Here is a 92,631-nt window from a genome sequence, read left to right on the forward strand (position 1 = left end):
GGTCGTCGACAAGGCGTTCGCGACATCCCGCCCGATTCGATCAGGCGGCCGCGTCGTCGTTCACCGCGACGGCAGTGCGCAGGCCGTCGACGAGCGAGGTCGTCGGGCGGCCGAGCAGGCGGGAGAGCGTGCCATCCGTCTGGCTCAGCACGCCGCGTGCGATGCCGTCGTCGATCGCGGCGACGAACCCGGCGGTGCCGGCGTCGAGGCCGGCCCCCTCGAGTGCGGCGACGTGCTCGGCGGTCGTCAGCGGCGTGTACGTCACGTCGCGGTCGACGACCTCGGATGCCGCGGCCGCGAGCTCCTCGAAGCTCCAGGCGACGTCGCCGCCGAACTCGTAGGTCTGGCCGAGGTGGCCGTCTTCGAGCAGCACGATGGCGGTGCCCTCGGCGAGGTCGGCGCGGGTGGCGCTCGCGACCCGTCCGTCAGCCGCGGAGGCGGCGATCACGCCGGTCGACGCGGCGCGCGAGACATCCGCTGCGTAGTTCTCGGTGTACCAGTTGTTGCGCACGATCACTGCGGGAAGACCCAGGATGGCGATGGCCTCTTCGGTGGCCTTGTGATCGGGGGCGAGTGCGAAGTCAGCGGTCGTCGCCTGGGGTGCACTCGTGTAGACGAGCTTCGTGACCCCTGCGGCCTTCGCTGCGTCGATCACGTTCCGGTGCTGCGCTGCGCGCCCGCCGGGGTCGGATCCGGAGATGAGCAGCACGGTGTCGACGCCCTCGAGCGCCGCGCTGATCGTCTCGGGCCGCGAGTAGTCGAGTTCGGCGGTGCGGATGCCGCGGGCCGCGAACGACTCGAGCTTCGACGTGTCGCGGGCGGTCGCGATGACGTCGGCGGGGGCGGCGCCGCGAGCGAGCAGCGCGTCGACGACGAGGCGGCCGAGCTGGCCCGAGGCGGCGGTGACGAGGATGGTCATGGGGTGGTCCTTCCGGTTGCGGTCACCTGTGCCAACGGGATGCCGCGGCCAAACCTTCCCGCGCAGCGGTACCCACTTTCGCGTAAGGTACCCACATGACGGTAAGTCTTGCGGAGATCCGGGAAACATCCGGCGAGGTCTTCACCGACGGCTGCCCCACACGCGTCGTGCTCGACCACATCATGAGCAAATGGGGTGTGCTCGTGCTGCTCGCGCTCACCGACGGCACCCGTCGTTGGGGCGAGCTGCGCCGCGAGGTCGACGGCATCAGCGAGAAGATGCTCGCCTCGACGCTGCGCACCCTCGAAGCCGACGGCATTGTGTCGCGCACCTCGTTTCCCGAAGTGCCGCCGCGTGTCGAATACGCGCTGACCGAGCTCGGTCGCGAGCTCATGGAGCACATGCTGCCGCTCGTGCAGTGGGTGGCGCTGCGCGCCGACGGCATCGTGCGCGAGCGCTGACGCGGCCGGTACTGCGTCACTGTGCGGTGTGTTTCGGTGCCGTCACCGATGGTTCCCTTTGCACGTGCCGCGCCCTGCGACGTGCATTCGTGTGGTGGTCAGGCCGCGGCAGCTGCGAGTTCGCGCTTCACGGCGGCGAACGACTGATCGAGTGCCGGACGCGGGTCGAAGGCGTAGGTGCCGTCGCCGAAGAGCTCGAAGGTGAGGGAGTCCGCGTAACCGTTGCGCCCGAGCGCCTGGAGGTATTCGCCGAGCGGCAGCACGCCGTCGCCCCACGCGAGGTGGCCGTTCGGCTTTCCATCGATGAGGTGCACATGACGGATGCGTCCGCCGAGGGCGGCGAAGTAGCCGTCGACCGTGTCACCAGCGGTGGCCATGGCGACGGTGTCGAGGGCCGCGCCGAGGTTCGGGGCGGCGATCTCGTCGAGCATCTGGGCGAGGGTCGTAGCGTCGTTCACCAAGTTCGACTCGATGCGCTGCAGTGGCTCGAGTACGCAGTTCACTCCGAGGGCATCGGCATATGCCGCGATCTCGCCGATCGCATCGACGGAGCGCCGCCACGCGGCATCCGTCGCCTCGTCTTCGAAACCCCGCCCCGGCGTCAAGAACAGCAGCGGCGCCTCGAGCTCGACGCAGAGCTCTGCTGCGTGCCGGAACATCGCGATGCTCTGCTCACGCAGCCACGGCGACGGCGACGCCACGTTGACGGGGTAGATGACCTGTTCGGGAGTGAGGCAGTGAACCGTGAGGCCGCGCTCCGTGACGCGGCGTCGGATCGAGCGCGCCTGTTCGGGGCTCGTCTGCGGGATGTGCAGCTGTGGGGCGATGCCCCAGAGCTCCACCCGTTCGCGCCCGAGCTCGACCATGTCGTCGAGGAATCGCTCGAACGGAAGATGCTGGTAGGAGAAGTTCGAACCAGTGATCTGGTCGAGGGTGATGCTCATTTGCCCATCCCATCCGCAAGGCCTTTGACGAAGTAGCGCTGACACGCGAAGAACAGGATCACCACAGGCAGCGCGGCGATGACCATGCCGGCGAAGACGACCGGGTAGTCGGTGCCGTGCTTGCTCATGAGGCTCGTGAGCCCCACCGGCAGGGTCTGCACGTCGGTGCCGCTCGTGAACACCATCGCGAAGAGGTACTCGTTCCAGGCGAAGAGGATGTGCAGGATGATCACCGAGATGATGATGGGTCTGCACATCGGCAGGATGATGCGCCAGAACGCCGTCCAGCGGCTCGCCCCGTCGACCTCTGCCGCTTCGTCGACCTCTCGGGGCAGGTCGATCATGTAGGCCCTGATGAGAAAGGTGGTGAACGGGATGCGGAATGCGGTGTAGAGGATGAGCAGCGCCCAGAAGGTGTTGTAGAGACCCATCGACTGGAACATCTTCACGAGCGGCACGAGGGCGACCGTCGGCGCCAGCATGAGGCCGCCGAGCACGATCGTCGACCATGTTCGGCCGAGAGGGATGTCGACACGGGTGAGACCGTAAGCCGCCCAGGCGCTGATGAAGACCGTTGCGATCGTCGATGTGACGGTGACGAGGATGCTCGTCGTGAGGTAGTTGCTGACCCCACGGTTCCACGCGGCCGTGTAGTTCTCCCAGCTCCACTGCGTGGGGAGGGCGAACGGATTGCCGAACAGCTCGGTGTTCGTCTTGAAGCCGTTCATCACCATCCACGTGAGCGGGTAGACGACCACCACGACGAGACACAGCAGGAACGTCCAGATGAAAACGCGGGCGATGACCCCGGCAAATGAGAGTCGAGTCACCATTCCACCCTTCTGCGGCGGTTGAGCCAGAGCTGTACGAGCGCGATGCCGAGCGTGATGACGAAGATGACGGTTCCGATCGCCGCGGCGTAACCGAAGTCGTTGCGCACGAAGCCGTTGCGGTAGAGCCAGGTGCCGAGCACTTGCGTCGAGTTGTTCGGGCCGCCCGAGGTCATCACCATGACCTCGTTGAACACCTGGAACGCGCCCGAGATGGTGACGATGATCATGAGCCCGGTCATCTCCCGCACGAGCGGCATGGTCAGCGTGAAGAACCGTCGAATCGGCCCGATGCCGTCGATCGCCGCCGCTTCGTAGAGCTCCGACGGGATGCGCTGGATCGCCACTGCGAACAGCAGCGTCGAGTAGCCGAAGCCCTGCCACTGGCTCATCACGATCACCGCCATCATGGCGGTCGACTCCTGACCGAGCCATGGCTGTGCCAAGGCGCTGAGACCGATCGCATCGAGGGCCGAGTTCAGGAGCCCGAGGTTCGGTTCGTAGATGAAGTAGAAGAGGAGGCCTGCGACCGTGAGGGAGATCGCCGACGGGATGAAGTAGATCGCCCGGAGGCTGCGTCGCCAGCGGTCGCTGCGGATGCCCTCGATGATCGCCGCGAGCACGATCGCGCCGAACACCTGGAAGGCGAGCGAGACGATCGCGTAGAGCACGTTGTTGCCGAGTGACGACCAGAAGATCGGGTCGCCGACGAGTTTGGCGTAGTTGTCGAGCCCGATGAACTCTTGGCTGCCGCTGTAGATGTCCCACTTGAGTGTCGAGAACCCGAGGTTCTGCACGAGCGGCAGGTAGACGAAGACGGCGAGCACGACGACCGCCGGAAGAACCCAGGCGAGCCCGAGCAGGCGTCGAGTCCCGCGTCGCCGCGGAGTCCGTGGGGGCGGGGTGACGGCGGTGATCGCCGCCGTCGCCCCGTCCACGGGATTACTGTGCTGCGTCAGAAGCATTTCGTACGCTCTCCAGCACATCCTCAGGCGTGCTTCCACCGCTGATCAGAGCTTCGCCGCCGGCGAGCCAGGCGTCGGCGACCTCTGGCACGGTCACGGTGTCGAGCCAGATCACCAGCTCGGATGCCTCGTTGACCTTCGTGATGCCGTCGTACACTGCGACGCTCGAGGTCTCGGGCGTCACTGCGCCGATGACGGTGCTCGGCTGGCCGTAGGGCGGCGACGAGAGTGTCGTCGCGTTCTCCTTCGACGTCGCGAACTTCATGAAGTCGACCGCGAGGGCTGCTTGCGGCGACTTGGCGTTGATGAGGTAGCCCTCCGGCGACCCCTGGATGGCGCCGTGCTCGCCGTTCGCGCCGGCAGGTACCGGCAATGCGAAGATGCCGAAGTTCTCGGGTGTGAGGGTGCTGCCCTCTGCGGTGACGGTGTCGAATTCGAGGATCTCCTGGTAGTACATGGCCGCCCGGCCACCGGAGAGCGCCTCTTGTGCGGTCGAGTAGAGCACGCCGTTCGTGCCCGTACCGGAGTCGGTGCACTCGTCGACGAGTGTCTTGAACTGTTCGAGTGACGCGATGTAGCCGGGGTCGTCAAGCGTCGCCGTGGCCGGGAAGAAGTCGTCATGCAGCACGTTGGTCGGAACGTTGTAGGCGAACAGCTGCTGCAGGTAGTGCAGCGCCGGCCAGCCGTCTTTGTTGCCGAAGGCGATCGGCTCGTAGCCTGCGTCGCGGATGGGCCCGCAGCTGTCGATGAGTTCTTCGAAGGTGGTCGGCACCTCGATGCCGACCTCATCGAAGATCGCGGTGTTGTAGCCCATGAACTTGCCGTTGTTGTAGAGCGGAATGCCGAAGTAGCTGCCGTCTACCTCGAAGGCGCTGAGCGAGGCCGCACCGAATGTGTCGCCCCACTCGGTGCCGGGTGCGATCACCTCGGAGAGGTCGGCGGCAAGCCCGCCATCGATGAAGTTCTGTGCCCAGTTGCCGGCCCACGTGAAGTAGATGTCAGGCAGCGCGCCGGAGGCTGTGAGGGTCTTCGTCTTGTCTTTCACGCTCTGGTCGGTCTCTTGGATGAGCTCGACCGTGACGTCGGGGTGAAGCTCCTCGTACTCGGCGGCAAGCGCTTCGAAGTACGGCCCGAGCGGTTCTCCGCCGAACTTCGTGAGGATGCTGAGCTTGCCCGAGTACTCGGGTTCGGCCGTGATGTCCGCCGCTGGGGCGGCGTTGCCCCCGGCGCATCCGGCCAAGACGAGGGCTGAAGCCGCGGCGAGCGCGGCGAAGGCGGGAATTCTCTGTGCGTGCATGGTCTTCCTTCGACTCGGGTGAGCGTCGGACCTGACCGGAAGGGGTGGGCTCCGGCGATCCGCCATTGGATCTCTGTGAACACCTAGTGTGTGGTGGATTGACTCTACACAAGATCTGATACCGGTACCAGATCTTCACGCAAAGAACGTCTGTTTGTTATCGAACTGGGATGCTCAACATCAATTACGAGTCGAAGAAAACCCTGATCAATCGAACTTATTGAGATGAACATCGCAGCGGCATTTGCACGCGATGTTGACGGCCGCTGGCGTGTGTGTCAGCATGATTCACACCTGATACCGGTACCAGATCGACCAGACAGGCCGGGCCATCGCTTCGAAAGGACCCCCATGCTCGCGACCACCCTGCTCGGCTTCGACGAGACGACATTCCGCAACCAGACGGCGAGCGCGATCGCGCTGCGTCCGCAGATCGAGCAGCTCGTCGATCGGCTCCAGTCCGAAGGTTTCGCGAACCTCTTCCTCATCGGGGCGGGCGGCACATACGCCGCGATGTGGCCGTACGAGCACCTCGCGCGTCGCAGCTCGACGTTGCCGGTGCGCAGCGTCATCGCCGCCGAACTCATCGAATCGGGCGATGCCACCCTCGGTTCCGACTCCATCGCCATCTTCACCTCGGTCTCCGGCACGACCGATGACAGCCTGCGGGCGGTCGAATACTGCAAGGCGCTCGGCGTGACGACCATCGCCTTCACCGGCTATCCGGAGTCTCCGATCGCGCAGGCGGTCGACATCGCGCTCGTCTCCGAGCCGAAGACATGGCCGTTCGACATGCAGATGCTGCTCTTCATGACGCGTCTGCTCTCGGTGCGCGGCGAGTTCGAGGGTTACGAGAAGTTCGCAGACGAGTTCGCCGGAATCCCCGACATCCTCGTGAGCGTCGCCCAGCAGGCTGAGCAGGGGGCATCCGACTTCGCTGAGGCGCATGCCCAGACCGACTACCACTTCCTCGTCGGGGGCGGCAACCTGTGGGGCTTCACCTACCTCTACTCGATGTGCATTCTCGAGGAGATGCAGTGGCTTCGCACCACCCGGGTGCACAGCGCGGAGTTCTTCCACGGCTCACTCGAACTGCTGGAGAACGACACGAGCGTCATCGTCTTCCAGGGCGAAGACGAGACGCGCGCACTCACCGACCGCGTCGAGCGCTTCGCGAAGCAGGTATCGAAGGATGTCACTGTCTTCGACACCAAGGACTACCCGCTCGAGGGAATCAGCCCCGAGTTCCGTGGGCTGCTCTCGCCACTCGTGCTCGACACCGTCATGGGCCGGGTGTCGAAGCACCTCGAGCGCGTCCGCAATCACTCGCTCGATCTCCGTCGCTACTACCGCGTCGTCGAATACTGAGCATCAGATCGGATGCCCCGTGCCGGCCGGTCGGCCGTGTTGCGGGGCATCGGTCATCCTCGGCACATCCCACCACCACCTCCTGGAGCAACATGCGTGTACTCGGCTTCGGCGACAACATCGTGGACCGGTTCCTCGATCGCGGGCTCGACTATCCCGGCGGCAATTGCGTGAACGTCGCCGTGTTCGCACTTCGGCGCGGTGCCGATGCCGCCTACCTCGGCGTCTTCGGCGATGACGAGGTGGGGGCGTCGGTTCGGGCCGCGATCGTCGAGGAGGGCGTGGACGTGTCACGATGCGTCGTGCGCGATGGTGAGAGCGGCGTCTCGACCCTTCGGGTCGAGCACGGTGAGCGCATCTTCCTCGGCTGGAACGGCGGCGGTGTCACCGTGCGCTCGCCCCTGCGGCTGGATGCCTCGCTGCTCGAGTATCTCGAAGGCTTCGACCTCGTCCACTCGAGCGTGTACTCCCGCAGCGAGTCCGAGCTGCCGAAGCTCGCGGGTGGCCGGGCCCTCGTGTCGTTCGACCTGTCGAGTGAAGACGAGTTCCGCTCGCCCGACTATCTCGACCGCATCTGCCCGTCGGCGGATCTCGTGCTGCTCTCGTGCTCGCACCTCGGGGCTGCGGAGACCCGGTCCCTGCTCGCAGATGCCGTCTCCCGCGGCGCATCCCTGGCACTTGCAACCCGTGGAACGGATGGTGCCATCGTCACCGACGGCGTGGTGACCGTCGAAGCGACGGCGCATCTCGTCGACGACCCGGCGACGATCGTCGACACGATGGGCTGCGGCGATGCGTTCCTCGCGGGGTTCGTCGTCGCGCTGCTCGCGGCCGGCTGGAGCCGTGAGACCCGGCCCACGAGGGAGCAACTCGCCGCTGCCCTGGCCGCAGGCGCTGATGCCGCATACGAGCAGTGCTTCATCGAGGGCGCGTTCGGCCGTTCCTGGCCGACTGGCGCAGACCGCGTCGCTAGAATATCGTGAGTCGGGGCGCAGGGTGAGAGGTCGACACAGCGGTATGGCGTCTGAACGCGAACGGGTCTCGAGCCCTCCTACCATCTCAGAGGTCGCTGCCTCCGCGGGCGTCGGCCGGGCGACTGCGGCCCGGACGCTCGGTGGCTATGGCTATGTCAGTCCCGAGCTGCGCGAACGAGTGCTCGCCGCAGCAGAGGAGCTCGGCTACCGCGCCAACGCGCTCGCCCGCAGCATGTCGACGGGCGTCAGTCATACGCTCGGCGTCATCGTTGCCGATATCGGCAACCCGTTCTTCGCGGGCGTTGTTCGTGGCATCTCGGATACGTCGCGCGAGCGCGGGTTCGACACCATCGTGCTGAGTACGCACGAATCGCTGGACGAGGAGATCGCCGCGATGAACGTCCTCATCGACAAACGGGTCGATGGCGTGATCGTCGCATCGGCGGCGATCGAGCGAGCCGACGTCGCGCACATCAACGCCGCGATCGAGCACGGGATCCCGGTGGTGCTGGTCGACCGCCAAGTACAACATCTGGACCTCGACGCCGTCGTGATCGACAACCGTGCAGCGACCCGCGAGGGAGTCGATCGACTGATCCAAGCGGGTCACACGCGCATCGGATTCGTGTGGGGTCCGGCCGCTGATGTGCGACCGGGCACGCGGCGCGAGCTGCTGACCGCGGCGTCGAAGAACCTCTGGACCGATGCCGAGCGGCTGCGTGGCTACCTCGACGCGCTCGACGACGCGAGCATTCCGTTCGATCCTGAACTCGTGATGGTGGGGGAGAAGACCGAGCAACGTGCGGTGGAGGAGGTGGCCCGCATGCTCGAGATGCCGGATCGGGCGACGGCCCTGTTCTGCTCCGAGACGGATGCCATGACCGGGGCGTTGCGCGCCGTGCGCAGCGCAGGCCTGAGATATCCGACGGATGTCTCCTTGATCGGCTTCGACGACAACTCCTGGGCTGCCGTGATGGAGCCGCCGCTCACCATGATCGAGCAGCCCATGTTCGAACTGGGTGATCAAGCCGCCCAGACGTTGCTCTCGCTCATCGAGGGCGGATCGACGTCGCGTTCGTTGCACACGCTCGACAGCCGGCTGGTTTCCCGGGCGTCGGTCGCCGCACCTCCGGCGCCTCGAGGGCCGGAGGGTGGAGACCGGTAGCGAGGCTCGAATTCGGGGTGCCCGGGGAATCATCCGAAGAGTCGGGCCGCTTCGAGGTAGCGGGCTTCGGAGACTCGCTTCGGGTCACCCAATGCCTGGTCGAGGTCGACATCGTCCACGTCGGTTCCGTGCAGCGCGACCATCCGCCCCCAGGACTGCGTCGAGGCCAGGTCAGCGGCGCGCATCCCGAATCGGGTGGCGAGCACCCGATCGAATGCGGTCGGCACGCCTCCGCGCTGGATGTGCCCGAGCAGCGTGGCCCTCGTCTCGATTCCCGTGCGTCGTTCGATGAGGGCGGCGACGCGTTCCCCCACCCCGCCGAGGCGCGGGCGCCCGAAGGTGTCGTTTCCCTTCGTGGAGTGGGCGGTCCGGTCTCCTTCCAGAATCGCCCCTTCCGCGACCACCACGAGTGGAGCGCGGCCACGTGAATGCGCGGACTCGACCCATCGGACGAGGTCTTCTGTGCTCGTGCGGCGTTCGGGGATGAGGATCGCGTGCGCACCTGCCGCCATGCCCGAGTGCAGTGCGATCCACCCGGCATGGCGCCCCATCACCTCGGCGACCATGCACCTGCCGTGGGAGTCGCCCGTGGTGCGAAGCCGGTCCATCGCCTCGGTCGCGATCGACACGGCCGTATCGAAGCCGAACGTCAGATCCGTGGCGTTCAGGTCGTTGTCCACGGTTTTCGGTACCCCGACCACTCGGATGCCGGCGTCGTGGAGCCGTCGTGCGACCGCGAGCGTTCCATCGCCTCCGATGCTGATGATCGCATCGATCCCATGGTCCTGCATCACCGCGCGGACAGCGTCCTCGCCCCCGAACTCCCAGGGATTCGTACGGCTGGTGCCGATGATGGTGCCTCCGAGCTTGCTGATGCCCCGCACATCCACGCGAGTGAGTGGAACGACGTCGCCGACGGCGGCTCCTCGCCAGCCGCCACGAAAGCCGACGAAGGAGTGACCATAGGTCTGCTCGCCGTGCAGGACGGCGCCACGGATGACTGCGTTGAGACCGGGGCAGTCGCCCCCGCCCGTGATGATGCCGATTCTCACGTCAGCTCCGTCCATCACCGCTGGTGGGGACCGAGATCACGGCGACCGAACCGGCGGCGGGTGCCGCGGCGGCGACGGTGTTGTGCGGGAGGAACACCGCGTGGCCCGGCTCCAGAGCGATGGCCCGGTCGGCCGCGTGGATCGTGCAGGCACCGCTCAGGGCCACGGCGATGCGCGGTCCGGCGCCGGCGATGTCGTACCGGCCCGAGCGCAGGTCGACGACATCGAGACGGAACTCGTCTGGGCCATCGCCCCGGGCAGCACCGTGGGGGCGGCTCACGAGAGCCGGCGAAGTGATGAGGTTGGCGACCGATTCCTCGAGGTCTACCCGTTTGGCGGTGAGGCCGAGTCGGAAGACGTTGTCGGAGTTCGCCATCACCTCGAGGGCGAGCCCCGACATGTACGCGTGCGGGACCCCTGAGTCGACCATCACCGAGTCGCCGGGCTCGAGGCGTATCCGACGCAGCATCAGGCTCACGGCGACACCGGGGTCACCCGGATACTGGTCGGCCAGTTCGAGGAGCGTCTCGGCTGCGGCATGGGCTCCCGCATGGACGAGTGCACGGGCAAGATCGACCAGGGCGGCGACCTCCGCTGCCGTCGCCTCCCCGAGGAGGGTGATCGCGGTGTGGATGGCGCGCTCGCCTCCGGGGGCGAGTGCGGACGCGGCCTTCCGGGTCAGCGGGTGGTCGAAGGAAGCGAGGATGTCGACGGCTTCCGCGATCGGGCGGAGCCCGACGAGCCCCTCGAATCTCGTGAGCGCCAGGATCTGCTCCGGCTTGTGGTTCGCGTCGACGAACTTCTGCTCTCGAGCCGGATCGGCCAGTTGCTGTGCATACGCTTCACGAGCCCGTCGAGCACTGGGATGCACTTGCAGCGACACCGCGTGACCGGGAGCGAGCAGCTTCACGAGGAAGGGAAGCGCACTGCCGAACCGCTCGGCGACGTCTTCCCCGAGTACGCTCGCCCCCTCAGCCGAGATCAGCTCGTTCAGGGTTCGGCCGTCTCCGAGGGTCGCAGGGCCGGACGGGTGCGCTCCGTACCAGATCTCGGCCAAAGGCTGGCCAGGGGATCCGAATCCGGCCAGGTTCTGGATCGCGGAGTGCGAGCCCCACTCGTAGTGCTTCTCCGCTGGTTTGAGAAGGTGCATTCCGCTCTCCTATCCGAAACGCCGCACATCGGCACGAAGCTGTGGCCATCCGCCCATGTACCGGCAGGTGAAGGATCCTCGTCGGGTGCCACTGCGCAGGCACTGCTCCACATCGTCGCCTCGCAGCGCGGACTCGATGAATCCGGCCATGAAGGAGTCGCCGGCGCCGGTGGTGTCGACGACCGGCACCACCGGCTCCGCTGGCACTCGCCATCGCTCGTCCGACCGGCCGGCCAGTGCGCCGTCCGCACCGAGGGTCGCGACCGCCAGGTCACTGGATCCGGCGAGCGCCGCCGAGACGATGCCTTCGGCTTCGCTCTCGCCTCCCGCCGAGGCGAAATGCACGGCGAGTCGGTGCGAGTCGGGTGAGACGCTGCAGTCCTGACTCACCGGGATATCCGACAGATGGTCCACTGTTTCACCGAAGCTCCGAGCACCGGCGAGCATGCCGACGTGGATCCACCGCGCACCGAGGATTCGTCGCAGTGCGTCGTCGTCGGGGTGGTAGTCGGCTGTCACGCCGAAGTCCTCCGACGCGAAGTGGCGATCACCGCCCGAGTCCCTCCGAATGGTCGTGAGCGCGGTGGCGCCGCTGGTGGTGATCAAGCCGGAGACGTCGACGTTGCGCGTCTGTGCCGCCAGTCGAACGATGTCCGCATTCGCGTCTGTGCCGACGGCCCCGAAATACCCCACTCGCAGTCCGAGCATTGCCAGTTGCACGGCGACGTTGAGCGCGTTCCCCCCGATCAAATCTCCCAGGTCGGGTTCGTCGAGGTATCGATCGATGGTGTTGTCGCCGACGACGGCGACGTCGAGTGCAGGGGATGCCACGTCTTTGCTCCTGAGGTTGGGGTCCGATGCTCGCTCATGAGGAACCTCGGCTGTGCGCGCACGGTCGAGGCCCCGTGACAGGCGTATCAGAAGTCGCCCTTCTTGTAGTAGCGACGCGTGGTCAGCGGGTGATCGCGCACGACTTCGAGGTGCGAACTCAACCGTTCGAACGCCGCCGCGAGCACGATCGGTGAGATGAGCGCCCGCACGCGGTCCGAGATTCCCGACAGTTCGAAGTCCTTGGTGTCGAAGACGCGCAGCTTCTTCGTGACGGTGGGGCTGAAGCGCTCCACTCGTTCGGCGAGCGGACGTTGCTCATCCTCACCCTTCACCAGGATGACGCTCGTGTTCTCCTCCAGCAGCTCCAGTGTGCCGTGGAAGAAGTCGGAGGCGTGGACCGGCCTCGTCCAGATCCACTGCATCTCTTCGAGGATGCACATCGCGTAGTACCAGGCCTCGTACCAGACGCCACCGGCACCGGTGATGATGTGGTGCTGCTCCTCCTTGATCTCGGCGGCGAACGACTCCGCCCGCGGCTCGAAGGTGCGCTTGACCTCGACGAGCAGTTCTGGAAGCGTCTGGATCTCGGCGACGGTTTCGTCGTACCCGTGGTACTCGCCCCGAAGACTCATGATCGCCAGAGCGATGAGCAGCGACTGCAGGTAGAAGTTCTCGCTCGACGTGTCATCCGCGCAGAAGTTCGTGAAGTTGATGTCCGCCAGCTCCGCCAGAGGCGTGTCGGCCTTGGCGGTCAGCGTCATGACTCGCGCACCCTTGCTCCGCACATAGTCGAGCGCCACGATGGCCTCCTTCGTCGTTCCGGAGACCGAGGGAAAGACGACGATCGACTTCGGACCGAGGTTGGCGTGTCCGGAGTTCACGAGTTCGGCGGCCATCTCCACGAACGTCGGGAAGGTCGACTTCGTCTGCAGGATGCGCGCGGCGGGTTGCATGAGGAAGTTCACCCCGCCCGCACCGGCGAAGAAGATGTTCTCCGCCCCGTTGTCGAGCTCTGCCTTGAGCGTCTCGCGGATCTCACCGGCCAGTCCTGCGGCGCCGTTCTGGATGCCCACGTAGCGTTCCTCATCGAAGTTCAGCATGCACTCCACACCTTTCACTGAAATATGTCTGATCTAATCCGTAGATGTCAGACAACCGTATCACCATGTCTGTTCAGATCGTGATGTCGTTGGACACAGTACTGCGGAACGCCCGCGCCGCAGGCATTGTTGCTATCGTCATGGCTATCGACAGGCAACGATGTCTGACAGCGTGAGTTCAAGGAGGCCTCCTGTCTGAGAAAGTGACCCGAACCGGTGCTCCAGGACGAGAGAGCATGGTCGAGCGGGTGCACGAGCAGGTGCAGGAGCTGATCTCTCGACTCGGCCTCAAGCCGGGTGATCGTCTGAACACGGAAGCGGAGCTCGCAGAACTCTTCGGCGTCTCGCGTTCGACCGTGCGGGAGTCGCTGCGTCTGCTCGAGCAGGAGGGCGTCGTTCACGCCGTGCAGGGCCAGGGGCGGTTCATCTCGGCTTCCGGTTCGCTCCGCGTCGAACGGCCGATGACGAAGTACGAGAGCATCACCGAGGTGCTCGACGCGCGCGGGTATCGCGTCAGCAGTGCGGTTCTCGAAGTGGCGACCGGCGAGGCGAATGCCGACGAGGCCGAAGCGCTGAAGATCGAACCGGGCGCCGAAGTGATCCGCCTGCTGAGAATCCGCTACGGCGATGAGGAGCCGCTCGTCGTCAGCGCGAACACCTTGCCGCGTGCGACACTGCCCGGACCGCTGGAGTATCGCGACTGGAGCGGGTCACTCACGGCGGCGCTCGCAGCGCACGGCCACCACGTGAACGCCGCTGTCGCGACCATCTCGGCGGTGGAACTGCCCGAGGACTGGCAGCGCCGATACAGCCTCGGTGGCCTCGGGCCATGGCTCCTGGTGACGGAGGTGGGCATGACCCGCCAAGGGGAACGCGTGCTCTACGCCGCCGACTACCACCGCGGCAGCGAGATCTCCTTCAGCGTGCTTCGTCAGAGATGACCGCATTCATCATCCGGTAGCTCACCGCTGCCGGCTCGTTTCGTTTGACATACCTTCCGAGATGTCTGACACTCTCAATGAGTTGACTGAACATCGGTAGGCGTCGCAGGCGAAGGAGCGTATATGCGCATCTCATGGAATGCCGTTCAAACGACCGAGGAGGATCATCGGTGACGCATTTCGACGCCGTGATCTTCGACTGCGACGGCGTCCTCGTCGACAGCGAGATCCTCTCGGCAGGGGTATCGCAACGGATCCTGGCAGATCTGGGGTGGCACGTCGATCTCGCGACGATGATGGAGATGTTCGTCGGATGCTCGCACGAGTTCTTCGTCGAACAGACCGAGAGGCACATCGGGCGAAGGCTCGAACCGGGGTGGAGCGTGCCCTACAGAGGCTGGCTCGAGACGGCCTTCCGGGCGGAGCTGAAAGCGGTTCCCGGAATCACCCGCGCGTTGGATCGGATCACGCTGCCCACTGCGGTCGCATCGAACAGTCGGCACGAACGAATCCGCATGAGCCTGAACATCGTCGGTCTGCTGCAGAGGTTCGATGGGCGGATCAGCAGTGCGGAGGACGTCGCCGCCGGAAAACCGGAACCGGACGTCTACCTCCATGCCGCCGATATCCTCGGTGTGCCGCCGGAGCGCTGCATTGCGATCGATGACAGCCGGTTCGGTGTCGAAGCTGCTCAGCGGGCGGGGATGTACGTGCTCGCCTATGCCGGTCATGGCTACGCGGATCAACTGCCGGGCGGCGACCGCGTCTTCCCGCTTCACGACCTCGACGCCCTACCCGATGTGGTGGATCGACTGACATCCACCGGCGATCCGGGGTGACCCGCCGAGGCGCGTTGTTCGCCGGCGAGAACTTCCGTACGCGAACCGAAGCGCACGCGGAAGTGCTGACGCGGCGTCGAAATGCATGCGTCGCGCGCCGAACCGCCTTACCATCGGAGGAGCGCACCGGCACCCCCACCCGACGTCGCCCCGAGTCGAACCCCCGCCCTGTCGGTGCGCCAGCCCAGGAGCCCCGAGTGACGACCCACCCCGACGACCAGCCCGTGTTCGGGTTCGGTACGCCTGCCGGTGATCTCGCCCCGCGCCCCGGTCGACGCAGCGCCGACACCGGCGGCACCTTGCGCCCGCGCCGTCTGCCGACGCCCGAGTGGGGCAGACACCCCGTGCAGCGCGACGTGCAGCGCTACTACCTCTGCAGCGAAGAGCCGAGCGGCGAGTTCGTCGAGGTCATCATTCCGGTGACCGATGCCGGCCGCATCCGCTACTTCACGACGAGCGACGGCGACAAGCTGACCGAGGTCGACGAAGACTACTTCGTGCGTCGCCGCGAGGGCAACGCCCGATCGCTGCTCGAACTCGACGCCCGCGAGATGGCCGAGCTGCAGGCCGAACTCGACTTCGTGCGCCCCGTGCTCGGGCGCGATCCGCTCGCCGAGGCGGCGGCCGAGGCGGCGGTCGCAGCACCCGCCACGCCGAAGGTCGCGGTACCCGCCGCGCCGGAGACGATGATTCAGGATGTCGCGGAGCCGACGGATGCCGAGCGGGTGACGGATGCCGCGGCGGCGGCGGATGCCATGCCGGCGACGGACGCCGCGGCGGTCGCGGAAGCAGTGCCGACCGACGCCGACGCGCTCGCCGACGGCGAGCCGACGGAGGTCATCGAGCTCCCGTACCCGGTGCCGGTGCAGGACCCCGATTTGTTCGACACCGGGTTTCGACACGGCGCCGGCTCGCCGCCTCAACCCGCGGTGGTGCCCGAGCCTCCCGCGGAAGTGCCCGAGCCAGCGGACGACCAGCTTGACGAAGACAAAGACGAAGACGACGACGACGACGAAGAGACGATCGAGGAGTTCCACCCAGTGATTGGTTCCAATAGGTTCGAGCAGCCTGCGCCCGGGGCATCCACCATGCCTGCAAATGTCACGCAGATGCCCGTCGCCGTGACCGGGCCCGTCGCACCGGTCGTGGATGCACCTCGATCCGGGCAGGCCGTCGACGCCGCGAGGCAGGTGGCACTCGCGAAGGGCATCGCGTTCGCCGCGCACCGCGGCCAGCTCGACCAGATCGGCGCCGAGTACATCGATCACCCCGGCCGCGTGGCCGAGCGGTTCGACGCGCTCGCCGAGCCGGTCGTCGTCGCAGCCGCGTGGCTGCACGACGTACTCGAAGACACGTCGGTCACCGCGCAGAACCTGCTCGAGGCCGGCGTGCAGCCCGAGGTCGTCGAGATCGTGCAGTTGCTGACCCGCACTCCGGATGTCGCGGACGACGCGTACTACGCGCGCATCAATCGTCACCCCGTGGCCCGCCGTGTGAAGCTCGCCGACCTCGACGACAACACCGCCCCGTGGCGCGTGCGTCGTCTCGAGTACGACGTGCAGGTGCGCCTCACCGAGAAGTACCGGTACGCGCGCGAGGTGCTCGGTGCGGTCTGACCCGCACCTCAGCTGCGCGCTTCGGAACCTTCGAAACGGCGCGGGCCACGCGGCATCCGCTCAGCTCGACGGCGTGTCGCTCGTCGACCGCCAGCCGACCTCGGCGCCGATGCCGAAGTAGTGGCGGAAGCTGTAGATCGTCGGCTGCCAGGCGCGGGGGTCGACGTGGTCGGTGCCCGGCACGACGATCTCGCGGGCGGCGTGCACGCGCACGACTTCGGCTTCGACCATGAGGTAGTCGCCGAGTCCGGGGGTCGCGCGGCGCATCGCCGCCTCGAATTGCAGCTTGCACTCGCGCACGCGCGGAGGGGCGACGAGCTCGGAGGGCTCGAAGCTCAGCCCCGAGACCTCGAGTTTGTCTGAGGCGTGCCGGTAGCTCGCGGCTTTGGCAGAGGGCACCGGATGCCGGCCGGTCACCGAGGCGAGGCGTTCGACGGCGGGCCAGAGTTCGGGATCGGGGAAGCTCACCGTGAGCTCGGGCCGCTCGAGCAGGTTCTGCGCACTCTGGCCGTCGGTCTCGAGGCCGAGCACGAGCATCTGCCCGAGTGCCCAGTACGACGACGCCGGCGCGAGGTTGAAGCTGCCGTCGGGGTTGACGGTGGCGACGAGGAAGACCGGCGTGCCGACGTAGAGCATCTTCGGGCGGATCGTGAGGTGGGCGTCGGTCGGGTCGGCTGCTTCGGTCATGCGTTCATCATCGCGCCGGTCGGGCGGGCGCACCGCCCGTGTTACGCGCACGCAGTCGCGGCCGCATCGAGCTGCGCGACCGCTTCGGCAGGAGTCAGGTCGTATTGCTCGGCGACCAACTCGGCCAGTGCCTGCGCCTCTTCGTGGCACGCCGCGCACCCGCGCAAGTGGGTGCCGAACTCTTCGGTCAACGGAACATCCGAACCGAGCAGGCGCTCGAGAGCGGAGTCGACCTGATCGAAGCACTCGTCGCACGAGAGCCACGGCTCGGTGTTCACGGTCAGCCGGGCGACCGCCTCGCGGCTGGGCACGCCGTCAGTCATGAGTTCCCTCCTTCGGCCCTCGTGCCGAGATGAATCCCCGCTCCGACAGGAACGCCCGCAGACGTTGCCGGGCGTCGTGCAGCGTCTTGTAGAGCGCGCCGCGGCTCGTGCCGAGGCGTTCGGCCAGCACGTCGATCGGCACCTCATCGACCAGCACCGCGATCGCCACGCGCCGTTGATGCGGCGTCAGCGCCCTGCCGAGGCCGTCGCGCACAGCCTCGGCGAGTTCGCGTGCCTCGGCGTACGCCTCGGGTGAAGACATGGTCGCGTCGGGCGGCTCGGGCACGTCGTGCAGGGCGACCTCGCGGTCGCGCCACGCGGCACGACGCACCTCGACGCCCGCGTGCAGGATGGCGAACTTGTACGCCCACGTCGAGAACCTGCTGCGGCCCTCGAAGGAGTCGAGGCGCGACATCACCGACACCGTCGCCGCATCGGCAGCCGAGTGAGCGATCTCGTCGCGTCGTGCCGCGCCGAGACGAACCGCCTCGGGCATGCGGCCGACCTGGTGTCGAGCGGCCCGCACCATCAGCGCATGAAGCTCGCCGATCGCGTCCGCGTGCTCACGGCCGGTTGCCGAGAGGCGAGCGACCCACTCCGAGTCCGGCACCACGGCGCCGTCGGGCGCGGTGTACGGATGCCGGTGCTCAACCATGAGGCCGTCCATTTCGCTACGCGTCACTCGCCGTCAGAACTGGTCATACGAGGTTAGTGTCCGCGGACTCGTGCGGTCTTACCGAAAACGGTGAAGTCGGCTCCATCGGGTATGACCGCTCGGCCCACCCGCCACCAACAGTCGAGAACAGTCTCAAGGGCTCGGGAACCGACCGGCACGGACTGCGACCGGAAGGAACATCATGTACGTCCACCACACGACGAAGTTCCGCGCTTCCAGCGCATCACTGCTCGCCGCGCTGCTGTTGACCGGTGGCCTCCTGACCGCGTGCAGCTCGAGTGCGATCGCCGAATCTGCATCGGCCGAGATGCAGATGCAGATGCAGACGCAAGCGCACTCGCACTCGGACGCCGTGCCGGTGTCGGTGTCTGCGGCGGCCAAGAAGCCCAAGCCGGCTTCGGCCGAGACGCAGCTGTACGCTGCGATGCGCACGCTGTGGGACCAGCACATGGCCTGGACCTGGTCGACCGTCGTCGCGTTCGCCGACGACTCGCCCGGGTTCGACGCGACCGTCTCCCGGCTGCTCCGCAACCAGGCCGACATCGGCGACGCGATCGCGCCCTTCTACGGCGACGAGGCCGCAGCCCAGCTCACGGAGCTGCTGCAGACCCACATCACCTTGGCGGTTCCCGTGCTCACCGCGGCCAAGGCCGGAGACACGGCGGCGCTGCAGACGGCGCTCGACAACTGGTACGCGAACGCACAGGACGTCGCCGACTTCCTCGCTGCTGCCAACCCCAACTGGTCGCAAGCGGACCTGCGCGAGATGATGGCCACTCACATCACGCAGACCACCGCCTACGCGGCCGCCGTCATCGGCGGCGACCACGAGAGTGCCATCACCACGTTCGACGAGGCTCAAGCCCACATGGCACACATGGCCGACGAGCTCAGCGCGGGCCTGATCGCCCAGTTCCCGAAGAGGTTCTGACGACCTCGGCCGTCGGCGCGCAGGTTCCCCCTCATCGGATGAGGGGGAACCTGTTCGGTGCTGCAGATCGGCGCAATCGGGCAGGTCGGCAATGCCGTTGCACCGGGTTACCATTGGCCCCAGGGGGACCACCGATGTCAACACCCGACACTCGAGAGTCGGATCCGACGCTGATCGGCTCGGTGCAGCGCGCCCTGCGGCTGGTCGACATCGTCGCGAACGAGCCGCGGCCGATGCCCGTCAAGGCGCTCGTCGCGGCGAGCGGCCTCACGCCCGGCACGACCTACAACCTCGTGCGCACGCTCGTGCACGAGGGGTATCTCGCCCGCGAGCCCGACGGGCTGCTGCTCGGCAACCGGTTTCCGGCGTTCCTGACGGGGGACGGCGCGCACGGCGTGTTCCTCTCCCGCGTGCGCACGGCGCTTCGGGGTGTGACCGATGAGCTCGGGGCCACCGCGTACCTCTCCCGCTTCGAAGACGGCGAGGTGCACCTCGTCGACATCGTCGATGCCGTGCACACCCCGCGCGTCGAACTCTGGGTGGGGTTGCACAGCAGCGCGCACGCGACGGCGCTCGGCAAGCAGATCCTCGCCGTGCTGCCCGAAGAGGAGCGGCTCGACTACGTGTCGCGGCATCCGCTCGCCGAACTCACGCAGCACACCATCAGCGACCGGCGCGTGCTGCTCGACCAACTGTCGCGCTCGCGTTCGCGCGAAAGCGTCGTCGACCGCGAGGAGTACGCGATCGGCTTTACGTGCATCGCCGTGCCGGTGCGGGCCGCCGGCGTCACCGCCTCGCTTGCGGTGTCGTTGCCGAGCGAGATCGACGCGTCGGCAGAGCCCGCACTCGTGCATCGGCTGCAGGATGCCGCGGCGCGCCTCTCTCTTCAACTCGGCTCCGACCGGCTCGGGCCGTAGGCGGAGTTCGTCGGGCGGAGTTCACCATCTGAAATCTGCGCGTTGCCGGCCGTGTCGCCCTCGCCGTAGCGTGACGAACACGCGACATAGGGCGCGTGGCTGCGTCGCAGCAGGAAATGCGCCGACGCGGTCGACCAAATGGGGGAGCGATTCGGGTTCGCTCCGCCAGGGTGCGTTGGGGAGCGCGCGGGGAGGCAGTTCGGGTCTGCCTCCCCGCGCCACGCACCCGTCGCGGGCTGACCTGCGACCGAGCCCGCTCGACCGCCTGTGCGTGGTTCAGCAGCCGGGTCCGGTGGGGTTCTGGATGCAGTCGCTGTCGACGAGGACGGTGTCGATCTGTCCGACGAGGACTGGTTGTGGGTCGCCGGTGATGGTGAGGGTGCCGGCGATGGGGCGCCAGGCGGAGCCGGCGAAGCGGTATTCGGCGCGGAGCACGATGTCGAGGGTGACGGTGTAGTGGCCGGATTCGTCGTACTGGTGGCTGGTGGCGGTGGCGGTGAATTCGCGGAGTCCGAGGCTCTCCCAGGTGGTGCCGGGGGTGGCGCTTTCGATGATGCCGCCGTCGCTGTGGGTCCAGCGGTAGCCGACGGGGGTGAAGCGGACGTCGGCGGGTTGGCCGAGCAGGGTGCCGGTGATGATCTGGGTGGATGCGTCGGCGATGAAGTTGGCGGGGAGGTCGCGTACGGCCCAGCCTCGGGGTTCCATGTCGCCGGCGGGTTTGGCCGGGACGAATGAGGCGATGTCGCGCAGGGTGATGATGGTGCCGGGGATCGGCGCGGCCGGGTCGGGCTCGGTCACGAAGCATCGGTTCGGATTCGTTGGACTGCACGCGTCGCGATCGTCGCCGAGAGCGACCTCGATCAGATTCAGCGCTCGATCGGCCTCCTCTTGGGCTGTGTCTTCCTCGGGCCCTTCCTCGTCCTCCGCAGAGGGTTCAGTCGCTGGCGCAGTCCCGTCGCGGCTGCCGTCCAATCGAGTCGCTCCATCGACGTTCTGACCTGAAACGATGTCGATCTCGTTCGCGGCGGCGCCGAGTGCATTGGTTGACCAGAGAAGCGCGACGACAGCAGTCGCGGCCGCACTCAGCAGAAGTCGTCGCCGGACCATTGCTCGGATCCTGACGGTAGGAGTTCCTTGGGATCTTGGGTTGAGGAGACGAAGGTTGCGACAAGTGGTCGTCGTTCGGTGCGTTCAGACGGCGTGACATCGGCCCCTGCGCCACTCAGCACTCGGACGGCTGAGACATCAATGCAGACGTACGTTGTGACTTCCGCAGCTCCGTCGATTTCGGTTCGCTGGACCAACTTCATCTGGTCGAATGTTGTGGCACCTGTCGTGTGGTTTCCGCTCTCGCTCAACCGCTGCAATGACTCGAGGAGCTCAGCTGCGTAGTCATCGGCAACCACCGGTCTGATGCGCTCGGGGTCGGCCCCGCCGTCTTGTGTGAGTTGGTCGACCGTGGCTGTGTAGGTCGCATACGACTTCGACGCCGCCGCGAGGGCCTCTTCATCGCTCCCGAAGATCGGCCCCGCGGCATCCGCTGATGGGCTCGGCAAAGGCGACGGCGCTGGGTCGGCGCCCGTGCACCCGCTCAGCAGCAGGGCGATCGCTCCGGCTGCCGCGAGCGCGGCGCCGGCCTGGCGCTGGAGGCGCCGCGTTGCGAACCGGGAATGAGGCATGGCGAATACCCTAAGCGAGCGAGCGGCGGGCCGGGGCAGTTATCCACAGCCTGGCGGCTTCCTCCCACGCCGCACACCGCTGGCTCTTCGAGGCGAGCGAGTTTCATAGACGGCACCAGATTCCGGGCACGGATGCCTCGTGGCGGGCGCCGTACTCGACTACCGTGGCGCCCATGCAGAGCGACGCGGCACCGATCCCGACGGCAACACCATCCGAGGTGGCTCAGCGTCTGATCGAGCAGAACACCTACCTCACCCTCGCCACCAGCGACGGCGCCGGGCGCCCGTGGGCGAGCCCCGTCTGGTTCGCGTCGCGCGGCCTTTCCGAGTTCTACTGGGTGTCGCGAACCGGCCGACGGCACTCGCGCAACATCGAGGGGCGCCCCGAGGTGGCGCTCGTCGTCTTCGACTCGACGGTGCCCGTCGGTCATGCCGAGGCCGTGTACGTCGATGCGGTCGCCGGCCAGGTCGACGACGTCGATCTCGCGGCCGCGCTCGCCGTCTACAGTGGGCGATCGATCGAGCAGGGGCTTCCAGCTTGGGATGCATCGGCGGTGACCGGTGATGCGCCGCACCGTCTGTACGTGGCGCGATCGGTCGACGTGTTCGTGCTCGACGAGACGGAGGGGCGGGTCGGCGTTCCGGTGAGGTGAACGCGCGAACGGCGTCTCCTGCGGATGGGCGCCCGTGGCGGTTCGCTTCGTCCCGAATGCGTATGCCAGTTCACCCTCAGCACTGCGGCGGTGCCCGACGTGCCGTTGCGGGGCGAACACCGAGGGCCTGGTGCCGGTCGGCGCGTGACCGTTCGCCACAGCAGCCTCCCAGCCGCGCCCTTAGGATCGAACCCATGGCCGGATTCTGGGGCAAACGCAAGCGCGACGAACAAGAACTCGACGCTCAAGACGCCGTGCTCGCGCAGCGGGCGGGCACCGCGCTCGTCGCCGCCGACGAACGCGTGCGCATCACGGCCGACGAGCTCGCCTTCGCCGACGCCGAGCTCGGCCACGAGGCGACGGCGGAACTGCGCACGGCGCTCGCCTCGGTGCGCGAGCACCTGGGCGAGGCGTTCCGGTTGAACCAGCTGAATCACGACGAGATTCCCGACACCGCTGACGAGTTGCGGCAGCGCAACGCCCGCATCGTGCAGCTCTGCGATTGGGCCGAAGACGTGCTCGACGAGCGCACGGCGGCGCTCGCCGAAAAGATCGCGCGCGCACGTCGCGCCCCTGAGATCATCGCCGGCGTGCGAGCCGATGCCGCGGCGCTCCGCTCCCGCATTCCGCAGGCCCGCGACACCGTCGAACGGCTCGCCGCCCGCTACGCGCCCGAGGCGCTCGCGCAGGTCGAGGCGAACCCCGCCCAGGCCGACCAGCTACTCGGATTCGCCGAGCACAGTGCCGGTGTGGCCGAGCGCCGGCGCGACGCCGGCCAGCGCGAGCAGGCCAACCTCGCGCTCGAGGCGTCGACCGAATCGGTGCGCCGCGCGGCGACCCTGCTCGACGCGGTCGAGACGTTCGAGGTCGAGGCACTGCGTGCGGAGTCGACGTTGGGCGCGATCGTCGAAGACTCCCGCGGTGACCTCGCCGTGGCGCTCAAAGAGCCGCACAGCGCCGGGGTCGCGGCCGCGATCGCCACCCTGCAGGGGGCGCTCGCCTCGCTGCCGCCGGCGGGCGTCAACACCGATCCATTCGCACAGCTCAGTCGCCTGCGTGAGGCGAATGCGGGGTTGGATGCCGCGATCGACGCGGCTCGAGAGCGGGCTTCCCGCCCGATCCCTTCGCTCGACCACGTGCACCACGCCATCGACGACGCCGACCGGCAGCTCGCCGTCGCCCGTGACGTGATCGCCGGCCACCGCGGCTGGATCGGCGCCGACGCCCGCACGCACCTCGCCGAGTCCGAGCGGGTTCGGGTCGACCTCGACCGCTTCCTCGGCACGCCCGCCGCGACCGTCAGCGTCATCGACGAAGACCGCCGCGAGCAGGCGATGACGATGGCGAGGCGTGTCGCGCACCTCGCGGCCGAGGCGCTGCAGCTCGCGCAGCGCGACATCGACTCGTCACGCCCGCAGGACCCGGGGCAGTGGGGCGGCGGCCCCGGGCAGGGCTACGGCGGCTACGGGGGTGGTCGCCGCGGCGGCGGCTCCGACATGATGGGCGGCATTCTCGGCGGACTCGTGATCGGCAGCATCCTCGACGGAATCTTCGACTGAGACGCGACGCGGCCTCCCTCACCCGCCCGCAGGCGGGCGTCGCTACTCGACCACCGCAGCTCACCGACGGCTTCGTCGAAGTACCGTGACCGTGGCGAGCGCCGCGAGGCCCGCGAGGGCGGCGGCGACCACCAGGGTCTCGCCGTCGGGGCGCACGACGCTCTGCCCGCGAAGCGCCTGCCAGGTGACGAGCAGCACGACCGCGGTGTAGCTCGCCGCCGCGACATCGAGCAGGCGGGCGCGGGTCGTCGCGTCCAGGTGCGTGAACCGCAGCAGCGCCCAGGCGAACAGCGGCAGCAACTGCAGGGCGTGCAGCCCGATGAAGTGCCCCACGCGCAGATCGCCGTGCTCGAGGCTCCAGCCCGTGATCGGCAGCCCGGCGCCGCCGTCGACCGCCCCGACGGTGTGTCCGCCGGAGTCGTTCCATTCCTTGTTGAAGATCATGGTGACCGCCGCGAGCATGCCGAGCACGCAGATGCCGATTCCCCAGCGGAGCCCCGCACCCAGCCCGGGGTCGAGGCCTCGCTGCGTCAGGGCGAGCACGCCGGCGGCGATCGTCGCCATGAGCACGAGCGACACGATGCCGCCCATGGCGTACCACACCGCGGCATCCAACTCGGTGGATTCGTTGTAGTGGCTGGTGGTGCCGCGGAAGACCTGCATCTCGACGAGCGCGATCTCGGCGACGAGGGCGACCGTGATGACGGTGCTGAGCACCGCGAGCATCCGAGCGTGGCCCCGTACGTGCGACAGGATCCAGCGCAGCGTCAGCAGGTAGACCGCGATCGAGAACGAGAACTTGGCGGGTTTCATCCAAGCGGGAGCCCCGGTGAGCACGGTCGGATCGACGATTAGGCCGACGATGGCGATCGCGAACGCGACGGCGCTCACGCCGGCGCCGACCGCGAGCACGGCGCGTGCTGCCGACTGGCGGGGCGAGGAGAGGCGAAGAGTACTTTGGGTCGAGGTGATCATGCCTCGATGCTGCGCGCCGGTCGTGCAGCCGTCATCGCGCCGGGGAACGCCTCGTTCTCGTACCACGGGACGAGGCGCACGCCCGTCCGATGCGGTTTCGTCGGGGTGAAGGCCGAAGGGAGCGACCGATGAATCGAACTTCAGTCGCGGCGGGTTCGCGGGTCACCGACCTCGTCTACTCAGGCATCGCCCTCGTCGCCGCGGTACTGGCCGTGGTCGGTGCGCAGTTCGATCCCGTGGTCGTGGTGGCCATGCTGATCGCCCTGGTGCCGTGGGCTCTGCTCGTCTTCGGCGTCGAGCTTCCCCAGCCGGCCTTCGCGGCCCTCGCGATCATCCCCGTGGTCCCGGTCATCGCCCTCTCCGAGATCGGCGCGGCGCTTTTCGTCAGCTTCGCGGCGGCGAGCCGGCTCGCCAGCAGGTCCGACGACCGCTGGTTGGTCGGCACGGTCGTCGTCGTCGTCATGGTGCTGCCGTTCGTGCCGTTCCTGTTCGGGGTCGAGTGGGATGTCGGCGCGATCTACTTCGCGTTCGGCGGCGCGTTCAGCGTGCTCGTGGGCGTGCTCCTGCGCCGCGCCACGCGGTTGGCCGACGAACTGCGCGCTGCCGAGAGCGAGTTGGTGGATGCCGCGGCGCGCGAGGAGCGGCATCGCATCGCCCGTGACGTGCACGACCTCGTCGCGCATTCGCTGACGGTCGTGGTGCTGCACGTCGGCGGGGCACGTCGTGTGCTGCGCTCGGATCCGGATGCCGCGGCAGCGGCCCTCACCGACGCCGAACGGGTGTCGCGCGAGAGTCTCGACGCCATTCGCGGGGTCGTCGGCATGCTCCGGGACGACGAGGAGCCGGGGGAGGGGTCGTTGGACCTCGAGCGACTCGTCACGACGTATCGCTCGGCCGGGCTTCGGGTGGAGCTGAGTCTCACCGGCACCGCCGAACTCCTTTCACTGCCCATCCGGCTCACGCTCTACCGGGTCGTGCGAGAGGCGCTGGCCAACGCAGCCCGGCACAGCGCACCCGGCACGGCGGCGACGGTGGAGGTCGGGATCGACGATCACGCCGTGGTCGCCCGCGTCTCCAATGAGTTCGTGCCGACCGGCGCGACGGAGCCAGGTCCCCGTTCCGAGGGTTTCGGGCTCATCGGACTGCGGGAGCAGACCGCCTCGCTCGGCGGCGAGCTCAGCAGCAGGGCCGAGGGCCACTCGTGGGTCGTCGAGTGCCGACTTCCCGTCGGGGGTGACGCATGATCGCGCCACTGCGGCTCGTGCTCGTCGACGACCAGGCCATGGTGCGAGCCGGCCTCGCCCTCATCCTCGGTGCCGAACCCGACATCTCGGTGGTCGCCGAATGCGTCGACGGCACGGGCGTGCTGCCGGCGGTTCGCGCGCACCGGCCCGACCTCGTGCTGATGGACGTCCGGATGCCGCGGATGGACGGCCCCGAGGCGACGCGGCGGCTGCGGGCCGTCTCGGCGTCCCCTCCCGTGCTCGCCCTGACGACGTTCGACGACGACGCGGTGCTCTGGGGAGCGCTCACGGCCGGGGCCGCGGGCTTCGTGCTCAAAGACAGCCCGGCCGAAGACCTGATCACGGCAGTGCGCGTCGTTGCCGCCGGGGGAGCCTGGCTGGACCCGCGGGTGCTTCCCCGGGTGCTCGCGCGAGCGAAGGATCGTGCGCCGGCGTCTCCGACGGCGAGCCGGGCCATCGAGCAGCTGACCCCACGCGAACTCGAGGTGCTGCGCTGCATCTGCCGCGGGGCGAACAACCGCGAGATCGCCGCGCAGTTGCACGTGGGGGAGCGCACGGTGAAGTCGCACGTGTCGGCGATCTTCATGAAGCTCGGCGCGCGCGACCGTGCCGCGGCGATCATCACCGCCCACGATGCGGGGTTGCGCACCTGAATTTCGAACGTCGACGGTTTCGAACGTCGACCGTAGGATTGAGCATGGCCGGTTTCCGGGTCAGGCGTTTCGGGATCGGGCGCACACGCGGTGCGTCTGAACTCGAGGTTCGCGATGCCGACCTGGCGAAGCAGGCAGGAACGGCCCTGGTCGCCGCCGACGAGCGCTTCCGTGTCACGGTCGACGAGCTGGGATTCGCCGAGGCGGAGTTGGGGCGGGACGCCACGACGCAACTGCGCGAGACGCTCGCCTCGGTGCGCAGGCACCTGAACGATGCGTTCCGGCTGCACCGGCTCAATCACGATCCGAGCGCCGGCAGCAGAGGCAGCGCCGACGAGGTACGGGCTCGAAACCTGCACATCGTGCAGCTGTGCGAGTGGGCCGAAGACACGCTCGCGCGTCAGGCCGCCGACCTAGCCGACCGGGCCAGACGCGCGCGGCGTGCACCGGAGATCGTCGCGGCTGTGCGCGCCGACCTCGAGCGTCTGCGCGCCCGCATCCCGCACGCCCGCGAGACCGTCGATCGGCTCGCCGCCAGGTATGCGAACGAGGCGATCGCTCGAATCGAGGCGAACCCCGTGGAGGTCGAGCAGCTGATCGGGTTCGCCGAGCACAGCGCAGGGGTGGCCGAGGTGCGATGGGCGGCCGGTCAGCGCGAGCAGGCGAGCGTCGCGCTAGAGGCATCCGCGGCATCCGTGCAGCACGCAGCGGGTCTGCTCGATGCGGTCGAGGCTTTCGAGGTCGAGGCGTTGCGAGCGGAGTCGATGCTGGTGGCGCTCGTCGAGGAGTGCCGGCGGGACCTCGCGGCCGCACTCGAAGAGCCACGCTCCCGCCGCGTCGCCGATGTGGCTGGCGAGCTGCAGGCAGCCCTCGCCGCCATCCCGCAGGTGGGGGTCGACACCGATCCGTTCGCACACCTGAGCCGACTGCGCGAGGCGCGCGCGACGTTGGTTTCCGCCGTTGCAACGGCCCGCGAGCGCGCGACGGATCTGATTCCGCTGGTGGACCATGTGCACCATGCGATCAAGGACGCGGACCGGCAGCTCGACATCGCCCGTGATGCCATCGCCGCTCACCCGGGCTGGATCGGCGCCGAGGCACTCACGAGGCTCGCCGAATCCGAGCACGCCCGGGTCGATCTCGGCCACGTCCTCGGCGGTTCGGACGCGGTCATCACCACGACAGGCCAGGAGCACCGAGAACGGGTGATCGCATTGGCCCGGCGGGCCGCGTCGCTCGCGAGCGAATCCCTGCGCCGAGCCCAGCATGACATCGAAGCGTCACGGCGGCCCGGGCGGGCTCTCGGGTCGCGTGGCCGGGTCGCGGCGCTCGCCGACGAGCGCCGACTCGTCGGCTGAAGGTTCGACTGCCGCATCGATCGCATCAGGTCGGCGCCGACCGTTGGCGGAATATCGTGCCACGTCGTCCGACGACCAACGTTTGCGCTGCCGGGCGCCGCGCAAGAATGGGCGGGTGACTCGCCGTGGCCTGATTCTGTTCGCCGCGCTGGGTGTTGCGTGGGGCATCCCGTATCTGTTCATCAAGGTGGCGGTGTCTGAACTCGACCCGGCGATGGTGGTGCTCGCCCGCTCGGGGCTCGCGGCGATTCTGCTGCTGCCGCTCGCGCTGTTCCGCCACGAGGTCTGGCCGGTGCTGCGCCGCTGGAAGCCGATGCTCGCGTACACCGTCGTCGAGATCGTGCTGCCCTGGTACTTCCTGAGTTCGGCCGAGCAGCACTTGCCGAGCTCGACCGCCGGCCTGCTGCTGGCCGCCGTGCCGCTCGCGGGCGTGGCGATCGCCTTTCTCATGGGGCGCCCCGCACGGCTCTCGGGCATCAACTGGCTCGGCATCGCCCTCGGCATGCTCGGCGTCGCGGCGCTCGTCGGTCTCGACATCGCAGGGTCAGACCTGTTCGCCGTCGCCCAGATGGCGGTCGTCGTCGTGGGCTACGCCCTCGGGCCGGCGATTCTCTCGCGCTGGATGCCCGACCTGCCCGGCGTCGGCGTCGTGGCCGTCTCGCTCGCGGGCGCCGCGATCATGTACGTGCCGTTCGTGCTCGCGACCGGCGGCGTGCCGTCGGTCTGGCCGTCGCCCGCGGTCATCGTGTCGGTGATCGTGCTCGCCGTGATCTGCAGCGCGCTCGCCTTCCTGCTCATGGTCGGCCTGATCGCCGAGATCGGCCCCGTCAAGGCGACCACGATCACCTACGTCAACCCGGCCGTCGCGATCATCGCCGGCGTGCTCGTGCTCGGCGAGCGAGTGACCGTTTGGACCATCGTCGGCTTCGGGCTCGTGCTGCTCGGCTCGTATCTCGTGACGAGACACCGGCAGGGGTCGGAGGTGGCGCCTGCGTCGGCGTCCACAGAATCGGCGGCGGCCTCAGCGGGTTGAGACGGCTCGCAGGCAGCTTGCTCGGCGCGTCGACTGCGACCGTCAGAGGTGCGGCACGAGGCTCTGCACCTGCTGCTCGGGCGTGACGATGTGCGGCGAGAACGGATGCCCCGCGACCTCCGCCAGTGCGGCCGCGTACTCCTCGATCACGAAGACGCGATCGGGCGGGTTCCCGGTGGAGTCGAGCCCGGTGGCGAGAACGACGATGGTGGTGTCCGTGTCGGGGTTGTACCGAACCATCGAGTTGTAGCCGGGCATGTTCCCGTTGTGCCCGATCCAGCCGCTCTTGCACATGAGCGCCTCGCCGTAGAACTCGTCGGGGCCGAGCATAGAGGTGCCGAACGAACTCAGCCGCTGCACTTGGGCGGTTGCCGCGAGCACCCCTTGCCCGGTGGCGAGCGCTCGTCCCCAGACGAGCAGATCGTCGACGCGGCTGATCATGGCGCCCGCCGCTCCTGCCGAGGAGGGATTCCACTCGCTGGCATCCACCCACGTGTCGGTCGGGTCGGCGCCGCCGTACACCGTCAACGGCAAGGTGTAGCCGCCCAGGTGGGGGCTCGGCACCGCGGCATCCGTCGGGTAGATCGTCGATGTGAGACGCAAGGGGTCGAGGATTCGGGTCTGCACCGCCTCATCGAGGCTCTGACCCGTGACCTCTTCGATCACGAGGCCCAGCAGCACGAAGTTCGTGTTCGAGTACTCCATGTCACTGCCGGGCGCGAACGAGGTGGGCATCGCCCAAGCGTCGTGGAGCAGCTGTTGCGGCGCCCACTGCGCGCCCGTGTCGCTCAAGAAGTCGGCACCCCATTCGGGGTTGTCGGAGTAGTTGGGCAGGCCGCTCGTCATGGTGATGAGCTCGCGCAGGGTGATGCGGGATCCGTTCGGCACCCCCGGCACGTAGTGGTCGATCGGGTCGTCGAGCGAGAGCTCGCCCTCGTCGGCCAGCTGCAGCACGACGGTGCCGACGAACGTCTTCGTGACCGATGCGATGCGCTGGTGCATGTCGGTGGCGGCCGCAGCGCCCGTGACGAGATCGGCCGTGCCGTACGCCTCGGCCCAGGTGCCCTGCGGGCTGCGCACGCCCACGACGACCGCGGGCGCGAAGACCTCGACGTGTTCGAAGACAGCGGATGCCGCGGCGTCGAAGTCGGTGCTCAGTGCCGCCGACATCGGCTCGGTCGACTGCGTGTCCTTCGCGGCCACGACCTCCTCGGCGTCAGACACGCACGCCGCCGCCGAGCCGTCGACCGGCTCGAACGATGCGGCGGTCGGTGCTGCGGATGTCGCGGCCGGCGCACCGCCGGTGCACGCGCCGAGCGTGAGCAGGAGCGCCAGACCGAGACCGACGGCGGCGGCGGAGTTGGAGCTCGGGTTGGCCACGGGTGCCTCGTTCCGTCGGTGCTCCGACGCGAACCGGTCGGCCCTGTCTGCATTGTGGCACGCAGCCGACGGGGCGGCGGGTGATCACCCCACAACTGGGGCGCCGGGCGAGATCACCGCCGAAGTCACTCAGGCGGAACGCCAAGGTCGCGGATGAGATAGGCCCACGGCAGGGAGCGGCACGCCAGGATCCAGCCGTCGTCTTCATCGCGTCGGGAGGGGCCGCGCCCGATGATCCGCTTGTGCTCCCACTGCGTTTCGGTGCGCACCATGCGGTGGCGCAGCATGCCGGCCTCCACCGTGTGCCAGCCCGCTCGCCCGGCGAGTTCGAGTTCGGCCAGCTCGTCGAACGCGGTGACCGGGCCGAGCCAGCGATACCCCGAGCCGTCGTCGGCCGTGGCATCCGCTCGGCTCGTATCACCGAAGCGCTGTTGCGCGGCCTGCCTGCTCATGCCGAGCTCGGCGCCGATCGCCGACCAGCTGACGCCGCCCGAGCGGGCCGACTCGACAGCCTGGCGAAGGATGGCGCGTACCTCGCGTTCGGCCTCGGCGCTCGCGCGGATGAGTGCGAGATGGCCGTCGCGGCCGATCTCGCCATCGACCGCCCCATCGACCTCGACGGAATCGAGGATCGCGAGCGTGACCGCGTCGCCGACGCTGCTCATCGCTCGTCGTCGCGGCTCGGCAGCCACCAGCCGCGGCCCTCGCCCGACCGGTCACGCCCGTTGCGAGCCGACAGCCAGCCGAGTGTGCCGGCCAGCAGCACCGTTCCGGCAATGGTCAGCACGATTCCGATGCCGAACAGGATGCCTCGAGCGAACCCCTCGAGCAGGAGGATGCCCAGCATGGTGGTGGTGATGCCGAACAGGACGGCGCCGAAGCCGGTCGTCCAGCCGGCGATGAGGTGTCGATTCGTTGGCCATCGCATGTGTCAATGATAGGTTGACGCGTCACGACTGTCAAGGAAGGGTTGACATGCAGGGTTTCGGATGACGACCGTGGCACCGCGCCACCGCTGGGTCTTCACTTTGAACCAAACGAGATCCGCCAGCGAGACGATGCGTTCAGCGCCAGCAGCCCCTACGAGATCAGGAACCGCCTGTGCGCGCGTGATCAGCGGATGCGTGACGCTGCTGAGTATCGTGCCGATATTCGGCACGTCTTGCTTGATGTCGTTGAGACAACGTCGAGTGGGGCGAACGCCATCGGACGGGGATTGCATGCCGTGGGCCTATGGCCCGCCACCGTCACTGCTCGGGTACCCCGCCCAGGTCGTCGAGCTCGGCGCGCGTGAAGCCGGTGATCTCGCTGATGAGCGATCCACGGCTCCCGTCGAGGCGCAGCAGCGACGCCGTAATGGCAGCATTGAGTTCGCCGCGATGGCTGTCGACGTAGTCGCGAACGGCGGCGTCGACGATGTCTTTCTTCGTGCGACCAAGAAAGTGCGCAGCATCGGAAATGAGCTGATCCGTTGCGGCATCGACCTTGATCGGGCTGACGGCGGGCATGCCGACGCCCCTCTCTTCGTGTGGGTGACCTGACTGTACCAAAGTACCATGCGGTACTCAACGCAACCAGTATCGATCGAGACGGCCGCGGGCGACCTCCTCAACCTGCGGACACCTCCGCGGCTCGTCGTCCCCGGTCGCTACACTTCGAGCGTGCGCACCGCCGGAGTCGATCTCGCCGCAGACACCAAGAAGACGGCGGTCGCCGTCATTCGTTGGGAGCCGGGTCGGGCCACCGTCGAGCAGGTCGAGCTCGGGGCATCCGACCGCCTCATCGTGGACGTCGCAGCGGAGGTCGACATGATGGGCATCGACTGCGCGTTCGGGTGGCCGGATGACTTCGTGGAGTTCGTGAGCCGCCACGCGCAGGGTGCCCGGGTCGATCTCTCGCGCGACGACGGGATCGACTGGCGCCGGCGCCTTGCGTACCGCGAGACCGACCGCGAGGTGCTGCGTCGCACCGGGCGCAGCCCGCTGAGCGTGGCGACGGATCGGCTGGGGCTGACCGCCATGCACTGCGCGGCCCTCCTCGACGCGCTGGCCGACCGGATCGGCCCGATCCGGCGTGGCGGTTCCGGTCGCGTCGTCGAGGTGTACCCGGCCGCAGCCCTGCGCCTCTGGGAGCTGAGCCGGCCGCGCTACAAGGTCGACGCAGACGTGCGGGCCGGTCTCATTGCGAGTCTCGGGGAGTGCGCGCCGTGGCTCGACCTCGAGTCGGTCAGGGCTCAGATGATCCGATCGGATGACGCGTTCGACGCCGTCTTCGCGGCGCTGATCGCTCGGGCACACGCGCTCGGCGGTACGTACCCCGTGCCGGCGGCGGTTCGTGAGCAGGCTGATCGCGAAGGATGGATCGTGCTGCCGAGTGGTGGGGTTGAGGAGCTTGCGGGTTCCTGACTGTGGTGACCGACGGATGCCCCTGGCGCCGTGATGCCTGAGGTGTGGCGCCGTCTGGGTGGCTCCGTAGGGCGCGGGCGTTGGCCCTACGAAGTGAACTGCTCCTGCCCGAGTACGCGCAGAAGCGCGACTTTGTCGGCAGCTTCGGTGCGTGGAGCGGCGGTCAGGATGAGCAAGACCTGGGACTGATCTTCGGTGAGCAGCGCCTGGCAGTCGAACTCGATCGCACCGACCTCGGGGTGAATCAGAATCTTGTGGTCCTCGAAACGCCGCGCGACCTCGTGCCGCTCCCACAGCTCGGCGAACTCGGGGCTCTCCTTCTGCAGGGCCCGCACCAGTTGGCCGGCCCGAGAAGCGGAGCCTCCGAGGCCGTAGGCGACGCGAAGGTTCGCCACATGAGCGCGGGCCTGCCGCGGCTGGTCGGCGACCGGGTAGACGGCGCGCTCTGAGGCATCCGTGAACCATCGATAGATTGCCGACCGCGCCAGGCCGGTGAAGTGGGAGTGATCGCCGAAGAGGGCGACGGCCAGCTGGTTCTGCACGAGCGTCTCGGCGAGGCCTGAGAGCACCATGGCGGGAGTGTCGTCGAGGCGGTCGAGCGCGCGCTGCAGCGCCGGGGCGACATGCGTGTCGAGCGAGGCGCGCGGTGGCGCGTTGTGGCCGCTGATGCGGTAGAGGTGGTCGCGCTCATCGGTCGTGAGCCGCAGCGCCCGGGCGAGTGCGGCGAGCATCTGCTCCGACGGCTGGGGCCCGCGCCCCTGTTCGAGGCGGGTGTAGTAGTCGGCGGACATGCCGGTGAGCTCGGCCACCTCGCCGCGCCGCAACCCGGCGACCCGCCTGCGGGCCCCGGGGCGAAGGCCGACGTCTTCGGGGCGCAGGTTCTCACGCCGGTGGCGGAGGAAGTCGGCGAGCTGTTCGCGGTCCATTCCTCCATCATGCGCCGCTTCGGCGCCCACAGGGAGGGATCGGGAATCCTACGACAACCGGGTCTCTCGTGCCGCGGCGCGGCTCGGCGCATCGTGGTCGGTGACCCGGTCGAACGGCGGGGTCAGCGAAAGGACACTCATGAACATCTCGGGCAACACCATCTTCATTCCCGGCGGCACCTCGGGCATCGGCCTCGCGCTGGCACTGCGCCTGCAGGATGCCGGCAACACCGTCGTGATCGGCGGCCGACGCACGGACGTGCTCGACCGCCTCGCAGCCGAGCACGGCTTCGGCACCGTCACGATCGACACGACCGACCCCGCCTCGGTGCTCAGCGCCCGCGATGCGGTGGTCGCCGCCCACCCCGAGCTGAACGTGCTCATCGCGATGGCCGGCATCATGCTGGCAGAGGATGTCACGAAGGCCGACTTCCTCGACGACGCGGAGCGCACCGTCGACACCAACGTGCTCGGGCCGGTGCGTCTGATCTCCGCGTTCACCGAACAGCTGCAGAGCCGGCCGGATGCCACGATCATGACGGTCTCGTCGGGCCTCGCCCACACGCCCTTGCGGGTCACGCCGAGCTACAACGCCTCGAAGGCGTTCATCCACCAGTTCAGCGAGAGCATTCGGCTGCAGCTCGCCGGCACCTCGGTGCAGGTCATCGAGCTCGTGCCGCCCGGGCTTCGCACCGAGCTCATGCCCGGCCAGTCGCAGATCGAGGCGTTCCTCCCGCTCGACGACTACATCGACGAGACCATGTCGCTCCTGGCCGGTCAGCCGGACGTCACCGAGATCCTCGTCGAGCGGGTCAAGCCGCTGCGCTTCTCCGAGGTGAACGGCGTGTACGAGCAGGCGGTTGCGATGGCGAACTCGCACTGAGCTCAGTCATGAATCGGTGACATCGGATGCCTCGTGCCCGCCGCATTCGCTACGGTCGACTCGTGACCCTGCAACCTGTCGGCGCCGGCGTGCCCGCTCCCGCCCAGTTCCTCGTTTCCGTCGGCAACATCCACGCGACGCAGCATCACGTCGTCACCCCGTCGGGCACGTGGCCGATCGCCGACGTGAACATCACCACGCAGGATCAGACGCAGGCGACCACGCACACGCCGGCCTGGGCGATCGTCATGGTCGTGATCTTCATCTGGTTCTTCCTGCTCAGCCTGCTGTTCCTGCTCGCGCGCGAGACCCGCATCAGCGGCTACGTCAACGTGACGGTGTGGGGCCCGGGCGGGCAGGTGTACACCGAGAACGTGCCCGTCTGGGATGCCATGCAGCGTGCCGACGTCTTCAACCGCGTCGTCTACCTGCAGCAGCTCAGCGGCGCCGAGCGCGCACGGCTCGGGCGCACGGGCTGACATTTCTCGCGGAACCGTTGGTCGAGACCGAGAACTGTTGGTCGAGCTTGTCGAGACCTGTCGGCGCGCGGGGCAGCGTTGATTGACGTCGTGAGTATTCGACTACTCAACGATCCACATGACTACTTCATGCCTCATATGACTACGTTTTTCATCACGTCTTCGAATCGCGAGTCGTAACGTCGCGGCGTCATGGACGACCACTCGGGTCGCATGGCCGGGCTGGATCGCTGACCGACGAACGACGCCTCGCCGGCTGAGCGGCTCGGCTGCAGGTCGACCGCCGAACTTCTGGGACACGACCGAGGCGCTCGCTACACTTCGAGCGTGCGCACCGCCGGAGTCGATCTCGCCGCAGATACCAAGAAGACAGCGGTCGCCGTCATTCGGTGGGAGCGAGGGCGAGCCACCGTCGAGCAGGTCGTGCTCGGGGCATCCGACGGCCTCATCGTGGAGGTTGCAGTGGAGGTCGATCTGATGGGGATCGACTGTGCGTTCGGGTGGCCGGATGACTTCGTGGAGTTCGTGAGCCGCCACGCCGCGGGTGCCCGGGTCGACCTCTCGCGCGACGAGGGGATGGACTGGCGTCGGCGCCTCGCCTACCGCGAGACCGATCGCGAGGTGCTGCGTCGCACCGGGCGCAGCCCGCTGAGCGTGGCGACGGATCGCCTGGGCCTGACCGCCATGCATTGCGCGGCCCTCCTCGACGCACTGGCCGACCGCATCGGCCAGATCCCGCGTGGCGGTTCCGGTCGCGTCGTCGAGGTCTACCCGGCTGCAGCCCTGCGCCTCTGGGAATTGAACCGGCCGAACTACAAGGTCGACGCAGACGTGCGGGTCGGTCTGATCGCAAACCTCGAGGAGCGCGCGCCGTGGCTCGACCTCGAGACAGTGCGGCCTCAGATGATCCGATCGGATGACGCGTTCGACTCCGTCATCGCGGCGCTGGTCGCTCGGGCACACGCGCTTGGCGGCACGCACCCGGTGCCGCCGGCGGTTCGCGAGCAGGCGGATCGCGAAGGATGGATCGTGCTGCCGAGTGGTGGGGTTGAGGGGCTAGCAGGCTCCTGACGGGTGTCGATCGTCTACACGCGCTGGCGGCATCCGTCGGGGGCGATCTTCGCGGTCGTGGGCGCGCTCCGCCTGCTCTGGTCGTTTTTCGTCGCGTAGTCCTGCGCCGCCACGCCATCTGCGCGGCCGACCCCGCAGACGAGGCAGGCGCCGTCGCCGTCGTGCTCGTGCACGCGGAGGGCGGCCTCGAGAACCTGCGACTGCAGGTCCAGTCCGGCGGTCGCAGTGTCGCTCGCATCGGCGACGCGCTGCAACGCGCCGCCGAGTGCTGCCCGCGCCTCCGGCACAGATGTGGAGACAATATCGATACTTCCGCATGCGACCACAAGACCCCGAAGTGGGGGTCTGAGGAGAGATTCCCGCAGATTGGCCCCAGGGAGGTCGAACCATTGGTGAACGAAGTCCGCCGGAGCCCGCGCCAGTCGGGGACGGCCATGGTGTACGCCAGAATGAAAGTATGACCGGGACGATGAGCGGGAGTGTGATGGCGGAGCCGCGGCATATCAAGTCTCGGGAGCGCGTGCGCGACCTTGGCGAGGTTTATACCCAGGCGCGGGAAGTGAACGCGATGCTCGACCTCATTCCGGATGCCTTCACCGACATCGACACGCGCTTCCTCGAGCCGGCCGCTGGCGACGGGAACTTCCTTGTCGCGATTCTGGAGCGCAAGATCAGTGCGATTGACGAGAAGAAGCACGGAGGAAGCGAGCATTGGTACGAGTTCGCCCTGCTACGTTGCCTCGCCTCGACCTATGGCATCGACATAAACGACGAGAACGTCGATGAGGCGCGCCAACGAATGATGGTGGTGATCGATGCGGCCCATGTGTTCCGGGGGGCGCCGGTGACTGAGGGGTTCGCGCGCGCGGCCGAAGCGATCATTGCGACCAACGTCGTCGTCGGTGACTCGCTGAACGCGGCCGATCAGATCGTGTTCGTCGAATACACGCCGCTTGCAGAAGAACAATTTCAGCGCGTGCCATCGGAGCTCGAGGCACCGATGATGGATCTGTTCTACGAGCCACCGAGGGCACTCCCGACGGTGCACTATTCGGAGCTCGGGAATTGACGGCCGAAGGGGTCGCGGGGGCGAGGGACCTTCCCAACGTGCATGTTCCCGACGTGCTTGAAACACTCGCGCAGCTGCCGAACGACGACGTCTATACACCGCCGAAGGTCGTCGCCGCGATGCTCGACATTCTGCCCACGCACGTCTGGTCGGAGCCGCACTACACATGGCTCGATCCCGCGACGAAGTCGGGCATCTATCTCCGCGAGGTCTTCAAGCGGCTCATGGTCGGCCTCGCTGCGTGGGAGCCGGATGGCCAGAGACGTCGCGAGCACATCCTCAGGCACATGCTTTTCGGTGCTGCGACGACTCAGATCAACGGCGAGGTTGCTCGTCGCTCGCTTTACCAGACGAAGAACGCAACGGGCATCGAGGTGAAAGACCCGGCTCTTGCGAAGTTTGTCGTTCCCTTCAAATCGTTCGATGGGAACGTTCCATTCATTCCGTCCGATCACACGCTCGACCGCCGAGGCACAAAGTGCGTCCTCTGCAAGGCTCCCGCAGCACTTATCCGTGAGCAACGCGAGTCGTACGCCTACTCGTTCATACACGACACCTATCCGACCGAGGAGATGGCGATGAAGTTTGATGTGATCGTCGGGAACCCGCCGTATCAGATGGGTACTGAAGGCCACGGGAAGACTGCGTCGAGCATTTACCACTTGTTTGTGCAGCGGGCGATCGCTATGAACCCGAGATATGTGGTCATGATCACGCCGTCGCGCTGGTTTGCGGGGGGAAAGGGTTTGGATGGCTTTCGCGATCAGATGATCTCTGACCGGCGGCTTCGCGTTCTTGTCGACAATCCCCGACAGTTCGATGTGTTTGCTCAGGTCGAGATTCAGGGTGGCGTCTCATACTTCCTCTGGGACCGCGATCACCCCGGGGATTGCGAGTTCTCCACTCGTGTCGGTGGTGAGGTTCGCGATACGTCCGCGCGCGACCTGCGCGATGGCGCCGGGGTGGTCCTGCGTGACAACCGAGCAGTCGGCATCCTTCGGAAGGTGCAGGCGATGCAAGACCCTGTCCGAGTGGAAGACGTATCTAGCGTCACGAAGCCGTTCGGACTGCAGATGCGGTCGAACTACAAGGGGAGCGCAACAGAGCCATTCGCCGGTTCGATTCCGCTGATCTATGCGACGAAAATCGGCTACAGCCGCGCCGATCAGATTGAACGCAACCATGAGTGGGTCAACAGCTGGAAGGTTTTGCTTCCAATGGCCTACAATGGCGGGCGCACGATCGGTGCCGACGGAATCATCGTGGAAACCGTTCTCGGCGAGCCCATCGCTCTCGCGCCCGGATCCGCATGTACCCAGACCTACTTCATCCCGGGCCGATTCGAGTCGCGAGAAGAGACCGAGAACTTTGCGTACTACCTCGCAACCAAGTTCGTCCGGTTCCTCGTTCTTCAGCGCAAGATCTCACAACACGTCACCCCCGATCGATTCCGTTTTGTGCCGATGCTCGATATGAAGCGACGGTGGACGGACGACGAGCTCTACGCAAGGTACGGGCTGTCCGAAGAGGACATCGCCTACATTGAGGCATCCATCAAGCCCCGTACGGTAAACCTCTCCCTGGACTCCCCGATTCCCGAAACCCACCTTCCCGGTGGGCGGAAGCACCGAGCCGGGGACTCCGCCGTCGACTCTGACGAGGGGGACGACGAGTGAAGACCGATGTCGTCAAGCCGAAGGACGTCTTCTACAACCCGACGCGGCTCGTCGTGCCGCTGTTTCAGCGGCCCTACGTCTGGTCTAGGGAGACGCAGTGGGCCCCGCTGTGGCAGGACATCGTTCGGCTGATCGAAGTGATCTCGCAGCACAATCAGACCGCGACGCACTTCCTCGGCGCCATCGTCATCCAGCAGGTGCCGACCACTCTCGGGGCATTGCCTACATGGAATGTGATCGACGGTCAGCAGCGGCTCACGACGCTGCAGCTCCTCCTCGATTCGTTGCACACCGAGCTCGAGCGGCGCGGGTGGGCGCAACTCGCGGGTCAGATTCTTCCGCTGGTGGAGAACCCGTCCGACTACCGCGACGACGAGAACGACCGCTACAAGCTCTGGCCGACCAATCGCGATCGTGACGGCTTCACATCCGTGATGTCCGCACCGACTCCCGTCGACTATTCAGCGGGGGTGAAGTCCCGGCTGGGCGATGCACACGAGTTCTTCGCAGGCTCGATCACCACCTGGCTCGGTGAGGATGAGGCTGCTGAGCAGCGTGCCCGGATGCTCGTCGCTACGGTGATGGACCGACTGGAGATCGCCAGCATCCGCCTCGACGCGAATGAAGACGCTCAGGCGATCTTCGAAACGCTCAACGCGCGCGGAACACCCCTGTCTGCAGCTGACCTCATCAAGAATTTCGTCTTCCAGAACCTCGTTGGCACGCCGCACGATGCCGAGAAAGCCTACCTAAGCTATTGGGCCGAGTTCGAGACGCCGTGGTGGGAGAAAGAGATCACCACCGGTCGGATCAAGAATTCCCGGGCCTCGCTGTTCCTGTGGCAATGGCTTACCGCTAGAACGCTGGTCGACTTCCCGATTCGCGAGGTGTTCACGCAGTTCAAGCACTACGTGAATACGGTCGCGAAGGACATCGGCGTGCTGCTTCCGCAAATCAAGGCAGCTGCCGATCGCTACCGGTCGATCATCGAAGGGTCGGAGAACGCAAACGGACCACTCAGCAGAGCGGAGCTCTTCAGCTATCGCGTCGGTACCCTCGACTCCGAGATCGCACGCCCCCTGCTCATTTGGCTGGACGAGCCCGAGCAGGCCGCGGTCCCCCACGCTGAGCGGAAGCGAATTCTCGGAATCCTCGAGAGTTGGTTTGTGCGCCGGGCCTTGGTGAAGGCGCCGTCGCAGGGTTCGAACCGATTCATCATCGATCTGATGCAGCACCTCAGCACACAGCCGAGTGACGTCCTCGCCGACGCGACCGAGTCGTTCCTCGTCGCGAACCACACTGCCGTCGGGTATCTGCCCGGCGACGACGAGGTCAGAGAAGCACTGACGGGCGCCACCGCGTACTGGAAGTACCTGCGCGGTCGCCTGCGGATGGTTCTTGAAGCTCTGGAAGATGCGAAGCGCGGGTACCCCGACGGCAAGCAGTTGGCAATGGGCCCGGTCGTCCGTGGCAAGGGCACGATCGAGCACCTGATGCCGCAGGGTTGGCGCAAGCACTGGCCGGCTCAGCTCAACGATGAGGAGGAGGCGGCGCGGGACCGCACTGTGCAACAGCTCGGAAACCTCACGCTGGTCACGCAGAAACTCAACAGCAAGGTCAACAACGGACCTTGGTCGACTAAGCGAGAGCACTTCCTCAACCACGACGATGTGCTGATCACGAAGGACGCCATGAACCTCACCCCGGATCGCTGGGGAGAGTCGACGATCGAACAGCGCACGGCGCTGCTCATCGATCAGATTCTCACGATCTGGCACGCACCCGCCGGCCACGTCGGACTGTCTGGAGCCGCGGCTACGCCCTCGGCCACTGTCAGCGTGGATATCGCGCAGCTCGTCTCCTCGGGCTGGCTCGAGGTGGGAACTGAACTCACGACCCGGCATCCGACTTCGAAGCATGCGGGAGTGCGCGCATCCGTCGCGCAGGACGGACGCGTCTTCATCGGTGATGCCCCATACGACAGCCCGTCAGCGGCCGCCGTGGCAGTCACGGGTACAGACACCAACGGGTGGTGGTGCTGGGTGAACGCCGACACCGGAAAGTCTCTGCAGGATCTCCGAGCGGACTACCTGGCGAGTCTCGGTGAAGCCGATGCGGATGTCGTCGACGATGTCTCCGATGACGTCGACGAGCCAGAGGTCGACAATTCTGGGCCGGAGGACGACGCAGCGTGACGAACCACATCTACGCCTACACGCACGCTGGGCACGCGAAGCCGTGGCGGCGCGCGAGCGGGCAGAAAGGCGCGTCGTGGATCAAAGTCGGTCAGACCGTCAATCCGGGAATCGATCGAGTGAGACAGCAGGTCGGTACAGCGTTCCCAGGACTTCACGGCGTCGACATCCTTTTCCACTCCGAGCCTGCGGTCGGGCCTAACGGCGCGGACTTCAGCGACCATGACGTTCACCGCGTCCTGAGGAACGCGGGAATCGTCAACCCGGGTGGTGAATGGTTCGAGGCGACCGAGGCCGAGGTCTGGGCAGCGCTGCGATCGTTGCAACGCGGGCTTCCGTTCGACCCGACACGCATCCAGGATTTTGAACCGCGCCCCGAGCAGGTGCGGGCCGTCGAGCAGACTGCCACGTTCTTCCGAACCCACGCTGCGTCAGGGCCCGAGTCCGCCGTGAAATTCCTTTGGAACGCAAAGATGCGCTTCGGGAAGACGTTCACTACGTACCAGCTCGCGAAGGAGATGGGCTGGACGAAGCTGCTCATCCTCACGTACAAGCCAGCAGTGCGGAGCGCGTGGCGGGACGACCTGCTGAGCCATGTCGACTTCATCGACTGGCAGTACGTGGACCGTGATACGCCTCCGCGCCAGGCAGATGCCCTGATCGACAGCGGACGACCGACTGCTTGGTTTGCTTCGTTCCAAGACGTGATAGGCCGTGACCCGGAGGGCAAGCCGAAGGAACGCAACGAGACTCTGCACCTCGTTGACTGGGATTGCATCGTGATCGATGAGTTCCATTTCGGAGCGTCGACCACTGCCGCTCGCGAGGTCTACGACCCGCAGGACAAAGCGGAAGCCGCCCTGGCGCAGATGTTCCTGAAGGCCGCGGACGAGTCGAGCGACACCGACGCCGACGTCGTTCCAGAGCTCGACTACGGACTAAAGACCAAGTATCACCTGCACCTCTCGGGCACCCCGTTCAAGGCGATTACGAACGGCGACTATGCCGAGTCCGAAGTGTTCAACTGGACCTACATCGACGAGCAGCGCGAGAAGACCGATTGGGACGTTACGAAGGGCCGCAATCCCTACGAAGAGCTGCCACAGATGCGTATGTACACGTACGCGATGGGCATGCCAGGTGGTGAGTGGGCAGGGGACGGGGAGTTCGACGGTTTTGACCTGAACACCTACTTCAAAGCGAAGAAGGCCGAGGGCGGATTTGCCTTCGAGAAGCCGGACTACGTCGCATCATTCCTCGAGCTCATTCGCGGAAAGAAGGCGCTGCCGGAGAAGATCGTTGAATCCAGCGAGGCGAACGCTCAGTTCCCGTACGAGGCCGCTGAGTTCAAGGATGCGGTGCGGCACTCTGTCTGGTACCTCCAGGACGTTGCCGCCTGCGAGGCGATGGCCGATCTGCTGCATAGCGACCCGTACTTCTCCACGTACGAGATCTACGTCGCGGCGGGAACGAAGGCGAAGATCGGCGCGCAGGCGCTACCGCCGCTCCAGGCCGCGATTCGTAGCGCGGAGGAACAGGGAAAGTCGGGGTCGATAACTCTCTCGTGCGGAAAGCTAATGACGGGGGTGACTGTCCCGGAGTGGTCATCCATCTTCATGCTTCGATCGCTGAAGGCGCCGGAATCGTACTTCCAGGCCGCGTTCCGCGTGCAGTCGCCGTGGAAAATTGACGGAGACATCCAGAAGCACACCGCCTACGTGTTCGAATTCGACCCGAACCGTGCACTCTCGCTCGTGGCGCTATACGGCACAGAGTTGGCGAACAACTCTGCCGATCGGAGTGCCACGCAGGCATCGGTTCTGGGCGAGCTGATCAACTTCCTCCCGATCTTCGCGATCGACGGCGGTCGGATGGAGCAACTCGACGTCAACGCCATCCTCCAATGGGCACACGGCGGTATCAGCGCGAACGCTCTCGCACGCCGCTGGCGGTCCGTCGACCTGTACAACCTGAACGGCGTCACGATGGACCGGCTCCTCCAGGACGCCGATCTCATCGCCGAGCTCGAGCAGATCGAGGACTTCCGCACCATTCGCGAGGAGGCCGAGAAGATCGTCACCGCATCGAAGAAGCTCTCTGCCGTGAAGCGGGCTGGCGGCGGGGCGAACGAACAACGCAAGCCAAAGAAGGAGATCGCTGAGAAGCGGAAGAACATCCGCGAGAAGCTCAAGAAGGTATCCGCCAAGGTGCTGATCTTCATGTACCTGACTGACTTCCGCGAAGAGAGACTCGCGCACGTCATCGAGTCGCTCGACACCGAACTCTTCCTGCGCTCGACGGGTCTCTCGCTGGGTTCCTACACGAAGCTGACCGAGATCGGCGTGATCGACGTCGGCAACATGACCGACGCGATTCAGAAGTTCCGCTACTTCGAGAAGAAGAGCATCGAAGCGCTGGTCGAGTCCTGAGTTGGATCCGAACTGGTTTGACTGGCTAAGTCTTGCTGTCACCGTGCTCGCCGCCGTTGCGCCCGCCTGGCTGGCGATAGCCCTCTGGCGCTCTGATCGTCGCGACTCCATCCGTGAACGCCGGGCGGCTGCCACTCGCGAGTTCACGACGTTGCTTTCAGAGGGAGCCCGGGTTCTCGTGCGGTTTCGTGACTTCGGATACCTCGCCGAAGCCATGGGTCACGGTTCCGGTGCGCTGATGTCTCTGATCCACAGGCACCTGGAGTGGGACAGGGATGATGAGCGGGAGGACGAACAGCAGGCGAGGGCCGCTAACGTGCCATGGAAGCGCGAACTTAGGCTCGATCTCTCGGTAGAGGCTCGATCTCTCGGTAGAAGTGAGCGGGGTGATCTCTCGCTGGATGCGCGATCCCGCCTTTCGCTCCGACCTGACCGAGGTGGCACTCGTCAACGGTGAGGTCTTCATAGCGGAAGAGGACAATCGAATCATCTCGCCAAGCACACGGCGTGCCGCTGAGGACGAGATCCTGAGTGATCCACGCGAGTATCGGGAATGGCTGGCAGGAACGAGGCTGGCACCCAGCCGTATCCGCTGGCACAGGCTTCGCGACCGGCTCGCTGGCGAAGCTCGAGCGGGTTGACACTTGGTGAGCCGCTCAACCCTATCGCCACGAAGGATCACCTCGGCAACGATGAGATCGACGGTGACGACTGGCTACGCGAACGCACCACAGTTCCGCCCGAGGAGCGGGCAGTCATTGCGGGTGGCGGCGCTGCATGATCAACAAGGCGAGCAGTCGATGGTGGTTACTTTCTCATGTCACGATAGATCGCGTAGTCGCTCTACCCAATCGCGCAGCCGCGGGGTCACGCAGAGGGCGGCGTCGAAGTTGTTCTCGAGGATTGCGATGCCATCTCGTACCTTGCTGTAGCTGTCCAGCACTCCGGCGACTCGCTTTGAGGGAGCAGTTTCCGGCCCATTGTTGATTTGCTCAGCATCGCCGTTATGGGCAGCGATCATCTCCCGAAACGACTTAGCGGCGGACGAACTGCCAAGCACATTAGGCGATGCCGCACCAGCGGCAATGACGACAGTCTCGAACTCGTGAAGGGCGACGTACGGCCTGAACGTCGCGCTGTAGGGGAGGCTGTCGGCGATCGCTTGCTCGCGAGACTCGATGCAGGCAGGTTGTGCATGATGAGACACGCAGCTGCATTGAGGGGCGTCTGAGGGATATCCATAGAAGTCAAGGAGCGTCGTGACGAGAGACCAATGGGGTTGCGCGATGAGCGGCCGAAGCATTCGGTCGTAGTGATTCCAGCTTCCGCCGCCGCGCCGCGCCGTGCCGTCCGCGGCCCTGGACGTATGGACGACGATTGGTGTGAGCCAGGCAGAATCGCCTAAGTGCGGCTGCAGAATTTGGTTCACGAAGGCTTCCTCGGTTTGCCCTTCGACGAGGATGGCAATCGGCCGGTTCATGCGGAAGTCCCGGGGTGACGGAACGACAGACCACCGGGACGACCGCCGAGGAGATTCATTTCCCAGAGTTCGCCGAGAGAATAGTCAGCCAACCACTGTTCAAGCTTTCGGTGGTCGGGCCGACTTACGACGGTCCCCGTCGAGCTTCGCTCGACGACGGCAACTTCATCGAGGCCAAACTGTCCAAGCAACGTCACCGATTGCGTGGCGGCCATGATCCGATGGCCTTGACCGACGCCGCGAAAGAGCGCCGCGAGCTGGTGGATGGCAGCCGGGTGAAGGCCGAGCTCCGGCTCGTCGAGCACGATTGTCGCCGGTGGGCGCGGTTGTTGTAACAGGACTGCCAGGCAAATGAATCGAAGGGTGCCTGAGCTCAGAGCGCTGCCAGAGAAGACGTCGTCTATGCCCCGTTCGCGCCAGCGCAACAGCACGCTTTCTCCTTGCGGTCGAAGCACAAAGTCATCAAAGAACGGCGCTACGTTGCGGATAGACCTGAGCACTCGTTCATAATGCTGCGCATGATTCGACCGCATATCCAAGAGCACCGGCGCTATGTTGCGCGCGTCGTTGTGAAGCGCCTCGTAGTCGCCGATGTCTGATCGACGCAGGGGCGGTGCGTCTGGGCCGGTGTCGTCAAAGTGGAACACGCGACAGCCTGAAAGCACGTCCATCAGATAGGTCTGCGCACGATTCTCGTTCACAGTGCTTGCCAACTTGCTTTCGCGGCCCATCCCGAGTTGACGGTCGTATGGCTCGGGATAGATGGCGTTGTGCATGTATACGGTTTCGGCAAGAACCGCGGTGTCGTCCGATGCAGGGCTGAGTTGCATTCGGTAGCCATTCCGGAACTGCCCGTTCTGCGTTCCCCAAACCTTTATGGCGATGTCGTGAGTCGACTTGCCGTCAGGCGAGCGATGGACGAGTTGGGAGAATCCGCCACTCCTCAACACATGTGCGCCGAGTTTTTGGTCGACGGTGTATCCAAGGAGCTCGAAAGCCTCGACGAGATTGCTTTTTCCGGCGCCGTTAGCACCGATAAGCAGGGTCACGGCAGAGGAGAGATCTAGATTGAGTGACGCAATTGATCGATAGCCACGGATCTCGATTGAAGCAAGTGGTGCGACCAACGGTCACCTCCGGTGTTGATCAGCGTCTATTTCCTTGATCCTACGGTGGATGCCTCCAGCAGGGGGTCCGTTGTGTGTTTCAGGCCGTGCCTCATCGCTGTGGAGGGGGTGTCGAGGAGCAGAAGGTGGGGCCTACCTGTCCTGGGCCGGGCAGCAGGCCACCGCCCGAGCAGCAGACCGACACGCGTCGGCTCGGCGAGGCATCATGAGGCCAGCGAGCAGGGAGCCGTCGGCCCTCCACCGTAGACTCCCCGAATATGGACGAGTCGGCCGCCCTCAAGACAACCGCGGCACGCGCCGTCGAGACGGCCGACCGCGATCGCGTGCTGTGGTCCGATGCCGACCGCGAGTGGGCGAGCCGGGCGGCCGCGGCCATCGTGGGGGAGCGGGCGAGCGCCGACGAGTTCCTGAGTCGCCGCGCACAGCTCGTGCTCGAGCGCATCGGCACGCGCCAGCCCGCCGTGACGCGCACGGTGCGCGGCATCCGGTGGCGGCCGTGGGTGGGCGTCGTGACGGTGGTCGCCGCGTTTCTGCTCGGCCTGCTCATCGACCGCATCGGCGGCGGGTCGAGCATCAACCTGCTGGCGCCGCCGGTGTTCGCGCTCGTCGTGTGGAACCTCGTCGTGTACATCTGGCTGCTCGTGCGGCCGCTGGTGCTCGGGCGCCGTGCGGCCGGGCCGGTGCGGTCGTTCCTGATCCGCATCGCGTCGGTGCGAGGCGGAAACGGCGACAGCAACCGAGCGGATGCCTCGACCGCCGCCAGGCGCACCGTGCTCGCCGCGCTGCCCCGCGACTGGGCGCGCGTCGCCGCGCCGCTCTACGGAGCGCGCGCCGCACGCGTGCTGCACCTCGCTGCGGCGGCGACCGCGCTCGGCGTGATCGCCGGCCTCTACCTGCGCGGGCTCGCGTTCGAGTACCGCGCGTCGTGGGAGAGCACGTTCCTCGGTGCTGAGCAGGTGCGCGCCCTGCTCGCCGTGACGTTCGCGCCGGGGTCGTGGGTCACCGGCATCACGGTGCCAGGCGTCGCCGCGATCGAGGCGATCCGCGCGCCCGCGAGCGAGAACGCCGCGATATGGATGCACCTCATGGCCGCCACGGTCGCGCTCGTCGTCATCGTGCCGCGGCTCGTGCTCGCGCTCGCCTCGGGGCTCGTCGAGCGGCGCCGGGCCAAGCGTGTGGCGCTGCCGCTCGACGAGCCGTACTACCACCGGCTCGTCGCCGGGTGGGTGGGCGAGCCGGCGCGGGTGCGCGTCATCCCGTACAGCTACACCCTCACGCCCGAAGCGCGGGCCGGGCTCGAGGCCGTGCTTGCGCGGGCGTACGGCAACGCCGCCGCGACGATCGATGCGCCCGTTGCGTGGGGCGACGAGTGGTCGAGCCCGGCGACGGATGCCGCGGGCACGCCTGAGATCCGACTGCCGCTGTTCAGTCTCACGGCCACTCCGGAGGATGACGCGCATGGGGCGTTCCTCGCAGCATCCGGTGCCACGGTCGTGCTCGTCGACGAGTCGACCTTTCTCGCGCGCTGGGGCGACGACGCGCGGCGCCGCGAGGAGCGCCGTGCCGTGTGGCGCGAGCTGATCGAGGCGCGAGGCGTCGTTCCGGTGTTCGTCGACCTCGGCGACCCCGATCTGGCGGCGGCCGAGGCGCAACTCGCTGCCGCGGCATCCGCGCATGATGGCGGCGCCGCGAACGAGGCGAGGGGGCGGGCATGACCGACCATGCGGCATCCGACGGTCTCGATACGGCTGCTTCGCTGCCTACTCGACCACCGGTGGGCGGCCCTGGTCTCGATACGGCTGCTTCGCTGCCTACTCGACCACCGGTGCCCGGCCTCGACGCCGGCGCCGTCTCGCTCTCGCTCATCTCGCACACGAACGCGGGCAAGACGACGCTCGCGCGCACGCTGCTCGGGCGCGACGTCGGCGAGGTGCGCGATGCCCCGCACGTCACCGCCGAGGCGACGCCGTACCCGCTCGTGCAGACCTCCGAGGGCGACCTGCTCACGCTCTGGGACACCCCCGGCTTCGGCGACAGTGTGCGCCTCGCACGCCGGCTGCGTCAGAACCGCAACCCCATCGGCTGGTTCACGTCGCAGGTGTGGGACCGCTATCAGGATCGCGCGTTGTGGCTCAGCCAGCTCGCGGTGCGCAACGTCGCCGAGCAGGCCGACGTCGTGCTCTACCTCGTGAACGCGGCCGAGGTGCCCGCCGACGCCGGCTACCTCGCCCCCGAGCTCGAGGTGCTCGAGTACGTCGGCAAGCCCGTGCTCGTGCTGCTGAACCAGACCGGGCCACCGCGTGAGCGGGCGGCCGAAGAGGCGGATGCCGCGCGCTGGCGTGCCGCGCTCGGCCCCTCGACCAACGTGCGCGACGTGCTCGCCTTCGACGCCTTCGCCCGCTGCTGGGTGCAGGAGTTCACGCTGTTCGACGCGATCGAACCATTGGTTCCGGATGCCTCGGCGCCGGCGTTCGCCCGGTTGTCGGCGGCCTGGCGCGACCTCCGCATGGGCGAGTTCGACTCGTCGATGGCCGCGCTCGCCGGGCCGATCGCGCGGGCCGCCGCCGATCGCGTGACGCTGCCGGCCGAACCGCTCGCGAACCGCGTCACCGGCTCGCTCGGCCTCCCGAACGCGGCGCGGGCGAAGGCGCGATCGGATGCCACCGACGAAATGGCCGCTCGACTGCAGGCCGATCTGCGCGCGGGCATGGAGCGGCTCATCGCGATCCACCGGCTCGAGGGCCGCGCCGCCGACGAGGTGCTCGAGCGGGTGGCCGACGGCGTGCACCTCGATGCGCCGCTCGACGGCACCCGCACCGCAGCGCTCGGCGGGGTCGTCTCGGGGGCGCTCACCGGTCTCGGCGCCGACCTCATGGCGGGCGGTCTCACGTTCGGCGCCGGCATGGTCGCGGGCGCGATCATCGGCGCGCTCGGCGGCGCGGGCATCGCGCAGGGCGTCAACGTCGTGCGCGGTCGAACCGAGTCGAGCCTGCGGTGGGAGGAGGCGTTCCTCGACGGGCTCGTGACCTCGGCGCTGCTGCGCTACCTGGCGGTCGCGCACTACGGGCGCGGGCGGGGTGCGTGGCGAGAGGGAGAGTATCCGTCGCACTGGCGGCCGATGGTCGTCGATGCCGTCGTGGCCTCGCAAGATCGCCTTGCGTCGATCTGGAGTCGCCGCGGTGACGGCGAAGCGGCCGTGCAGCGCTCGCTCGAAGAGGTGCTGCGCATGCTCGGTCTCAAGCTGCTCGACGAGCTGTACCCCGGCGCGCTCGATGCACGGCGCAGCGAGTCGCCCGGGCGGTGAGCGCACGCCCGCCCCGCGGCATCCGCTCGCTCAGCCCTGCTGCTGCACCGGCCCCACATGCAGGAACTCGGCCGTGCTCTCGCAGGCCGGCACCGGCTTGCCCGTCGACACCGTGACGCCCGTGAAGCTGTGCGGCGGGTACACGAGGTAGTCGCTGCCCTGCACGACGGGGCAGTCGTCGAGTGGGCCGCCGTCGGGATCGATGTTCACGGCGTTGAGGGCAGCGGCGACGGATGCCCCGGGCTCGAGGGTGAGCGTCGGCGGGTCGTCGTCGCCCAGACGACCGGCGGCCTCGCCGATCTGCACGCCCGAAGCGTCGACCACTGAGACGCCGGGCGCCCCGCGCAGCTCGCACGAGTCGCTGCCGGTGTTGGTGAAGACGACGCTGTAGTCGAGCGAGCCGGCGCCGGAATCGACGTACAGCACCGCGACCTCGAGCGCATCGTCGGTGCACTGCCCGGCGGGAGCGTCGGGATCGACGCTCGCCGAGGGGCTGGGCGACGCAGGCGCAGACGCGGTCGGACTCGGTGTCGTGCTGGTGGCGGGAGGGGTGGTCGGTGTCGCGCCGCCGGTGCCGCAGCCGGTGAGCAGCACCGCCAGGGCGGCCGCCGCGGCCGCTGCCATGACGGCGGACGCAGGCGAAACGGTGAGGGTCGATCGAGCGGTGAGTCGAGTCACGGGCTCAGGCTACGACCGACGCACCGGGCAGCGGCAGGTGGCTCGCCGACATCCGTCACGACCACTGCCGGCGGGGGCGTATCAGGAGTAATCTCCGCACATGAAGCACTTCTTCGTGCCGGCAGTGCATCAGGTCATCGTCGACCTGGCCGATGCGAGCGTGCGTGCCGGCTCCGACGCGGAACTGTTCGCGGCACCTGCGAACACGGGACTCGGTACGGCCGTTCTGCCGCTCATCGCGCTCGCCGCATCCCTGACCGCCGCGGTCTGCGTCGGCACGCTCATCGTCGCGTGGCTGCGCAAGCCCGAGCCGAAGCAGTGTGACACTGAACGGACCGGTGGTACACTTGGCCCATGCCGACGACCCGACCGCGGTTCCAGGTGACTGAGACGCCTGAGATCGAGCGTGCTCTCCGTGTTGCCGAACGTGCTTGGCCAGAGGCGAGCCGAAGTGAACGGGTGCTCCGTCTATTCCAAGCCGGCGCTGATGCCCTCGACGCAGGCAGTGCCGCGCGTCGGGCACGCCGCGCGGCGGCCATCGAGTTCACGGCGGGCAGCCTCAGCGCGGAGTACGAGCCCGGCTACCTCGACCTCCTGCGCAGCGAGTGGCCCGAATGATCGTGCTCGATGCCAGCGTCGCCATTTCGCACTTCGCTGCGCACGACACACACCACGAGGCGGCGACCGCCTTCTTGGCCTCCCACCTCGATGATGAGTTCGTGATGCACACGATCACCCTCACCGAGGTGCTCGTCGGCCCGATTCGCGCGCGACGCGAGGCGTTCGCCGAGCAACAGCTCGCACAGCTCGGCATCGCCGAGTGGAGGCCACCGGCTGGTGGAGCCGCACGCCTTGCGCGCCTCCGCGTCGAGACCGGCCTGAAACTCCCAGACTGCTGCGTGCTCGACGCGGCGATGTCGCTCGGCGCTCCACTGGTGACCTTCGACGTCGCGCTCCAACAGGCGGCGCGTCGCGTCGGCCTCGGCGCGATCGAGATCTGAGCGGTCAGCGGCACGCGGTCAGTGGTCAGTGGTCAGTCCGGCGGGATGTTCTGATTCAACCGGAAGAGGTTGCCCGGGTCGTATGTGCGTTTGAGCGCCTTCAATCGGTCGTACTTCTCTGACCCGTAGGCCTCGCGGATGCGTTGCTCGCCCTCTTCCATGAGGAAGTTCACGTACACGCTCGTGTGGAACGGCTTCAGCGCCGACCAGAAGTCGCGCACCCACTCGCGTTCGGCATCGAAGCCCTCGGCACCCTGGGTGGCCGCGTTGATGTTGAAGGTGTGCCCGACGCTGCGCCCGTTGAACGCCGTGTCGTCCTCGCCGACCCTGGCCACGGCCCCGCCCATCTGCCAGATGGGAAAGCTCGTGAGCGGCGACTGGATGCGCCTCGTGTGCTCGACGGTGATGTCGATGACCTCGTCGCTCAACTCGGCGACGTCGCACGAGCGGAAGTAGTACCACCGGCCGGGCGGGAACGACGGGTCGAACATCGACTGGTGCTCGAGAAAGGGCTTCGGCTCGCACAGGTCGAGCACCGGCGAACCGAACCGCTTGAGCGGGCGCACGACCCGCTCGCCCTCTTCGACCGGCCCCGTGTAGCAGCAGATCACGCCGACGATGAGCTTGCCGTGCAGCTCGGGCGGAACGTAGGGCAGCGGCGGCGCCTTGCGGTGCATCACGATCGTCATCAGCTCGTCGGGCGCGTCGGCGATCCAGTCGCGGTAGAAGCGCAGCACCTGCGGAGACTGCTCGATCGGCCAGAAGACGGGGCCCGCGACGACGGTCGGGCCGACCTCGTGCAGCTTGAAGTCGAAGGCGGTGACGATGCCGAAGTTGCCGCCGCCGCCGCGCACGCCCCAGAAGAGCTCGGCGTTCTCGGTCTCGTTCGCGACGACTCGCTCGCCCTCGGCGGTGATGAGGTCGACCGACGACAGCTGGTCGATGGTCAGGCCGTGCTTGCGCATGATCCACCCGATGCCGCCGCCGAGCGTGAGGCCGGCGACGCCGGTGTGCGTGACGATGCCGCTCGGCACCGCGAGCCCCGACGGTTGGGTGGCGCGATCGAGGTCACCGAGCAATGCGCCGGCCTGCACACGCACCGTTCGCGCCTCGGGGTCGACGGCGACCCCGTTCATCGGAGCCAGGTCGATCACGATTCCGTCGTCGCACACCGAGAGGCCGGGAAAGCTGTGCCCGCCGCCGCGAACGGCGACGGGCAAGCCCGTGCGGCGGGCGAACCGGAGCGCCGCACCGATGTCGTCGCTGCCGACGCATCGCGCGATGACGGCGGGGCGGCGATCGATCGAGCCGTTCCAGACCCTGCGGTGCTCGTCGTAGGTGCCGTCTTCCGGCCGCACCAGTTCGCCAGCGAACCCCGACTCCAGTTCGCTGAGCGCGGCTGCGTCGACCGCCACGGTCATGCCGCAAAGCTACTCCTCGCGTCGCGCGCGCGCCATCACCGGTCGACGCAGGGCTCAGGGGCGCTCGTTGCGAGCAACGAGCGCCGCCTGGATCGCGTCGAGCAGCTCGGGCGCGTGCTCGGACACGGTCTGCCAGAGCCGCGCGTTGTCGAGCCCCGCGTAGTTGTGTGCGGCGATGTTGCGCGTCGCCCGCAGGCCGTCGCGCGCGACTGCAGGGAGAGAGGCGGCGATGTCATCGGGCAGTTGTCGATTCACGAGATCTGCGAGGTGGATGACAGCGAGCATTCCGATGTCGTAGGCGTCGGAATCGGCACTGATGAACTCGTCACGCCCGTCGCGTGTCGCTCGAGTGAGACGATCGCGCAACCTTGCGACCTCGCCGGTCAGCCGTTCGACGGCGCGGGGGCGCAACGCGGCACCGGCACCGCTGCCGGGTGCGTTGTCGGGTGTGCGAGGCGTCGGTGGCGTGCGGGCGGTGAACCTATCGCGCGGCGTGCCGCTGAGAGGCAATCCGCTCACAGCGGCACCGCTTCGCGGCGAATCGAGCGCACTATCGGGTCGGTATCGTCGTCGACGACGGCGTCGACCGGAAATCCGAGGAGGTCCGACACCTCTTGGCGAAAGGCAGCGAGCGTCAGGAAATCGACGGAGGGCGAGGCGTCGACGAGCAGGTCGATGTCGCTCTCAGCGGTGTCGGTGCCGTGGGCGGCCGAGCCGAAGACGCGGATGTCGCTCACGCCGTACTTCGGCGCGAGCTCGAGGATCCGATCGGCGAACAACTCGAGCGGTATCGACGGGCGCATGCGTGCGGCCCCGAGGATGCGGGCGAGGAGCTCTGCACTCGGCTTCCGCGTGCCGGCCTCGATCGCCGCGAGGTTCGGCTGCTTCACGCCGGCCAGGGCTGCGAGTGCACGCTGCGAGATGCCGGCGTCTTCGCGCGCACGTCGCACGAGTGTCGCCCCGTCGGAGTCGCGTGAGTCCATGAGGTGAGTATATCGCGTTGATATCATCGAGCCCCTCGTGCGGTGATCGGGTTCGGCGGGCGCCACGCCGCGCTCGTCGCCGCACAGGTCGCCGCCATGGAACGCTTCGCGACCGGTTGGACGATCTGGTACTACTGCCGCGCAGACGGCGGCGGCTACTGCGCGATGGATGCCGCGGGCAACGCCGCTCCCGGAAACGAACCCGCGTTCGGCCCGTACGCACGTGCGATCGCGGGTGTGCCCGGCGCCGAGCACTTCGACGCCACGAGCGGTGAGTACACCGTGAGCTACACGGCCGGCGCCGGCTCGAGCGAGATCTGGGTGCCGACGTCGACGTACGCGCAGACCCCGCAGATCACGGTCACGGGCGGCAAGGCGCACTACAACGCGAAGAAGCAGACGCTGCGCATCACGGCGAAGCCGGGCTCGGCGGTCGCGGTGACGGTGCAGTAGCACGGAGGACCCATCGGTCCGGATGCTGGACGAGACGCCATCGACACCCGCCACGCGGGGGTGGACGGCGTCTCGTCCTGTATCCGGATTGGGACCCGCCCCTTCTGCAAGCTCGGACCGGTGACGATCACGCCCCCATGTCGTCGTGGCTCACGACGCGGCTGAGTTCGATCTCGCCGCCGGGCAGCATCCAGTAGTGCAGGCGCCGGGCGGCGGGCGTGTTCTGCTCGATCGCGACGCGCATGCAGTACGCGCCGTCGGCGCGCGTGACGTCGGGGGAGCCGCCCGCGTCGGCACTGCGCAGGCGATGGGCGTCTCGCCCCGGCATGCGCTCCGCGCGGCTGGTCAGCACGTCGACGGCGGCCTTCATCGCCTTGCGGAACTGGCCCGCGTCGAGCGCGAGCATCGCGACGGCCGTGTTCGAGTTCGACGATGCGCGCCCGCGCCTGCTGCAGCGAGAGTTGCGTCTGCTGCAGGGCGGCGCCGGCGCGCGGGGCGGGCGCGGAAGGCGCGGCCGGTGCGGCAGAGCCCGGTGCGGCCGCGGCAAGCGGGCCGGTCGGCGTCGGGCCGGGCGAGAAGGGTGCGGTTGCGGTTGCGCCGGTCAGCATCGGGGTGGGGGATGTCTCGGGGCCCGAGGCATCCCGAACCTGACGCGGCCCGGGGCCGGGCAAGGGGCGAGCTGTCTCGACGGGCTGGGTGTCGACAGGCAGAGTCCCGACTGGTTGGGTCTCGACGAGCTCGACCACCGGAGGGGCTGGCTCGACCGGCACACGGGCGGGCGCGGGCGCCGGGCGCGGGGTGTCGCGCGGCATCGAGCGGCCCTCTTCGAGCCAGGGCGGGCCGCCGTCGACGAGTGCCAGCGGCGCCGCGACGGGCTCTTCGTCGTCGACGTCGCTGAGCCGCAGGTGCAGCGCCTCGCCCGCGAGGTGCACCACGCGCGCGCGCACCACCTCGCCCTCGCTGAGCAACAGGTCGAGGGTGTCGAGGGGGTTCGGCGAGACATCCGCTCGGCGCACCTCGAGCGCGAACCGTGGATGCAGCGACAGTCGCGCGACTCCGCCGCCGGGCGCGACGTGGTCGACGAGCGCGAGCGTGACACCGCCGTGCGCGAAGGCGGCGGCGACCTCGGCCGTTGTCGGAGTGTGCGTGTCGAGGATGAGCCGATGCGTGTCTTCGTCGAGCGTCGCGGTGACGGTCTGGCCGACGGCGAGGGTCCATTCGAGCGGGGTCGGCGGCGCCGTCAGCTCGGCGCACACCGTGGCGAGGCCGCCGTCGTCGAGTCGCACGATGGCACGCGTGCCGTCGGCGATGAAGCCCGGCACCGCCGTAAACCTGCGTGCGCGGCGGCAGCAGCTCTTCGACGGCGCGCGACAGGTCGCCGGTCGGCAGCAGCACGAGCTCGGCGAGGTCGCCGGCCTCTTGGGCGATGCGCTCGACATCGAGCGGAAAGGCGAGCGGATGCCCCGCACTCGCGAACTCCGACGAGAGCACGACGATCGGGCGCTCACGTCGGGGATCGAGGATTCGCTCGGCTACAGCCGTCGCCTGCGTCGCGTTCGACACCGCCTCGGGGTGCACTCCGGTGTCGCCGTGTGCAGGGGTCGGCGAGCTCATTCGCGTCCTTCCGATCGGGGAGGAAGAATTCGGGTGGGAGCCAGCGTACGGGGATTCGCCGGCATCGTGCGCGAGGCGTCAGCCGTGGCTCATTCGCCGCACCAGCTCACGCAGCTCAGGGAAGCTCCGGATCACGGTGACCCAGAGGGCGTGAGCGTCGACGCGGTCGTAGTGGTGGACGACGACGTCACGATTTCGTGCGGCCTGCGACCAGAGCGGATCGTCGAAGCGCGAAGGATCTACGCTCGCCAATCGCTTGGCGAGCTCTCCGACCCGGTTCGACAGTGCCTCGAAGGCGAGCGGTAGCGCCGGGTCGCGGTCGAATTCCTCACGCCCACGCGCAGCGAGCGTGGCGGCGTCGTCGAGAGTGGTCGCCAGGTCGATCAACCAACGGTCGATCCGGTCGTCGGAGTTCACAGCTCGATCGCCGAATCGAGTACGTCGCGATCGTGCTCGGGGTCGAGCGATCGCTTCGAGACCACGTCGACGGGGCGTTCGAACAGCGCCTCCAGGTCGAGTTCGAATTGCGCGAGGTCGAACAGTGATGCGTCGTCGTTTGGAGTGACGAGCAGGTCGATGTCGCTCGACGCGGTTTCCTCGCCCCGCGCCACCGAGCCGAAGACCTGCACCAAAGCGATGCGGTTCGCTCGAGCGAGGCGTGCAATGAGCGTTCGGCGTCGACGGAGTTCGTCGAGCGCGGGCGTGCGGCTCCCGCTCCCCGGCAGGCCGACCGACGGGTCGAAGTCGGCCCGTCGGGACGCGAATTGCGCGTACGGCATCAGCACTGCCTCGGGGCGTCGATGCGAGCCGATCACGATCGGCTCCGCATCGGGCCGATCGCGGAACTCGCGCAACACACTGGAAAGGCCGGCACGTGCCTCGGCCACTGGCACGACCTGCGCGGACTCTGCTGGAAGTGCGTTGGTCATGCCACGAGTCTACCGAAGATGTACATGAATCTGTACATGTTTCGCGGGTAGCCTGCCGGAGCGGGTCTCGTGGATGTATGCGCTCGAGGCGATCGAGTATCTACTCCGAGGGCGGTTCTGCTCGAGCGCCCGTTCGAGCTCGCTCGATTCGGGAATGGATGCCGCGCGGCATCCGCTCGGCCTACTCGTCGTGCAGGCGCAGCACGCCCTCGGGGTCGCGCACGACGACCCGGGGGCGGCCGTCGGGCGCCGGCCCGACGATGCCCGGCGTGTCGGCGAACACGCGCTTCGGCCCGTCGCCGACCCGCGTCACTTCAGAGAAGTCGAGCACGAGGCATCCGTCGTCGTTGATCATCGGGGTGAGACGCGTGAGCACCTCTTCGGCGCCCGAGAAGAAGATCTCGCCGCGCAGCATCGCGACCGTGTCGGTGCCCTCGCGCGTGAGCGAGCCGATCGGCGAGAGGGGTGCGCCGCGGTGCTGCAGCAAGTGCAGGCCGTGCCGCTGCGACAGCAGTTCGAGGGTCGCGACGCCGCGCACGCTGTTGCCGCGTTCGTCGAGACGCGGACTGAACGTGCCGATGCCGAACTGGCCGGGCTGCACCGCGGCGATGCCGCCGCCGACGCCGCTCTTGGCGGGCAGCCCCACTCGCACGAGCCACTCGCCCGAGGCGTCGTACATGCCGCAGCTCGTCATGACCGACATGGTCCAGCGGGCGGCGTCTTCGCTGATGACGCGCTCGCCGGTCACCGGATTCACGCCGCCCGTCGCGAGGGTCGCCGCCATGAGGGCGAGGTCGCGCGCGTTGACGGTGAGCGAGCACTGGCGAAAATAGGCGGTCGTCGCGACATCCACCCCCGAACCGAGCGTGCCGGCCGAGCGCGTCAGGTAGGCGAGCGCGCGATTGCGATCGCCGGTGGATGCCTCGGACGCGAACACGTCTTCGTCGACCTCGAGCTCGCGGCCCGCGAACCGTGAGAGCCCCGCCTGCACGGCGGTGAACTTCTCGTTCGCGGTGTCGCCGAGCATGAGCGAGGTCGTCACGATGGCCCCCGCGTTGATCATCGGGTTCAGCGGGCGACCGGATGCCTCCTCGAGACTGATCGCGTTGAAGGGCTCGCCGCTCGGCTCGAGGCCGACGTGCCGGGTCACCTCCACGAGGCCGAGCGCGTCGACCGCGAGGGCGAACACGAACGGCTTCGACACCGATTGGATCGTGAAGCGCGTCTCGCAGTCGCCGGCCTCGTGCACGACGCCGTGGGTGCTCGCGAGTGCCGCGCCGAGGGGTTCGGGATCGACGGTCGCGAGCTCGGGGATGTAGGAGGCGACCGCGCCGTCGTTCAGCGGGCGCACGTCGTCGAGCACCGAGGCGAGCATCTGTCGAACCGGATCCCGCAGTTGGGCGGCCATGGGGTCAGCTTAGGAGGTCGGGGGCGGTGGGCTCCAGAGGGTGGGGGCGGGTTGGGGGTTCGGGGGGTGTTCGGGGGTGGTCGACTACTCCTCCACAGGCGGCGAAGGTCGCCAGTTATCCACCGGCTGACCTGCGGTTTCATCGCTCGGAGCAATGTCGGTGGGTGGTGGCAGAGTGAGGGTATGGCAGGCACCCGCGACGCAGAGATCGAGACGCTCGATGCGTGTCCCGATGCGACGCTCGATGCGTGTCTTGACGCGGTCGCGGCGATGTTGGCAGGAGTGCTCGCGAGTGCCGCGCCGCGGGGGCTGGGTGATGATGAACTCCTCAGCGCGATGGGCGCGCTGGAGCGCGTCGGCCGGTTGCTCGACGCGCACCGGGCCGGGTACGCGGGCGAGGTCGCCGAACGCTCCCGGGTCGAACTCGGCAGCGAGCGGCTCTCGGCCCGCAAGGGGTGCCGCGGGCCGGGCGAACTCATCGAACGGGTCACGCAGGTCTCCGGGGCCGAAGCCCGCCGCCGGGTGCTCGTCGGGGCGGCAGCGCGGGCGAGAACCTCGTTGACCGGGGACCCGATGCCGGCCGCGTACCCCCACCTGGCCGCAGCTCTTGCGACGGGTGCGGTCGGGCTCGATGCGGCGCACATGATCGTGCGAGAGCTGGGCCGGGTCGGCTCCCTTCCGCATGTCGACCCTTTCGACGTCGAGATCGCCGAGCAATACCTGATCGAGACGGCGACCGGCTCTGGAGACGGTGCTCCGGTGCGGGCCACGGCCGACGAGGTGCGCGTGCACGCCCAAGCCTGGGCGTACCGTCTCGATCAAGACGGGCCCGAACCAGACGACGAGCGTGCGATGCGGCGCCGGGGGCTGCGCCTGGGCCGGGCACGCGACGGGCTCATCCCGGTCACCGGGGAGCTGATGCCCGAGATCGCCGCGGGGCTGACCCGCCTCTTCGATGCCCATCTCGCCCCGCGCTCGGGTGGCGGGTTCATGACCGAAGAGCAAGCGGCCCTCGTCGCTGCGACGGGTGAGCAGCGCAGCGCTGATCAGCAGCGGCACGACGTGCTCGCCGCGATCATCACGACCGCGGCTCGCTCGGGCGAGCACCCCACGATCGGTGGCGCAGCCCCGACCGTGCTCGTGAGCGTGCGCAGTGCTGACCTCACCGACGTGCAAGGCGACCCGCCGAGCGCCCGGCGGGGCGTGGGGCGTGGCGTCGGTCATGCCGACGGGGTCGAGATCCCGGTGTCGATGCGAGCGGTGAAGCAGCTCATGTGCACGGGCGGCGTCCAGCGTGTCGTGTTCGACGGCAACGGGCGCATCATCGAGCTCGGCTCGCCCGAACGGTGCTTCACCCCGCAGCAACGCCGGGCCATCACCCTGCGCGACGGGGGCTGCATCATCCCGGGCTGCACCGTGCCCGCCTCGTGGTGCGAAATTCACCATGTCATTCCCGACGCCGACGGCGGGCCCACGCACCCCGACAACGGGGTGCTCGTGTGCTGGTTCCACCACCGCACGATCGACACCTCGGGGTGGGGCATCCGCATGATCCGCGGCTTCCCGCACGTTAGACCGCCCGCATGGCTCGATCCGACCGGGCGATGGCGGCCGGCCACGAAATCACCCACCCGGCTCGCCGACCGACTCGACGACCGACTCGACGAGCGACCACCCGAACGAGCGACCGCCTGACGGCGGGCGACTCGACGAGCGACCACCCGAACGAGCCACCGCCTGACGGCGGCGACTCGACGAGCTCAGCGGCCGGGAGGCGCAGTGACCAGTGGTGGTCGGGGGCGGACCGCCCTCGGCTGCGCGCTGGGCCGGAACGCCTGGTCAGCGCGAGAGCGAGACCCCGAGCGAGGCGAGCACGCCGAACACCGTGCCCCAGAGCACGATCGAGACGGTCTGCCACACGATCACGGTGTTGCGGTTCGCGCCGAACGAGACCATCGCGGCCGAGGTGAACTGGCTCGGCAGGATCGCCGGGCCGACGAGGCTCACGCCGGCGACGCCGTACTTGTCGAACACGCGGCGCAGCTTCTCGCGGCGGGGCGACTCGGCGGGCGCGGTGCTGAGAGTGTCGACGGCGGTGTCGCCGGTGGTGGCATCGCCGACGGTGGCCGTGCCGATGGCGGCCGTGCGGGCGGTAGCCGTGCCGGCGGTAGTCGTGCCTGCGACGGGAGTGGGTGCGGCGGTCCTGCCCGCAGTGGCGGCGCCTGCCTTGGCCTTGCCCGCGACGACCTTGCCGCGCACGCCGTGCGCCGTCATCACGAAGATCAGCATCGAGGCGATGTTGCCGACCACGGCGGCACCGATCGCGACGGCGGTCGGCAGGCCGATCAGCACCCCGATGACCGCGCCGAAGTACGAGTCCACGAACGGGATCGCCCCGACGAGCACCACCCCGAACCACTGGAGGAAGGAGGGGAGGGAAGCGGCGAAGTCCTGCAGGGCGTCGATCATGACGAGTCCTTTCGAAGGGAGTCGGAGGCGCGGGAGTCGGAAGCTCGGGAGTGGGAAGCACTGTCGGGCCGGATGACCTGGTTCAATCCTTCGCGGCCGGGCCCGATGGCGGCAGTGCCGCGATGTCAGGCGATCCCGTGGGATTCCGCACGCCGGGGCATGACAAATGTCACTGGCCTAGGCTCGAACCCATGCCCGCCGAACCCGCCCGCAGTGTGCAGACCACATGGCTGTACACGCTCGGGTCGATCGTCTTCTTCTTCGGATTCCTCGACCTCATCGTCGTGCTGACGATGCTCGAGACGTTGCTGCGCACGGGCGATCCGATGAACGCCGTGCTCGTCGTGCTGGCCGTCGTCGCCTCGGCGACCCAGCTGCGGTACTGCTGGTTCCTGCGCGTGGGCCGCGGCGGGGGACTGCCGCACCCCGGGTGGACGGCCGCGCTCGTGGCACCCGCGGCGGTCGTGTGGGTGCTCGGCCTCATCGCTCCGGGCAATGCGCTCGCGGCCGCGATGCCGTTGTGGGCCGCGGCATCCCTCATCGCATGCCTGCTGCCGAAGCCGCAGCGCCGACTCGTGCTGCTCATCGGCATCGTGACGGTCGTCGCGCTCCCGCTGCTCGCGAGGGCCCTGACCGGCGCAGCGGTCGAGTTCGACCGCTCGTCCGAGACGTGGATGATCGGCCTCTTCGCCGCGATGCTGCCGGTCATGCTGCTCACGAGCATGTGGTGGTGGGAGGTCGTGGTGCAGCTCGACCGGCACCGTCGCACCGCGGCCGAGCTCGCCGTGACGCAGGAGCGGCTGCGGTTCGCCTCCGACCTGCACGACATCCAGGGGCACCACCTGCAGGTCATCTCGCTGAAGTCCGAGCTCGCCGAGCGCATGCTCGAGATCGACCCGACCGCCGCCCGCGAACTCGTGCACGAGACCCGCCTGATCGCGAAACAGGCGCTCGAAGAGACGCGCTCGCTCGTCGCCGGGTACCGTCAGGTCGCCTTCGACGACGAGCTCGAGAACGCTCGCGAGGTGCTCACCGCCTCCGGCGCCGAGTGCACGCTGCGGCTCGCATCGCTGCCGGCCGACCCACTCGTGCAGAGCGCCCTCGCCTCGGTCGTGCGCGAGTCGACGACGAACATCCTGCGACACAGCGAGGCGACGACGGTGACGATCGAGCTGACCACGACGGCCGAGGGCACGGTGCTCACGATCGCGAACGACGGGGTGTCGGTGCCGGATGCCGCGGCGCCCGGGCCTGCCGCACCCGGCGTCGGGTCGCGCGCCCCGGGTTCGGGGTTGACCGGCCTGCGCGAGCGGCTCGCCGCCGTGGGCGGCTCGCTCGAGGCGTCGACGGATGCCTCGGGCACCCGCTTCGAGCTGCGGGCCACCGTGCCCGTGGGTGCTCGGGTGACGGCGTGAGCGGGGGCGACGGGCACGGCGCTGAGACGGGCGCGCGCGGCATCCGTCTGCTGATCGCCGACGATGAGCACCTCATTCGCGGCGCGCTCGTGGCGCTCTTGAACCTCGAGCCCGACATCGAGGTCGTCGCGAGCGCCGACAACGGGGTGACGGCGTACGAGCAGGCGGTCGCGAGCCGGCCCGACGTGTGCCTGCTCGACCTCGAGATGCCCCGCGCCGACGGGCTCGAAGCGGCTGCGCGCATCCTCGCGGAGGTGCCGACGCGCGTCGTGATCGTGACCCGGCATGCGCGCCCCGGCGTGCTGCGGCGCGCACTCGCGTCGAAGGTCTCGGGGTTCGTGCCGAAGTCGACTCCCGCCGAAGACCTCGCGCACGTCATCCGCGACGTCGCAGCGGGTCGCCGATACATCGACCCCGAGATCGCGGCCACCGCGCTCACGGCCGAACGCTGCCCACTCACCGACCGCGAGCTCGACGCACTGCGCCACAGCCGCTCGACGACGAACGTGCAGCAGATCGCCGAGCGGTTGCACCTCGCGCAGGGCACCGTGCGCAACTACCTCTCGTCGGCGATGACGAAGCTCGACGCCTCGTCGCGGCACGAGGCCGCCGAGAAGGCGTGGCAGCAGGGCTGGATCTGAGCGCTGCGCAAGCGGCGCCTGCGCTGCGCCTGCGCCCGCGGTCACCGGTGGTCAGCCGTCGAGCACGTCGAGGTCGACCACGATCTCGTCGCCCTCGCCGATGCCCTCGGCCTTCAGCACCGCCTTCTTGAGCGGCAGCGCGTAGGTCTCGCCGCCCGGGAAGATCGAGGTGCTCCACGTCGTGCCGCCGACCGTCGCGACCACGCGAACGGAGTCGAAGCCACGCGGCATCCGCGGCTGGTCGGCGATGTCGGCGCTCGGTTCGGGCGGAACGTCGACGAAGAACCAGTTGCGGCGCGCAGCCCATTCGTAGACCTCGGCGGTGAAGCGGATGCGCATGTCGCGATCGTACTCGCGCTCGCGCCTGCGGGGCCTGCGCCTGGGCCGGGGCGGCCCGTCTGAGGTGGGGCGGCCGCGTCTGAGGTAGGGCGGTTCGTCTGAGGCGGCCGGCGCCCGTCTGAGGTAGCGGATCGCGCCGAAGATGAGGCACTTGCCCGATACGAAGGCCCTGCCTCAGCGAGGAATCTGGACTCAGCGGCCACACCGGCCGAGAAACTTCGAAGGGATCGGAATCATGAACCTCGCATACGGATACGTCGCCCAGACGCTGCAGAAGCACGACGAGTTCGAGGCGGCCCGCGTCAACGAGCGGCGCCGCAACGCCGCCGACCGCCGGGCCTTCGAGGCCGAGCGGGCCGACGGCAAGCGCGGCCTGGCCGGCCGATTCGCCGAGTGGCGCCAGGGGCGCTCGCGGCAGCGGGTGCACGGGCTTCCGGTCGCGCACTGACCGGCCGACAGGTCGAGCCCGACACGTGCATCCCGTGAGAACAGCCATCGTCGTTCGCCCAGCGCGCCCGCGTGGGAGCATGGGGGCGTGACCGCGCCCGTATCGAGCCCCACCATGATCGGTCGGGCCGTCGACCTCGACGACATGTCGGCCGCGCTCGACGACAGCCTCGGCGGATCGCCCCGCGGCATCGTGGTCGCCGGCGAGGCCGGCATCGGCAAGAGTCGCTTGCTCGACGAGTTTCTCGCCGCCGTGCCGAGCGACGCGCTCGTCGTCACCGGGCAGTGCGTCGACATCGGCTCGGTCGGCACGCCGTTCGGCTCGGTTCGCAAGGCGCTGCGCGGCCTGGTGGCCGCGCTCGGCCCCGAGAAGGTGGCGGATGCCGCGGGGTACAGCGTCTCGGCGCTCGCGGCGATCCTGCCCGAGCTCGGCGTCGAGGCACGCCCGATCGCCGAGAGCAGCACCGACGAACTCATCGACGCGATCGGCACGACCATCGAGTCCATCGCGACCGAGCGTGCGCTCGTGTTCGTGCTCGAAGACGTGCACTGGGCCGATGCCGCGACGCTCGCGCTGCTCAAGGCGCTTCCGCGCCTGCTGACCACCGGGCGGGTGCTCGTGGTGCTCACGGTGCGCTCCGACGACGTCGACGAGGGGCATCCGATCTGCCCCGTGCTCGCCGAGATGGAGCGGTCACGGGCGGTGATGCGCATCGACGTGCGCCGACTCGACCGCGACCAGGTCGCCGAGCAGATGCGCGCGATCCTCGGCGCCGACCCGCTGCAGCAGACGGTCGACCGGGTGTACGCCCGCAGCGGCGGGGTGCCCTTCTTCGTCGAAGAGCTCGTGCTGCTCGGCGACGACGAACTGCCGACCTCGCTCCGCGGCGTGCTGCTCACGCGATACGACACCCTCGAGCCGGGTACGCGAGAACTGCTCCGCGTGCTCGCAGCGGGCGGAGCGGTCGTGCCCGACGCGGTGCTCGCCGCCGTGCACGACGTGCCCGCCGAGCAGTTGGACCACGATCTGCGTGCGGCGCTTACGGCATACATGGTCACCGCGACATCCGACGGCTATGCCTTTCGGCACGCGCTGGTGCGCGAGGCGCTGCGCGACGACCTGCTGCCGCGAGAGTCCGTGCGCGTGCACACCCGCTACGCGGAGGCGCTCGAGGCGACGGGCACGGCGTCGGCGGCCGACGTCGCCTCGCACTGGATCGCGGCCCGTGACGCGTCGCGTGCACTCGACGCGTCGCTCGCGGCGATGGGCGAGGCCCGCCAGACCCTCGCGACCGTGGCCATCGCGGAGTTCGGCGAGCAGTGCCTCTCGCTCTGGGATCAGGTGCCGGATGCCGCGGAGCGCGCTGGGCGCGATCGGGCGGCACTGCTGCTCGAAGTCGCCGACGCGCACTGGAACAGCGCAGAGGTCGAACGCGCGCTCCAACGATGCAACGATGCGCTCGCGGCGTGCGATCGCGCTGATGTCGTGCTCCGCGCTCGCGCACTGACCCTCAAGGGCCGCGTCATGACCGAGTTGGGAATGCTCGGCAGCCGGGAGATCCTGCTCGAGGCGGTCGCGCTGCTCGATGAGTGGCACCCCGAAGAGGTCGAGCAGCGCGCCCGCATCAACGTCTGGGTCGGCGCACTGTGTTCGAACGACGGCGACACCGCGCAGGCGATGACGTACATGCGGCGGGCGGTGCAACTCGTCGGGCAGGTCACCCCCGGAGCGACGCGCGCGTCGACCGAAGCGCTGCTCGGCCGGCTGCTCGTGCTCGCAGGCGAGGTCGATGAGGGATTCGCACTGTTCGAGTCGGGGCGTCGCGCCGAGTGGGGGGAGTCGACCGATCGCTACCGCTGGGTGTCGGCCGTCACCGACGTCTACCTGCAACTCGGCCGCTACGACGAGGTGATCGACCTCGTCGATGACGCGGTCGAGGCGAGCCGCATCTCGGGCCGCGAGCGCATGTGGGGCACGGCGGTCGCCGCCAACGCCGTGCAGGCGATGTACGAACGCGGCGAGTTCGAGCAGGCCGATGAGCTCTTGCGGCACGGGCGCGCTCTCGGGTTGTCGCCGATGGTCGACGTCTTCAGTCAAGAGCTGCTCGTGCAATCCCTCGTCTGGCGCGACGACGCCGCCGGGGCGGAGGCCGAGATCGAAGGCAAGCGCGAACTGCTCGGGCGATTCGCTGAGACCGACGCGCAGAGCCGGGTCGCGCAGGCCCTGATCTTCGGGTGGTCGGCCTTCGTGCTGGGCGATCTCGGTGGCGCGTGGGATGCGGTGACCGCCGTGCCGCGAGCCGAAATCGTGGGGCTGCCGGGCGCGGGCATGCAGGCGCTCGTGCTCACGGCGGCGGTGCTCACCGCCCGTCGTTCGCGTGGCGGCGAGCCGTCGGAAGCGGATGCCGCTGCGATCATCGCGAGCATTCGTGCCACGTTCGACCAACTGCCCGACTGGGACACGGTGCCGCGTTGGCGCGCCGTGTTCGAAGCCGAGGTGACCGAGGCCGCCGGAGGATCGGCGGGCGTCGGCAGCGACCCTGCGGCGTGGGCGGCGGCCGCGGCTGCGATCGACCATCCGACGATCCCGGTGTACGTGCTGCCCTATGTACTGCTGCGGCAGGCGCAGGCCGAGCATGCGGTCGGCGATCGAACCTCCGCCGGGCAGACGGCTTCCCGCGCGGTGCGTGCGGGCGAGGCATCCGGTGTCGTGCTCTTCGCGCGCCTCGCCCGCGAATTCAGTGAGCGGGCGGGGCTGGGCATCGGGCGCGGCGCCCGTGCCGGTGGTGGGGAAGGCGGGGTCGTTGCCGACCTCACCGAGCGCGAGGCGCAAGTGCTCGATCTCGTCGCCGAAGGGCTCTCGAACGGGCAGATCGGCGAACGGCTCTTCATCTCGACGAAGACGGCGAGCGTGCACGTCTCGGCCATTCTGCGCAAGCTCGGCGTCTCGTCGCGCACCGAGGCGGCCGTGGTCGCCGAGCGGTCGCGATCGGCGCGATCGGCCCACCCGGCGGCCGGCTCGGTCGAGGGCGAGAACTGAGTCGCGCCCCGCGGAGACGGATGCCTCGCGGCGCGCCGCCCCGCTGCGAGACATCCGCTCATCGTGGTTCGACTACTGCAGACTGCGCCGTGAACGCCACGACGGTCGCGGGGCCGACGAACGTGCCGATGAACCCGAATCCGCGGTCGTGCGCGCGGCGGCGCAGGGGCGCACTTCGTCGCCGACCGCGATCGAGCCCGTCGACTGCGGCACCATGAGCACCCCGAACCAGGTCTTGCCGTCCCATCGGCGATGCTTCGCGAGCGTGCGGATCGGCTCTTTGCCGCGCGCGAGCGTCTCGGGGTCGATCGTCGTCATCACGCAGCGGTCGCAGACCGTCGTGATGCGGAACCGCACCTCGCCGAGGTCGACGAACGGCCACGTGTCTTCGGCGAACGGCTCGTCGCCGTCGATGACGATGTTCGGGCGGAATCGCAGCATGTCGAGGCGCGGTGTCGCCTCGTCGGTCCATGCGTCGAGCTGGGCGAGCGAAGCCTCGCTCGCGAGCAGCACGGGCCCTGCGTCGGCGAGCGTCAGCCGGTCGTCGGGCAGGCCGCCGTGCTTCGGGTTCACCGTGCGCTCGCGGGGGTCGGGCTGCCAGACGAGCCGTGCCTCGATGCCGAGTCGGGCGCGCAGCCAGGCGTCGGCCTCGACGCCTGCGGGCAGCGCGGCGCCCTGACGCGTGTGGCCGACGGGGATCGGCGCGGCATCCGTCGGGCGGTCGACGCGGAGCGGGTCACCCGCACGGCCTCCGCCGCCTGCTCCCGCGCTTCCGCGCTCGCCGAGCAGCAGCCCGCCGTCGGCGAGCAACTCGGCGGTCAACCCGAGCATCCCGTTGTGTTCGCGAGCCGTGACGGGGGCGCCGGATGCATCGACGACACCCCACCGGCGGTCGCCCGCGAGACCCCATGGCAGCACCTCGGCGGCGTCGACGTCGACACCCGCGAACGACTTGACGGGATGGATCCGGAGACGCGTCACCTGCATTCGAGCATGCTAGCGCGAGCTCACACCCACGACCGGCGCGCCGCCTCGGCGCCCAGCTGCAGCCCGGTCGTGACGCCGGCGGTCTCCATGAGTTCGGCGGCCCGCCGAGGCGGCCGCCGCGAAGAAGAAGTGATCGAGCTGGGGCTCGAGCGATCTTCGTCGCTCGGGCCTCAGCGGTTGCGGCGGCGGCGCGGCTCGTCGAGGCCGATGTGCACGCGAGTGCGCTTGCGCTCGAACACGATGAACGCGGCACCGATCGCCCAGAGCGGCAACTGGGTGAGGAATGCGACACGGAACGCCTCGAGGCTGTAGGTGTCGGGCGTGCCGGCGCCCTGTGCATCCATCGCGAGACCGATGAGCAGGATCGCGAGGAGGGCCGCGAGGAACCCGCCGACGTTGACGATGCCCGTCGCCGTGCTCAGCCGGTGGCTCGGATTGAACGTGCGGGCGTGGTCGAAGCCGATCATCGACGCCGGGCCGCCGGTGCTCAGCGCGAGTGCGAGCGCGAAGAGCAGCCACAGCGGCGACGGGCCGGGCCACAGGATGACGGCGAGCCACGCGACGACCTGGATGCCGATGATCGGCAGCACGAGCAGGCGCGAGCGCCGTGTCGGGTGCCGACTCGAGAGTGCGCCGATGACGGGGCCGACCACCATGCCCGCGACGACGTAGACGCTGAAGATGAGCGAGGCCATCGCCGGGGTGAGTCCCTCGCCGACGGTGAGGAACGGGAAGCCCCACAGGAGGATGAACGCGGTGCCCGAGAAGGGCGTCGTGAAGTGCGACCAGAACGCGAGCCTGGTGGCGGGGTGCGCCCACGACTCGGTGAACCCCTGGCGCAGGTCGGCCGACGAGGTGACGGCGTGCATCGCACCGGTCGCGGTGTCGATGCTGACGTCGGTGTCGCGACCGGGCGGTCGGTTGCGGATGACGGCGAGGGTCAGCACGCTGAACAGCACGCCGAGTCCCGCGAGGCTGCCGAAGGCGATCGTCCAGTCCGTCGCGTGCAGCAGCGCCGCCATGGGCAGGATCGCGAGCAACTGCCCGGTCTGACCCACGATGCCGGTCAGTTGCACCATGAACGGTGCCCGCTGCTCGGGGAACCAGACGGCGACCACGCGCAGCACACTCGGGAAGATCGCCGCGTCGCCCGCGCCGAGCAGCACGCGGGCGAGGATCGCCGTGCCGACGTCGGGGGCGAGCGCCATCACGAGCTGACCCGCCGCCATCACGAACATGCCGATCGTGATGATGGGACGCGCGCCGAACCGGTCGAGCAGGATGCCGACGGGGATCTGCATCGCGCCGTAGACGAAGAGCTGGATCACCGCGAACATCGAGAGCGTCGAGGCATCCGCATCGAATCGCACGGCCGCATCGACGCCCACTGCCGAGAGCGACGTGCGGTTCGTGACCGACAGCATGTATGCCGCGACCCCGACACCCCACACGAGCCAGAGGCGCCAAGGGCGCACCGGGTTGGGAACGAGCGTCACGAGGCCTTCACTCCGTCTGTTGCGACGACGAGCGGTGCGTGCCGTCGCTTCCAGCGTATCCCGACGAGCGGATGCCCCGCCGAGCGGATGACCCGCCGTGACGCGTCACGGCGGGTCATCCGGTCGACGCGCGCCCGTCAGTCGAGCAGGTGATCCAGTGCGCGGCCCATCCACGCGGCTCGAGCGCCCGCGTCGGTGATGCCCTCGAACCCGAAGCCGGCCGTCAGCGACCCCGGCGTGGCCACCACCGCGGCCTCGGGGAATCCTGCCGCCGTCGTGATGATGAAGTTGTTCGGGTTCGGCGCGCTGCCGGGCGGAGGACCGGTGACCTCCCACCCGCCGGTGTCGCCGCCCTCGAACGACGTCGTGCCCTGGCCGGTCGACACCTCGATGTCGTCGACGAACACGCCCAGGCCCTGGGTGGCCCAGTCGCTGACGTACCCGATGGACACCTCGGCCTGGCCGCCGGCGAACGCCGACAGGTCGACCGACCACTGCTGCCAGCCGCCCGAGTTGCCGGACGCCGCCGACCACGAGCCGGTGGTGCCGGTCGGGGTGCAGGTCAGGTCGGCGTTGAGCGTCTGGTAGTGGTCGAGCTGCGGGTGCAGGTCGCGCCAACCGGCCGGGCAGCTCTCGCCGGTGCTGTCTATCGTGTTCCCGTTGGTGTCGGGCAGCGTCGTCCAGTCGTCACCCCCGGCCGTACGTGCTTCGACGACCAGGTGATCCCACTCGGCCTCGGTGTCGTACGACGTCCAGAACGACATCGTGGCACCGTTCGCCGGTACATCGATCGTGTTGGTCAGGCGCTTGTACGACACGTCTCCGATCTGCGAGTAGGCGTACGCGTCGCCGGTGTGCGGCTCGAACGGGCCCCCCTCACGATCCCACCTTCCCGCGACCCAGCTCTCGAACTGCGGGTACACGGCCGGGTCGAGGATGCCGCTCGTCGTGATGAACGAGTTGCTGTGGTTCTGGTTCGCAGCGCTGTCCGCTCCGTTGAACCCCCAGTTCAGCCCGGTGAACGGGGCGTCGACTCCGAGGACGTCGAGGAGGCCCTCATCCGTGGTGCCGGCATCGTCGACGATGAGGTACGCGCCGAGCCAGTACTGCATCATGTCGTTCGTGAGGTCGCCCGACCCGCCGAGCTGACGGCAACGGACCTCCACCGCCGGATCCGCGTGGCACTGGGCGTTCGCCGCGGTCGGGTCGTACAACTGGTTGCCGGCGGCGCCCGTCGCCGTGTACTGGGTGCCGGCGTACTTGCCGGTGTAGAGCACCTTGCCGCCCTCGTTGAGGAAGTCGCGAACTTCGAGGGTGTTGTCCATCGCCAACCTGGAGGCATTGCCACCGGCCCATCCGGGTTCGCGGGTGACGATGTCGTCGCCGGTGTACCAGATGACCGCGTCGTAGTGCGAGAGCACACCCAGGGCGTCAGGCGCCGTGCGCCCGCGCGCGTCGACGTCGTAGACGTCGTAGCCCGTGCCGTTGGCGTCCAGTGCGGCCTGGTAGTAGCCGAGGTAGTTCGGCCCGCCGGCCTGTACCGGCGAGGCGCCCGTGTAGTCCTCCGCCGCCATGATCAGGACGTCGTCGGTGGATTCCTCGACCGCCCGATAGGTGAACGACTCGCTCGACTCCCCACCGCCTTCGAACCAGACCTCGACGTCGTCGCCCGGGCTGGTGCCGGTGACGAGGCCGCTCATGGTGTGGAAGTACACGCCGGTCGTGCCGCCGTAGCGGTCACCACCTGCCCATTCCTCGGTCGGGGCGGCGACCGCGGGGCCGCCGTTGATCGAGTACTTCAGCGTCACGTCGCCCAGACTGCGCTTGGCGATGACCCGCACCTCTTGCGGGTCGCCGTACGAGTAGTCGAACGTGAAGTTCACCTGGGGCAGACCGTCTTTGTAGGTGTCGTCGCTCTGCAGGTAGAAGGGCTTGGTCTCGAGGCCCAGGTGCGACACCGGGTTGGCCGGGTCGGCCGCCGAGTTCGCCACGTCGAGCGCGAAGGGCAGGGCGCGCTCGAACTCCGCCTGCACCTGCGCCTCGTCGTCGGGGAACACGAACCCGCCACCGTCGTCGCCCTCTCCGAGCTCCGGCGTCCAGGCCAGCGTGCCGCGCTGGGTGTGCGCGTAGTCCGTGGTCTCGCCGTTGGTCACGTACAGCACGTCCGACGAGAGGCCCGGCTCGAAGTCGGCGATCGCCGGGTTGTCGCGGTTGCCCGAGAGTGCGTAGTAGATCGGGTCGTCGGCGGTCGGCGTGCCGGTCTGCCAGCCCTCTGCGTACAGCAGCCACTGGCCGAAGGAGTGGTAGTTGACCTGGAACGAGAAGTGGGCACGGTCGAACAGCGACATCATCGCCTGCGTCTCGGGCTCGGATCCGGCCGACGGGCCGCGGTAGGTGTCGCTCGAGATCTGCGACGACGAACCCTCCTCGTCGTATGCGAAGTGCTCGGGGTAGTTGCGGTTGGGGTCGACGCCGTCGGCCCGCGTGATCTGACCGTCGTTGTCGTTGTCGCGCAGGTTCTTCCGCCAGAGCCGCTCGTGGTCGAACGTGTACTGGTACCCGTCGGGGTTGGCCACGAGGACGAACCACAGCTCGTTGTTCTTGAGCAGGTTCTTGGTGGCCGTGTCGTTGGCCCGCCAGCCGTCGATGAACGAGTTCAGCAGCCGCCGGTTCACCTCGGTGGAGATCCACTCCCGAGCGTGCTGGGTCGAGCTGTACAGCACTGCCGGACGCGTTCCGTCCGCCTGGCCCCTCGCGCCCTGAGTCAGCTTCAGCGCGATGATCTCGCGGCCCTGACCGGTGTGGCCGAGCACCACGAGCTTGACCAACTGCGGGTTCTGCTTGGCGAGGCGGTAGAGCTCATCGCGGATGCCGCCCTTCTCATCCCACGACCGCCAGACCTCGTACCCGGCTGCAGCCTGCTCGTCGGCCAGCTGTTTCGCCGACTTGCCGTTCTTGTTCTTCTTGACCTTGACGTCGAGACCGCGGGCCTGCAGGCCCTTCGCCTCGCTCGCGGTGAGCACCAAGTCGAGGCTCACGCCGGCATCGGTGGCCCTGCTGTCGGCCACGTCGAAGCCGCCGGCGGCGATCTCCGCCGCGTCGGCAGCGCTCACATCGGCCGTGTACATGTCGAGAGCGCCGGCATCATCGTCGGCGGCGTTCGCGCTGATCGGGCCGAGCATCGAGAACGCCAGCGCAAGCGTGGCGACGCCGAAGACGAGGCGATTGGGAGTGAAACGTCCAGCCATGACGACTCCTTCGGCCCGTCTCCGGCCAGAACGAGAGTGGCGTCGTCGTCACGGGTACCCGACATTCGTCACGTTTCTGGTGCTCACTGCGGACCCTAGGCGTTAGCCTCCTGCGGCCGGCCGCGATTGTCAAGATGCGCACGGTGGTGACGACGCGGCGCCCGATGAACGGCGACGGCCCGCCGGAACCTCGTTGAGGCCTCCGGCGGGCCGTCTGGGCGCCGCGACTAGACGTTCGCGGTGTCGGACTCCGACTCGGACTCGTCGGCCTCCGGCGTGACGACCACGCCGTCGCCCTCAGCGAGCTCCGCGTCGAGGTCGGTCGCCGCCTGCTCGAACTGCGAGTTGTAGAGCCGGTAGTACGCGCCCTTGGCGGCGATGAGCTCGTCGTGGGTGCCCTTCTCGACGATGTCGCCGTGCTCCATCACGAGGATGAGGTCGGCATCGCGGATCGTCGACAGCCGGTGCGCGATCACGAACGACGTGCGCCCCTCGCGGAGTGCCGCCATCGCATGCTGCAGCAGCACCTCGGTGCGGGTGTCGACCGAGGAGGTCGCCTCGTCGAGGATGAGCACCGACGGCTGCGCCACGAACGCGCGGGCGATCGTGATGAGCTGCTTCTCACCCGCGGAGACGTTCGACGCATCCTCGTCGAGCACGGTGTCGTACCCGTCGGGCAGCGAGTGCACGAACCGGTCGACGTACGTCGCCTTCGCCGCAGCGACGATCTCGTCGTCGGTGGCGTCGGCACGGCCGTAGCGGATGTTCTCGCGGATCGAGCCGGCGAACAGCCACGGGTCCTGCAGAACCATGCCGGTCTTCTCGCGGACGTCGTGGCGCGTGAGCTCGGCGATGTCCTGCCCGTTGAGCAGGATGCGCCCCGAGTCCAACTCGTAGAACCTCATGATGAGGTTCACGAGCGTCGTCTTGCCTGCGCCGGTCGGGCCGACGATCGCGACCGTCTGCCCGGGCTCGACCCGGAACGACAGATCCTTGATGAGCGGGCGATCGGAGTGGTACGAGAACGCGACGTGCTCGAACACGATCGTGCCGTCGCCGTCGACCGGCGCAGGGGCGTCGGCCGCATCGGCCTGCTGCTCTTCGGCGTCGAGCAGCTCGAACACGCGCTCGGCCGAGGCCGTGCCCGACTGCACCACCGCGGCCATGCCGCCCAGCTGCGACAGCGGCTGCGAGAACTGCTGCGAGTACTGGATGAACGCCTGCACGTCGCCGAGGCGCAGCGCACCGGCCGCGACCATGATGCCGCCGAGCACGGCGATGCCGACGTACTGCAGGTTTCCGACGAAGGTCATCGCGGGCATCATGATGTTCGACAGGAACTGGGCCTTGAAGGATGCCTCGTACAGCTCTTGGTTCTCGGCCTTGAACGCCTCGCGGCTCGACTCCTCGCGGCCGTACACCTTGACGAGCGCGTGACCCGAGAACGACTCCTCGACGCGGGCGTTGAGTCGGCCGACCTTGCGCCACTGGGTGCCGAAGGCCTTCTGCGACTTCGGCCCGATGATGCCGAAGATCACGCCCATGAGCGGCAGCGAGACGAGCGCCACGAGCGAGAGCTGCCACGAGATCGTGAACATCATGATGAGCACGCCGATGACGGTGAGCACGTTGGTCAGTGCGCTCGAGAGCGACTGCTGCATCGTCTGGGTGATGTTGTCGATGTCGTTCGTCACCCGCGAGATCAGCTCGCCGCGCTGCACCTTGTCGAAGTAGCTGAGCGGGAGGCGGTTGACCTTCGCCTCGACGTCTTCGCGCAACTGCCACATGGCGCGAACCATGACGACGTTCACGATGTAGCCCTGAACCCACATGAGGATGGACGACGCGATGTAGAGGAACAGCACGAGGATCACGACCCGGCTGAGCGCGACGAAGTCGATGCCCTCGCCCGGCACGAGGTTCATCGCCTGCACCATGTTGGCCTGGTCGGTCTGACCGGCGGCGTTCAACTGGTCGACGACCTGCTGCTTCGTGACGCCGGCGGGCATCTGCGCCGAGATGAATCCCTCGAAGATGAGGTTCGTCGCCTCGGCGAGCACCTTCGGCGCCCACACCGTGAGCACGACGCCGATGGCGCCGAGCAACGACGCGAAGGCGAAGCCGAAGGCGTGCGGCTTCAGCACGCCGAGCAGGCGCCCGAACGACTTGCCGAAGTTCGCGGCCTTGCCGGGCGCGACACCGCCGCTCCAGTCGTCGGCGCCGAGTCGGGCCTGTTCGGCCATCTCGAGTTCGAGCTGGTCTTCTTCTGACAATGGGGTCGGGCTGGTCATCGTGCGGCCTCCACTCCGAGCTGGGATTCGACGATCTCGCGGTACGTCTGGCACGTCTCGAGCAGTTCGTCGTGCGTGCCGATGCCGACCGCGACGCCGTCGTCGAGCACGACGATGCGGTCGGCGTCGGTGATCGTCGACACGCGCTGTGCCACGACGACCTTGGTCACGCCCGGCAGTTCGCGCCAGAGCGCCTGCCGGAGTCTCGCGTCGGTCGTCAGGTCGAGCGCCGAGAACGAGTCGTCGAAGACGAGGATGTCGGGGTTGTGCACGATCGCCCGCGCGATCGCGAGCCGTTGGCGCTGGCCGCCCGAGACGTTGGTGCCGCCCTGCGCGATCTTCGCCTCGAGCCGCCCCTCCATCTCTTCGACGAAGTCGCGGCCTTGTGCGATCTCGAGCGCGCGCCACAGTTCGTCGTCGGTGGCGTCTTCTCGGCCGAAGCGCAGGTTCGACGCGATCGTGCCGGTGAAGAGGAACGGCCGCTGCGGCACGAGTCCGATGCTCTTCCACAACAGGTCGAGGTCGGCGTCGCGCACGTCGACGCCGTTCACGAGCACGCTGCCCTCGGTCGTGTCGAACAGGCGGGGCAGCAGCGAGACGAGCGTGGTCTTGCCGGCGCCGGTCGAGCCGACGACGGCGAGCGTTTCACCGGGTTCGGCCTTGACGGTGATGCCGCTGAGCACGGGGTGCTCGGCGCCGGGGTAGGTGAAGCCGGTGCCGCGGAACTCGACCGTGCCGGGCGTCGGGAACACGGTCACCGGGTTCGTCGGCCGCTCGAGCGTCGACTTCACGTCGAGCACGGCGCCGATGCGGTCGGCCGAGACGGCAGCGCGCGGGATCATGATCGTGATGAAGCTCGCCATCATGACGCCCATCAGGATGAGCATGACGTACTGCATGAAGGCGAAGAGCACGCCGATCTCGGTGTTGCCCTCGTCGACCTCGATCGCGCCGAACCAGATGACGCCGACGAGCGTGACGTTCAGCACGAGCATGACGAGCGGGAACATCAGCACGAAGAGCGAGCCGACCTTGCGGCCGACCACCATGATGTCGGTGTTCGCCTCGCGGAAGCGCGCCTCTTCGATGTCTTCGCGCACGAAGGCGCGAACGACGCGGATGCCCGTGAGCTGCTCGCGCATGATGCGGTTCACGCCGTCGAGCTTCACCTGGTACGAGCGGAACAACGGCACCATGCGCCAGATGATGATGCCGGCCACGATCAGGAGCACCGGCACTGCGACCGCGATGATCCAGCTGAGGCCGACATCGACCGACAACGCCTTGTAGATGCCGTAGAACGCCATGATCGGTGCGGCGACGAGGAAGGTCGAGCCCATCATCGCGAGCATCTGCACCTGCTGCACGTCGTTCGTGTTGCGGGTGATGAGCGAGCCCGGCCCGAAGGTCGACACCTCGCGTTCGGAGAAGGCCGACACGCGCTCGAAGACGTCGTCGCGGATGTCGCGGCCGAGCTTCATCGCGGCCATGGCGGCGAACCACGTGGCGACGATCTGGGTGACGATCTGCAGCAGCGACATGCCGAGCATGACGGCGCCGGACTGCCAGATGACGTCGGTGTCGCCCTTGGCGACACCGTCGTCGATGATCTGCGCATTGAGCGTCGGGAGCTGGAAGTTGGCGTAGGCGGCGACGATTTGGAACGCCAGCACGCCGACGAGGAGAGGCCAGTACGGCTTCAGATATCGGAAGAGCAGTTTTGCGAGCACGGGATGGACTCCGGGATTCGATCGTGTCGGTACGGAGGGACGTTCTATTGTGCAGCGTGCCGCCGACAACCGCGTACGCGGTGGGCGAACGCCGAGATTCACGATATATCGCGTCCGGCGAGAAGACACGATATATCGTGTTCGCGCCCACCGCAAGCGCGCGCGAGAATGACGGTGGAGGTCGCGATGACGAGCACCCACGAAGTCCGGAACCAGGTACCACCGCGAGACGGGGTCGACGAGTTCGGCGCGAACGTCCCGCTCGTCGAGGCGGTCGCCAGATGGGGGCGGGATGCCGCGGCCCACGCCGCTCGCGCGCCGGCACCCGGCCCCGGCCCCGACTCCGGCCCCGACTCCGCACTCGCCGAGATCGGCGCGTTCGTCGGCTCCGCGCGGTTCCAGCGCGACGCCGAGCGGGCGAACACGCACCCGCCGGTGCTGCACGCCTTCGACCGCTGGGGCCGGCGCATCGACGAGGTCGAATACGACGACGCCTACCACCGGGTCATCGGCGCGGCCGTCGCCGCCGGCGCGCACACGGGCGCCGCCGCTGCGCCCGGCCCCGGCGCGAACGTCGATCGGGCGGCGGCCTTCCTCCTCTTCGCGCAGGTCGAGCCCGGACACGCCTGCCCGGTGTCGATGACGCACGCGGCGGTGCCGACGCTCGAGCTCGCGGCATCCGGCCTTCGAGACGAATGGATGCCCCGGCTGCTGCGCCGCTCGTACGACCCTGCCCTCTCGGTGACGAAGGCGTCGGCGCTCGTGGGCATGGCGATGACCGAGAAGCAGGGCGGATCCGACGTGCGCGCGAACACGACGCGCGCCGAGCGCCGCGCCGGATCGGGATCGAGCGGCGGCTCGCGTTCGTGGGGCGCGGAGTACGGGCTGACCGGCCACAAATGGTTCTGCAGCGCGCCCATGAGCGACGCGTTCCTCGTGCTCGCGCAGGCGCAGCACGGGCTCAGCTGCTTCTTCGTGCCGCGCGTGCTTCCCGACGGCTCGCGCAACGTGTTCCGCATCGAGCGCCTGAAGGACAAGCTCGGCAATCGGTCGAACGCGTCGAGCGAGATCGAGCTCGACGGTACGACGGGTTGGCTCATCGGTGACGAGGGGCGCGGCGTCGCGACGATCGTGCAGATGGTCACGCGCACCCGGCTCGACTGCGTGATCGGCTCGGCCGCCGGCATGCGGCAGTCGGTCGCCGAGGCGGCCTGGCACGTGCGGCACCGGCGCGCGTTCGGCGAACTGCTCGTCGATCAGCCGGCGATGGCTGCGGTCGTCGCCGACCTGGCGCTCGAGTCCGAGGCGGCGACGCTCACGGCGATGCGGCTGGCGCGCTCGTACGACAGCGATGCTGACGGCGCGGAGCAGGCGTTTCGGCGCCTGGCGACCGCGGTGTCGAAGTACTGGGTGTGCAAGCGCGGGGCAGGTCACGCCGCCGAGGCGCTCGAGTGCCTCGGCGGCAACGGGTACACCGAGGCGTTCCCGCTCGCGCGCCGCTATCGCGAGCAGCCGTTGCTCGCGATCTGGGAGGGCTCGGGAAACGTCATCGCGCTCGACGTGCTGCGCGTGCTCACGCGCGAGCCCGAGGCGTTCGAGGCGTTCTTCGCCGAGGTCGAGGAGGCGGTGGGGGAGTCGGCGGTGTTCGACCGCGCACTGCAGTCGGTGCGCGGGCTGGTGGTCGAGCTGACGGCGACGGATGCCTCGGGCGCCGCCCTGCTCGCACGTGACCTGACCGAGCGGCTGGCACTCGTGCTGCAGGGATCGCTCCTGCTGCGGTACTCGCCCGGCGGCGTCGCCGACGCCTTCGTGCGCACGCGTCTCGGCGATGAGGGCGGTCGGCAGTACGGGGTGCTGCCGCGCAGGGCGGATCTCGAGGGGATTCTCGCCCGGGCGTGAGCGTGGGCCCGGGCGTGAGCGCGGGCTACCGCGCCGCTGCGAACGTCGACTCGTAGAGCGCGCGCAGCCCCGGGCGGTCGCCGGCCGCGAACGCCGCTCGCTGTCGTGCGGCACCGGTGCCGTCGCGAAGCAGCCGGGCGACGCCGTCGCGCACGAACTCGAGATCGCCGGCCGCCTCGAGCGCCGCGCGCAGTGCGCCGATGCTGCGCCCCAGCACCTCGCCGGCGGGCCGGAGCTCGGCGAGCACGGGGTCGAACACATCGCCCTGCAGGCCGACGTGCGCCGAGTGCATGAGCGACGCGTTCAAGAGCTCGGGCCCGGGCGCCGCCTCTGCGACTGGTTGAACCGCTGCGGCCCCGCCCATCGACTCGTCGAGCACGCACGTGACGAGGGCTCGGAAGAGGGCCGCGAGCAGCACCGACGACCAGGCCTCGAGCTGCGCGTCGGCAACGCGGATCTCGATCGTCGGCAGGTGCGACGAGAGCCGGGCGTTCCACATGATGACGGCCTGGTCTTTCACCCCGCCGACGCCGATGAGCCGCTGCAGGCGCCGCTCGTAGTCGGCGCCGTCGCGGAAGACCGGTGGGCAGCCCGCCGTCGTCCAGCGGCGCTGCGCGACGTTGCGCCAGCTCTCGAACCCCGTATCGTGGCCGCGCCAGATCGGCGAGTTGCCGGTGAGCGCCGAGAAGAACGGCAGCCAGGTGCGTGTGACGTTGAGTGCGCGCACGCCGGCGTCGTGATCGGGCACGCCGACGTGCACGTGCAGACCCTGGATCTGGTGGTCGGCGATGACCCCGCCCATGTCGTCGACGATGCGCAGATATCGCGGCAGCTCGGTGACGGTCGGGAAGGAGTGCGCGTCGGGCGGCATGCCCACGCTCGCGACCGTCACTCCGAGCCGGTCCGCCTCGGCCGCGAGCGCGCGCCGGAAGCCGACGAGGGAGTCGAGGGCCGACGCCGTCGAGGTGAACACCGCAGAGGCGTGCTCGATCTGCGACGCGAGGAACTCCCGGTGCGTGATGCGCGCCCACTCCGCACGGGCCATGAGGTGGTCGAAGGCGCCCGCGGCGACATCCGACGGGCGAAGGGTTCGGGGGTCGAGGAAGACGAACTCCTCTTCGATGCCGAACGTGGACTCCGCTGTCACCGAGGCCACCTCCCCGCGCGCGATGCAGACGATCGAACTCTCCTCATCCGCGGTGCGCGTGTCAAGCCCCGAGGTCGCTCGGCCCCTCGAACGCGGGGTGCGCTCGGTGCTTCGTGCACCGGCCGATGGGTGCGCCGGCCGAAGAGTGCGCCTGGCGATGAGTGCGAGCGGCCTCAGCGAACGAGCAGGTTCGCGATGCCCGACACGATGCTCGACAGCACCGAGAGGCCGACGAGTGCTCCCGTCACGATCCACGCGGTGCGCTTGTGCTCGTCGTACCCCTCGAGCGCTCGCCCGTCGCGGTCGCGCTGGGCGCCGGTCAGCACGAGCAGCAGGTCGACGAGCACCCAGACGCCGAGCCCGCCGAGCGTGAGCAGCTTCGCGATCGCGGTGCCGATCTTGCCGAGGTAGAACCGGTCGGCGCCCCAGAACCCGAGCAGCATCGCGAACAGCCAGGTCGCGATGAACGTGCGACCCGCCGAGCGGTACGGCTCGTAGGAGAACTGCCCGGCGGCGGGCGCGGCGCCGTGGGCGGGAGGGAGCGGTGCGGTGGTCTGCTCCTGGAGGGTGTATCCGGGGGGAGCCGGCAGCGTGTAGGCCGGGAACTCGGCGGCGGCCGGCGGTGCGAACGACGTCGCCGGCGGCGCGAACGGGGAGGCCGGCGGTGCGTACGGCGCGGCTTGGCCGAGGGGCGGCTGCGGCGAGAACCCGGCGGGCCGGGCCATCGTGTACTCGTCGACGTCGTCGCCAGGATCGTCGTCGGCGGAGTGGTCGTACTGCGCGGTTGCACCGAAGGCCGGCGGAGCGCTCGGCGGTGTCGCCGCGGGCAGCGGGTTCGGCGCGACATCCGCCGGTCTCGAAGCCGTGTGGGGCGTCCAGCCGGCGCCGTCCCAATAGCGCAGCAACGCGGCATCCGACTCGTCGTCGTACCAACCGGCCTCAAGCGACACGTTCGCTCCTCTCTTTCTGCTGCATGCGAACGGCGCGCACCGAGAGCTGCACCGCCGCGATCACGATGAGGGCCGAGAACAGCCAGGTCGACACCTCGGGCGACATGAGGTGCGCGATCGCGACGCCGCCGAATGAGGCGATCGTCGCCGCGACGCCCGCGATGAGACCGGCGCGCAGATCGACCACGCCGCCGCGGGCGTTCGTGACAGTGCCGCTGATCGCGGTGGGGATCATCACCGCGAGCGAGGTGCCCTTGGCGACGAGATCGCTCATGCCGAACAGGATGATGAAGGCGGGCACCATCACGAGGCCGCCGCCGATGCCGAACAGACCGGATGCCACGCCCACGACGAACCCGAGGGCGACCATGCCGACGATGGTGGGCGCATCGAGCTCGAGCCCCGCCGCGGCGCGCTCGGGCACGTCGAGCAGCATGCGCACGGCGACGGCGACGATGAGGGCGATGAACATCCACCGCAGCCACCCGAGGGGAAGGCGCCGCAGCAGGCGAGCGCCGATCCACGAACCGATGATGCCGCCCGCGGCCACGAACAGGGCGGGGATCACGGCGACCTCGCCACTCGCGAAATAGGCGATCGAACCGACGATCGCCGTCGGCACGATCGCCGCGAGCGAGGTCGCCGAGGCGCGGCGCTGATCCATGCCGGCGAAGGTCACGAGCAACGGCACCATGACGATGCCGCCGCCGACGCCGAACGCGCCCGACAGCAGACCGCCGATCGCACCGACCACGGCCAGCCGAAGCCACGTGGCACGCCGCTTCCCGGCGGCGGTGGACGAATCGGCGGAAGTCACCCGCCTACTGTACTTGCGCGGCGAGGGCGGTTTCGGGTTCGGATGGGTGCAGTCGCTCGGGCGGATCGAGGTCGGGCCCCGCGGCATCCGTCGCCGCGTGCACGCGCTCGCCCAGCGAGGCGGCCACGAGGCCGGCTCGGCGCACGCCGCGGGCGAGCACCACGATCAGCACGCCGAGCACCGCGCCCGTCGTGTTCATGACGAGGTCGCGCGGGTCGGAGATGCGGGTCGGCTCGGGCAGTTGCACGAGCTCGATGACGACGGTGAAGGCGAGGCCGACGAGCATCGCGAGCGGCCACCGTCGGCGGGGGATGAGCAGCGCCGCCAGCACGCCGATCGGCACGAAGACGGCGACGTTGAACGCGATCTCGCTGAGGTAGCCGGTCGTCCAGGTGACGGGTGCCGTCCACGCTTCGGGGTTCAGGATGCCGCCGTCGAGCTGATGCCCGGCCGTGCGCCACGGCGCCGGACCGATCGTCGCCCACAACACCGCGGCTGCGTATGCAGCAGCGACGAGACCGAGGGGGCGGCGGTTCATGCCCTCGATTCTGCACCCATTCGCTGCGTGCCTGCTGACACCGAGCCGAATCGCGGAACTTCTCGAGAAGTTCGGCCGGATGTCTTCCCAGGTCACGATTCGGTCGCGTAGCGTGTGAACCTGAACGCCACCCGATAGGGTATGTTCACTGATTCCTCCATCAAACGGGCGCTCGCCCGTAGCTCCATCTGATTGCCCGGAGGCGGACCGATCCGCGTGGCATGACCCGATACGAGACGGCGGATGCCTGAGCGCACACCCGCCCCTCGCCCCCGCTCCGTCGGCAACCCGCCGTGCGGGGCAGCGATCGACCGTCGATCGCATCGGGCCGCACCAGCAGCCCATAGGACAGAAGGACAGCAGTATGGCAACCGGAACCGTCAAGTGGTTCAACGCCGAAAAGGGCTTCGGCTTCATCGCTCCCGACGACGGCTCGGCCGACGTCTTCGCGCACTTCAGCGCCATCTCGGGCAACGGCTACCGTTCGCTCGAAGAGGGCCAGAAGGTCGAATTCGAGGTCGCACAGGGCCCGAAGGGTCTGCAGGCCGAGAACATCCGCGGCCTGTAGGCCTCGGCAAGCACCACGCGAACGCCCCCGCAGCACAGGCTGCGGGGGCGTTCGTCATGCCGGCGCGTGGGCGCGTCCGAAAGTTTCCCAGCGCTTGCACATGCGTTGCGACTAGAGTCGAAGCATCTGCAGTGGGTTCTCTCCCACATGACACGGCTGGGAAGCCGATGACCAGTCGGGACGAAGCAACATCTCTCACGCCGAAGCACTCGGTGCGATGACGGCGACGAAGCCCCGCACCGGTTCCTCCCGCAGGTCACTGATCGCGGCGTCTCGCACGCCGGGCCGTTCGGCCCCATGCAGTGCCGCGAACCCCGTGCGACCAGCTCGCACCACGAACTTCCGGCGGCGGACGTCGCCGTCGGAACCCTGCACGGCCTCCTGAGGTCGCGCACGTCGCAGCAGCTTCGGCGGCTCGGCTTTACAGAAGGAAAAGAATATGGCTACCGGAACCGTCAAGTGGTTCAACGCCGACAAGGGCTTCGGCTTCATCGCTCCTGACGACGGCTCGGCCGACGTCTTCGCGCACTTCAGCGCGATCGCATCGGGCGGCTACCGCTCGCTCGAGGAGAACCAGAAGGTCGAATTCGAGACCGCCCGCGGCCCCAAGGGTCTGCAGGCTGAGAACATCACGGTCATTTCGTAAGTTCTCGCATCCCTTTCGATCGGGTGCCGGTGCGCTGAGCGCGCAGGCACCCGATCCACGAGCGGATGTTGCGGCAGCCGCCTCTTCGTGAGGCGTGCGCCGCGGCATCCGCTCTGTGCATTTCTGCGAAGCCCTGTGCACTTCTCGGAAGGCGACCGGGAGACCCGGGCTACTCGGTCGACCGGTTCGTCGAGGATGCCGTTTCAGCGGTTCGCTCGAGTGCGCGAATCAGCGACTGGGCGTCGTAGGGGCCGGTATGCCGGCGTCCGTTGATGAAGAGCGTCGGCACGGCGGTGATGCCCATCGCCTCGGCATCGAGCATGTCGTCGCGTACGCGCCCGGTGACGTTGGGCGAGGTGAGGTCCTCCTCGAACCGCTCGACGTCGAGTCCGAGCTCTTCCGCCAGCCGAACGATGTCCGACGGGCGCTGGTTCTCCTGATCGGCGAACAGGCCGCGCTCGAACTCGAAGAACTTGCCCTGCAGTGCTGCCGCTTCGGACGCCTCTGCGCCGGCGAGGGCGTTCGGGTGGTACTGGGTGAGGGGCGCATGTCGCCAGATGTAGCGGAGCCGGTCGCCGAGCTCGGCGTGCACCTCTTGGATCGACCCCGAGGCCTTGAGGCAGAAGCCGCACTGGAAGTCGCCGTACTCGACGATCGTGTACGGCGCATCGGCAGCGCCGAAGATGTGGTCGCGCTCGGGATCGACGGGCCGTGCGAGCGTCTGGCCCGCGTCGAGGTCCGGACGAGCGGCATCCGAGATCCTGAAGATCACGGTGGCGATGAGGAACGCGATCACCGAAGCCGCGAGCACACCGACGCGGGCAGCGTTCTGCGCCCCGGGGTCGTCGATGGCCAGGTCGACGATGAAGAGCGAGATCGTGAAGCCGATGCCGCAGAGCGCGGCTCCGCCCGCGATGCGATCGAGCGTCAGGCCCGCACCGAACTCGCCCAGGCACAGGACGCGGAGCACCGCGGTTGAGCCGAAGACGCCGACGAGCTTGCCCACGACGAGGCCGACGACGATGCCCCAGGTGAGCGGCGAGCGGGCCGCATCGGCCAGGATCTGGGGACTGACCTGCACCCCGGCGTTGGCGAGTGCGAAGAGCGGGAGGATCACGTAGGCGACGTACGGTGCGTACGCCGATTGCAGTCGTTCGTTGATGGAGATCGATTCGCGCAGGCTGTTCGCCGCCGCCCGGGCGTATTCGGTGTTCGGCGACTGCCGAAACGTGCGCGCGAGGTCGAGCGCGTGTTCGACGTCTCGCCGGTCGGGGCGGTAGACCGGCACGAGCAGCGCGATGGCGACGCCCGCGAGCGTCGGGTGCACACCCGACGCGAGGAAGGCCATCCACACGATGATCGCGAGGGTCGCATAGACCGGTCCGCGACCGCTGCGGAGATAGCGGGTGAAGTAGACGCCGGCGAGGCCGAGGGCCGCGATGACGAGCGGGAGCGGGTTGAAGTCCTCGGTGTAGACGAGGGCGATGATGCTGAGCGCACCGATGTCGTCGACGACCGCGAGGGCGAGCAGGAAGACCCTCAGCCGACCGGGAACGCGCGGGCCGATGAGGGCGAGCGCCCCGATGAGGAAGGCCGTGTCCGTCGAGATCACGATGCCCCAGGCGTGCTCCTGGCCCGACCCTGCGGCGATGAAGACGAACAACAGGGCGGGCACGACCAGCCCGGCGACCGCTGCCACCACCGGCACGATCGCGCGCGACCAGCTCGTGAGCTCTCCGATCGCGAACTCGCGTCGCACCTCGAGCCCCACGGTGAAGAAGAAGATCGCCATCAGCGCGTCGTTGACCAGGGCGTGGAGGGTGAAGTCGAGGTGGATGTCGCCGACGCCGACGCTCAGCCGGGTCTGCCAGAAGCTCTCGTACGAGCCGGTCGCGACGTTCGCCCAGATGATCGCCGCAGCTGTGGCCAGCAGGAGCAGGAGTGCGCTGACCCTGCTCTGGCCTGCGGCACGGATGTGATCGGCGACCGAACGACGCGTTCGAGACCGCGTGTCCATATCCTCCGGGTCGGGCGACCGCTCGATGATGGTCAGGTTGGTCATGGCGAGCATTCTCCTCGGCGCGGGAGAGCGCGACAAGCGCGTCGGCGGTCACCCCGCCGCCAGGACCGAAGCGTCGTCGATCACGAACGAGGTCTGGTCACTCCGCGGGTCGCTCGGCGGGCGGCTCAGCCGACCGCGCCGTCGGCCCCGAACTTCATCGTCTGCGGGTACAGCTCGGCGTTGAACAGGCTGAGCTCCTCGAGACAGGCGGCGATGTGCTCGCTCGCGTAGTGCATCTCGTCCCAGACGCCGAAGAGGGTGATGATCAACTCGCCGCCCGGCGCCGAGATCGGCACGGCGACGAGGTCGTAGTGCGGATCGTCGGAGAGCACGCAGACGCCGCGACCGGCCGCGGCGAGCGCCTGGGCGAGCACGGGCGAGGTCGTTTCGACCGACGCGGTGAACGCGAGTCCGGCCCGGGCCGCGGCCGAGTCCAGCATCTGACGCACTCCATGGGCGCGGCTCATGACGATGATCGGCTCCTGCACGAGTTCGGCGATCGGAATGCTCGGTCGATCGGCGAACGGATGACTCGCCGGCATCTGCGCCCACAGGTAGGCGTGTCCGAGCACCATCGAGCGCAGTTCGGCGGGCGGGATGCGAGTGCCCACGGCGAAGTCGGCGTCGCCTCGCTCGATCGCCGTATAGACGTGTTCGGGCATCGCCTCGATGGCATTGCCGATCACCCCGGCGGAGCCCGAGCGCACGATGAACGGGGAGATCACGTCGGCGACGGTCGTCGGTGCGGCGACGACCGTGAGATCCGACACGGTTCCGCGGGCGATCGACCGGGCCGTCGCGCTCGCCTGCGTCGCCCGCGTGAGCAGGTCTTCGGCGACCGGGAGGAATGCGCGGCCGGCTGCGGTGAGGCTGAGGCCGCGTGCGGATCGCTCGAACAGCTCGAAACCGAGATCGTGCTCGAGTCGACGGATCTGGCGGCTGAGCGACGGTTGCGCGACGTGCACCACCGTCGCAGCGCCGTGCAGCGTGCCGCTCTCGCAGACGGCGAGGAAGTAGCGCAGCAGTCGAAGATCCATCGATGCCTCCCAGGTATCGCTTTGACGGTAACTAAGTATTGGTGCGTTATGGCTCGGCGTCCATAGACTGGCCGAACTTCGCCGCAGAAGCCCGAGTGGCGGCGATCCCACGCAGCAGGAGGCACAGCCATGGCAGTCACCCGAGCGCGCACCCGTCGCGCACTTTCTCTTCTGACCGTCGGGGTCGTCGGCCTCGCCGGCCTCGCAGGATGCGCCGCCGGCGGCACTCCGCCGGCTTCCGACTCCTCGGTGCTGACCGTCGCCGCATCGGCTGCGATCACCACGTGGGATCCGGTGCGCTCCTTCTCGACCGAGGCGCTCTACCTCGGCAATGTCTACGAGCCGCTCCTGTGGAAGAACGCCGAGGGCGCCGCTGAAGAGTTCACCCCCGGCATCGCGGAATCCTGGGAGACGAGCGAAGACGGCCTCACCTGGACCTTCACGATCCGCGAGGGTGCAACGTTCCACGACGGCGAGCCGGTCGACGCCGAGGCCGTGAAGGCGAGCATCGACGCGGCCAAAGACCATGCGGGCGCCTCGTTCATCTGGGCCCCGCTCGAGTCGGTCGAAGCGACCGATGCGACGACGGTGGTCATGCACCTCGCGTACTCCGCACCCATGGACCTCGTCGCCGCGTCGACGTACGGCGCGTGGATCGTCTCGCCGAAGGCGCTCGAAGCCTCGGCCGCCGACGACCAGTACTTCGAGGCGGGCATCGATGCGGGCACCGGCCCCTACACCGTGAAGTCGTACACCCCTGGCGAGAAGGTCGTGCTCGAGGCCTACGACGAGTACTGGAACGAGGATGCGGCGCCGCATTACGACATCGTCGACATCGCGATCACGCCCGACGCCGTCACCGCACAGCAGATGCTGACCTCGGGCGAGGTCGACCTCGCCACGAGCCTGCCGCTCGAGAACATCGACACCGTGGCATCCGACCTCGGCGCTGAAGTGCGCACCGCGAACTCGCCCTTCAACTTCGTCGCCTTCTTCAACACGACCAAGGCGCCGCTCGACGACCCGAAGGTGCGTCGGGCGCTCAGCCTCGCCGTGCCGTACGACGACATCATCGAGGTCGGCGGCGCCGGGTACGGCACGCAGGCGCACGGCCCGGTGCCGAAGGGCATCTTCCCCTACTCCGAAGACGTGCCGCAGTACAGTCAGGACCTCGACGCGGCGAAGGCCCTGCTCGAAGAGGCGGGCGTCGCCGATGGGCTGACGCTGACCCTGACCTACGCATCCGAGAACTCGTCGGAGGCCCGGTTCGTGCCCCTCATCAAAGACGCCTTCGCGAAGATCGGCGTGAACCTCGAGGTGCGCGCCGAGCTGTTCAACCAGCAGTGGGAGAACGCGAAGGCCGACCCGGCCACCGCGCAGGACATCTTCGTCGTCTACTACTGGCCGACCTACAGCGACGCCGGTGCCGACAACCTCTACTCGTTGTTCCACTCGAGCGAGGCGCCGTTCTTCAACCTCAGCTACTGGAACGACCCCGAGTACGACGCCCTCATCGACGAGGCCGGCACCCTGACCGGCAGCGACCGCGAGGCCGCGCAGGCGAAGTACGAAGAGGCGATGAACCGACTCGTCGACCAGGCTCCCGGCATCTTCCTCTACGACGCGCAGGCGGTGAGCATCGCGCCGACCACCCTCGAGGTGGCGGACTTCAACGAGAACTATCCGTTCACGACGTTCTTCGCACCGATCCGCCCCGCGAGCTGAGCCTCGCAGGTCCATCCGGTCGGCCCGGTTCGCCGGGCCGACCGGCCCATTCCCCCCACCTTCAGGAGTCACCATGTTGCGCTTCGTCGCTCGTCGACTCGGCACCGCAGCGCTCGTCGTGCTCGTGCTCACCGTCGTCGTCTTCGTGCTGTCGCGCGTGATCCCGGCCGATCCGGCGGTCGTCTACGCCGGACCGAAGGCCCCGCCCGAGGAGCTCGACCGCATCCGCGAGCAGCTCGGTTTCGATCAGCCGCTCGTCGTGCAGTACTTCCAGTACCTCGGCGGTCTCGTCACCGGCGACTGGGGCAACTCGCTCGCCACCAAGCGCCCCGTGCTCGACGAGCTCGCCGCCCGACTGCCCGCAACGCTCGAACTGCTCTTCGCGGCGATGCTCATCGCCGTGGTGGTCGGCATCGTCCTCGGCGTCGTGGCGGCGAAGCGGCCGGGCAAGGCGCTCGACGGCGCCATCCGCTTCCTCGCCATCGGCGGGGTCTCGATGCCGGCCTTCTGGCTCGGCCTGCTCCTGCAGGTGCTCTTCGTCGGCCGACTCGGCTGGCTGCCGGCGACCGGCCAGTTCAGCACCCAGATCGAGTACGTCTCGCCGATCACGACCGTGACCGGGTTCCCGCTCTTCGACAGCCTGATCACGGGCAACTGGGCCGCCTACTCCGACGGTCTCGCGCACCTCGTGCTGCCGGCGATCACGCTCGCCGCGTACCCGCTCGGCCTCGTCGCCCGCATGACCCGGGCATCGATGCTCGAGGCGCTCGGCCAGGACTACGTCTTCACGGCGAGCGCCTACGGGCTCCGCGACCGGCTCATCCGGTGGAAGCTCGCCCTGAAGAACGCGATGCCGCCCACCATGACCGTCATCGGCCTCGCGGCCGCCTACGCGCTCACCGGCACCTTCTTCGTCGAAGTGGTCTTCAACTGGCCGGGGATCGGTCAGTTCGCGGCCAGCGCCATGCTCGCCGTCGACTACCCGTCGATCATGGCGATCACCCTGCTCGGTGCCGCCGGCTACCTGATCGCGAACTTCGTCGTCGATCTCATTCAGGCACGCCTCGACCCGAGAGTGAGGCTGTCATGACCGCGACGACCGCGCTGCCCGCCTTCGTGCCGATGGGCGGCAGCACCCTCGGCCGCGTGGTGAGGGTGCTGCGCACCGACCGGCTCGCCGCCCTCGGGCTCGCCCTCATCGTGCTGGTCGTCGTGCTCGCCGTCGCCGGGCCCTGGATCGCCCCGTTCCCCGCGCAGGGCTTCGGCGAGACGAGCGTGCCCGACCGCAACCTGGCGCCGAGCATGCTGCACTGGTTCGGCACCGACCAGCTCGGCCGCGACATCCTCAGTCGGGTGATCATCGGCGCGCGGCCGGCGCTCACCATCTCGCTCTTCGTCGTCGGCATCGCGGCGATCATCGGGATCCCGCTCGGCGCCATCGCGGGGTACCGGGGCGGATGGCTCGACGAAGTGCTCATGCGCGTGACCGAGGTGTTCCAGGCCTTCCCGCCGCTGCTGCTCGCCATGGTGACGGTCGCGATCCTCGGGCCGAGCCTGACGAACGCGGGGCTCGCGCTCGCGATCTGCTGGTGGCCCTGGTACGCCCGGCTCGTGCGCGCCGAGGCGAGGTCGCTGCGCGACCGGCCGTTCGTCGAAGCCGCCCGCTCGATCGGCGTGCCCGTCTGGCGGATCCTGCCGCGGCACATCCTGCGCAACTGCCTGACGCCCATCCTCGTGCAGGCGACCGTCGACATCGGCAGCGTCGTGCTCGCGGCCGGGTCGCTCGCGTTCATCGGCCTCGGCGCGCAGCCGCCCGCGCCCGACTGGGGTCTCATGGTCGCCGAGGGACGCGGGCAGATCTTCACCGCGTGGTGGATCTCGACCTTTCCCGGCCTCGCGATCTTCGTGACCGTGCTCGGCTTCAACCTGCTCGGCGATTCGCTGCGCGACTTCTTCGACCCGAAACAGGTGAAGCGATGACCGACCTGCTGCTCATCGACGATCTCGAGATCGCGTTCGCCGAACGCGGTTCACTGACGAACCGGCCGGTGCGGGGCATCACCCTGGCGGTGGCCCCCGGGGAGGTGGTCGGCATCGTCGGCGAGACGGGGTGCGGCAAGAGCCTCACCGGTCTCGCCGTGCTCGGCCTGCTGCCGAAGGGTGCCGTGCCGAGCGGCCGCATCGTGCTCGACGGCGTCGAACAGCCGCTCGACGGGCCGGGCTCGGCACGCGGCGACGCGATCTCGATCGTGTTCCAGAACCCCGGCACCGCGTTCAACCCCGTGTTCACGCTCGGCCGGCAGATGCGCGATGTCGTGACGAGGCACCGGGTGGTGCCTCGGGCGGAGGCGAAGGCGCACATCCTGCACCACCTCGAGCAGGTCGGCCTGCCCGAGCCCGAGCGCATCTTCCGCAGCTACCCGCACGAGCTCTCGGGTGGCATGCTGCAGCGAGCGATGATCGCGATGGCCCTCCTCTGCGAACCTCGGCTCCTCATCCTCGACGAGCCGACGACCGCCCTCGACGTGACGATCGCCAAGCAGATCCTCGAGCTCATCCTCTCGCTGCGAGACCGGTTCGGGTTCGGCGTGCTGCTGATCACGCACAACCTCGGCGTCGTGCGCGAAGTGTGCGACCGCATCGCCGTGCTCTACGCCGGCCGCATCGTCGAGAGCGGGCCGACCGGCGTGGTGCTCGCGGCCCCGATGCATCCGTACACGAAGGGGTTGCTCGGCGCGCTGCCGGCCCGGCACCTGCACGGCCAACCGCTCGAAGCCATCCGCGGAGCGGTGCCGGCGAACCTCCTCGACGTCGTCGGCTGCTCGTTCCGTGAGCGCTGCCCGATCGCCGTGCCGCGCTGCGCGACGATCGACCCGCGACTCGAACCGGTCGCTCCGCTGCATGAAGCCGCGTGCATCGAGGTGAGCGGGCGATGACCGCGATGCTGAAGCTCGAGAACATCGTCAAGGTCTACCGCGCGCACGGCACGGAGGTGCGCGCCGTCGACGGCGTCTCGTTCGAGGTGGAGGCCGGCACGACGTTCGGCCTGGTCGGCGAGTCCGGATCGGGCAAGAGCACGATCGCGCGCTGCGCGCTGCGGCTCATCGAACCCACCTCGGGAGCGTCGTGGATCGACGGCGAGTCGGTCACCGGCATGCCCGGGCGTGCGCTGCGCACCCTGCGCGCCCGAACCGGCATGGTGTTCCAGAACCCGGTCGCCGCGCTCAACCCGCGTCTCACGATCGAGCAGTCGATCAGCGAGCCGCTGCTGACGCACATGAAGCTTCGCGGGCGCGCGCTGAGCGAGCGATCGCGCGAGCTGCTCGACGAGGTGGGGCTCAGCCGGGCGCACGCCGAGCGGCTGCCGCATCAGCTCTCGGGCGGGCAGTGCCAACGGGTCGGCATCGCCAGGGCGCTTGCGACGAGGCCGAAGCTGCTCGTGCTCGACGAGCCCACGAGTGCGCTCGACGTGTCGGTGCAGGCGCAAGTGCTGAACCTGCTGCAGGAACTCCGTCGCGAGCACGCGCTGAGCTACCTGCTCATCTCGCACGACCTCGACGTCGTGCGGTACATGAGCGACACGGCGGGCGTCATGCGGGGCGGTCGGCTGGTCGAGGTCGGGCCCGCAGCGGAGGTGCTCGTGACCCCGGCGCACGAGTACACCCGCCGGCTCCTCGCCGCGATGCCCGAGACGCCGGGCGCCGTCGCGCTCGGCGAGACATGGTCGCCCGGCGCCGCCTCGCCCGACGCCGCGTCGCCCGACGCCGCCTCGCCCGACGCCGCGTCGCCCGACGCCGCCGCGCGAAGACCCGTCGAGCCATCCGAACCCAACGACTTCAGCGAGAACAGGATCCTGTCGTGACTTCACTGCTGCCGCAACGTATCGGCCGTGACGTGCACCGGCCGCGTGCCGCCGGCGCCCCGCTCGGCGAGCCGGATCTCGAGACCTGGCAGGATGCCCCGCACAATCGATGGGCGTTCGCCCACGTCGCCGAGTTCGTACCGACGGCCCCGATCGCACGTCGACCTTCGAACGCCGAAGAACATGACGGACCTGGCCTCAGCGCGCTGCGCGGTACGTTGCCCGAGCTCGAGCAACGTCTCGAGCAGAGCTTCACCGACGCCCTCGTCGTCGTGCGCGGTGGCGAGGTCGTGGCCGACTTCTACCGCGATGGCTTCGGGCGGGCCACGCCGCACCTGCTGATGAGCGTGTCCAAGTCGATCTGCGGACTGACCGTCGGCACCCTCGTCGACGAGGGGTTGCTCGACCCTTCGCAACGAGTCGATCACTACGTGCCCGCGCTCACCGGCAGCGCCTACGGCGACGCCACGCTGCAGCAGGTGCTCGACATGACGGTCGACGTCGACTACGACGAGGACTACCGCAACCCGGCCTCGCACGTGCAGGCGCAGGATCGTGTCGCGGGATGGCGCCCGCGTCTCGCCGGCGATCCGGTCGACACCTACGCGTTCCTGTCGACGCTGCGGGGAGGCGGGCGCCACGGTGAGCGGTTCAGCTACTGCTCGGCGGGCACTGACGTGCTCGCCTGGGTCGTCGAGAACGTGACGGGCTCCCGGTACGCCGATGCGGTCTCCGAGCGGCTCTGGTCTCGGCTCGGATGCGAGTACGACGCGAGCATCACGGTCGACCCGGGCGGGTTCGGGTTCGCGAACGGCGGCATCTCGTGCACCGCGCGCGACCTCGCCCGGGTCGGCGAGCTCATGGTCGGCGAGGGCGTGATCGACGGCCGGCGGGTGGTCTCGGCCGAGTGGGTGCGGCGCACCCTCACGGGTGGCGATGCCGCCGCGGCATCCGGCACCGTGTTCCAGCGCGTGCACCCTGGCGGCTCGTACTCGAACCAGTGGTGGCTGACCGGCGGCGAGCGCGGCGAGTACTACGCCGTCGGCATCCACGGTCAGTTCATCTGGGTCGACCCGGCACGCCGCACCGTCGTCGCGAAGTTCTCGTCGTGGCCCGAGCCGGTGACGGAGCAGTGGAATCGACTGCACGCCGCGCTCTTCCGCGACATCTGCGACGCGGTCGCCTGATCGACGAGCGGATGCCGCGGCGGTCGCCTCTTCGTGGGG

89 protein-coding genes are annotated in these 92,631 nt (G+C 68.4%); 44 read left to right on the forward strand and 45 right to left on the reverse strand.

Annotated features, from left to right (window positions below; translation table 11 throughout):
• Nucleotides 1-40 precede the first annotated feature (40 nt).
• The gene (locus ACWGST_RS05760) at nucleotides 41-919 is read right to left on the reverse strand and encodes an SDR family oxidoreductase (protein ID WP_452045699.1); all 879 of its coding nucleotides are present in this window, start codon (nucleotides 917-919) and stop codon (nucleotides 41-43) included.
• Nucleotides 920-1,014: 95 nt separating this feature from the next.
• Here ACWGST_RS05760 and ACWGST_RS05765 point away from each other — a divergent pair, with 95 nt between their 5' ends.
• Nucleotides 1,015-1,380, forward strand: coding sequence for a winged helix-turn-helix transcriptional regulator (locus ACWGST_RS05765; protein WP_452045700.1), 366 nt, complete (start codon nucleotides 1,015-1,017; stop codon nucleotides 1,378-1,380).
• 98 nt (nucleotides 1,381-1,478) lie between these two features.
• Here the strand turns inward: ACWGST_RS05765 and ACWGST_RS05770 are convergent, their stop codons facing one another.
• Genes ACWGST_RS05770 through ACWGST_RS05785 form a run of 4 tightly spaced genes read right to left on the reverse strand, consistent with a single transcriptional unit; the run spans nucleotide 1,479 to nucleotide 5,416 of the window.
• Entirely contained in the window at nucleotides 1,479-2,324 is an 846-nt protein-coding gene (locus tag ACWGST_RS05770; protein ID WP_452045701.1) for a sugar phosphate isomerase/epimerase family protein, read from the reverse strand.
• The gene (locus tag ACWGST_RS05775) at nucleotides 2,321-3,157 is read right to left on the reverse strand and encodes a carbohydrate ABC transporter permease (protein WP_452045702.1); all 837 of its coding nucleotides are present in this window, start codon (nucleotides 3,155-3,157) and stop codon (nucleotides 2,321-2,323) included. Before ACWGST_RS05775 ends, ACWGST_RS05770 begins: the two co-directional genes overlap by 4 nt.
• Entirely contained in the window at nucleotides 3,151-4,092 is a 942-nt protein-coding gene (locus ACWGST_RS05780; protein WP_452045703.1) for a carbohydrate ABC transporter permease, read from the reverse strand. The genes ACWGST_RS05775 and ACWGST_RS05780 overlap by 7 nt, the downstream gene beginning before the upstream one ends.
• A gap of 4 nt (nucleotides 4,093-4,096) precedes the next feature.
• Nucleotides 4,097-5,416 (reverse strand): ABC transporter substrate-binding protein, encoded by a 1,320-nt coding sequence (locus ACWGST_RS05785; RefSeq protein ID WP_452045704.1) that lies wholly within the window; start codon nucleotides 5,414-5,416, stop codon nucleotides 4,097-4,099.
• A 351-nt stretch (nucleotides 5,417-5,767) separates the two neighbouring features.
• On the opposite strand from ACWGST_RS05785, the gene ACWGST_RS05790 reads away from it, so the two are divergent.
• From ACWGST_RS05790 to ACWGST_RS05800, 3 genes are all read left to right on the forward strand, one after another.
• Nucleotides 5,768-6,784 carry an SIS domain-containing protein gene (locus ACWGST_RS05790; RefSeq protein ID WP_452045705.1) on the forward strand — a complete coding sequence of 339 codons (1,017 nt, stop codon included), beginning with the start codon at nucleotides 5,768-5,770 and terminating at the stop codon, nucleotides 6,782-6,784.
• A 92-nt stretch (nucleotides 6,785-6,876) separates the two neighbouring features.
• Nucleotides 6,877-7,767 carry a PfkB family carbohydrate kinase gene (locus ACWGST_RS05795; protein WP_452045706.1) on the forward strand — a complete coding sequence of 297 codons (891 nt, stop codon included), beginning with the start codon at nucleotides 6,877-6,879 and terminating at the stop codon, nucleotides 7,765-7,767.
• A gap of 34 nt (nucleotides 7,768-7,801) precedes the next feature.
• Nucleotides 7,802-8,923: a LacI family DNA-binding transcriptional regulator gene (locus tag ACWGST_RS05800; protein ID WP_452045784.1), complete on the forward strand. Its 1,122-nt coding sequence runs from the start codon at nucleotides 7,802-7,804 to the stop codon at nucleotides 8,921-8,923.
• A gap of 29 nt (nucleotides 8,924-8,952) precedes the next feature.
• Here the strand turns inward: ACWGST_RS05800 and ACWGST_RS05805 are convergent, their stop codons facing one another.
• The 4 genes from ACWGST_RS05805 to ACWGST_RS05820 all read right to left on the reverse strand — a co-directional run bounded on the left by ACWGST_RS05805 (nucleotide 8,953) and on the right by ACWGST_RS05820 (nucleotide 13,056).
• Nucleotides 8,953-9,975, reverse strand: coding sequence for an ATP-dependent 6-phosphofructokinase (locus tag ACWGST_RS05805; RefSeq protein ID WP_452045707.1), 1,023 nt, complete (start codon nucleotides 9,973-9,975; stop codon nucleotides 8,953-8,955).
• Between the two features lies 1 nt (nucleotide 9,976).
• On the reverse strand, nucleotides 9,977-11,125 hold the full coding sequence (manA, locus tag ACWGST_RS05810) for a mannose-6-phosphate isomerase, class I (protein ID WP_452045708.1): 1,149 nt from the start codon (nucleotides 11,123-11,125) through the stop codon (nucleotides 9,977-9,979).
• Nucleotides 11,126-11,134: 9 nt separating this feature from the next.
• Complete coding sequence (locus tag ACWGST_RS05815; protein WP_452045709.1) at nucleotides 11,135-11,956, reverse strand: PfkB family carbohydrate kinase; 822 nt, start codon at nucleotides 11,954-11,956, stop codon at nucleotides 11,135-11,137.
• An 86-nt stretch (nucleotides 11,957-12,042) separates the two neighbouring features.
• The gene (locus ACWGST_RS05820) at nucleotides 12,043-13,056 is read right to left on the reverse strand and encodes an SIS domain-containing protein (RefSeq protein WP_452045710.1); all 1,014 of its coding nucleotides are present in this window, start codon (nucleotides 13,054-13,056) and stop codon (nucleotides 12,043-12,045) included.
• 236 nt (nucleotides 13,057-13,292) lie between these two features.
• Here ACWGST_RS05820 and ACWGST_RS05825 point away from each other — a divergent pair, with 236 nt between their 5' ends.
• The 3 genes from ACWGST_RS05825 (at nucleotide 13,293) to ACWGST_RS05835 (ending at nucleotide 16,452) form a co-directional block, all read left to right on the forward strand.
• Complete coding sequence (locus tag ACWGST_RS05825) at nucleotides 13,293-13,997, forward strand: GntR family transcriptional regulator (RefSeq protein ID WP_452045711.1); 705 nt, start codon at nucleotides 13,293-13,295, stop codon at nucleotides 13,995-13,997.
• Between the two features lie 170 nt (nucleotides 13,998-14,167).
• Nucleotides 14,168-14,836 carry an HAD family hydrolase gene (locus ACWGST_RS05830; RefSeq protein ID WP_452045712.1) on the forward strand — a complete coding sequence of 223 codons (669 nt, stop codon included), beginning with the start codon at nucleotides 14,168-14,170 and terminating at the stop codon, nucleotides 14,834-14,836.
• A gap of 197 nt (nucleotides 14,837-15,033) precedes the next feature.
• Nucleotides 15,034-16,452, forward strand: coding sequence for a hypothetical protein (locus ACWGST_RS05835; protein WP_452045713.1), 1,419 nt, complete (start codon nucleotides 15,034-15,036; stop codon nucleotides 16,450-16,452).
• Between the two features lie 60 nt (nucleotides 16,453-16,512).
• On the opposite strand, the gene ACWGST_RS05840 is transcribed toward ACWGST_RS05835, so the two are convergent.
• Genes ACWGST_RS05840 through ACWGST_RS05850 form a run of 3 tightly spaced genes read right to left on the reverse strand, consistent with a single transcriptional unit; the run spans nucleotide 16,513 to nucleotide 18,117 of the window.
• Complete coding sequence (locus ACWGST_RS05840) at nucleotides 16,513-17,139, reverse strand: flavin reductase family protein (RefSeq protein WP_452045714.1); 627 nt, start codon at nucleotides 17,137-17,139, stop codon at nucleotides 16,513-16,515.
• Nucleotides 17,140-17,180: 41 nt separating this feature from the next.
• Nucleotides 17,181-17,462, reverse strand: coding sequence for a hypothetical protein (locus ACWGST_RS05845; protein WP_452045715.1), 282 nt, complete (start codon nucleotides 17,460-17,462; stop codon nucleotides 17,181-17,183).
• A complete protein-coding gene (locus ACWGST_RS05850; RefSeq protein ID WP_452045716.1) occupies nucleotides 17,455-18,117 on the reverse strand; it encodes an RNA polymerase sigma factor in 663 nt (220 codons plus the stop codon). Before ACWGST_RS05850 ends, ACWGST_RS05845 begins: the two co-directional genes overlap by 8 nt.
• A gap of 202 nt (nucleotides 18,118-18,319) precedes the next feature.
• Between ACWGST_RS05850 and ACWGST_RS05855 the strand changes: the two genes are divergently transcribed.
• Both ACWGST_RS05855 and ACWGST_RS05860 read left to right on the forward strand, forming a co-directional pair.
• Entirely contained in the window at nucleotides 18,320-19,069 is a 750-nt protein-coding gene (locus ACWGST_RS05855) for a hypothetical protein (RefSeq protein WP_452045717.1), read from the forward strand.
• 134 nt (nucleotides 19,070-19,203) lie between these two features.
• Nucleotides 19,204-19,986, forward strand: a complete 783-nt coding sequence (locus ACWGST_RS05860; RefSeq protein WP_452045718.1) for an IclR family transcriptional regulator — start codon at nucleotides 19,204-19,206, stop codon at nucleotides 19,984-19,986.
• A 276-nt stretch (nucleotides 19,987-20,262) separates the two neighbouring features.
• Here ACWGST_RS05860 and ACWGST_RS05865 read toward each other — a convergent pair whose 3' ends face one another.
• Together ACWGST_RS05865 and ACWGST_RS05870 are read right to left on the reverse strand one after the other, a co-directional pair.
• Entirely contained in the window at nucleotides 20,263-21,093 is an 831-nt protein-coding gene (locus tag ACWGST_RS05865; protein WP_452045719.1) for a PKD domain-containing protein, read from the reverse strand.
• Complete coding sequence (locus ACWGST_RS05870; protein ID WP_452045720.1) at nucleotides 21,069-21,665, reverse strand: hypothetical protein; 597 nt, start codon at nucleotides 21,663-21,665, stop codon at nucleotides 21,069-21,071. Before ACWGST_RS05870 ends, ACWGST_RS05865 begins: the two co-directional genes overlap by 25 nt.
• A gap of 218 nt (nucleotides 21,666-21,883) precedes the next feature.
• Here ACWGST_RS05870 and ACWGST_RS05875 point away from each other — a divergent pair, with 218 nt between their 5' ends.
• On the forward strand, nucleotides 21,884-22,318 hold the full coding sequence (locus ACWGST_RS05875) for a pyridoxamine 5'-phosphate oxidase family protein (RefSeq protein WP_452045721.1): 435 nt from the start codon (nucleotides 21,884-21,886) through the stop codon (nucleotides 22,316-22,318).
• A 194-nt stretch (nucleotides 22,319-22,512) separates the two neighbouring features.
• The gene (locus ACWGST_RS05880; protein ID WP_452045722.1) at nucleotides 22,513-23,877 is read left to right on the forward strand and encodes a hypothetical protein; all 1,365 of its coding nucleotides are present in this window, start codon (nucleotides 22,513-22,515) and stop codon (nucleotides 23,875-23,877) included.
• Nucleotides 23,878-23,937: 60 nt separating this feature from the next.
• On the opposite strand, the gene ACWGST_RS05885 is transcribed toward ACWGST_RS05880, so the two are convergent.
• Complete coding sequence (locus ACWGST_RS05885; RefSeq protein ID WP_452045723.1) at nucleotides 23,938-24,852, reverse strand: hypothetical protein; 915 nt, start codon at nucleotides 24,850-24,852, stop codon at nucleotides 23,938-23,940.
• A gap of 128 nt (nucleotides 24,853-24,980) precedes the next feature.
• Between ACWGST_RS05885 and ACWGST_RS05890 the strand changes: the two genes are divergently transcribed.
• From ACWGST_RS05890 to ACWGST_RS05905, 4 genes are all read left to right on the forward strand, one after another.
• The gene (locus ACWGST_RS05890; protein WP_452045724.1) at nucleotides 24,981-26,096 is read left to right on the forward strand and encodes a sensor histidine kinase; all 1,116 of its coding nucleotides are present in this window, start codon (nucleotides 24,981-24,983) and stop codon (nucleotides 26,094-26,096) included.
• The gene (locus tag ACWGST_RS05895) at nucleotides 26,093-26,749 is read left to right on the forward strand and encodes a response regulator (protein ID WP_452045725.1); all 657 of its coding nucleotides are present in this window, start codon (nucleotides 26,093-26,095) and stop codon (nucleotides 26,747-26,749) included. Before ACWGST_RS05890 ends, ACWGST_RS05895 begins: the two co-directional genes overlap by 4 nt.
• A 44-nt stretch (nucleotides 26,750-26,793) precedes the next feature.
• Nucleotides 26,794-28,107 carry a hypothetical protein gene (locus tag ACWGST_RS05900; protein ID WP_452045726.1) on the forward strand — a complete coding sequence of 438 codons (1,314 nt, stop codon included), beginning with the start codon at nucleotides 26,794-26,796 and terminating at the stop codon, nucleotides 28,105-28,107.
• 115 nt (nucleotides 28,108-28,222) lie between these two features.
• Nucleotides 28,223-29,140: a DMT family transporter gene (locus ACWGST_RS05905; protein ID WP_452045727.1), complete on the forward strand. Its 918-nt coding sequence runs from the start codon at nucleotides 28,223-28,225 to the stop codon at nucleotides 29,138-29,140.
• A 42-nt stretch (nucleotides 29,141-29,182) separates the two neighbouring features.
• Here ACWGST_RS05905 and ACWGST_RS05910 read toward each other — a convergent pair whose 3' ends face one another.
• The 5 genes from ACWGST_RS05910 to ACWGST_RS05930 form a co-directional block, all read right to left on the reverse strand.
• Nucleotides 29,183-30,520: a serine hydrolase domain-containing protein gene (locus ACWGST_RS05910; protein ID WP_452045728.1), complete on the reverse strand. Its 1,338-nt coding sequence runs from the start codon at nucleotides 30,518-30,520 to the stop codon at nucleotides 29,183-29,185.
• Between the two features lie 125 nt (nucleotides 30,521-30,645).
• Nucleotides 30,646-31,185: a hypothetical protein gene (locus ACWGST_RS05915; protein WP_452045729.1), complete on the reverse strand. Its 540-nt coding sequence runs from the start codon at nucleotides 31,183-31,185 to the stop codon at nucleotides 30,646-30,648.
• Complete coding sequence (locus tag ACWGST_RS05920) at nucleotides 31,182-31,448, reverse strand: hypothetical protein (RefSeq protein WP_452045730.1); 267 nt, start codon at nucleotides 31,446-31,448, stop codon at nucleotides 31,182-31,184. Before ACWGST_RS05920 ends, ACWGST_RS05915 begins: the two co-directional genes overlap by 4 nt.
• Before the next feature lie 3 nt (nucleotides 31,449-31,451).
• Entirely contained in the window at nucleotides 31,452-31,742 is a 291-nt protein-coding gene (locus tag ACWGST_RS05925) for a hypothetical protein (protein ID WP_452045731.1), read from the reverse strand.
• A 25-nt stretch (nucleotides 31,743-31,767) separates the two neighbouring features.
• On the reverse strand, nucleotides 31,768-32,028 hold the full coding sequence (locus ACWGST_RS05930) for a hypothetical protein (protein WP_452045732.1): 261 nt from the start codon (nucleotides 32,026-32,028) through the stop codon (nucleotides 31,768-31,770).
• 153 nt (nucleotides 32,029-32,181) lie between these two features.
• Here ACWGST_RS05930 and ACWGST_RS05935 point away from each other — a divergent pair, with 153 nt between their 5' ends.
• Complete coding sequence (locus ACWGST_RS05935) at nucleotides 32,182-32,925, forward strand: DUF429 domain-containing protein (protein ID WP_452045733.1); 744 nt, start codon at nucleotides 32,182-32,184, stop codon at nucleotides 32,923-32,925.
• Nucleotides 32,926-33,011: 86 nt separating this feature from the next.
• On the opposite strand, the gene ACWGST_RS05940 is transcribed toward ACWGST_RS05935, so the two are convergent.
• A complete protein-coding gene (locus ACWGST_RS05940; protein ID WP_452045734.1) occupies nucleotides 33,012-33,851 on the reverse strand; it encodes a helix-turn-helix transcriptional regulator in 840 nt (279 codons plus the stop codon).
• A gap of 139 nt (nucleotides 33,852-33,990) precedes the next feature.
• Between ACWGST_RS05940 and ACWGST_RS05945 the strand changes: the two genes are divergently transcribed.
• From ACWGST_RS05945 to ACWGST_RS05955, 3 genes are all read left to right on the forward strand, one after another.
• On the forward strand, nucleotides 33,991-34,734 hold the full coding sequence (locus ACWGST_RS05945; RefSeq protein WP_452045735.1) for an SDR family oxidoreductase: 744 nt from the start codon (nucleotides 33,991-33,993) through the stop codon (nucleotides 34,732-34,734).
• Nucleotides 34,735-34,796: 62 nt separating this feature from the next.
• Complete coding sequence (locus ACWGST_RS05950) at nucleotides 34,797-35,213, forward strand: hypothetical protein (protein WP_452045736.1); 417 nt, start codon at nucleotides 34,797-34,799, stop codon at nucleotides 35,211-35,213.
• A gap of 327 nt (nucleotides 35,214-35,540) precedes the next feature.
• Nucleotides 35,541-36,284, forward strand: a complete 744-nt coding sequence (locus ACWGST_RS05955; protein ID WP_452045737.1) for a DUF429 domain-containing protein — start codon at nucleotides 35,541-35,543, stop codon at nucleotides 36,282-36,284.
• 14 nt (nucleotides 36,285-36,298) lie between these two features.
• On the opposite strand, the gene ACWGST_RS05960 is transcribed toward ACWGST_RS05955, so the two are convergent.
• Nucleotides 36,299-36,571 carry a hypothetical protein gene (locus tag ACWGST_RS05960; RefSeq protein ID WP_452045738.1) on the reverse strand — a complete coding sequence of 91 codons (273 nt, stop codon included), beginning with the start codon at nucleotides 36,569-36,571 and terminating at the stop codon, nucleotides 36,299-36,301.
• Between the two features lie 170 nt (nucleotides 36,572-36,741).
• Between ACWGST_RS05960 and ACWGST_RS05965 the strand changes: the two genes are divergently transcribed.
• From ACWGST_RS05965 to ACWGST_RS05985, 5 genes are all read left to right on the forward strand, one after another.
• Complete coding sequence (locus ACWGST_RS05965; RefSeq protein WP_452045739.1) at nucleotides 36,742-37,353, forward strand: SAM-dependent DNA methyltransferase; 612 nt, start codon at nucleotides 36,742-36,744, stop codon at nucleotides 37,351-37,353.
• 53 nt (nucleotides 37,354-37,406) lie between these two features.
• Nucleotides 37,407-39,029, forward strand: a complete 1,623-nt coding sequence (locus ACWGST_RS05970; RefSeq protein WP_452045740.1) for an Eco57I restriction-modification methylase domain-containing protein — start codon at nucleotides 37,407-37,409, stop codon at nucleotides 39,027-39,029.
• The gene (locus tag ACWGST_RS05975; RefSeq protein ID WP_452045741.1) at nucleotides 39,026-41,224 is read left to right on the forward strand and encodes a GmrSD restriction endonuclease domain-containing protein; all 2,199 of its coding nucleotides are present in this window, start codon (nucleotides 39,026-39,028) and stop codon (nucleotides 41,222-41,224) included. The genes ACWGST_RS05970 and ACWGST_RS05975 overlap by 4 nt, the downstream gene beginning before the upstream one ends.
• Nucleotides 41,221-43,653: a hypothetical protein gene (locus ACWGST_RS05980; protein WP_452045742.1), complete on the forward strand. Its 2,433-nt coding sequence runs from the start codon at nucleotides 41,221-41,223 to the stop codon at nucleotides 43,651-43,653. The genes ACWGST_RS05975 and ACWGST_RS05980 overlap by 4 nt, the downstream gene beginning before the upstream one ends.
• Nucleotides 43,654-44,039: 386 nt before the next feature.
• Entirely contained in the window at nucleotides 44,040-44,294 is a 255-nt protein-coding gene (locus ACWGST_RS05985; RefSeq protein ID WP_452045743.1) for a hypothetical protein, read from the forward strand.
• Between the two features lie 179 nt (nucleotides 44,295-44,473).
• On the opposite strand, the gene ACWGST_RS05990 is transcribed toward ACWGST_RS05985, so the two are convergent.
• Together ACWGST_RS05990 and ACWGST_RS05995 are read right to left on the reverse strand one after the other, a co-directional pair.
• Nucleotides 44,474-45,133: a DUF4276 family protein gene (locus ACWGST_RS05990; RefSeq protein WP_452045744.1), complete on the reverse strand. Its 660-nt coding sequence runs from the start codon at nucleotides 45,131-45,133 to the stop codon at nucleotides 44,474-44,476.
• Nucleotides 45,130-46,260: an AAA family ATPase gene (locus ACWGST_RS05995; RefSeq protein ID WP_452045745.1), complete on the reverse strand. Its 1,131-nt coding sequence runs from the start codon at nucleotides 46,258-46,260 to the stop codon at nucleotides 45,130-45,132. The genes ACWGST_RS05990 and ACWGST_RS05995 overlap by 4 nt, the downstream gene beginning before the upstream one ends.
• Before the next feature lie 257 nt (nucleotides 46,261-46,517).
• On the opposite strand from ACWGST_RS05995, the gene ACWGST_RS06000 reads away from it, so the two are divergent.
• Both ACWGST_RS06000 and ACWGST_RS06005 read left to right on the forward strand, forming a co-directional pair.
• Nucleotides 46,518-47,975: a DUF2868 domain-containing protein gene (locus tag ACWGST_RS06000; protein WP_452045746.1), complete on the forward strand. Its 1,458-nt coding sequence runs from the start codon at nucleotides 46,518-46,520 to the stop codon at nucleotides 47,973-47,975.
• A complete protein-coding gene (locus ACWGST_RS06005; RefSeq protein ID WP_452045747.1) occupies nucleotides 47,972-49,564 on the forward strand; it encodes a DUF3482 domain-containing protein in 1,593 nt (530 codons plus the stop codon). The genes ACWGST_RS06000 and ACWGST_RS06005 overlap by 4 nt, the downstream gene beginning before the upstream one ends.
• 30 nt (nucleotides 49,565-49,594) lie before the next feature.
• Here ACWGST_RS06005 and ACWGST_RS06010 read toward each other — a convergent pair whose 3' ends face one another.
• Entirely contained in the window at nucleotides 49,595-50,242 is a 648-nt protein-coding gene (locus ACWGST_RS06010) for a DUF4232 domain-containing protein (RefSeq protein ID WP_452045748.1), read from the reverse strand.
• A gap of 100 nt (nucleotides 50,243-50,342) precedes the next feature.
• On the opposite strand from ACWGST_RS06010, the gene ACWGST_RS06015 reads away from it, so the two are divergent.
• The 3 genes from ACWGST_RS06015 to ACWGST_RS06025 all read left to right on the forward strand — a co-directional run bounded on the left by ACWGST_RS06015 (nucleotide 50,343) and on the right by ACWGST_RS06025 (nucleotide 51,243).
• Nucleotides 50,343-50,627 (forward strand): hypothetical protein, encoded by a 285-nt coding sequence (locus ACWGST_RS06015; RefSeq protein ID WP_452045749.1) that lies wholly within the window; start codon nucleotides 50,343-50,345, stop codon nucleotides 50,625-50,627.
• Nucleotides 50,628-50,701: 74 nt separating this feature from the next.
• Entirely contained in the window at nucleotides 50,702-50,860 is a 159-nt protein-coding gene (locus ACWGST_RS06020; protein ID WP_452045750.1) for a hypothetical protein, read from the forward strand.
• On the forward strand, nucleotides 50,857-51,243 hold the full coding sequence (locus tag ACWGST_RS06025) for a type II toxin-antitoxin system VapC family toxin (RefSeq protein ID WP_452045751.1): 387 nt from the start codon (nucleotides 50,857-50,859) through the stop codon (nucleotides 51,241-51,243). The genes ACWGST_RS06020 and ACWGST_RS06025 overlap by 4 nt, the downstream gene beginning before the upstream one ends.
• Before the next feature lie 32 nt (nucleotides 51,244-51,275).
• Here ACWGST_RS06025 and ACWGST_RS06030 read toward each other — a convergent pair whose 3' ends face one another.
• Genes ACWGST_RS06030 through ACWGST_RS06040 form a run of 3 tightly spaced genes read right to left on the reverse strand, consistent with a single transcriptional unit; the run spans nucleotide 51,276 to nucleotide 53,647 of the window.
• Nucleotides 51,276-52,664 carry an FAD-binding oxidoreductase gene (locus ACWGST_RS06030; protein WP_452045752.1) on the reverse strand — a complete coding sequence of 463 codons (1,389 nt, stop codon included), beginning with the start codon at nucleotides 52,662-52,664 and terminating at the stop codon, nucleotides 51,276-51,278.
• Nucleotides 52,665-52,718: 54 nt separating this feature from the next.
• The gene (locus ACWGST_RS06035; RefSeq protein WP_452045753.1) at nucleotides 52,719-53,183 is read right to left on the reverse strand and encodes a HepT-like ribonuclease domain-containing protein; all 465 of its coding nucleotides are present in this window, start codon (nucleotides 53,181-53,183) and stop codon (nucleotides 52,719-52,721) included.
• Nucleotides 53,180-53,647 carry a helix-turn-helix domain-containing protein gene (locus ACWGST_RS06040; protein WP_452045754.1) on the reverse strand — a complete coding sequence of 156 codons (468 nt, stop codon included), beginning with the start codon at nucleotides 53,645-53,647 and terminating at the stop codon, nucleotides 53,180-53,182. Before ACWGST_RS06040 ends, ACWGST_RS06035 begins: the two co-directional genes overlap by 4 nt.
• 42 nt (nucleotides 53,648-53,689) lie before the next feature.
• On the opposite strand from ACWGST_RS06040, the gene ACWGST_RS06045 reads away from it, so the two are divergent.
• Nucleotides 53,690-54,100, forward strand: a complete 411-nt coding sequence (locus ACWGST_RS06045) for a hypothetical protein (RefSeq protein WP_452045755.1) — start codon at nucleotides 53,690-53,692, stop codon at nucleotides 54,098-54,100.
• Nucleotides 54,101-54,227: 127 nt separating this feature from the next.
• Here the strand turns inward: ACWGST_RS06045 and ACWGST_RS06050 are convergent, their stop codons facing one another.
• From ACWGST_RS06050 to glsA, 4 genes are all read right to left on the reverse strand, one after another.
• Complete coding sequence (locus tag ACWGST_RS06050) at nucleotides 54,228-54,506, reverse strand: hypothetical protein (protein WP_452045756.1); 279 nt, start codon at nucleotides 54,504-54,506, stop codon at nucleotides 54,228-54,230.
• Nucleotides 54,507-55,792: 1,286 nt separating this feature from the next.
• Nucleotides 55,793-56,131 carry a HepT-like ribonuclease domain-containing protein gene (locus ACWGST_RS06055; protein WP_452045757.1) on the reverse strand — a complete coding sequence of 113 codons (339 nt, stop codon included), beginning with the start codon at nucleotides 56,129-56,131 and terminating at the stop codon, nucleotides 55,793-55,795.
• Entirely contained in the window at nucleotides 56,128-56,643 is a 516-nt protein-coding gene (locus tag ACWGST_RS06060; RefSeq protein WP_452045758.1) for a nucleotidyltransferase domain-containing protein, read from the reverse strand. The genes ACWGST_RS06055 and ACWGST_RS06060 overlap by 4 nt, the downstream gene beginning before the upstream one ends.
• Before the next feature lie 181 nt (nucleotides 56,644-56,824).
• Nucleotides 56,825-58,051, reverse strand: a complete 1,227-nt coding sequence (gene glsA, locus ACWGST_RS06065; protein ID WP_452045759.1) for a glutaminase A — start codon at nucleotides 58,049-58,051, stop codon at nucleotides 56,825-56,827.
• Between the two features lie 183 nt (nucleotides 58,052-58,234).
• Here glsA and ACWGST_RS06070 point away from each other — a divergent pair, with 183 nt between their 5' ends.
• Nucleotides 58,235-59,746 carry a DUF222 domain-containing protein gene (locus ACWGST_RS06070; protein ID WP_452045760.1) on the forward strand — a complete coding sequence of 504 codons (1,512 nt, stop codon included), beginning with the start codon at nucleotides 58,235-58,237 and terminating at the stop codon, nucleotides 59,744-59,746.
• A gap of 144 nt (nucleotides 59,747-59,890) precedes the next feature.
• On the opposite strand, the gene ACWGST_RS06075 is transcribed toward ACWGST_RS06070, so the two are convergent.
• On the reverse strand, nucleotides 59,891-60,520 hold the full coding sequence (locus ACWGST_RS06075) for a hypothetical protein (protein ID WP_452045761.1): 630 nt from the start codon (nucleotides 60,518-60,520) through the stop codon (nucleotides 59,891-59,893).
• A 191-nt stretch (nucleotides 60,521-60,711) separates the two neighbouring features.
• Here ACWGST_RS06075 and ACWGST_RS06080 point away from each other — a divergent pair, with 191 nt between their 5' ends.
• Entirely contained in the window at nucleotides 60,712-61,935 is a 1,224-nt protein-coding gene (locus ACWGST_RS06080; protein WP_452045762.1) for a sensor histidine kinase, read from the forward strand.
• Nucleotides 61,932-62,576, forward strand: a complete 645-nt coding sequence (locus tag ACWGST_RS06085; protein WP_452045763.1) for a response regulator transcription factor — start codon at nucleotides 61,932-61,934, stop codon at nucleotides 62,574-62,576. Before ACWGST_RS06080 ends, ACWGST_RS06085 begins: the two co-directional genes overlap by 4 nt.
• A gap of 51 nt (nucleotides 62,577-62,627) precedes the next feature.
• Here the strand turns inward: ACWGST_RS06085 and ACWGST_RS06090 are convergent, their stop codons facing one another.
• Nucleotides 62,628-62,915: a DUF1905 domain-containing protein gene (locus ACWGST_RS06090; protein WP_452045764.1), complete on the reverse strand. Its 288-nt coding sequence runs from the start codon at nucleotides 62,913-62,915 to the stop codon at nucleotides 62,628-62,630.
• 235 nt (nucleotides 62,916-63,150) lie between these two features.
• On the opposite strand from ACWGST_RS06090, the gene ACWGST_RS06095 reads away from it, so the two are divergent.
• A complete protein-coding gene (locus tag ACWGST_RS06095; RefSeq protein WP_452045765.1) occupies nucleotides 63,151-63,363 on the forward strand; it encodes a hypothetical protein in 213 nt (70 codons plus the stop codon).
• Nucleotides 63,364-63,450: 87 nt separating this feature from the next.
• Nucleotides 63,451-66,402: a helix-turn-helix transcriptional regulator gene (locus ACWGST_RS06100; RefSeq protein WP_452045766.1), complete on the forward strand. Its 2,952-nt coding sequence runs from the start codon at nucleotides 63,451-63,453 to the stop codon at nucleotides 66,400-66,402.
• A 72-nt stretch (nucleotides 66,403-66,474) separates the two neighbouring features.
• On the opposite strand, the gene ACWGST_RS06105 is transcribed toward ACWGST_RS06100, so the two are convergent.
• From ACWGST_RS06105 to ACWGST_RS06125, 5 genes are all read right to left on the reverse strand, one after another.
• Nucleotides 66,475-67,389: an MOSC domain-containing protein gene (locus ACWGST_RS06105; RefSeq protein WP_452045767.1), complete on the reverse strand. Its 915-nt coding sequence runs from the start codon at nucleotides 67,387-67,389 to the stop codon at nucleotides 66,475-66,477.
• 170 nt (nucleotides 67,390-67,559) lie between these two features.
• On the reverse strand, nucleotides 67,560-68,813 hold the full coding sequence (locus ACWGST_RS06110) for an MFS transporter (RefSeq protein ID WP_452045785.1): 1,254 nt from the start codon (nucleotides 68,811-68,813) through the stop codon (nucleotides 67,560-67,562).
• 209 nt (nucleotides 68,814-69,022) lie between these two features.
• A complete protein-coding gene (locus tag ACWGST_RS06115) occupies nucleotides 69,023-72,133 on the reverse strand; it encodes a M14 family zinc carboxypeptidase (protein ID WP_452045768.1) in 3,111 nt (1,036 codons plus the stop codon).
• Between the two features lie 227 nt (nucleotides 72,134-72,360).
• The gene (locus tag ACWGST_RS06120) at nucleotides 72,361-74,424 is read right to left on the reverse strand and encodes an ABC transporter ATP-binding protein (protein WP_452045769.1); all 2,064 of its coding nucleotides are present in this window, start codon (nucleotides 74,422-74,424) and stop codon (nucleotides 72,361-72,363) included.
• Entirely contained in the window at nucleotides 74,421-76,154 is a 1,734-nt protein-coding gene (locus tag ACWGST_RS06125) for an ABC transporter ATP-binding protein (RefSeq protein WP_452045770.1), read from the reverse strand. The genes ACWGST_RS06120 and ACWGST_RS06125 overlap by 4 nt, the downstream gene beginning before the upstream one ends.
• A gap of 186 nt (nucleotides 76,155-76,340) precedes the next feature.
• Between ACWGST_RS06125 and ACWGST_RS06130 the strand changes: the two genes are divergently transcribed.
• A complete protein-coding gene (locus ACWGST_RS06130; protein WP_452045771.1) occupies nucleotides 76,341-78,053 on the forward strand; it encodes an acyl-CoA dehydrogenase family protein in 1,713 nt (570 codons plus the stop codon).
• Nucleotides 78,054-78,078: 25 nt separating this feature from the next.
• Here ACWGST_RS06130 and ACWGST_RS06135 read toward each other — a convergent pair whose 3' ends face one another.
• From ACWGST_RS06135 to ACWGST_RS06150, 4 genes are all read right to left on the reverse strand, one after another.
• Nucleotides 78,079-79,200: a carboxylate-amine ligase gene (locus tag ACWGST_RS06135; RefSeq protein WP_452045772.1), complete on the reverse strand. Its 1,122-nt coding sequence runs from the start codon at nucleotides 79,198-79,200 to the stop codon at nucleotides 78,079-78,081.
• Nucleotides 79,201-79,373: 173 nt separating this feature from the next.
• Nucleotides 79,374-80,150, reverse strand: coding sequence for an NINE protein (locus ACWGST_RS06140; RefSeq protein ID WP_452045773.1), 777 nt, complete (start codon nucleotides 80,148-80,150; stop codon nucleotides 79,374-79,376).
• Nucleotides 80,140-80,967, reverse strand: coding sequence for a sulfite exporter TauE/SafE family protein (locus ACWGST_RS06145; protein ID WP_452045774.1), 828 nt, complete (start codon nucleotides 80,965-80,967; stop codon nucleotides 80,140-80,142). Before ACWGST_RS06145 ends, ACWGST_RS06140 begins: the two co-directional genes overlap by 11 nt.
• 4 nt (nucleotides 80,968-80,971) lie before the next feature.
• Entirely contained in the window at nucleotides 80,972-81,505 is a 534-nt protein-coding gene (locus tag ACWGST_RS06150) for a VanZ family protein (protein WP_452045775.1), read from the reverse strand.
• A gap of 364 nt (nucleotides 81,506-81,869) precedes the next feature.
• Between ACWGST_RS06150 and ACWGST_RS06155 the strand changes: the two genes are divergently transcribed.
• Both ACWGST_RS06155 and ACWGST_RS06160 read left to right on the forward strand, forming a co-directional pair.
• Nucleotides 81,870-82,073 carry a cold-shock protein gene (locus ACWGST_RS06155; protein WP_022893782.1) on the forward strand — a complete coding sequence of 68 codons (204 nt, stop codon included), beginning with the start codon at nucleotides 81,870-81,872 and terminating at the stop codon, nucleotides 82,071-82,073.
• 439 nt (nucleotides 82,074-82,512) lie between these two features.
• Nucleotides 82,513-82,719 (forward strand): cold-shock protein, encoded by a 207-nt coding sequence (locus ACWGST_RS06160; RefSeq protein WP_022893778.1) that lies wholly within the window; start codon nucleotides 82,513-82,515, stop codon nucleotides 82,717-82,719.
• Nucleotides 82,720-82,888: 169 nt separating this feature from the next.
• On the opposite strand, the gene nhaA is transcribed toward ACWGST_RS06160, so the two are convergent.
• Together nhaA and ACWGST_RS06170 are read right to left on the reverse strand one after the other, a co-directional pair.
• Nucleotides 82,889-84,781, reverse strand: a complete 1,893-nt coding sequence (gene nhaA / locus ACWGST_RS06165) for a Na+/H+ antiporter NhaA (RefSeq protein WP_452045776.1) — start codon at nucleotides 84,779-84,781, stop codon at nucleotides 82,889-82,891.
• Between the two features lie 125 nt (nucleotides 84,782-84,906).
• Nucleotides 84,907-85,818 carry a LysR family transcriptional regulator gene (locus ACWGST_RS06170; protein WP_452045777.1) on the reverse strand — a complete coding sequence of 304 codons (912 nt, stop codon included), beginning with the start codon at nucleotides 85,816-85,818 and terminating at the stop codon, nucleotides 84,907-84,909.
• A 129-nt stretch (nucleotides 85,819-85,947) separates the two neighbouring features.
• On the opposite strand from ACWGST_RS06170, the gene ACWGST_RS06175 reads away from it, so the two are divergent.
• The 6 genes from ACWGST_RS06175 to ACWGST_RS06200 all read left to right on the forward strand — a co-directional run bounded on the left by ACWGST_RS06175 (nucleotide 85,948) and on the right by ACWGST_RS06200 (nucleotide 92,592).
• Nucleotides 85,948-87,543: an ABC transporter substrate-binding protein gene (locus ACWGST_RS06175; protein ID WP_452045778.1), complete on the forward strand. Its 1,596-nt coding sequence runs from the start codon at nucleotides 85,948-85,950 to the stop codon at nucleotides 87,541-87,543.
• A gap of 73 nt (nucleotides 87,544-87,616) precedes the next feature.
• Nucleotides 87,617-88,633 (forward strand): ABC transporter permease, encoded by a 1,017-nt coding sequence (locus tag ACWGST_RS06180; protein ID WP_452045779.1) that lies wholly within the window; start codon nucleotides 87,617-87,619, stop codon nucleotides 88,631-88,633.
• A complete protein-coding gene (locus ACWGST_RS06185) occupies nucleotides 88,630-89,523 on the forward strand; it encodes an ABC transporter permease (protein ID WP_452045780.1) in 894 nt (297 codons plus the stop codon). Before ACWGST_RS06180 ends, ACWGST_RS06185 begins: the two co-directional genes overlap by 4 nt.
• Entirely contained in the window at nucleotides 89,520-90,479 is a 960-nt protein-coding gene (locus ACWGST_RS06190) for an ABC transporter ATP-binding protein (RefSeq protein ID WP_452045781.1), read from the forward strand. The genes ACWGST_RS06185 and ACWGST_RS06190 overlap by 4 nt, the downstream gene beginning before the upstream one ends.
• Nucleotides 90,476-91,405 carry an ATP-binding cassette domain-containing protein gene (locus tag ACWGST_RS06195; RefSeq protein WP_452045782.1) on the forward strand — a complete coding sequence of 310 codons (930 nt, stop codon included), beginning with the start codon at nucleotides 90,476-90,478 and terminating at the stop codon, nucleotides 91,403-91,405. Before ACWGST_RS06190 ends, ACWGST_RS06195 begins: the two co-directional genes overlap by 4 nt.
• On the forward strand, nucleotides 91,402-92,592 hold the full coding sequence (locus tag ACWGST_RS06200) for a serine hydrolase domain-containing protein (RefSeq protein ID WP_452045783.1): 1,191 nt from the start codon (nucleotides 91,402-91,404) through the stop codon (nucleotides 92,590-92,592). The genes ACWGST_RS06195 and ACWGST_RS06200 overlap by 4 nt, the downstream gene beginning before the upstream one ends.
• Nucleotides 92,593-92,631: the final 39 nt, after the last annotated feature.

It is taken from the genome of Agromyces sp. NPDC055520, from assembly GCF_053619715.1.

Excerpts from the sequence above, each read along its gene's own strand:
- ACWGST_RS05760 (WP_452045699.1), bottom strand. The coding sequence starts at position 919 with ATGACCATCCTCGTCACCGCCGCCTCGGGCCAGCTCGGCCGCCTCGTC.
- ACWGST_RS05765 (WP_452045700.1), top strand. The coding sequence starts at position 1,015 with ATGACGGTAAGTCTTGCGGAGATCCGGGAAACATCCGGCGAGGTCTTC.
- ACWGST_RS05770 (WP_452045701.1), bottom strand. The coding sequence starts at position 2,324 with ATGAGCATCACCCTCGACCAGATCACTGGTTCGAACTTCTCCTACCAG.
- ACWGST_RS05775 (WP_452045702.1), bottom strand. The coding sequence starts at position 3,157 with ATGGTGACTCGACTCTCATTTGCCGGGGTCATCGCCCGCGTTTTCATC.
- ACWGST_RS05785 (WP_452045704.1), bottom strand. The coding sequence starts at position 5,416 with ATGCACGCACAGAGAATTCCCGCCTTCGCCGCGCTCGCCGCGGCTTCA.
- ACWGST_RS05790 (WP_452045705.1), top strand. The coding sequence starts at position 5,768 with ATGCTCGCGACCACCCTGCTCGGCTTCGACGAGACGACATTCCGCAAC.
- ACWGST_RS05795 (WP_452045706.1), top strand. The coding sequence starts at position 6,877 with ATGCGTGTACTCGGCTTCGGCGACAACATCGTGGACCGGTTCCTCGAT.
- ACWGST_RS05800 (WP_452045784.1), top strand. The coding sequence starts at position 7,802 with ATGGCGTCTGAACGCGAACGGGTCTCGAGCCCTCCTACCATCTCAGAG.
- manA (WP_452045708.1), bottom strand. The coding sequence starts at position 11,125 with ATGCACCTTCTCAAACCAGCGGAGAAGCACTACGAGTGGGGCTCGCAC.
- ACWGST_RS05820 (WP_452045710.1), bottom strand. The coding sequence starts at position 13,056 with ATGCTGAACTTCGATGAGGAACGCTACGTGGGCATCCAGAACGGCGCC.
- ACWGST_RS05825 (WP_452045711.1), top strand. The coding sequence starts at position 13,293 with ATGGTCGAGCGGGTGCACGAGCAGGTGCAGGAGCTGATCTCTCGACTC.
- ACWGST_RS05840 (WP_452045714.1), bottom strand. The coding sequence starts at position 17,139 with ATGACCGAAGCAGCCGACCCGACCGACGCCCACCTCACGATCCGCCCG.
- ACWGST_RS05845 (WP_452045715.1), bottom strand. The coding sequence starts at position 17,462 with ATGACTGACGGCGTGCCCAGCCGCGAGGCGGTCGCCCGGCTGACCGTG.
- ACWGST_RS05850 (WP_452045716.1), bottom strand. The coding sequence starts at position 18,117 with ATGGTTGAGCACCGGCATCCGTACACCGCGCCCGACGGCGCCGTGGTG.
- ACWGST_RS05855 (WP_452045717.1), top strand. The coding sequence starts at position 18,320 with ATGTACGTCCACCACACGACGAAGTTCCGCGCTTCCAGCGCATCACTG.
- ACWGST_RS05860 (WP_452045718.1), top strand. The coding sequence starts at position 19,204 with ATGTCAACACCCGACACTCGAGAGTCGGATCCGACGCTGATCGGCTCG.
- ACWGST_RS05865 (WP_452045719.1), bottom strand. The coding sequence starts at position 21,093 with ATGGTCCGGCGACGACTTCTGCTGAGTGCGGCCGCGACTGCTGTCGTC.
- ACWGST_RS05870 (WP_452045720.1), bottom strand. The coding sequence starts at position 21,665 with ATGCCTCATTCCCGGTTCGCAACGCGGCGCCTCCAGCGCCAGGCCGGC.
- ACWGST_RS05880 (WP_452045722.1), top strand. The coding sequence starts at position 22,513 with ATGGCCGGATTCTGGGGCAAACGCAAGCGCGACGAACAAGAACTCGAC.
- ACWGST_RS05885 (WP_452045723.1), bottom strand. The coding sequence starts at position 24,852 with ATGATCACCTCGACCCAAAGTACTCTTCGCCTCTCCTCGCCCCGCCAG.
- ACWGST_RS05890 (WP_452045724.1), top strand. The coding sequence starts at position 24,981 with ATGAATCGAACTTCAGTCGCGGCGGGTTCGCGGGTCACCGACCTCGTC.
- ACWGST_RS05895 (WP_452045725.1), top strand. The coding sequence starts at position 26,093 with ATGATCGCGCCACTGCGGCTCGTGCTCGTCGACGACCAGGCCATGGTG.
- ACWGST_RS05900 (WP_452045726.1), top strand. The coding sequence starts at position 26,794 with ATGGCCGGTTTCCGGGTCAGGCGTTTCGGGATCGGGCGCACACGCGGT.
- ACWGST_RS05915 (WP_452045729.1), bottom strand. The coding sequence starts at position 31,185 with ATGAGCAGCGTCGGCGACGCGGTCACGCTCGCGATCCTCGATTCCGTC.
- ACWGST_RS05920 (WP_452045730.1), bottom strand. The coding sequence starts at position 31,448 with ATGCGATGGCCAACGAATCGACACCTCATCGCCGGCTGGACGACCGGC.
- ACWGST_RS05925 (WP_452045731.1), bottom strand. The coding sequence starts at position 31,742 with ATGCAATCCCCGTCCGATGGCGTTCGCCCCACTCGACGTTGTCTCAAC.
- ACWGST_RS05930 (WP_452045732.1), bottom strand. The coding sequence starts at position 32,028 with ATGCCCGCCGTCAGCCCGATCAAGGTCGATGCCGCAACGGATCAGCTC.
- ACWGST_RS05940 (WP_452045734.1), bottom strand. The coding sequence starts at position 33,851 with ATGGACCGCGAACAGCTCGCCGACTTCCTCCGCCACCGGCGTGAGAAC.
- ACWGST_RS05945 (WP_452045735.1), top strand. The coding sequence starts at position 33,991 with ATGAACATCTCGGGCAACACCATCTTCATTCCCGGCGGCACCTCGGGC.
- ACWGST_RS05965 (WP_452045739.1), top strand. The coding sequence starts at position 36,742 with ATGACCGGGACGATGAGCGGGAGTGTGATGGCGGAGCCGCGGCATATC.
- ACWGST_RS05990 (WP_452045744.1), bottom strand. The coding sequence starts at position 45,133 with ATGAACCGGCCGATTGCCATCCTCGTCGAAGGGCAAACCGAGGAAGCC.
- ACWGST_RS06000 (WP_452045746.1), top strand. The coding sequence starts at position 46,518 with ATGGACGAGTCGGCCGCCCTCAAGACAACCGCGGCACGCGCCGTCGAG.
- ACWGST_RS06005 (WP_452045747.1), top strand. The coding sequence starts at position 47,972 with ATGACCGACCATGCGGCATCCGACGGTCTCGATACGGCTGCTTCGCTG.
- ACWGST_RS06015 (WP_452045749.1), top strand. The coding sequence starts at position 50,343 with ATGAAGCACTTCTTCGTGCCGGCAGTGCATCAGGTCATCGTCGACCTG.
- ACWGST_RS06025 (WP_452045751.1), top strand. The coding sequence starts at position 50,857 with ATGATCGTGCTCGATGCCAGCGTCGCCATTTCGCACTTCGCTGCGCAC.
- ACWGST_RS06030 (WP_452045752.1), bottom strand. The coding sequence starts at position 52,664 with ATGACCGTGGCGGTCGACGCAGCCGCGCTCAGCGAACTGGAGTCGGGG.
- ACWGST_RS06040 (WP_452045754.1), bottom strand. The coding sequence starts at position 53,647 with ATGGACTCACGCGACTCCGACGGGGCGACACTCGTGCGACGTGCGCGC.
- ACWGST_RS06050 (WP_452045756.1), bottom strand. The coding sequence starts at position 54,506 with ATGCTCGCGCTCGACGCGGGCCAGTTCCGCAAGGCGATGAAGGCCGCC.
- ACWGST_RS06060 (WP_452045758.1), bottom strand. The coding sequence starts at position 56,643 with ATGACCAACGCACTTCCAGCAGAGTCCGCGCAGGTCGTGCCAGTGGCC.
- glsA (WP_452045759.1), bottom strand. The coding sequence starts at position 58,051 with ATGGCCGCCCAACTGCGGGATCCGGTTCGACAGATGCTCGCCTCGGTG.
- ACWGST_RS06070 (WP_452045760.1), top strand. The coding sequence starts at position 58,235 with ATGGCAGGCACCCGCGACGCAGAGATCGAGACGCTCGATGCGTGTCCC.
- ACWGST_RS06075 (WP_452045761.1), bottom strand. The coding sequence starts at position 60,520 with ATGATCGACGCCCTGCAGGACTTCGCCGCTTCCCTCCCCTCCTTCCTC.
- ACWGST_RS06080 (WP_452045762.1), top strand. The coding sequence starts at position 60,712 with ATGCCCGCCGAACCCGCCCGCAGTGTGCAGACCACATGGCTGTACACG.
- ACWGST_RS06090 (WP_452045764.1), bottom strand. The coding sequence starts at position 62,915 with ATGCGCATCCGCTTCACCGCCGAGGTCTACGAATGGGCTGCGCGCCGC.
- ACWGST_RS06095 (WP_452045765.1), top strand. The coding sequence starts at position 63,151 with ATGAACCTCGCATACGGATACGTCGCCCAGACGCTGCAGAAGCACGAC.
- ACWGST_RS06105 (WP_452045767.1), bottom strand. The coding sequence starts at position 67,389 with ATGCAGGTGACGCGTCTCCGGATCCATCCCGTCAAGTCGTTCGCGGGT.
- ACWGST_RS06110 (WP_452045785.1), bottom strand. The coding sequence starts at position 68,813 with ATGCTGTCGGTCACGAACCGCACGTCGCTCTCGGCAGTGGGCGTCGAT.
- ACWGST_RS06115 (WP_452045768.1), bottom strand. The coding sequence starts at position 72,133 with ATGGCTGGACGTTTCACTCCCAATCGCCTCGTCTTCGGCGTCGCCACG.
- ACWGST_RS06120 (WP_452045769.1), bottom strand. The coding sequence starts at position 74,424 with ATGACCAGCCCGACCCCATTGTCAGAAGAAGACCAGCTCGAACTCGAG.
- ACWGST_RS06130 (WP_452045771.1), top strand. The coding sequence starts at position 76,341 with ATGACGAGCACCCACGAAGTCCGGAACCAGGTACCACCGCGAGACGGG.
- ACWGST_RS06150 (WP_452045775.1), bottom strand. The coding sequence starts at position 81,505 with ATGAACCGCCGCCCCCTCGGTCTCGTCGCTGCTGCATACGCAGCCGCG.
- ACWGST_RS06155 (WP_022893782.1), top strand. The coding sequence starts at position 81,870 with ATGGCAACCGGAACCGTCAAGTGGTTCAACGCCGAAAAGGGCTTCGGC.
- ACWGST_RS06160 (WP_022893778.1), top strand. The coding sequence starts at position 82,513 with ATGGCTACCGGAACCGTCAAGTGGTTCAACGCCGACAAGGGCTTCGGC.
- nhaA (WP_452045776.1), bottom strand. The coding sequence starts at position 84,781 with ATGACCAACCTGACCATCATCGAGCGGTCGCCCGACCCGGAGGATATG.
- ACWGST_RS06170 (WP_452045777.1), bottom strand. The coding sequence starts at position 85,818 with ATGGATCTTCGACTGCTGCGCTACTTCCTCGCCGTCTGCGAGAGCGGC.
- ACWGST_RS06175 (WP_452045778.1), top strand. The coding sequence starts at position 85,948 with ATGGCAGTCACCCGAGCGCGCACCCGTCGCGCACTTTCTCTTCTGACC.
- ACWGST_RS06180 (WP_452045779.1), top strand. The coding sequence starts at position 87,617 with ATGTTGCGCTTCGTCGCTCGTCGACTCGGCACCGCAGCGCTCGTCGTG.
- ACWGST_RS06185 (WP_452045780.1), top strand. The coding sequence starts at position 88,630 with ATGACCGCGACGACCGCGCTGCCCGCCTTCGTGCCGATGGGCGGCAGC.
- ACWGST_RS06190 (WP_452045781.1), top strand. The coding sequence starts at position 89,520 with ATGACCGACCTGCTGCTCATCGACGATCTCGAGATCGCGTTCGCCGAA.
- ACWGST_RS06195 (WP_452045782.1), top strand. The coding sequence starts at position 90,476 with ATGACCGCGATGCTGAAGCTCGAGAACATCGTCAAGGTCTACCGCGCG.